Source organism: Pseudomonas sp. H3_E07 (genome assembly GCF_054668895.1).
This window is the reverse complement of sequence record NZ_CP162795.1, coordinates 4,025,154-4,137,450: the sequence shown is the minus strand read 5'-3', so window position 1 is coordinate 4,137,450 and position 112,297 is coordinate 4,025,154. Positions and strand designations below refer to the sequence as shown.

General features: G+C 60.7%; 110 protein-coding genes and 5 pseudogenes (2 of these 115 only partly in view). 61 read left to right on the top strand and 54 right to left on the bottom strand.

Annotated elements, in window-relative coordinates; all coding sequences use genetic code 11:
* The 3 genes from AB4O08_RS19015 to AB4O08_RS19005 all read left to right on the top strand — a co-directional run.
* Positions 1-996: the 3' portion of an MFS transporter gene (locus AB4O08_RS19015; protein WP_010208287.1), read on the top strand. Its footprint begins 174 nt before the window's first position; the window shows 996 of its 1,170 coding nt (coding positions 175-1,170); its start codon lies off the left edge, out of view; its stop codon occupies positions 994-996.
* Between the two features lie 54 nt (positions 997-1,050).
* A complete protein-coding gene (locus tag AB4O08_RS19010) occupies positions 1,051-1,998 on the top strand; it encodes a hypothetical protein (protein WP_010208286.1) in 948 nt (315 codons plus the stop codon).
* Positions 1,999-2,091: 93 nt separating this feature from the next.
* The gene (locus AB4O08_RS19005; protein ID WP_021491290.1) at positions 2,092-2,457 is read left to right on the top strand and encodes a helix-turn-helix domain-containing protein; all 366 of its coding nucleotides are present in this window, start codon (positions 2,092-2,094) and stop codon (positions 2,455-2,457) included.
* Between the two features lie 2 nt (positions 2,458-2,459).
* On the opposite strand, the pseudogene AB4O08_RS19000 reads toward AB4O08_RS19005, so the two are convergent.
* From AB4O08_RS19000 to AB4O08_RS18985, 4 genes and pseudogenes are all read right to left on the bottom strand, one after another.
* Positions 2,460-2,651 (bottom strand): annotated as a pseudogene (locus AB4O08_RS19000) (helix-turn-helix domain-containing protein); the annotation flags it as partial.
* An 84-nt stretch (positions 2,652-2,735) separates the two neighbouring features.
* Positions 2,736-4,238 carry an amidase family protein gene (locus AB4O08_RS18995; RefSeq protein ID WP_069672736.1) on the bottom strand — a complete coding sequence of 501 codons (1,503 nt, stop codon included), beginning with the start codon at positions 4,236-4,238 and terminating at the stop codon, positions 2,736-2,738.
* Between the two features lie 97 nt (positions 4,239-4,335).
* Positions 4,336-5,031, bottom strand: a complete 696-nt coding sequence (locus AB4O08_RS18990) for a hypothetical protein (RefSeq protein ID WP_240054986.1) — start codon at positions 5,029-5,031, stop codon at positions 4,336-4,338.
* Between the two features lie 174 nt (positions 5,032-5,205).
* Positions 5,206-6,255, bottom strand: coding sequence for an MBL fold metallo-hydrolase (locus tag AB4O08_RS18985; RefSeq protein WP_042571261.1), 1,050 nt, complete (start codon positions 6,253-6,255; stop codon positions 5,206-5,208).
* A gap of 123 nt (positions 6,256-6,378) precedes the next feature.
* On the opposite strand from AB4O08_RS18985, the gene AB4O08_RS18980 reads away from it, so the two are divergent.
* From AB4O08_RS18980 to AB4O08_RS18960, 5 genes and pseudogenes are all read left to right on the top strand, one after another.
* Positions 6,379-7,005, top strand: a complete 627-nt coding sequence (locus AB4O08_RS18980; protein WP_044287744.1) for a TetR/AcrR family transcriptional regulator — start codon at positions 6,379-6,381, stop codon at positions 7,003-7,005.
* 190 nt (positions 7,006-7,195) lie between these two features.
* A complete protein-coding gene (locus tag AB4O08_RS18975) occupies positions 7,196-8,245 on the top strand; it encodes a diguanylate cyclase (protein WP_460114275.1) in 1,050 nt (349 codons plus the stop codon).
* A gap of 270 nt (positions 8,246-8,515) precedes the next feature.
* Positions 8,516-9,235: pseudogene (locus AB4O08_RS18970) on the top strand (PAS domain-containing protein); the annotation flags it as partial.
* Positions 9,236-9,283: 48 nt separating this feature from the next.
* Positions 9,284-9,835, top strand: a complete 552-nt coding sequence (locus AB4O08_RS18965; protein ID WP_460114871.1) for a methyl-accepting chemotaxis protein — start codon at positions 9,284-9,286, stop codon at positions 9,833-9,835.
* A 75-nt stretch (positions 9,836-9,910) separates the two neighbouring features.
* Positions 9,911-10,429, top strand: a complete 519-nt coding sequence (locus tag AB4O08_RS18960; protein ID WP_010208274.1) for a DUF1003 domain-containing protein — start codon at positions 9,911-9,913, stop codon at positions 10,427-10,429.
* On the opposite strand, the gene AB4O08_RS18955 is transcribed toward AB4O08_RS18960, so the two are convergent.
* Positions 10,426-11,304, bottom strand: coding sequence for a LysR family transcriptional regulator (locus AB4O08_RS18955; RefSeq protein WP_460114274.1), 879 nt, complete (start codon positions 11,302-11,304; stop codon positions 10,426-10,428). The genes AB4O08_RS18960 and AB4O08_RS18955 overlap by 4 nt on opposite strands.
* Positions 11,305-11,384: 80 nt before the next feature.
* Here AB4O08_RS18955 and AB4O08_RS18950 point away from each other — a divergent pair, with 80 nt between their 5' ends.
* On the top strand, positions 11,385-12,086 hold the full coding sequence (locus AB4O08_RS18950) for a CTP synthase C-terminal region-related (seleno)protein (RefSeq protein ID WP_010208271.1): 702 nt from the start codon (positions 11,385-11,387) through the stop codon (positions 12,084-12,086).
* Entirely contained in the window at positions 12,083-12,406 is a 324-nt protein-coding gene (locus tag AB4O08_RS18945) for an antibiotic biosynthesis monooxygenase family protein (protein ID WP_010208269.1), read from the top strand. The genes AB4O08_RS18950 and AB4O08_RS18945 overlap by 4 nt, the downstream gene beginning before the upstream one ends.
* Here AB4O08_RS18945 and AB4O08_RS18940 read toward each other — a convergent pair.
* Positions 12,403-12,726 (bottom strand): DUF2025 family protein, encoded by a 324-nt coding sequence (locus AB4O08_RS18940; RefSeq protein ID WP_010208268.1) that lies wholly within the window; start codon positions 12,724-12,726, stop codon positions 12,403-12,405. The genes AB4O08_RS18945 and AB4O08_RS18940 overlap by 4 nt on opposite strands.
* Before the next feature lie 232 nt (positions 12,727-12,958).
* Here AB4O08_RS18940 and AB4O08_RS18935 point away from each other — a divergent pair, with 232 nt between their 5' ends.
* Together AB4O08_RS18935 and AB4O08_RS18930 are read left to right on the top strand one after the other, a co-directional pair.
* Positions 12,959-14,086, top strand: coding sequence for a glycerophosphodiester phosphodiesterase family protein (locus AB4O08_RS18935; RefSeq protein WP_010208267.1), 1,128 nt, complete (start codon positions 12,959-12,961; stop codon positions 14,084-14,086).
* The gene (locus AB4O08_RS18930; RefSeq protein ID WP_460114273.1) at positions 14,087-14,740 is read left to right on the top strand and encodes a helix-turn-helix domain-containing protein; all 654 of its coding nucleotides are present in this window, start codon (positions 14,087-14,089) and stop codon (positions 14,738-14,740) included.
* Here AB4O08_RS18930 and AB4O08_RS18925 read toward each other — a convergent pair.
* Positions 14,732-15,595: a sterol desaturase family protein gene (locus tag AB4O08_RS18925; protein WP_010208264.1), complete on the bottom strand. Its 864-nt coding sequence runs from the start codon at positions 15,593-15,595 to the stop codon at positions 14,732-14,734. The two genes, AB4O08_RS18930 and AB4O08_RS18925, sit on opposite strands and share 9 nt — an antisense overlap.
* 155 nt (positions 15,596-15,750) lie before the next feature.
* Here AB4O08_RS18925 and AB4O08_RS18920 point away from each other — a divergent pair, with 155 nt between their 5' ends.
* The 3 genes from AB4O08_RS18920 to AB4O08_RS18910 all read left to right on the top strand — a co-directional run bounded on the left by AB4O08_RS18920 (position 15,751) and on the right by AB4O08_RS18910 (position 19,189).
* Positions 15,751-16,059, top strand: a complete 309-nt coding sequence (locus tag AB4O08_RS18920) for a PepSY domain-containing protein (protein ID WP_010208262.1) — start codon at positions 15,751-15,753, stop codon at positions 16,057-16,059.
* Between the two features lie 388 nt (positions 16,060-16,447).
* On the top strand, positions 16,448-17,470 hold the full coding sequence (locus tag AB4O08_RS18915) for a transporter (RefSeq protein ID WP_021491282.1): 1,023 nt from the start codon (positions 16,448-16,450) through the stop codon (positions 17,468-17,470).
* 102 nt (positions 17,471-17,572) lie between these two features.
* Entirely contained in the window at positions 17,573-19,189 is a 1,617-nt protein-coding gene (locus tag AB4O08_RS18910; protein ID WP_010208258.1) for an inorganic phosphate transporter, read from the top strand.
* 124 nt (positions 19,190-19,313) lie between these two features.
* On the opposite strand, the gene AB4O08_RS18905 is transcribed toward AB4O08_RS18910, so the two are convergent.
* The 3 genes from AB4O08_RS18905 to AB4O08_RS18895 are packed head-to-tail and all read right to left on the bottom strand — an operon-like array spanning position 19,314 to position 21,978.
* Positions 19,314-20,288: a 5-oxoprolinase subunit C family protein gene (locus tag AB4O08_RS18905; protein ID WP_021491280.1), complete on the bottom strand. Its 975-nt coding sequence runs from the start codon at positions 20,286-20,288 to the stop codon at positions 19,314-19,316.
* Complete coding sequence (locus tag AB4O08_RS18900) at positions 20,285-21,163, bottom strand: 5-oxoprolinase subunit B family protein (protein WP_010208253.1); 879 nt, start codon at positions 21,161-21,163, stop codon at positions 20,285-20,287. Before AB4O08_RS18900 ends, AB4O08_RS18905 begins: the two co-directional genes overlap by 4 nt.
* 56 nt (positions 21,164-21,219) lie before the next feature.
* On the bottom strand, positions 21,220-21,978 hold the full coding sequence (locus AB4O08_RS18895) for a 5-oxoprolinase subunit PxpA (protein ID WP_021491279.1): 759 nt from the start codon (positions 21,976-21,978) through the stop codon (positions 21,220-21,222).
* Positions 21,979-22,081: 103 nt separating this feature from the next.
* Between AB4O08_RS18895 and AB4O08_RS18890 the strand changes: the two genes are divergently transcribed.
* Positions 22,082-22,999, top strand: a complete 918-nt coding sequence (locus AB4O08_RS18890) for a LysR family transcriptional regulator (protein WP_021491278.1) — start codon at positions 22,082-22,084, stop codon at positions 22,997-22,999.
* Here the strand turns inward: AB4O08_RS18890 and AB4O08_RS18885 are convergent.
* Entirely contained in the window at positions 22,996-23,892 is an 897-nt protein-coding gene (locus AB4O08_RS18885) for a LysR family transcriptional regulator (RefSeq protein WP_460114272.1), read from the bottom strand. The two genes, AB4O08_RS18890 and AB4O08_RS18885, sit on opposite strands and share 4 nt — an antisense overlap.
* 106 nt (positions 23,893-23,998) lie before the next feature.
* Between AB4O08_RS18885 and AB4O08_RS18880 the strand changes: the two genes are divergently transcribed.
* Positions 23,999-24,757: an SDR family NAD(P)-dependent oxidoreductase gene (locus AB4O08_RS18880; RefSeq protein WP_021491277.1), complete on the top strand. Its 759-nt coding sequence runs from the start codon at positions 23,999-24,001 to the stop codon at positions 24,755-24,757.
* Between the two features lie 81 nt (positions 24,758-24,838).
* Here AB4O08_RS18880 and AB4O08_RS18875 read toward each other — a convergent pair whose 3' ends face one another.
* Positions 24,839-25,303, bottom strand: a complete 465-nt coding sequence (locus tag AB4O08_RS18875) for a multidrug/biocide efflux PACE transporter (protein WP_305375304.1) — start codon at positions 25,301-25,303, stop codon at positions 24,839-24,841.
* An 88-nt stretch (positions 25,304-25,391) separates the two neighbouring features.
* On the opposite strand from AB4O08_RS18875, the gene AB4O08_RS18870 reads away from it, so the two are divergent.
* A complete protein-coding gene (locus AB4O08_RS18870) occupies positions 25,392-26,246 on the top strand; it encodes a LysR family transcriptional regulator (RefSeq protein ID WP_010208246.1) in 855 nt (284 codons plus the stop codon).
* A gap of 11 nt (positions 26,247-26,257) precedes the next feature.
* Here AB4O08_RS18870 and AB4O08_RS18865 read toward each other — a convergent pair.
* From AB4O08_RS18865 to AB4O08_RS18845, 5 genes and pseudogenes are all read right to left on the bottom strand, one after another.
* Positions 26,258-26,449: pseudogene (locus AB4O08_RS18865) on the bottom strand (LysR family transcriptional regulator); the annotation flags it as partial.
* A gap of 258 nt (positions 26,450-26,707) precedes the next feature.
* On the bottom strand, positions 26,708-27,931 hold the full coding sequence (locus AB4O08_RS18860; RefSeq protein WP_021491275.1) for an RNA polymerase sigma factor: 1,224 nt from the start codon (positions 27,929-27,931) through the stop codon (positions 26,708-26,710).
* On the bottom strand, positions 27,928-28,404 hold the full coding sequence (locus tag AB4O08_RS18855; RefSeq protein ID WP_044287754.1) for an SRPBCC family protein: 477 nt from the start codon (positions 28,402-28,404) through the stop codon (positions 27,928-27,930). Before AB4O08_RS18855 ends, AB4O08_RS18860 begins: the two co-directional genes overlap by 4 nt.
* A gap of 34 nt (positions 28,405-28,438) precedes the next feature.
* The gene (locus tag AB4O08_RS18850; protein WP_010208240.1) at positions 28,439-28,783 is read right to left on the bottom strand and encodes a YciI family protein; all 345 of its coding nucleotides are present in this window, start codon (positions 28,781-28,783) and stop codon (positions 28,439-28,441) included.
* A gap of 42 nt (positions 28,784-28,825) precedes the next feature.
* Positions 28,826-29,245 carry a YybH family protein gene (locus tag AB4O08_RS18845; protein WP_460114271.1) on the bottom strand — a complete coding sequence of 140 codons (420 nt, stop codon included), beginning with the start codon at positions 29,243-29,245 and terminating at the stop codon, positions 28,826-28,828.
* A 146-nt stretch (positions 29,246-29,391) separates the two neighbouring features.
* Here AB4O08_RS18845 and AB4O08_RS18840 point away from each other — a divergent pair, with 146 nt between their 5' ends.
* Positions 29,392-29,910: a GNAT family N-acetyltransferase gene (locus AB4O08_RS18840; protein ID WP_460114270.1), complete on the top strand. Its 519-nt coding sequence runs from the start codon at positions 29,392-29,394 to the stop codon at positions 29,908-29,910.
* Between the two features lie 301 nt (positions 29,911-30,211).
* On the opposite strand, the gene AB4O08_RS18835 is transcribed toward AB4O08_RS18840, so the two are convergent.
* Positions 30,212-30,694 carry a GyrI-like domain-containing protein gene (locus tag AB4O08_RS18835; protein ID WP_010208237.1) on the bottom strand — a complete coding sequence of 161 codons (483 nt, stop codon included), beginning with the start codon at positions 30,692-30,694 and terminating at the stop codon, positions 30,212-30,214.
* Between the two features lie 195 nt (positions 30,695-30,889).
* Between AB4O08_RS18835 and alaC the strand changes: the two genes are divergently transcribed.
* Positions 30,890-32,101 (top strand): alanine transaminase, encoded by a 1,212-nt coding sequence (alaC, locus tag AB4O08_RS18830; RefSeq protein ID WP_010208236.1) that lies wholly within the window; start codon positions 30,890-30,892, stop codon positions 32,099-32,101.
* A gap of 158 nt (positions 32,102-32,259) precedes the next feature.
* Here the strand turns inward: alaC and AB4O08_RS18825 are convergent, their stop codons facing one another.
* On the bottom strand, positions 32,260-33,612 hold the full coding sequence (locus tag AB4O08_RS18825) for a GntP family permease (RefSeq protein ID WP_010208235.1): 1,353 nt from the start codon (positions 33,610-33,612) through the stop codon (positions 32,260-32,262).
* An 84-nt stretch (positions 33,613-33,696) separates the two neighbouring features.
* Entirely contained in the window at positions 33,697-34,230 is a 534-nt protein-coding gene (locus AB4O08_RS18820) for a gluconokinase (protein ID WP_010208233.1), read from the bottom strand.
* Between the two features lie 213 nt (positions 34,231-34,443).
* Between AB4O08_RS18820 and gntR the strand changes: the two genes are divergently transcribed.
* The 6 genes from gntR to AB4O08_RS18790 all read left to right on the top strand — a co-directional run bounded on the left by gntR (position 34,444) and on the right by AB4O08_RS18790 (position 39,763).
* Positions 34,444-35,475, top strand: a complete 1,032-nt coding sequence (gene gntR, locus AB4O08_RS18815) for an HTH-type transcriptional regulator GntR (RefSeq protein ID WP_031290552.1) — start codon at positions 34,444-34,446, stop codon at positions 35,473-35,475.
* 315 nt (positions 35,476-35,790) lie between these two features.
* Complete coding sequence (locus AB4O08_RS18810; RefSeq protein WP_044287756.1) at positions 35,791-36,021, top strand: DUF6124 family protein; 231 nt, start codon at positions 35,791-35,793, stop codon at positions 36,019-36,021.
* A gap of 169 nt (positions 36,022-36,190) precedes the next feature.
* Positions 36,191-36,823 (top strand): glutathione S-transferase family protein, encoded by a 633-nt coding sequence (locus tag AB4O08_RS18805; RefSeq protein WP_010208229.1) that lies wholly within the window; start codon positions 36,191-36,193, stop codon positions 36,821-36,823.
* A 14-nt stretch (positions 36,824-36,837) separates the two neighbouring features.
* On the top strand, positions 36,838-37,575 hold the full coding sequence (locus tag AB4O08_RS18800) for an NAD-dependent epimerase/dehydratase family protein (protein WP_460114269.1): 738 nt from the start codon (positions 36,838-36,840) through the stop codon (positions 37,573-37,575).
* A 141-nt stretch (positions 37,576-37,716) separates the two neighbouring features.
* On the top strand, positions 37,717-39,129 hold the full coding sequence (locus AB4O08_RS18795; protein ID WP_460114268.1) for an MFS transporter: 1,413 nt from the start codon (positions 37,717-37,719) through the stop codon (positions 39,127-39,129).
* A gap of 133 nt (positions 39,130-39,262) precedes the next feature.
* Positions 39,263-39,763 carry a hypothetical protein gene (locus AB4O08_RS18790; protein ID WP_460114267.1) on the top strand — a complete coding sequence of 167 codons (501 nt, stop codon included), beginning with the start codon at positions 39,263-39,265 and terminating at the stop codon, positions 39,761-39,763.
* Positions 39,764-39,876: 113 nt separating this feature from the next.
* Here AB4O08_RS18790 and AB4O08_RS18785 read toward each other — a convergent pair.
* From AB4O08_RS18785 to AB4O08_RS18775, 3 genes and pseudogenes are all read right to left on the bottom strand, one after another.
* Positions 39,877-40,302 (bottom strand): annotated as a pseudogene (locus tag AB4O08_RS18785) (methyl-accepting chemotaxis protein); the annotation flags it as partial.
* 165 nt (positions 40,303-40,467) lie between these two features.
* Positions 40,468-41,091 (bottom strand): annotated as a pseudogene (locus AB4O08_RS18780) (PAS domain-containing protein); the annotation flags it as partial.
* A 271-nt stretch (positions 41,092-41,362) separates the two neighbouring features.
* Entirely contained in the window at positions 41,363-42,232 is an 870-nt protein-coding gene (locus tag AB4O08_RS18775) for a LysR family transcriptional regulator (RefSeq protein ID WP_460114266.1), read from the bottom strand.
* 96 nt (positions 42,233-42,328) lie between these two features.
* Between AB4O08_RS18775 and gstA the strand changes: the two genes are divergently transcribed.
* On the top strand, positions 42,329-42,937 hold the full coding sequence (gene gstA / locus AB4O08_RS18770) for a glutathione transferase GstA (RefSeq protein ID WP_021491267.1): 609 nt from the start codon (positions 42,329-42,331) through the stop codon (positions 42,935-42,937).
* Positions 42,938-43,176: 239 nt separating this feature from the next.
* Positions 43,177-43,617 (top strand): GNAT family N-acetyltransferase, encoded by a 441-nt coding sequence (locus AB4O08_RS18765; RefSeq protein ID WP_021491266.1) that lies wholly within the window; start codon positions 43,177-43,179, stop codon positions 43,615-43,617.
* Positions 43,618-43,744: 127 nt separating this feature from the next.
* On the opposite strand, the gene def is transcribed toward AB4O08_RS18765, so the two are convergent.
* The 3 genes from def to AB4O08_RS18750 all read right to left on the bottom strand — a co-directional run bounded on the left by def (position 43,745) and on the right by AB4O08_RS18750 (position 45,606).
* The gene (def, locus tag AB4O08_RS18760; RefSeq protein WP_021491265.1) at positions 43,745-44,284 is read right to left on the bottom strand and encodes a peptide deformylase; all 540 of its coding nucleotides are present in this window, start codon (positions 44,282-44,284) and stop codon (positions 43,745-43,747) included.
* 3 nt (positions 44,285-44,287) lie between these two features.
* Positions 44,288-45,238, bottom strand: a complete 951-nt coding sequence (locus AB4O08_RS18755; RefSeq protein ID WP_460114265.1) for a YihY/virulence factor BrkB family protein — start codon at positions 45,236-45,238, stop codon at positions 44,288-44,290.
* Between the two features lie 176 nt (positions 45,239-45,414).
* A complete protein-coding gene (locus tag AB4O08_RS18750; RefSeq protein WP_010208215.1) occupies positions 45,415-45,606 on the bottom strand; it encodes a CsbD family protein in 192 nt (63 codons plus the stop codon).
* Positions 45,607-45,805: 199 nt separating this feature from the next.
* Here AB4O08_RS18750 and AB4O08_RS18745 point away from each other — a divergent pair, with 199 nt between their 5' ends.
* Positions 45,806-46,183 carry a hypothetical protein gene (locus AB4O08_RS18745; protein ID WP_010208214.1) on the top strand — a complete coding sequence of 126 codons (378 nt, stop codon included), beginning with the start codon at positions 45,806-45,808 and terminating at the stop codon, positions 46,181-46,183.
* Positions 46,184-46,297: 114 nt separating this feature from the next.
* Here AB4O08_RS18745 and fadD1 read toward each other — a convergent pair whose 3' ends face one another.
* On the bottom strand, positions 46,298-47,989 hold the full coding sequence (gene fadD1, locus AB4O08_RS18740; protein ID WP_010208213.1) for a long-chain-fatty-acid--CoA ligase FadD1: 1,692 nt from the start codon (positions 47,987-47,989) through the stop codon (positions 46,298-46,300).
* Between the two features lie 395 nt (positions 47,990-48,384).
* Positions 48,385-50,073 (bottom strand): long-chain-fatty-acid--CoA ligase FadD2, encoded by a 1,689-nt coding sequence (gene fadD2, locus AB4O08_RS18735; RefSeq protein WP_010208210.1) that lies wholly within the window; start codon positions 50,071-50,073, stop codon positions 48,385-48,387.
* Positions 50,074-50,283: 210 nt separating this feature from the next.
* On the opposite strand from fadD2, the gene AB4O08_RS18730 reads away from it, so the two are divergent.
* Positions 50,284-51,228 carry an alpha/beta hydrolase gene (locus AB4O08_RS18730; RefSeq protein ID WP_010208209.1) on the top strand — a complete coding sequence of 315 codons (945 nt, stop codon included), beginning with the start codon at positions 50,284-50,286 and terminating at the stop codon, positions 51,226-51,228.
* Positions 51,229-51,285: 57 nt separating this feature from the next.
* The gene (locus tag AB4O08_RS18725) at positions 51,286-51,756 is read left to right on the top strand and encodes a MaoC family dehydratase (protein WP_010208208.1); all 471 of its coding nucleotides are present in this window, start codon (positions 51,286-51,288) and stop codon (positions 51,754-51,756) included.
* Between the two features lie 55 nt (positions 51,757-51,811).
* Here AB4O08_RS18725 and AB4O08_RS18720 read toward each other — a convergent pair whose 3' ends face one another.
* Positions 51,812-52,279 carry a ferritin-like domain-containing protein gene (locus tag AB4O08_RS18720; RefSeq protein WP_010208206.1) on the bottom strand — a complete coding sequence of 156 codons (468 nt, stop codon included), beginning with the start codon at positions 52,277-52,279 and terminating at the stop codon, positions 51,812-51,814.
* Positions 52,280-52,484: 205 nt separating this feature from the next.
* On the opposite strand from AB4O08_RS18720, the gene AB4O08_RS18715 reads away from it, so the two are divergent.
* Entirely contained in the window at positions 52,485-52,721 is a 237-nt protein-coding gene (locus AB4O08_RS18715) for a DUF3820 family protein (RefSeq protein ID WP_010208204.1), read from the top strand.
* A gap of 12 nt (positions 52,722-52,733) precedes the next feature.
* On the top strand, positions 52,734-53,909 hold the full coding sequence (locus AB4O08_RS18710) for an aminotransferase class V-fold PLP-dependent enzyme (protein WP_010208202.1): 1,176 nt from the start codon (positions 52,734-52,736) through the stop codon (positions 53,907-53,909).
* 93 nt (positions 53,910-54,002) lie between these two features.
* Here AB4O08_RS18710 and AB4O08_RS18705 read toward each other — a convergent pair whose 3' ends face one another.
* The 3 genes from AB4O08_RS18705 to zwf are packed head-to-tail and all read right to left on the bottom strand — an operon-like array spanning position 54,003 to position 56,852.
* Positions 54,003-54,668: a bifunctional 4-hydroxy-2-oxoglutarate aldolase/2-dehydro-3-deoxy-phosphogluconate aldolase gene (locus tag AB4O08_RS18705; RefSeq protein ID WP_010208200.1), complete on the bottom strand. Its 666-nt coding sequence runs from the start codon at positions 54,666-54,668 to the stop codon at positions 54,003-54,005.
* Between the two features lie 17 nt (positions 54,669-54,685).
* On the bottom strand, positions 54,686-55,399 hold the full coding sequence (gene pgl, locus AB4O08_RS18700) for a 6-phosphogluconolactonase (protein WP_031290549.1): 714 nt from the start codon (positions 55,397-55,399) through the stop codon (positions 54,686-54,688).
* Positions 55,386-56,852: a glucose-6-phosphate dehydrogenase gene (zwf, locus tag AB4O08_RS18695; RefSeq protein ID WP_010208198.1), complete on the bottom strand. Its 1,467-nt coding sequence runs from the start codon at positions 56,850-56,852 to the stop codon at positions 55,386-55,388. Before zwf ends, pgl begins: the two co-directional genes overlap by 14 nt.
* A 219-nt stretch (positions 56,853-57,071) precedes the next feature.
* Between zwf and AB4O08_RS18690 the strand changes: the two genes are divergently transcribed.
* Entirely contained in the window at positions 57,072-57,932 is an 861-nt protein-coding gene (locus AB4O08_RS18690; RefSeq protein WP_169898656.1) for a MurR/RpiR family transcriptional regulator, read from the top strand.
* A 142-nt stretch (positions 57,933-58,074) separates the two neighbouring features.
* On the opposite strand, the gene AB4O08_RS18685 is transcribed toward AB4O08_RS18690, so the two are convergent.
* The 10 genes from AB4O08_RS18685 to AB4O08_RS18640 form a co-directional block, all read right to left on the bottom strand.
* Complete coding sequence (locus AB4O08_RS18685; protein WP_457244203.1) at positions 58,075-58,920, bottom strand: D-hexose-6-phosphate mutarotase; 846 nt, start codon at positions 58,918-58,920, stop codon at positions 58,075-58,077.
* 102 nt (positions 58,921-59,022) lie between these two features.
* Complete coding sequence (locus AB4O08_RS18680) at positions 59,023-60,369, bottom strand: carbohydrate porin (RefSeq protein ID WP_460114264.1); 1,347 nt, start codon at positions 60,367-60,369, stop codon at positions 59,023-59,025.
* Between the two features lie 85 nt (positions 60,370-60,454).
* A complete protein-coding gene (locus AB4O08_RS18675; RefSeq protein WP_010208189.1) occupies positions 60,455-61,615 on the bottom strand; it encodes an ABC transporter ATP-binding protein in 1,161 nt (386 codons plus the stop codon).
* A gap of 2 nt (positions 61,616-61,617) precedes the next feature.
* Positions 61,618-62,463 (bottom strand): carbohydrate ABC transporter permease, encoded by an 846-nt coding sequence (locus AB4O08_RS18670; protein WP_010208187.1) that lies wholly within the window; start codon positions 62,461-62,463, stop codon positions 61,618-61,620.
* Positions 62,456-63,364, bottom strand: a complete 909-nt coding sequence (locus tag AB4O08_RS18665) for a carbohydrate ABC transporter permease (protein ID WP_010208185.1) — start codon at positions 63,362-63,364, stop codon at positions 62,456-62,458. Before AB4O08_RS18665 ends, AB4O08_RS18670 begins: the two co-directional genes overlap by 8 nt.
* Before the next feature lie 180 nt (positions 63,365-63,544).
* Positions 63,545-64,831 carry an ABC transporter substrate-binding protein gene (locus tag AB4O08_RS18660; protein ID WP_010208183.1) on the bottom strand — a complete coding sequence of 429 codons (1,287 nt, stop codon included), beginning with the start codon at positions 64,829-64,831 and terminating at the stop codon, positions 63,545-63,547.
* A 104-nt stretch (positions 64,832-64,935) separates the two neighbouring features.
* Complete coding sequence (locus tag AB4O08_RS18655; RefSeq protein WP_047543020.1) at positions 64,936-66,195, bottom strand: D-mannose isomerase; 1,260 nt, start codon at positions 66,193-66,195, stop codon at positions 64,936-64,938.
* 115 nt (positions 66,196-66,310) lie between these two features.
* On the bottom strand, positions 66,311-67,156 hold the full coding sequence (locus AB4O08_RS18650; RefSeq protein ID WP_010208181.1) for an ATPase: 846 nt from the start codon (positions 67,154-67,156) through the stop codon (positions 66,311-66,313).
* A 114-nt stretch (positions 67,157-67,270) separates the two neighbouring features.
* The gene (locus AB4O08_RS18645; RefSeq protein WP_010208180.1) at positions 67,271-68,269 is read right to left on the bottom strand and encodes an NAD-dependent epimerase/dehydratase family protein; all 999 of its coding nucleotides are present in this window, start codon (positions 68,267-68,269) and stop codon (positions 67,271-67,273) included.
* Positions 68,270-68,321: 52 nt separating this feature from the next.
* The gene (locus AB4O08_RS18640; RefSeq protein ID WP_010208179.1) at positions 68,322-69,215 is read right to left on the bottom strand and encodes a LysR family transcriptional regulator ArgP; all 894 of its coding nucleotides are present in this window, start codon (positions 69,213-69,215) and stop codon (positions 68,322-68,324) included.
* A 98-nt stretch (positions 69,216-69,313) separates the two neighbouring features.
* Between AB4O08_RS18640 and AB4O08_RS18635 the strand changes: the two genes are divergently transcribed.
* The 6 genes from AB4O08_RS18635 (at position 69,314) to AB4O08_RS18610 (ending at position 75,162) form a co-directional block, all read left to right on the top strand.
* A complete protein-coding gene (locus tag AB4O08_RS18635) occupies positions 69,314-69,715 on the top strand; it encodes an ACT domain-containing protein (protein ID WP_010208178.1) in 402 nt (133 codons plus the stop codon).
* Positions 69,716-69,720: 5 nt separating this feature from the next.
* Complete coding sequence (locus AB4O08_RS18630; protein ID WP_038453713.1) at positions 69,721-70,320, top strand: LysE/ArgO family amino acid transporter; 600 nt, start codon at positions 69,721-69,723, stop codon at positions 70,318-70,320.
* 178 nt (positions 70,321-70,498) lie between these two features.
* Positions 70,499-71,095: a superoxide dismutase gene (locus tag AB4O08_RS18625; protein ID WP_003175739.1), complete on the top strand. Its 597-nt coding sequence runs from the start codon at positions 70,499-70,501 to the stop codon at positions 71,093-71,095.
* A 172-nt stretch (positions 71,096-71,267) separates the two neighbouring features.
* A complete protein-coding gene (locus AB4O08_RS18620) occupies positions 71,268-71,432 on the top strand; it encodes a hypothetical protein (RefSeq protein ID WP_198729664.1) in 165 nt (54 codons plus the stop codon).
* 207 nt (positions 71,433-71,639) lie between these two features.
* Complete coding sequence (locus AB4O08_RS18615; protein ID WP_010208167.1) at positions 71,640-73,691, top strand: putative bifunctional diguanylate cyclase/phosphodiesterase; 2,052 nt, start codon at positions 71,640-71,642, stop codon at positions 73,689-73,691.
* A 127-nt stretch (positions 73,692-73,818) separates the two neighbouring features.
* Complete coding sequence (locus AB4O08_RS18610; protein ID WP_010208165.1) at positions 73,819-75,162, top strand: imelysin family protein; 1,344 nt, start codon at positions 73,819-73,821, stop codon at positions 75,160-75,162.
* Positions 75,163-75,241: 79 nt separating this feature from the next.
* On the opposite strand, the gene AB4O08_RS18605 is transcribed toward AB4O08_RS18610, so the two are convergent.
* On the bottom strand, positions 75,242-79,456 hold the full coding sequence (locus AB4O08_RS18605) for a dermonecrotic toxin domain-containing protein (protein WP_198729663.1): 4,215 nt from the start codon (positions 79,454-79,456) through the stop codon (positions 75,242-75,244).
* A gap of 155 nt (positions 79,457-79,611) precedes the next feature.
* Between AB4O08_RS18605 and AB4O08_RS18600 the strand changes: the two genes are divergently transcribed.
* Positions 79,612-81,066 carry a TrkH family potassium uptake protein gene (locus AB4O08_RS18600; RefSeq protein ID WP_010208163.1) on the top strand — a complete coding sequence of 485 codons (1,455 nt, stop codon included), beginning with the start codon at positions 79,612-79,614 and terminating at the stop codon, positions 81,064-81,066.
* On the opposite strand, the gene AB4O08_RS18595 is transcribed toward AB4O08_RS18600, so the two are convergent.
* The gene (locus tag AB4O08_RS18595; RefSeq protein WP_010208161.1) at positions 81,023-82,081 is read right to left on the bottom strand and encodes an AraC family transcriptional regulator; all 1,059 of its coding nucleotides are present in this window, start codon (positions 82,079-82,081) and stop codon (positions 81,023-81,025) included. The two genes, AB4O08_RS18600 and AB4O08_RS18595, sit on opposite strands and share 44 nt — an antisense overlap.
* Positions 82,082-82,241: 160 nt before the next feature.
* Here AB4O08_RS18595 and AB4O08_RS18590 point away from each other — a divergent pair, with 160 nt between their 5' ends.
* The 3 genes from AB4O08_RS18590 to AB4O08_RS18580 all read left to right on the top strand — a co-directional run bounded on the left by AB4O08_RS18590 (position 82,242) and on the right by AB4O08_RS18580 (position 84,390).
* Entirely contained in the window at positions 82,242-82,553 is a 312-nt protein-coding gene (locus AB4O08_RS18590) for an Mpo1-like protein (protein WP_010208158.1), read from the top strand.
* Between the two features lie 352 nt (positions 82,554-82,905).
* Entirely contained in the window at positions 82,906-83,088 is a 183-nt protein-coding gene (locus AB4O08_RS18585) for a hypothetical protein (RefSeq protein WP_010208156.1), read from the top strand.
* A 105-nt stretch (positions 83,089-83,193) separates the two neighbouring features.
* Positions 83,194-84,390, top strand: coding sequence for an MFS transporter (locus AB4O08_RS18580; protein WP_010208155.1), 1,197 nt, complete (start codon positions 83,194-83,196; stop codon positions 84,388-84,390).
* Here AB4O08_RS18580 and arfB read toward each other — a convergent pair.
* Entirely contained in the window at positions 84,387-84,800 is a 414-nt protein-coding gene (gene arfB / locus AB4O08_RS18575; protein ID WP_460114263.1) for an alternative ribosome rescue aminoacyl-tRNA hydrolase ArfB, read from the bottom strand. The two genes, AB4O08_RS18580 and arfB, sit on opposite strands and share 4 nt — an antisense overlap.
* A gap of 111 nt (positions 84,801-84,911) precedes the next feature.
* Positions 84,912-86,333, bottom strand: coding sequence for an amino acid permease (locus AB4O08_RS18570; RefSeq protein WP_010208152.1), 1,422 nt, complete (start codon positions 86,331-86,333; stop codon positions 84,912-84,914).
* Positions 86,334-86,971: 638 nt separating this feature from the next.
* Between AB4O08_RS18570 and AB4O08_RS18565 the strand changes: the two genes are divergently transcribed.
* Positions 86,972-87,109, top strand: a complete 138-nt coding sequence (locus AB4O08_RS18565; protein WP_003175756.1) for a hypothetical protein — start codon at positions 86,972-86,974, stop codon at positions 87,107-87,109.
* 73 nt (positions 87,110-87,182) lie between these two features.
* Positions 87,183-88,142 carry a M29 family metallopeptidase gene (locus AB4O08_RS18560; RefSeq protein WP_252959196.1) on the top strand — a complete coding sequence of 320 codons (960 nt, stop codon included), beginning with the start codon at positions 87,183-87,185 and terminating at the stop codon, positions 88,140-88,142.
* Between the two features lie 194 nt (positions 88,143-88,336).
* Here the strand turns inward: AB4O08_RS18560 and rluB are convergent, their stop codons facing one another.
* From rluB to AB4O08_RS18530, 6 genes are all read right to left on the bottom strand, one after another.
* Positions 88,337-89,548, bottom strand: a complete 1,212-nt coding sequence (gene rluB, locus AB4O08_RS18555) for a 23S rRNA pseudouridine(2605) synthase RluB (protein ID WP_010208149.1) — start codon at positions 89,546-89,548, stop codon at positions 88,337-88,339.
* 144 nt (positions 89,549-89,692) lie between these two features.
* Positions 89,693-89,884 carry a DUF1289 domain-containing protein gene (locus tag AB4O08_RS18550; protein WP_042571244.1) on the bottom strand — a complete coding sequence of 64 codons (192 nt, stop codon included), beginning with the start codon at positions 89,882-89,884 and terminating at the stop codon, positions 89,693-89,695.
* Positions 89,885-89,940: 56 nt separating this feature from the next.
* Entirely contained in the window at positions 89,941-90,867 is a 927-nt protein-coding gene (gene scpB, locus AB4O08_RS18545; RefSeq protein ID WP_460114262.1) for an SMC-Scp complex subunit ScpB, read from the bottom strand.
* Between the two features lie 12 nt (positions 90,868-90,879).
* Positions 90,880-91,578, bottom strand: coding sequence for a segregation and condensation protein A (locus AB4O08_RS18540; protein WP_164365898.1), 699 nt, complete (start codon positions 91,576-91,578; stop codon positions 90,880-90,882).
* A 120-nt stretch (positions 91,579-91,698) separates the two neighbouring features.
* On the bottom strand, positions 91,699-92,328 hold the full coding sequence (locus AB4O08_RS18535) for an L-threonylcarbamoyladenylate synthase (RefSeq protein WP_010208143.1): 630 nt from the start codon (positions 92,326-92,328) through the stop codon (positions 91,699-91,701).
* Positions 92,329-92,341: 13 nt separating this feature from the next.
* Positions 92,342-93,205 carry a PHP domain-containing protein gene (locus AB4O08_RS18530; protein ID WP_010208142.1) on the bottom strand — a complete coding sequence of 288 codons (864 nt, stop codon included), beginning with the start codon at positions 93,203-93,205 and terminating at the stop codon, positions 92,342-92,344.
* 87 nt (positions 93,206-93,292) lie between these two features.
* Between AB4O08_RS18530 and AB4O08_RS18525 the strand changes: the two genes are divergently transcribed.
* From AB4O08_RS18525 to AB4O08_RS18495, 7 genes are all read left to right on the top strand, one after another.
* Positions 93,293-93,889, top strand: coding sequence for a septation protein A (locus AB4O08_RS18525; RefSeq protein WP_010208141.1), 597 nt, complete (start codon positions 93,293-93,295; stop codon positions 93,887-93,889).
* A gap of 1 nt (position 93,890) precedes the next feature.
* The gene (locus tag AB4O08_RS18520) at positions 93,891-94,190 is read left to right on the top strand and encodes a YciI family protein (RefSeq protein ID WP_010208140.1); all 300 of its coding nucleotides are present in this window, start codon (positions 93,891-93,893) and stop codon (positions 94,188-94,190) included.
* A gap of 106 nt (positions 94,191-94,296) precedes the next feature.
* Complete coding sequence (locus AB4O08_RS18515; RefSeq protein WP_010208139.1) at positions 94,297-94,704, top strand: translation initiation factor 2; 408 nt, start codon at positions 94,297-94,299, stop codon at positions 94,702-94,704.
* A gap of 7 nt (positions 94,705-94,711) precedes the next feature.
* On the top strand, positions 94,712-95,389 hold the full coding sequence (locus tag AB4O08_RS18510; protein ID WP_003193803.1) for a response regulator transcription factor: 678 nt from the start codon (positions 94,712-94,714) through the stop codon (positions 95,387-95,389).
* 263 nt (positions 95,390-95,652) lie between these two features.
* Entirely contained in the window at positions 95,653-96,117 is a 465-nt protein-coding gene (locus AB4O08_RS18505) for an LTXXQ domain protein (protein WP_045791687.1), read from the top strand.
* A 68-nt stretch (positions 96,118-96,185) separates the two neighbouring features.
* On the top strand, positions 96,186-97,529 hold the full coding sequence (locus AB4O08_RS18500) for a sensor histidine kinase (RefSeq protein WP_137206231.1): 1,344 nt from the start codon (positions 96,186-96,188) through the stop codon (positions 97,527-97,529).
* 37 nt (positions 97,530-97,566) lie between these two features.
* The gene (locus AB4O08_RS18495) at positions 97,567-98,916 is read left to right on the top strand and encodes a CoA transferase (RefSeq protein WP_460114261.1); all 1,350 of its coding nucleotides are present in this window, start codon (positions 97,567-97,569) and stop codon (positions 98,914-98,916) included.
* Positions 98,917-99,031: 115 nt separating this feature from the next.
* On the opposite strand, the gene AB4O08_RS18490 is transcribed toward AB4O08_RS18495, so the two are convergent.
* Together AB4O08_RS18490 and arcD (AB4O08_RS18485) are read right to left on the bottom strand one after the other, a co-directional pair.
* Entirely contained in the window at positions 99,032-99,895 is an 864-nt protein-coding gene (locus AB4O08_RS18490; protein WP_010208135.1) for a DNA-3-methyladenine glycosylase family protein, read from the bottom strand.
* Positions 99,892-101,319, bottom strand: coding sequence for an arginine-ornithine antiporter (gene arcD / locus AB4O08_RS18485; RefSeq protein WP_010208134.1), 1,428 nt, complete (start codon positions 101,317-101,319; stop codon positions 99,892-99,894). The genes AB4O08_RS18490 and arcD (AB4O08_RS18485) overlap by 4 nt, the downstream gene beginning before the upstream one ends.
* Positions 101,320-101,768: 449 nt before the next feature.
* Here arcD (AB4O08_RS18485) and arcD (AB4O08_RS18480) point away from each other — a divergent pair, with 449 nt between their 5' ends.
* The 8 genes from arcD (AB4O08_RS18480) to gcvP form a co-directional block, all read left to right on the top strand.
* Entirely contained in the window at positions 101,769-103,196 is a 1,428-nt protein-coding gene (arcD, locus tag AB4O08_RS18480) for an arginine-ornithine antiporter (protein ID WP_010208133.1), read from the top strand.
* 25 nt (positions 103,197-103,221) lie between these two features.
* Positions 103,222-104,478, top strand: coding sequence for an arginine deiminase (gene arcA / locus AB4O08_RS18475; protein ID WP_010208132.1), 1,257 nt, complete (start codon positions 103,222-103,224; stop codon positions 104,476-104,478).
* Positions 104,479-104,547: 69 nt separating this feature from the next.
* Positions 104,548-105,558: an ornithine carbamoyltransferase gene (locus AB4O08_RS18470; protein ID WP_010208131.1), complete on the top strand. Its 1,011-nt coding sequence runs from the start codon at positions 104,548-104,550 to the stop codon at positions 105,556-105,558.
* Positions 105,559-105,714: 156 nt separating this feature from the next.
* On the top strand, positions 105,715-106,644 hold the full coding sequence (arcC, locus tag AB4O08_RS18465; RefSeq protein WP_010208130.1) for a carbamate kinase: 930 nt from the start codon (positions 105,715-105,717) through the stop codon (positions 106,642-106,644).
* Between the two features lie 18 nt (positions 106,645-106,662).
* Positions 106,663-107,025, top strand: a complete 363-nt coding sequence (locus tag AB4O08_RS18460) for a DUF5064 family protein (protein ID WP_010208129.1) — start codon at positions 106,663-106,665, stop codon at positions 107,023-107,025.
* 173 nt (positions 107,026-107,198) lie between these two features.
* On the top strand, positions 107,199-108,707 hold the full coding sequence (locus tag AB4O08_RS18455) for a sigma-54-dependent transcriptional regulator (RefSeq protein WP_042571241.1): 1,509 nt from the start codon (positions 107,199-107,201) through the stop codon (positions 108,705-108,707).
* A 405-nt stretch (positions 108,708-109,112) separates the two neighbouring features.
* Positions 109,113-109,496, top strand: coding sequence for a glycine cleavage system protein GcvH (gcvH, locus tag AB4O08_RS18450; RefSeq protein WP_010208126.1), 384 nt, complete (start codon positions 109,113-109,115; stop codon positions 109,494-109,496).
* A 10-nt stretch (positions 109,497-109,506) separates the two neighbouring features.
* Positions 109,507-112,297: the 5' portion of an aminomethyl-transferring glycine dehydrogenase gene (gene gcvP, locus AB4O08_RS18445; RefSeq protein WP_069672750.1), read on the top strand. Its footprint extends 50 nt past the window's final position; only the first 2,791 of its 2,841 coding nucleotides appear in the window; it begins with the start codon at positions 109,507-109,509; the stop codon falls past the right edge of the window.

The following is a 112,297-nucleotide window of genomic DNA, read 5'->3' as shown; positions in this document are numbered from 1 at the left end:
GGCCTGTACGGCGGCTACGTCATCGACCGCATGGAAAAGCGCAAGCTGCTGATCCTGGCGATGCTCTCCAGCTCCATCGGTTTTCTGTTGCTGACCTTTGCCACCAACCTTTACCTCACCACCTTGACACTCGTCATCACCGAGTCGGCATCGGCGCTGTTCCTGATCGGTTCCAAGGCGATCATCAGCGAGAACCTGCCGGTGGAGCAGCGCGCCAAGGTGTTTTCCCTGCGCTACACCCTGACCAATATCGGCTACGCCACAGGCCCCATGGTGGGCGTGGTCATTGCCGGGCAGATGCCCCTGCTGCCATTCATGCTGTCCAGCGCCATCGCGTTTATCAGCGTGTTCCTGATGATAGGCATCCCGCCAACCCAGCGTGAGGAAAGCAGCAAGCCCTTGAGTTTTCTCACCACGCTGAAAACCCTGCGCAACGATCGCAGCCTGGTGCTGTTCACCGGCGGCAGCCTGCTAAGCACCATCGTGCATGGCCGTTACACCTTGTACCTGTCGCAATTTCTGCTGGTGATTCACAACCCGGATGATGCACTGAAAATTCTTTCCGCCGTGCTGGCGTGCAACGCAATCACGGTGATGGTGCTGCAATACCAGATCGGCCGCTTCCTTAAGCGTGAGCAATTGCGTTACTGGATCCTGCTGGGCACTGCGCTGTTCATCGGCGGCCTGATCGGCTTCAGCCAGGCCGACAGCCTGCTGTCGTGGTGTGTGGCCATGTTCGTGTTCACGTTGGGCGAGATGATTATCTTCCCGTCCGAATTCCTGTTTATCGACACCCTTGCCCCCGAATCGCTGCGTGGCAGTTACTACGGCGCGCAGAACCTGGCGGCCTTTGGCGGGGCGCTGAGCCCGGTGATTTGTGGCTATCTGTTGATCAACTCACCGCCGACCACGATGTTTTATGCACTGGCCGGGTTGACGGCGGCGGGCGGTGCGCTGTGCTTCTTGAGCGGGCGGCGGGTTGCAGGTTCTTGCTGATATTTACCCAGGATCCCGCTATTAATAGCCAAACCTCTCACGGACCCGAGCCCCATGAAATTCGACACGGCCTACTGCCTGAGTCTCGATGACAAGCTGTCGATCTACGACGTACGAGACCTGAATTTCGACGAAACAACCGATTTCGACTCAGACAAGGACAGCTTTCTCTGCCCCAATGACGACTGTCGTACGGCGTTTGACCCCGGTAACGCGCTGAGCACCTTCAACGCCAAAAACGTCAATTACCTGCGCACGCCGCATTTCAAGAACAGGACCAGCACCCGGCATATCGACGGTTGTCGTTACGCCAGCACGCCCAAGACTGCGGTAGATGACAGTGACGACGAGCGTGAGGACCATTTCCCATCGGAGTTTGTACTCACCCGTCGTCAGTACGAACGCCAGACGCCGCTTGCGAGTACAGAGGGAAGCATCCCACACGATCCAGTGAAAGCGCCCTCAAACCGAAGCTCTGTATCCCACCGCGCCAATGACAGCACCCCAGACAAAACCAGCGTGTTCGCCCACCCGGTCGAATGTTTCGTGTCCAACATCGACGACAAGGACAAGCTCAAGTCCATGCCGTTGAAAATCGGTGACCACACCGCGACCTACTGGACGTTTTTCAAGAAAATCGAATACCTGCAAGACAACAAAGGCCTGATCTACTGGGGCAAGATCAGGGCGATCAAGGACTACACCAGCAGCTTTCGCATCGACTTCGAAAAGAAAGTGTGGCTCGACAAGAAGCCCTACTCGGTCAACGTCTACCTGAGTAAAAAACTCATTGAGAACTACCGCAAACGCAAGGTGTTCCTGGAGCAGATCAAGGCGGCCGTGGACAGTGAGCGCGCGTTGTACTGCTTCTTCTACGGGGTGACGCCGGAGCTGAAACAGGTGCCGAGCAAGAAGAATCCCGAGCAGACCTTCGGGGTATTCAGTGCCAATATCGAGAACCTGGACCATCTGATCATTCGGGAGGCGCCAGGGGTGGAATAGTGGGTCAGCAAAAATCCAGTTGATGAGCGGTCAAAACAACTGTACAAAAACACAGTATAGTTTGCCCTCCCCCGTCGAACCTGGAGAAACCCCATGTCCTCTCTGGCAATGAGCTCTTTCGTAGAACAGCAGATCGTCCTGCATCAATTCACCGCCAAACACAGTGTGCAAGCCCGCGCGATGCTGGGCTGGAGCCGGGAAGACCTGGCTCGCCAGGCCGGTGTGGCCGTTGAGGCGGTTCAACAGTTTGAAAGCCAGCATGACGTGGGGGATGAAACCCGCCTGGCCTTGGCGTTTCGGTTGGAAGCTGAAGGGCTGGTGTTTTTCCCGGGGTTTGCACCGGGGTGGGGGATGAGTGTGCGCCGGTTTGACTGTGCAGAACCAGAGCCTGTAGCGCAGGGCATCCTCTCCCGTTTGATAGGCACAACGTCGGCATCCCTTGAACCGAAAGGTGCGTAGAGTCATGCCTGCAGTTGTCGCGCCCAGCGCATCATGTGCGGCGGTTGGCCAAAGGCACGCAGGAATGCAAGGCGCATCCGTTCCGGGTCGCCGAAGCCGGTTTCGCGGGCGATGATGTCGATGAAGTGGTCGCCAAGATCGAGCAGCAGGCGCGCCCCCTCGATGCGCAACCGCTCGATTGCCTTTGCGGACGACACCTTGGGCAGGGACGCCTACGAAACAGCAAGGCTCCCTGGCACCCAACCTGTCGCATCGCTCCCCAGCGGCACGCTACGGCGTCAAAGTTGCGGCTTAACCGCTACCTGAGCTGCTTGCTCATACCCATGGGCCACTGCCAGCAAGGTGGGCTCGGCCCATTGGGTACCAAAAAAGTAGGCACTGGTGGGTAGACCATCCTCATCTACACCAGACGGTACGGCAATTCCCGGATAGCCGGCTGCCGCGACGCCGAAGTAACTGTTGGTGTCGAAATCCGACACCATCGCGTCCAGGTTTTCTGCCTTGATCGGGTCATCGATCGAGCTTCTGAAATCCTGGATGAGCGCATCCCACAGTGGCTTGCGTGCTGCTGGCGTCAGCGTTGAGGCGCTGATTTCCCTGAGCACCGGTTGATGATCCGTCTCACTGCCATCGCGTTCGTCGTTGAACCGGATCAGTTCGGTCAGCGACTTGACCGGCAATCCCGAGCGCTTGCCCAGGTAGGTATTCAGTGAGTCCTTCACATCCGAAAGCAATAGTTCGTCGTAGCGTGAGGCATCGGCCAGGCGCAGGTTGACCGGCACCAACACCGCGCCTTGCTCGCGAAGCACTTCCAATGTCCGATTGAATGACGTGCTGTTCTCCACTGGCAGGGTTTCACCCTCTTTGGAGAACGTGGCGGGATAGCCGATACGCTTGCCTTTCAACGCGCCTGGAACCAGTAACTGGGTGTAATCGATACCTTGGGGCGCTCCCACGCTTGCTGGATCCGCGGGATCACTGCCTGACATGGCATTGAGCATCAGTGCAGCATCAAACACTGAACGCGTCATCGGGCCCGGTGTGTCCTGGTACTGGCTCGCGGGAATAATTCCATTGCGGTCCAGCAGGCCGACAGTGGGCTTGAGCCCGACAATACCGTTACGCGCTGCCGGCACAATGATCGAACCGTTGGTTTCTGCCCCCACCGCCATGGGCGCCAACCCTGCTGCAACGGCGGCGGCAGAGCCGGAGCTGGACCCTCCAACGTCGGCGTCCCTTTGATGAGGGTTGCGGGTCTGCCCGCCCCGACTGCTCCAGCCATCGGGGCCCCCACGGAACCCAGCCATTTCAGTCATGTTGGTTTTGCCGAGGATCACCGCGCCCTGCTGGATCAGGTAGTCCACCAACGGGGCGTTCTTGCTGGCTGATGCACCGACCAGCCCAAACGCACCCGCACTGGTTTGCATGCCTTCGGTTTCGATCGTGTCCTTGAGCAAGATGGGAATGCCATGCAGCGGCCCGCGCACGTTGCCATTGGCCCGCTCACGGTCCAACTCACGTGCGGTTTCAAGCGCCTTGGGATTGAGTTCGATGATGGCGCTCAGTTGCGGATCCAGCCTGCGAATCCGCTCCTGCAGGTGAGTGACCAGATCGACCGAAGTGAGCCCGCCCGGCAGGGCCATTTGCCTGCTGAGCTCGTTGACACCGAGGTATTCAGTACCCGCGGGCACAGGTGTTGAAGCCGTGGGTGAGGCGTCTCCAGCGAACGACTCTACGACCTGCCAAACCATGGCGCCCATGCCATATGCGATTCCTAACATACGACCTCCTGAGAAGTAAGAAATGAAGAAGGACCAACGTTGATCCGTAGGCCAGTCTAAAAACTTCACCCCTCCTTGGCAGCGCGGCGAGGGTGATTCACCGTGTGGGATAGTTCAGCGCTGCGGGTGGCTCATCCTGCCGATCCATCAGACGGCACACGTTTTGATAGCCCTGTACCAGCGCCGGCAGCCAATCTTTCGCCCAACGTGCGCCGTAGAACCACAGCGTCGCGCCATCCTCGAGCGGCGCGCCAACCCCCGGGTAGCCACTCCAGCACGCGCTGTGGAAGGCGCTGCTACGGCTGTCGGATACCAGGGCATCCAGTCGGAATGCACGCACCAGCTCATCGATTTCGTTGCGGGTGTGAAGGGTCTGATTGGCCCGGTGTGCAGGCACTGGTACCAGCTCGGTACCGGCCTGGCGCAGGATGCCCAAGGCTTTCAGGAAGGAGGGAGGGTGTTCGATCCGCCCCTCTTCGTGGTCATCCACAAACCGCTCGGCAAACCCCACGCGCCTGCCGCCCAGCGCGTGAGTAGCCGTGAAGGCCGTGTTGTTTTCCACCAAGGGGACTTCAACCATCACCGGCCCAGAGGGATCGACGCCACTTAAGGCAATCAACGACAGCGCCGGGTCGCGCAAGGGTTTCAGGGGAAGACTCGGAGCGTCATAACCTGGAATGGGGACGATTCGTCCAGGGTTGTCACGAGCCTGGGGCTCGACACCGAAAGCGATACTTCGCGGGTTCCCTTGCTCGTTGAGCGAAGTCGCCAGGCCAGACGCTTCAGTGAGCACAGAAGCTGGTTGACTCGGTGGGCACGGTATACCCGCCTGCCAATATTTCCGACACTTACTCTCCATAAATACCGTCCCCCGAGAATTGATTTTCCGGGGATCATCGCACCCTTGGCTGGCGTCTGTCGCAGCTCTGAAACAGCTTGAAAACTCCTTTTTCCGGCGGCTGTTCCGTCAGCCGGCTAGCTGTTCCTGCGCACCTTGGGCTTCAACCTCCAGCCACCACGCACACCCTCGCTCAGGCTGGTTCAAGCTGAACGCCTGCCCCATCTGCGGTGTGGTGATACACACGTTGCGCTCCCAGGCCAGGGCCATGATGCGGTCGAACGGTTCGTGCCAGGCATGGAACGCCAGGTCGAAGGTGCCGTTATGAATCGGCAGCAACCAGCGGCCTTTGAGATCGATATGCGCTTGCAGGGTTTGCTCAGGTTGCATGTGCACGTGGGGCCAATCGACGTTGTAAGCGCCTGTTTCCATCAGCGTCAGGTCAAACGGACCGTACTGTTCGCCGATGCGTTTAAAGCCGTCGAAGTAACCGGTATCGCCGCTGAAAAAAATCCGTCGCGCACCATCGATCATCACCCAGGAACACCACAAGGTCTGGTTGGCATCCAACAGGCCCCGCCCGGAAAAATGCTGCGCAGGCGTGGCAACAAACCGAATGCCCTCCACCTCAGTGCCCTGCCACCAATCCAGCTGGCGCACTTTGCTGGCGTCCACGCCCCATTTCACCAGAATGTCCCCGACGCCCAGCGGCGCGAGAAAATAGCGGGTCTTATCGGCCAATTGGACGACAGCCTTGCGGTCAAGATGGTCGTAGTGGTTGTGGGAAAGAATCACTGCCTCTAGCGGCGGCAGCTCCTCAAGACTGATGGGCGGTTGGTGGAAACGCTTGGGGCCGGCCCAACTGAACGGCGACGCACGCTCGGCGAACACCGGGTCGGTCACCCAGAATTTGCCGCGCATTTTCAGCAAGACCGTGGAATGCCCGAGACGGAACACGCTGTGATCCGGCGCCGCCAACAGCTGCTCGTGCGTCAGCGGCTGCACCGGGATCTGCCCCACCGGCCGCGTGCTGCGCGGCTTGTTGAACAACATATTCCAGAAAATACGCAGGGTTTTGCCGAAGCCCCCCTGCTGTACGGGCGCCTCGTTGCTGAAGTGCCCCTGGTCTTGCTTGGGCGCTGCCGGCGAAGAATCGACACGGGACGAAATCGTGGCCATTTACAGGTGACTCCTACAGACCGATCTTTAATTACACTGCACAGTGTAGTTTTAAGATTGCAACAAAATACACAGCAAGTAAACTACTGAGTGTAACTTTCCTTGACGAACCGAGCGCCCTCCATGACTGCCCCTCAACGCCTCACCGACCGTAAACGCGAAGCCATCGTGGCCGCGGCCATCGCTGAGTTTCGCGAAAACGGTTTCGAGGTCACCAGCATGGACAAGATTGCCGCCACCGCCGGCGTTTCCAAACGCACGGTGTACAACCACTTCCCCAGCAAGGAGGAGTTGTTTGCCGAAATTCTCCATCAACTCTGGGCAAGCAGCGTTGCGCAGCTCGACGTCAGCTACGCCAGCGACCGCCCACTGCGCGAACAACTGCGCGGTTTGCTGGAAGCGAAGATGAAGATGATGGCGGACGCCAATTTCCTCGACCTTGCCAGGGTCGCCATCGCCGCCACCATCCATTCGCCGGAGCGTGCGCAGGACATGGTCACCCGTCTGAGCAAGCGCGAAGAGGGTTTTACCCAATGGGTCCGCGCCGCCCAGGAAGATGGCCGGCTCAATTGCAACGACCCGGCATTTGCCGCGCACCAGATTCAGAGCCTGCTCAAGGCGTTCGCCTTCTGGCCGCAAATTACGCTCGGCCAACCGGTTCTGGACGCCGCCACTCAGGCCAATGTTATCGAGTCCGCCATCGACCTGTTCCTGGCCGGCTACGAAGTCACCCCTTCCCGTCAGCCATAAAACCTGTGGTGTGAACGACATTCCTGATCTTTTTGGCATATTCACGCGCTGTCCTGAACAAATGGCTTGGAAGGACACTGATTATTCCCACGCGAATAACTGACAATATTCACAGCTATTATCCGATCAACGGTTCGACCCGCTGACGCGCCTTGCCGCACCTGCTAATAAAGAACAGCCCCAGGAATTTATGGAAAACAGACGAGGCAAAGGGCTTTCATTTGCCAGACGTATCTACAATCCAAGGATTATCGGCTTGGGCATCGGCAGCATCAGTGTCACAGGCGCGCTTTATCCGCTCGCAATGCCGGGCTGGGTCTGGGCATTTCTGCTGTTCAACGGTTTCGCCTGGGCGCATGTGGCCTACCAACTCTCAGCGCGCTCGCAATTTCCCTACCAGGCCGAGCAACGCAACCTGTTGTACGACTCATTGTTCGGCGGGTTCTGGGCCGCGGCCACGCAATTCACACCACTGACAACCGTCACCATCCTTTCCATGATGACCATGAACAACGTGGCGGCGGGCGGCAAGCGGCTATTCCTGCGTGGGCTGCTGGCGCAAGTGGCCGGTATCGGGGTCGCAGGTGCGCTTTTCGGCATTAAATTCAACCCCAACGTCAGCCTCACCCAGGTCTACACCTGCCTGCCGATGCTAACGCTCTACCCCATGGCCATCGGCATGGTTTGCTATCAGTTGGCGATTAAGTTGTCGGAACACAAACGCGCGCTCAGTGCCCTAAGCCGTACCGACAGCCTCACCGGCCTGCTCAATCACGGCTCTTGGAAAGACCTGCTGCACCTCAAATTCCACAAATGTCAGCAACAGCAAAGCCACGCCACCATCGCCCTGATCGATATCGACCACTTCAAGCAGATCAATGACACCCACGGCCATATCGTCGGTGACGCGGTCCTGCGGCAACTGAGCCTGGAGCTGCGGCGCAACCTGAGGGAAAACGACCTTGCAGGGCGGTATGGCGGCGATGAATTCTGTGTGATTCTTCCGCAAATGCCCATGGAACAGGCCGCCCAGGTCATGGAGCGCATGCGCGAGACCTTCAGCAATTACCGCAACCCACAGATCCCTGAATTGCGCGTGAGCCTGAGCATCGGCCTGGCCGATTTCCAACCCGTCTTTACCGACGCCGCCATGTGGCTGAATGCGGCGGACCGAGCGCTGTATGCCGCAAAAGACACCGGGCGTAACCGGGTCAACATGAGCGACGAGAGGGTCGCTTAGTCGCCGGAACCGGTCCTACCACACCTCATCTGAGTTTCCTTCCTGCGCGCTGGATCAAAGCAAAAGGCCACCACTTGTCGGCTACCCAAAAAAGGTCCTGCCATTGCGGCGAACTTCTTGTCAGGCTGATCACTCTGAACCCGTTGTCCCACCCCTCTGTCGGCACAAGGAAGCCGACAATGAGCAAGTCAACCGTACGGCGCATGCCTTACGGGGGCAGGCGCACACCCATGGAAACTCCCAGCAGCCTGCTTGTCCGAGCACCCGAACATGCTATTCAACGCCCACAAGAAAACCATAGATTCCCTGCAACACACCCTTGCCCAACACGCCAGTCTGTTGGACGCCATCGAGCGCTCCATGGCGGTGATCGAATTCGACCTGCACGGCAACGTGCTGCGGGCCAATGCCAACTTCCTCCAGGCCATGGGTTACCGCGCCGAGCAGATCGAGGGCCAGTCCCATCGAATGTTCTGCACTCCCGCGTTCGCCCGCAGCGCCGAGTACAACCAGTTGTGGTCGAACCTGCGCAATGGCCAGTACCAGTCCGGCACCTTTGAACGGGTGGCCGGCGATGGCCAGTCGGTGTGGCTGGAAGCCAGCTACAACCCGGTGCGCGATGACGCGGGCCATGTCATCAAAGTGGTGAAGTACGCCATGGATGTCACCCCACGCCTGCAGGCAGAAAGTGAAGCCAATGCCAAACTGGCCGCCATCAGCCGGGCCATGGCGGTGATCGAGTTCAACCTCGACGGCACCATCATCACGGCCAATGCAAACTTCCTGCAGCGCATGGGTTACACCCTCGCGCAGGTCCAGGGCCAGCACCACCGCCTGTTCTGCACGAAAGCGTTGGCCAACAGCCCGGCCTACGAGGATTTCTGGCGGCGCCTGAACCAGGGCGAAATGTTCAGCGGCCAGTTCGAACGGGTGGATAAGAACGGCCAGGCCGTGTGGCTCGAAGCCAACTACAACCCGGTGTACGACGCTGGCGGGCGCCTGTGCAAAGTGGTGAAGTTCGCCTCGGACGTGACCGCCATGGTGCAGCAACATACCGCCGACGCCGCCAGTGCCGCCCAGGCGTATCACATCTCCCTGAACACCCGGGACATCGCCGAAAAAGGTGCCGAAGTGATCCAGCAAACCGCCAGCGGCATGCGCGATATTGCAGCGGATATCGACGGTTCCTCACAACTGATCGCCAAGCTGGGCGAGCGCTCGCAGCAGATCACCGCCATCGTCAACACCATTCGCGGCATCGCTGACCAGACCAACCTGCTGGCCCTCAACGCCGCCATCGAGGCGGCGCGTGCAGGCGAGCAAGGTCGCGGGTTTGCGGTGGTGGCTGATGAAGTGCGGCAATTGGCTGCACGCACCAGCGGCTCCACGGCGGAAATCTCCAGCATGATCGCGATGATCCAGGACGAAACCCGCCAAGCCATCCACAGCATGGACGGCACCCGCGACCGCGCCGCGCAAGGGGTCGACCTGGCCAACCGCGCCGGCACGGTGATCCTGCAAATCCGCGAAGGCACCAGCGACGCGGTGCAGGCGGTGAATGCATTCGCCAATGAGCGCGGTGGCAACTGAGCCGATCTTCATACGGGGGGGTGAGCGCTCGGTCTATAGTGCTTGCTTGTTTTCAAGCAAACGTCCGAGCCCGCCATGACCCCAGAAAAGACCGAAACCGCTTCCGTCGACCACCTGCGCTTCCACCGTCGCCACGCCCACTTGGCGCCGACCTTCGGCAATGACACTTTTGCCCTCAAGGCTGAAGCTTTCGCCCGGTTCTTCGGCACGCCTACCTTCCTCGGCGCACAAACCGCAATCGTGGTGGTGTGGGTGGTGCTGAACACGACCGGCATCACGCACTTCGATGTGTACCCGTTCATCCTGCTCAACCTGGCCTTCAGCCTGCAAGCGGCCTATGCCGCGCCGCTGATCCTGCTGGCCCAGACGCGCCAGGCCGCTCGCGACAAGGCGCAGTCAGAGGCCGACGCCCAACACCGCGAAGCCCTGGCCAGCGCTAACACTGAGCGCCAGGCCCAGGCGGCTCAGACCAGCAAACAGTTACTGGAGCTGCTGGAGCAAAATACTCGCCTCACGGAGATGACCAAGCAACTGACAGAACGAATCGAAAGCCTGACGAGCGAAATGCATGAGCACTTTGTGCGAAAAACCTAAGGCAACCGCACGTGTCGGCCCAACTCATCAAACAGCGTGACCACTGAGCGCAGCGCCCGACAATCGGGACGCGTGAGCAACCACAGCGCTGTGTCATGCCCCGCCAATGCAGGGCCCAACGGCTGCAGGCCTTCACCCATTAAAAAGTCGGGCAACGCCGCCACCCCCAAACCCGCACGCACCAACTCGGTGACCGATAACATGCTGTTGCAGCGATAGCTGGGGCGCACGCCAGGCAAGTGCTCGCGGCGCCAGACGACCGTGGGGTGGTCGGGCAGGAAGTCATCCGGGGCGATCCAAGGCAGGTCAGCCAATTCATGACCCATGTGCTGTTGGGCGAACTCCGGACGGGCACACACCTGATAAGCCACATTGCCCAGGCGCCGCCCCACCAGATGCTCCGGCGGCGTGCGGGTCAGGCGCAGGGCGATATCGGCGTCGCGGCGGCTGAGGTTGGCAAAATCATTCGACGTGCTCAACTCCAAGGTCAGCGCCGGGTACTCTGGCATGAACTGCGCCAGGGCCGGCAACAGCAAACCTTGCAGCACCGAGTCGGTGCAGGTCAGGCGCACCGTGCCGCTGATCACCTCACCGCCTTGCTCCACACCGATGCGCGCGGCCTCCAGCGCTTGTTCGGCGCGTTCTGCCTGCTGCGCCAGGTTGCTCGCCAGACTGGTGGGCAGGTAGCCGGCGCGGCTTTTTTCAAACAACGTCTGGCCCAGCGCCGCCTCCAGGCGCCGCACCGCGCGGAACACCGTGGACACGTCCACGCGCAACAGCGCCGCCGCCCGTGCGAGCGTGCCGCCGCGCACCAGGGCGAGGATCAACGATAAGTCTGGGTAGTCGATTGAATAGTGCGTCACTGCATTGAGCATGTGTTGATACGCCAATATTGATTGCGTGAACGCCAATCTATAGTGCGTCCCAGGACACCACAAGCCCTAGGACGTACACGATGAAAAGCACGCCTTTGCACCTCGCCCTGATCGGCGACTACAACCCCGATGTCATCGCTCACCAAGCCATCCCCGTGGCGCTGCAACAGGCCGCCGAGACGCTGGGCCTGAGCATTCACGTACAGTGGCTCGACACCGATAACCTACCCCCGTCACTGCACGGCTTCGACGGTTTCTGGTGCGTCCCCGCCAGCCCTTACCGTGACACCGAGGGCGCAATGCGCGCGATCCAGTTTGCCCGCGAGCAACGCCGACCGTTCCTGGGCACTTGCGGCGGTTTTCAACATGCGGTGCTTGAATACGCGCGCAACGTTCTGGGTTGGAAGGATGCCGAGCATGGCGAGCTCGCCCCGCAGTCCACCCGCGCTGTGATCGCGCCACTGAGCTGCGCGCTGGTGGAAGCCACCGACACCGTGCGCCTGGCGCCCTACACCCGGATCGCCGAGGCCTACGGCACCCTTGATGTGCAGGAAGGTTATCGCTGTCGTTATGGCGTGAACCCCGCGTTTCTCGATGCCTTGCTCAACGGCGACCTGATCCCCAGCGGCCATGACTCGGCGGGCGATCTACGGGCGGTGGAATTGCTCGACCACCCGTTCTTCGTCGCCACCCTGTTCCAGCCCGAGCGCGTCGCACTGAAAGGCATCACCCCGCCCTTGGCGATTGCCCTGCTCAAGGCTTGCCAGGCGGAGTCCGCATGATCGCCCCCACACCCAACCCGCCCTACTACGCGGTGATTTTCAGCTCACAGCGCACCGAAGGCGATCAAGGCTACGGCCAGGCGGCCAGCCGCATGCTGGAACTGGCACGCGAACAACCGGGGTTTCTCGGCGTGGAGTCCGCACGGGAGGACGCTCTGGGCATCACCGTGTCGTACTGGGAGAGTGAAGCGGCCATCCTGGCCTGGAAGCAGCAGGCCGAGCACCGGGCGGTGCGCGAACAAGGGCGCGCCGCCTGGTACTCAGCCTTCCAGACGCGGGTATGCAAAGTCGAACGGGACTACCGTTTCAAGGCGGGCTAGCTCACAAGACTGCGCAACGCACTGATCTGCGGAATCTCCACCCGACGCATATACACCCGCAACGGCTCGGTGATGTTGATGCGGTCGTCGATGTTTTGGTCCAGCAGCAACTGGATACGTTCGCGGGACAGGGTCATGGTCTGCTCCGGGGCCGGCAGCCAGACGAATTCGGCGGTGGGAATGATGCCGTCATCGGCCACGTCCATGCCGAAGGCGTCTTCGCTGAATCGCACGATGTAATGGCCTGTCTTGCGGTTGAGGCCAACAAAACCGTGGAGTTGGTCGGCGGCCTGGCAGATAAGCTCGGAGGTGATGCGCATGGTAAACCTCACTGAAAAGTCCCACAGGAACTGGAAAGATGGTTTACACGCGTGGCGAAAAGCGCCGCCCTCTAACGGGGCAGCTTCGGCCAAGAATACGGCAATGCCCGAGAAAAAAACCGAGAAAATTGAGGGCTGCACACGTTAATGTCGGTTTGGTGATAGCGCCTTTCGCAATCAATTGTTAAAAAGGAGGCCTTCTCAAAGCTACCTCTACGAAAGGACTTCGCCTATGCCTGTCACGTCTACCAAGAGCGCCCTGCTGCTCGCCCTGATGCTCGGCCTTGGCCAGGCACATGCGCAAGCCCCTATCAGCCCGGCCGAATTGGCGACCAACGAAGGCATCCCCTACCCTGCCGTGATCGCCCACCGTGGCGCTTCCTTCGATGCACCGGAATCCACCGCTGCCGCCTACAAGATCGCCCGCGACCTGGGTGCCGACTACCTGGAAATGGACCTGCAGCGCAGCAAGGACGGCGTACTGTTCGCCCTGCACGACAATAATCTGCAGCGCACCACCGACGTGGCCACCAAGTTCCCTGATCGCAAGGACGCCCCGGCCAACGAGTTCACTTGGAAAGAACTGCAAACCCTCGACGCCGGCAGCTGGTTCAACGCCGCCTACCCGGACCGCGCGCGCCCAGGTTTCGTCGGCCTGAAAATCCAGAGCCTGGACGACATCATCAAGATCGCTGAAGGCAACCCTCAGCACAAACCCGGCCTGTACATCGAAACCAAAGAGCCCAAGCAATTCCCCGGCATCGAAGCCGACCTGAAGAACAAGCTGCTCGACAAAGGCTGGCTGAGCTCCGCCGGTTCCAAGCTGGGCAAGAGCAACGTTGGCGTCGGCCAGGGCAAGGGTCGCGTGGTGCTGCAAACCTTCGAAGTGGCCAGCCTGAAAGAGCTGCAGAAAGAAATGCCGAACACCCCGAAAATCCTGCTGCTGTGGGTGGGCGAAGGCAGTATCGAGCCGAAGAACAAGCAGACGTTCGCTGAATCCGGCGAAACCACCAAGGCCGCCTATTACGCCAAGCAAGAGCCGAAAGACGCTGCCGAGTTCGAAAAGTGGGTCGACGAAGCCAAGAGCCTCGGCGCCATCGGCACCGGCCCATCGGCTGAGCTGACCAATCACGGCGACCAGAGCTATTCGGACCTGGTCAAACCGGAAATGAACAAGCTGACCCACGACAAAGGCCTGCTGGTACACGTCTACACCGTGGATGAGCCGGTGGACTTCGAAAAAGTGATGAAGGCTGGCGTCGATGGCATCTTCACCAACCGCGCCGCCGAACTGCTGAAGTTCTACAAGCGCTGGCCGTCGTCCAGCGTGCAGGATCTGCTGAACGACTATAAGTACTGAGTGAAGGCCGAATGGTCAGGCCGCCTGTGGTTGGGCCGTGACTACGGCCTGATCCGCGGCGAGCTGGGGCGCACCGCGCCCCATGCGCACTACGCCCACCAATTGATGTTCTCCACAGGCTCACCGATCACGGTCAGCCTCGACGGCCAGGTCACCACGGCCCACCGCCTGTTTATCCCATCGCGACAGACTCACGCCATTCTTGAGACTCAAGGTGAGGTCTCGGTGCTGTACGCCGAACCTGCCGTGTTTGATATTGCCCCTTTGCTGCACCAGGACCTCTCCCTGGAGGCAATGCGTCGACTGCCTCGGCGCAGCCTGGATGATCCACGTCTGGAGCGCGCCCTCGCCGCACTGGATCAACACCTCGCCGGCAAAGTCTCGGCCCAGGCCCTGGCCCAGGCCGCGCACCTGTCATTGAGTCAACTGGAACGACTGTTCGCCCAACAACTCGGTTTGCCTGTGCGTCGCCTGGTGCTGTGGCGACGATTGCGCATCGCCCTGCACTTGGCGCTTGCCGGTGGCACGCTGACCGAAGCGGCTCACGGTGCGGGGTTTGCCGACTCAGCGCATTTTTCACGGACCATGAAGCAGTTGTTTGGCGTCACGGCGGCGGCGTCGTTGCGCCAGCTGAAGGTTGAGTTGTTAACCTAAACCATCCGGCAGTGACGGCTCTTTGCTCAAGCCAACCGTCTTGAAAGGATCACGCAACTGCGCCCCATAGCCCACCGGGAAATCCGGCCGACTGCCAATCCCAAGATCCCCGGGCCCGATGCGGTAGCCCGAGCGGTAATACGCCGTGCCCAACAGCCAATCCCACAGGTTGAAAAACAAGCCGAAATTCACATCCCCGGCACGGCCGTATTTCATGTGGTGAAACCGATGCACCGGCGCCCAGGCGAACACCCAGCGCAATGGCCCTAGGCGCATGTCCACATTGGAATGCTGCAACAGCAGTTGAAGAGCAATGGCCAGCGCCAGCAATTGCGCCACGTCCAGCGGGATACCTAACAGGATCAAGGGCAGCAAGCCTGCAGTGGCTTCGAGCATCTGATGCAACGGGTGCTTCATCAAACCGTTGAAACCGTAGAGCCGCTGCACACTGTGATGCACCGCATGCAGGCGCCACAGCAGTGCGATGCGATGGCTGGCGTAATGCATCAAAGTAATGCCGGCATCAGCCAGCACAATAGCCATCAGCAGCTGTTCCCACAGCGGCCAGCCACGCGGCCAAATGCCTTCAAACGCCAACAACGCCGTGAGCCCAGGCAGGATCAACAAGCCCACGGCATTCAGGCTTTCGTTGACCAAGGCGTGCACGGTGTCGCGCCGACGATCACCGAGACTGCGATTCCACTGTGGTTCATAGGGCAACCACTGCTCCGCCAGGAATGACACTGCAACCGCTGTCACGAACAGCAAAATCAGCGCGTGCGGTTGCCAGAGTCCGCAAGCGATAAAGCCAAACAGAAATGCAGGCGCGTAGATCCAACTCACTAACCGTTTCATGCAGAGTCTCCCTTCAAGTGAGCCTCCAGCATGAAATCCCCCGCGCCTGGCGGATTGAACAAACTGCGCAACTGTTTGAATTAATTAAGGGTGAGTTAAGTTGCGCTGGTTAACCTGATCCCACTTAAACAGCTCACTCGAAAAGGATACACACCATGAAAACCTTGACCGCCCTGTTCGCCGCTACCGCCCTGACCCTGACCGCCGGCCTGGCCCAGGCGGATGTTCGCCCAGACCAGATTGAAGGCCTGCTCAAGTCCGGCGCCGTAATGCCTTTCGACAAACTCAACGCTGCCGCCGTGGCCAAACACGCGGGTGCCACCATCACTGACACCGAGCTGGACCACAACAACAGCGGTGTACTGGTCTACGAAGTTGACCTGACCGACACCGCCGGCAAGCGCTTTGAAGTGAAGCTCGACGCCAAGACCGGCGCCGTGCTGGAAGACAAGATCGATAGCTGAGTGACCGCTTCACTGAAAACCGCGCGACCTTCGGGTCGCGCGTTTTTTTTATGTCCGCGCGTAGGAAAAACCTCAATTCATCGAATGAAATTCCACTTACGGCGCGCAAGGTCGCTTAATTACACTCGTCGGAGTGGGCACTAAGATCCGCTTTACCAGGACCACCACTCCCAGCGTCCCTACCCATTTGAAAGCTACATTTCGGTGCCGGAGTTCCGCACCGGCGACCAGTTCTCCGGCACGATCTGCGTCCTAGCCTGCCAACGGCCTGATCAAGCGCTCAACAGCGAAGTAATTCGCAAACCGTCACAAAACTGTCAAACCCCCTTGCAATGATTCGCGACGCGACCTGTGAAACGTCCTACAGGCCTTTTCTCTGCGAGTCCCCATGAACCACAGCATCGACCACAGCCATCAGGATTCCGACCTGTTTGGCTTGCTTTACGGTTTCCGTTTTCGCCCCGGTGAAAAGGGTGAGCAGATCGATTCGGCCACGGCGCTCCAGGCCCTGCGCCAACCGGGCGACCCGGAAGAATTCATGTGGCTGCACCTGAACCTCGCCCATGCGGCGTGCGAGCGCTGGATGCAGGCAAACCTGGACCTGCCGGAAGAATTCTTCGAAGCCCTGCATGAGGGCTCGCGTTCCACGCGCATCGAACACGTCGACTCGGCCTTGCTGGCGGTGGTCAACGACGTGGTGTTCAACTTCAGCAGCATGGTGTCGTCGGATATCTCCACGCTGTGGGTCTGCGCCCGCAGTCGCTTGCTGATCAGCGCGCGCCTGCAACCGCTGCACTCGGTGGACAAGCTGCGCTCGTCGGTTAAGGCTGGCGAAGGCTTTCGCTCACCGTTGGCCTTGCTGGTACACCTGTTGCGCGACCAGGGTGAAGTGCTGACCCAGATCGTGCGCAAGACCAGCATCAGCGTCGACCATATCGAAGACCAGTTACTGTCGTCACGTCTGTCCACCAACCGCGCCGAACTCGGTGCTGCACGCCGGGTGCTGGTGCGCCTGCAACGCCTGCTGGCGCTGGAGCCGGGCTCGCTGTTGCGCCTGCTCAACCGCCCGCCGCAATGGCTGCAAAAGGAAGACGTGAAGGAATTGCGCAAGTCCACCGAGGAATTTGCGCTGATCATCAATGACCTGATGGCCCTGGGCGAACGCATCAAGTTGTTGCAGGAAGAAATCGCCGCCAACCTCAACGAACAAAGCAACCGCACACTGTTTACCCTCACCGTGGTGACGGTGCTGGCATTGCCGATCAATATCATCGCCGGTTTTTTTGGCATGAACGTGGGCGGTGTGCCGCTTTCACAGGACCCGGAGGGGTTTTGGATATTGGTGGCACTGGTCGCGACCTTTACCCTGATCGCCGGGCGCTGGGCGTTCAGGAAGCGCAAGGATTACTGACCAGCGGCCAGCTCAATCACCCAAACACTGATGTATGGCAGCATCCCTGTAACATTTTGCAATGACTATGAACGACATCCTTCCCACACTGGATGCTCCGGCATGGCCACCCCTTCCCTGACTGCCTCCACCCACGCCTCACCTGCAGACCCTAAACCCAGGCTGGACAAGAAACCCGGCCTGGTGACGGTGATCGTGTTTTTCGCCGTGCTCGCCATGGGCCTGTTGTTCACCGCCTACAGCCTGATGCATGACATGCATGAAATGGGCGCGCAGCTCACGACGTGGACACCCTTTCTACTGCTGGGTGTGGCGCTGTTGATCGCCCTCGGGTTCGAGTTCGTCAACGGCTTCCACGACACTGCCAACGCCGTGGCGACGGTGATCTACACCAACTCGCTGCCGCCGCATTTTGCGGTGGTGTGGTCGGGCTTTTTCAACTTCCTCGGCGTACTGCTCTCCAGCGGTGCGGTGGCGTTCGGCATCATTGCGTTGCTGCCGGTAGAGTTGATTTTGCAGGTGGGTTCTTCGGCCGGTTTCGCGATGATCTTTGCCCTGTTGATCGCCGCGATCCTGTGGAATCTCGGCACCTGGTGGCTGGGTTTGCCGGCGTCGTCATCCCACACGCTGATCGGCTCGATCATCGGCGTCGGCGTGGCGAATGCCTTGATGCACGGGCGTGACGGCACCAGCGGCGTGGACTGGAGCCAGGCGATCAAGATCGGTTACGCCTTGCTGTTGTCGCCGCTGATCGGTTTCGCGTTTGCGGCGATGCTGTTGCTGGCCCTGCGCGCGTTCGTCAAGAACCGCGCGTTGTACAAGGCGCCCAAAGGCAACACGCCGCCGCCGTGGTGGATCCGAGGCATGCTGATCGCCACTTGCACCGGCGTGTCTTTTGCTCACGGCTCCAACGATGGGCAGAAAGGCATGGGCCTGATCATGCTGATCCTGGTCGGCACCCTGCCGATGGCCTACGCGCTGAACCGCACCATGCCGGCCGAGCAGTCGTTGCAGTTCGCGGCGGTGGCCGAAGTGACCCAAGTGGCGCTGCTGAAAAGCGCACCGCAAGCACTGACGGGCGATCCGCGCCCGATCCTCTCGACCTACATGCGCACCAAGGAAGCCACCCCGGAACTGATCCCGGCCCTCGCCGCCTTGGCCGGGCAGATCGGTGATGAAGTCAAAGGCTACGGTTCCCTGGCCAAAGTGCCTGCCGAGGCCGTCGGCAACGTGCGTAACGACATGTACCTGACTAGCGAAACCATTCGGTTGATGGACAAAGGCAAGGTCGGTAATTTCGACGCGGATACCCAGGGCAAGCTGCAACTGTTCAAGCAACAGATCGACAGTTCCACGCGCTTCATTCCGCTGTGGGTGAAGATCGCCGTGGCCATCGCCCTCGGCCTGGGCACCATGGTGGGTTGGAAGCGAATCGTGGTGACCGTCGGTGAGAAGATCGGTAAAACGCACCTGACTTATGCCCAAGGCGCCTCGGCCGAGATGGTGGCGATGCTGACCATCGGCGCGGCGGATATGTACGGTTTGCCTGTTTCGACCACGCATGTGTTGTCGTCCGGTGTCGCGGGGACCATGGTGGCGAATGGCGGTGGCTTGCAGATGCGGACTATCCGTAATTTGCTGATGGCTTGGGTGCTGACATTGCCGGCGGCAATTTTGCTGTCGGGCAGCCTCTACTGGCTGTTCACCCAACTCTTCTGACACAACTCAAGACAAAATGTGGGAGCGGGCTTGCTCGCGAATACGGTGGTTCAGTCAACATCTCCAGTGACTGACACTCCGTATTCGCGAGCAAGCCCGCTCCCACATTTGGATTTTTATTTCTTCAGTTGTTGAAGAGTCCAGTCATCGCTTTGACGCGTTTCTTGTACACCCGACGCGCCTCCAATGCTTGCTCCAGCGTCACCGCCACAAACCCCGCCCGCTGGTTCGGCTGCATCTGCCCGATCAGGTCCAGGTCGGCACTGATCACGGTGCCGATCATCGCGTAGCCACCGCCCGACACCGCGTCCCGGTGCAACACAATCGGCTCCAGCCCTGCCGGCACCTGGATCGAGCCAATCGGGTAGCAGCTGTCGACGATATTCGACGGGTCAGAGCCCGCGCCGAAAGGTTGCTCCCGTGGCTGGAAGCTCAACGCACTGCCGCCCTTGAAGCGATAGCCGATACGGTCGGCTTCGGAACCCACGGTCCACGGCTCGGCAAAGAAGCTGCTTTTGGCCGCCTCCGTCAGGCGCTCGTAATAAAGCCCGGGCACCACGCGCAGCGTCACGTCACCGCCCACTGATCGGCGCAGCGCCATCGGCAGACTGTTGCCCGCCCGGCCCGTGCCGCTGGCTTCACCGATGGGCAATTCATCACCTTCCTGCAAGCGCCGTCCGTGAAACCCGCCGAGTGCGCCGAGGGCATAGGTCGAGCGGCTGCCGAGCACCACCGGCACATCAATGCCACCGGCCACCGCGAGATAGGTCCTCGCGCCCGCCTTGGGAAATTCAAAGCGCAACACCTGACCCGCACGCACCTGAAACGCGGTGTCCTGGTGCACCACTTCACCGTCCAGGCGCGGTGACATCAGGGCGCCGCTGAGTGCTACCAGCGCGTCTTGCTGAAATTCCAGTTCGGGGCCGATCAATGTGCACTCCAAGCCCGCAGCGCCGACCGGATTGCCCACCAGATGGTTAGCCGCACTCAACGCGTACTGATCCAAGGCACCCGACGGCGGAATGCCGAGGTGGTAGTAACCTTCGCGGCCAAGGTCCTGCACAGAGGTGGCGAGGCCGGGTTTGAGAACCTTGATCATGCCAGCGCCTCCTGCAGGGATTTTGGATAGCCAATGGGGTCGGCGAGAAAGGCATCGAGGGAAAATTCCACCGGGCGGATGCGCAGGTCGAAACGTCCTGCGTCCACGTCGGCAACGGCCAGGTCGTAGGCCGCACGGTCCATGGGTTTGAACTGCACGATATCGCCAGGACGGAAGAACACCATGTGTTCCTTGAGGTAGGCCAGTTGCTGCGCCGGATCGTAGATCGGCGCCGGGGTCACGCCGAACATCTGGTAACCACCGGCACCGCGCACCGAGTAAATGCAACCAAAACAGCCGCCATGGCCAAGGGTGAGTTTCGGCGTGTCGGTACGCGGGCGCAGGTACTTGGGCACCTGCAACTGCCGCTCTCGTTCGACCATCTGGAACATGAACGGCAAGCCCGCAACGAATCCGACCATCGACACAAACCACGGCGCGCCACTGTGGGCGGCGATAAACGCCTCTACATCGGCGAGCCCGTTGATGCGCGCAGCGTATTCCAAATCCGTACCGCTCGGGTCTTGATGGCGGTCGCGAAAACGCATCAGCGTTTCGTGGGTCCACGGGTCGTTGTAGAGCACCGGGATTTCAATGATGCGCGTGTGCAAGGTGCGCTCGGCCACGGCCTGGGCTTCGGCGGTCTGCACCGCATCGAGCAGCACATGGGGGGCGATGCGGTCGGGGTCGAAGCGGATCTGGAACGATGCATTGGCCAGGCATACATCCAGAACGCCTTCCAACGCCAGGCGCTCCACGGCACGGGTCACCGCCATGCCTGTGAAAAAAGCCTCCAGGGACATGCTGTCGCTGACCTCGGCAAACAGGTGTTCATCGCCACCGAAGCTGTAGCGGATGGGGGATGTTTCAGCCATGTCTGTTCCTCTTGGAATCATTGTAGAAAGGCAGGCGAAAAAATGGGGGATGGTTCTTATTGTGGTGTTTTGACGGTAATGCCCGCTTGGTCCAGGGCTTCGCGGGTGGCTTCCACCAACTCCAGCGCACCGGGGGTGTCGCTGTGCAGGCAGATGGAATCGAATTCGATGAGCAGGTCTTCGCCTTCTACAGTTCGCACACGCCCCGTCTGACAAGCCCGTAGGACACGCGCCGCCACCGTCGCAGGATCCAGTGCCCGCACGTTGCGGGTAAACACGATGGAGCCGGTCAGATCGTACTCACGGTCGGCGTAAAACTCCCGCACCACCGGCTGCCCCAGCTCCTTGGCCACGCGCCAGATCACCGAGTTGGGCATGCAGTACAACAGCAGGGTCGGCTCGATGATTTGCAGGTTCTGTACCAGCAACCGTGCGGCTTCTTCATCACGGGCCAGGTGCATGTAGAGCGCGCCATGGGGCTTGATGTGTTGCAGAGTCATACCTTGGGCCCGGGCGATTTCACGCAGGGCGCCGAGCTGGTAGAGCATGTCGTCCACCAGCTCCTGGGCTGGCGCGTTAATGTGGCGACGACCGAAGCCGACCAGGTCCCGAAAGCCCGGATGCGCCCCAATGGCCACGCCCAGTTGCTTGGCGCGCTCGACCGTGCGACGCATGGTGCCGGGGTCACCGGCGTGGAAGCCGGTGGCGATATTGGCCGAGCTGATATAAGCCATCAGCTCCGCGTCGACGCCGTCGCCGATGGTCCAGGGACCGAAGCCCTCGCCCATGTCCGAGTTGAAATCCACTGCCTGCATCAGAGTCGCTCCGCCTAAGTGATGGAGGAAAAGTAGGCTGCCGCTTGACCCCTTGGGAAGATCTATTATCAGATGACCCATCTTCTGAAAAACAGATATCGCTATGTCCCTGACCTTGCGCCAAATTCGTTATTTCGTCGCCACCGCCGAAATCGGCCAGATTTCCCAGGCGGCCATTCACCTGAACATCTCGCAATCGGCGGTCACCACGGCGATCAAGGAACTGGAGGCCATGCTCGGCGTGCAGCTGTTCGTGCGCTCGGCCCAGGGCATGAACCTGACCGACGCCGGCCGGCACTTTCTCAACCGCGCCTACGTGATCCTGCGCAGCGTTGATGACGCGCTGAACAGCCCGCTGCCCGACTACCGCGCCCGTGGCGTGCTGCGCCTGGCCGCCAGCTACACGGTCCTCGGTTACTTCCTGCCGCACCACCTGCAGCGCATGGAGCACTGGCATCCGGACGTGACCATCGAGGTGTTTGAACAGGAGCGGCAGGCCATCGAACAGGGTCTGCTCGACGGCCTGTTCGACATGGCCGTGGTACTCACCGCCAACCTGACCCACCCGGATATCGTTTCAGAAATTCTGTTCAACTCGGAGCGTCGCCTGTGGCTGCCCAGCCATCATCCTTTGTGCGAACGTGGCGCCGTGAGCCTGGCGGATGTGGCCCAGGAGCCCTACATCCTGCTCACCGTCGACGAGGCCGAACACAGCGCCATGCGGTATTGGGAGCACGTCGGGCAGACGCCCAAGGTGCGCCTGCGCACCAGCTCAGTGGAGGCGGTGCGCAGCATGGTCGCCAATGGCAGCGGCGTGGCGATCCTGTCGGACCTGGTGCATCGGCCTTGGTCCCTGGAAGGCAAGCGCATCGAAACGCTCACGGTCACTGATCCGGTCACGCCGATGAGCGTGGGCCTTGCCTGGCACCGCGAGCGCGCATTCACCCCGGCGATGCAGGCGGTGCGCGATTACTTCCACGACGCGTTCCTGGCGCCGCAACAGTTGTCGGCGCGGCGTTAAAGATGGGATTGCAGGGTGGCGGCCAACCAGTCCATGAACACCCGCACCCGCAACGGCAAATGACGCTGGCCGGCGTACAGCAATGACACGTCCAACGGCGGCGCCGGGTAGTCCGGCAGCACCGACACCAGCTCTCCGCTGGCCAACAAGGCGCGTATCCCCAGCAGCGGCACTTGGGTAATGCCGAAGCCGCCCAGGCACGCCGCCTGATAAGCATCCGTGCTGTTGACGGTGACACGCCCCGCCATCGGCACGCGCTGCACTTTGCCGCCCGACTGATACTCGAAGCCGGATGAACGGGCGCCCAACGGCCGTACATAGTGCACCAATTGATGATCCGCCAAGTCGGACAGGGTCTGGGGCACGCCATAACGTTGCAGGTAGGCCGGGCTCGCGCAGTTGACCATCGGCATACTGCACACCCGGCGCGCCACCACGGTTTGATCGGGCTGGGCGCCCACCCGCAAGACGCAGTCGAAACCTTCGGCGATCAGGTCCACCTGGCGGTCGGAGCTGCTGATTTCCATCTGGACCAGCGGATGGCGTTCCATGAACAGCGGCAGGTGCGGCAGGATCATGCCGCGCGCCATCACGTTAGGCATGTCCACGCGAATCCGTCCGGTCAATTGCGCCTCATCCTGACGAAACAACCCCTCCAGTTCCTCCATGTGCGACAGCAAGTCCTTGCTGCGCTCATACAACACACGGCCGTCCTGGGTAACCTGCACCTTGCGCGTGGTGCGCTGCAGCAAACGCGTGCCGAGCAATTGCTCCAGGGCCTGCACGTGTTCTGACACCGTAGAACGCGGCAGCCCCAGGCTCTCACCGGCCTGGGTAAAACTCGACAGTTCGGTGACGCGCACGAAGGTGCGCAGCAGCTCAAGCTTGTTCATGGGATTGTTCGCCTTATCCGGCCAGTGATTCCGGGATAACGCTGTTTATCACGTTATGGGCGAATAAATACACTCAGTGTCACTGATCACCTGAGAGGACTGCACCATGACCCGTAAAATCGCACTTATCACCGGCGCCAGCCGTGGCCTGGGCAAAAGCGCCGCGTTGCACCTGGCGGCACAAGGCGTCGATATCATCGGCACCTACCACAGCGCAGCGGCTGAGGCCCAGTCAGTCGTCGAGCAGGTCCAGGCCTTGGGTGGCCGCGCCGCGATGCTGCAACTGGATGTGAGCCAGAGCGGCACCTTCGATGGTTTTGTCAGCGAAGTCGGCCGCTTGCTCAAGGATGTATTCGCACAAGAGCACTTCAACTTTCTGATCAACAACGCCGGCATCGGCGCCCACGCCAGCTTTGCCGAGACCACCGAAGCTCAGTTCGACCAATTGGTAGCGATCCACTTCAAGGCGCCGTTTTTCCTCACGCAAAAACTGCTGCCACTGATCAGCGATGGCGGGCGCATCATCAATATCTCCAGCGGACTGGCGCGGTTCAGCCTACCGGGGTATGCGGCCTATGCATCGATGAAAGGTGCCGTGGAGGTGCTGTCCCGCTACCAGGCCAAGGAGCTGGGCCCACGTGGGATCACCGTCAACACCCTGGCCCCCGGCGCGATTGCCACCGATTTCGGCGGCGGCGCAGTACGCGACAACTCGGACTTGAACGCGATGGTGGCCAACAACACGGCCCTGGGGCGCGCCGGTTTGCCGGACGATATCGGCGGGGCGATTTCCACCTTGCTGGCCGACGGCAGCAACTGGATCACCGGCCAGCGCATCGAGGCCTCGGGCGGCATGTTTCTCTGATTTCACACATCACCTGCAGGAACAAGCTTGCTCGCGAAAAACCTGAGAGCACCACGCTTATCCAGGCAACCCGCATTATCGTTAACGCTCTTCGCGAGCAAGCTCGCTCCTACAGAGACTGGCGTTTCTGTTGATGACTCTTTCCCGAATCACGTCATACCCCCAGTGATACACATAGGTGTACGGCAGGAAGAACAGCAGTACGCCGATGTCGAGCATAAACGCCTGCATCAGGCTGATGTTGAGCCACGCCGCGATCAAAGGTACCGCGACGATAATCAGTCCGCCTTCGAACATCAGCGCATGCAACACCCGCGTCCATCCGCCACCCGAGAGTTGCAGGCGCACCTTGAGACGGTCGAACAGGCTGTTGAAAATGATGTTCCAGGTCAGCGCCAACAGGCTCAGGCCCAAGGTCACCGCCCCCATCTCCAAGGCCGGCCGCCCGGTGATCCAGACCAGCAGCGGTGTACAGATCAACAACGCCAGGCCTTCAAAACCCAGGGCTTGGCAAACACGTTCAGTAATCGACTTGGTGGGGTGCATGACCCTTCTCCGTGAGTGACGATGGTTGCCATCATTACCCTTTGAATCGATACTTCATAACTAATAACCATCGATCAAGGCGATACTCATGGCCTCTCACGAAGTGCTGCAAGCATTTGTCCAAGCGGCCACCCAAGGTTCGTTTTCTGCCGCGGCGCGCAAGCTGGGCAAGAGTCAGTCCACCGTCAGTGCGGCGGTGGCGAGCCTGGAGATTGACCTGGATGTAGTGCTGTTCGACCGCAGCAGTCGCAAACCGACACTGACTCCGGCCGGGCATGTCCTGCTGCAACGCGCCGAGCAGGTGCTGGAGGCCAGCAGTCGCCTGGAGTTGGCGGCGAGCCAGTTGGCCCAAGGGTTGGAGCCGAAAGTGACGATCGCCATGTCAGACACTTATCAGTCAGAACGCTTCGAACTCGCCCTGAAGGCCTTCGAACAACGCTACCCGGACCTCGAACTGGAGTGGTTGATCGCCGAGTGCGAAGACTTGATCGCCCTGGTGCAAAGCGGTCGCGCACAGATTGCCTTGATCGAAGCCCAGGAGGTTTACCCGCCCGACCTGACCCGCTCGCCCGTCGCCGAACGCACGGAAATCGCGCTGTTCGTCGCGCCTACCCACCCATTGACCCGCGTAGAAAACATCGACCCGCACGCCTTGCAGCAATACCGTGAACTGCGCCTGGCAAGCATCATCAGCCCCAACGAAACGCGCCCCTCAGGCCGTGTGTGGTCTGCGCCGAGTTTTCTGATGCTGATGGAGATGGCTCAACTCGGCTTCGGCTGGGCGGAATTACCGCGCTGGTTGGTGGAGCGTTTTGGCAATGCCGAGCTGGTTGAACTCAACGTCCGCGGTTGGCCACGCTCGGTGGCGGTGGATGCCCTGTGGTCACGGCAACACCCACCGGGGCCAGCCGGAAGCTGGATGCTGAGCCAGATGCTCGAATAACGCCTACAGCGTTATGCGGCCGACAATTGTGGCGGGCGGTGGGTCTGGAAATAGTCGTGCAGCGCGCGTAACGCGGGCGACTCCAAGGCTTGCGCGGCGAAACACAATCCCACTCGGCGTGTAGGTGCGGGCAGGTGCCACTGCCGAATCACCACGCCAACCCGCTCAACCGCCAGCGACTGCGGCAACATCGCCACGCCCAGTTCGTCGTCCAACTGCTTGAGGGTCACCGACAAGGTCGGCTGGCTGATGAACAAACGCTGGTGTTGCGCTCTTCAAAGACCGTGAGAAATGCCTTGAGGTGACGCACATCCATAGCTTAATCCGATGACTGAGTAGCCGCAGCATGTGCGCATTCGTGAGATCGTGTTGGCCGCGACGCGTCAGCAGCCATAACCCAGACAGTGCAAACAGCCCGGTTCACTGTGGGCGCTGGCAAGCCAGCGCCCATATTTGGATCGTCAGCGGAGGGGCGATTGCAGCTCGGCCAGGCGTTGTTCGAGGAAGCGTTTCTCCGGAGCTTGCTGGGTCAGTGACAGGGCTTTTTCGTAAGCTGCGCGCGCCTCTTCAACTCGCCCCAATTGCCGACAAAACTCCCCCCGCGCCGAATGCACCCAGTGGTAATCCAGCAACTCACCGCGCGCCAGAATCCCCTCCACTTGCTGCAACCCTGCCAACGGCCCATCCCGCATAGCCAGCGCCACGGCGCGGTTCAATTCGATCACCGGTGATGGCGCCGCCCTGAGCAATACATCGTAGAGCCCGACGATCTGCGGCCAGTCCGTCTCATCTGCACGCGACGCTTCAGCATGCACTGCCGCGATGGCCGCTTGCAGGCCATACGGGCCAAAGCGCCGAGTGCCCAGCGCCTGCTCTACCAACGCGCAACCTTCGGCAATCAGGGCGGCATCCCACAGCGAGCGGTCCTGTTCATCCAGCAGCACCAACTCTCCGTTGGCCGAGGTGCGCGCCGGGCGTCGGGACTCATGCAACAGCATCAGTGCGAGCAGCCCCATGACTTCGGGCTCGGGCAGCAATTCCAGCAACAAACGCCCCAGGCGAATGGCTTCGCGCGTCAACGCTTCACGGGTCAGGTCAGCGCCCATGGACGCCGAATACCCCTCGTTGAACACCAGGTAAATCACCCGCAATACACTGTCCAGCCGCTCGGGCAATTCGTCCAGGGATGGCACTTGGTAAGGGATCTTGGCCTCGCGGATCTTGCCCTTGGCCCGCACGATGCGCTGGGCGATGGTGGCGGGTGTGGCCAGGAACGCGCGGGCGATTTCTTCGGTGGTGAGGTCACAGATCTCACGTAAGGTCAGCGCGGCCTGGGCATCCGCCGCCAACGCCGGGTGGCAGCAGGTGAAGATCAACCGCAGGCGGTCGTCTTCCACGTCTTGGTCACTCCAGTCAGCCGCTTCCAGCGCATCGGCCTGTTCCTGCAGCAACGGAGTGAAACGCGCCTCGCGGCGCAGCCGGTCGATGGCCTTGAAGCGACCAGTCGACACCAGCCAAGCCCGTGGATTGTCCGGCACACCGTCCAGCGGCCAGCGCTGCACCGCCACGAAAAACGCTTCGTGCAGGGCTTCCTCGGCCAGGTCGAAGTCACCCAGCAAGCGAATCAGCGTCGCGAGCACCCGGCGTGATTCGCTGCGGTAAATGGCCTCGACCGACAGGGTCAATCGGGCATGCCCTGGGTCACCAGGGTGACCAAACGATCCAGGCTCTGGCCCCAGCCGTCATGAAAGCCCATGGCTTCGTGGGCCTGCTTGTCTTCGGCACTCCAGTGCATGGCGCGAGCGGTGTAAAGCGTCTTGCCGTCGACCTCTTCGAAGGTGACTTCGGCGCTCATGAACGGCTTGCCCGAGGGGATCCAGCCGGGCATGAAGGCGTCAGTAAACACCAGTCGATTGGGCGCATCGATTTCCAGAAACACACCCTGCGTCGGGTACTCGGCACCGTCCGGCGCCCGCATCAAGGTGCGAAACAGGCCACCGACCCACAGGTTCATTTCGCACTCGGGGGTGGTCATGCCGTGGGGGCCCCACCATTGCTGGAGCAAGGCAGGTTCGGTCCAGGCGCGGAACACCCGGCTGCGCGGCGCATCGATCACGCGGCTGATGGACAATTCAAACTCGGCAGGTTGCGTAGACATGGGGTAAACCTCTTGAGTCTTATGGTTGTTCTGTTCAGAGATTCAATTCACGCACGGGGCGCACTTCCACACTGCCGACCCGGGCAGCCGGAATGCCGCCGGCCACCTGGATCGCTTCATTCAAGTCACGGGCCTCAATCAGGTAGAACCCGGCGAGTTGCTCCTTGGTCTCGGCAAAGGGTCCGTCGGTGATCGATAACTTGCCATTGCGCATCCGCACGGTGGTGGCGGTGCTCACCGACTCCAGCGCTTGGGCGGCGAGCATGCGGCCGCTGCCGTGAACGGCTTCGGCGTATGCGTGGCATTCCGGGTCCTTGGGACTGTCGGGCAGACTGTGCAGCAACGCTTCTTCGCTGTAGACCAGGCACAGGTATTTCATGGCGTTCTCCGTTTTCGGATTACTGACTATAGATCGCGACGGTCAAGGTTTCAGGTCGAACAGACCGGCGCCGGTTTCCATGTCGAACGGTGCGGACCAGTGCTCATGCACCACTTTCCATTGGCCGTCGATACGCTGGTAACCGGCGGTGACCCGCATCCAGCAGGTCTTGAGCACGCCATCCGGCCCAGTGCCACCGCAGCGGGCGAGCCAGTGGGCAAACGCGCTGTCCTCGGCGGCGACGATATGCAGCTCATGAAAGTCAAACATGCCCGGGCCGGGGCAGAACTCCATGCAGGCCTGCCAGTGCGCCTGGTAAGCGGCCTTGCCTTTGAACTGCAGGGCGTTAACGGCGTCGAACGCGACGATATCGTCGGCGTAGAAGCTGACTATTTTCTCGACATCCTTGGCGCTGACGGCGTGTTTCCATTGTTCGATCAGGGCGTTGATGGCAGTGCTCATGGCGGTACTCCTTGGGGGTGAAAATCACGAAAGACACCCTTAGTCGAATGGCCCTTCGGCAAATCGACACGCCGCTTAAAAATATTTTCGCCCCGGTAAACCCGCTAGAATCCAGGCCTCTTTGTAGCATTTCGGATACGCCCCCGATGGAAACCCGCCTCGCCCTTTATGAGACGTTGAGCCTTGTGCAGAAACAGCAACTCGACACCCTGCACGTGCATCCCGAGCAACTGGCGTATTCCGGTGATATCCACTGCGCGCTGAACAGCCTGCTGGTCAATCCCAAACCTGGCGCCATCAAAGGCTTCGCCCTGCTCGCCGACGACCTGCCCGTGGCCTTCCTCCTGCTCAAACGCCCACCCTGCCTGCCCCACTGGGCCGATGAACACAGCGCGACCTTGCATGCATTGCAAGTGGATCGGCATCAACAAGGGCGCGGATTCGGCAAGGCCTGTTTGCAAGCCCTTCCGGCGGCGGCACGGCAAGCGTGGCCGCAGATCAAGGGCCTGGAATTGTCGGTGGACGCGGACAATGTGGCGGCAATGGGGCTGTATCTGAGGGCTGGCTGGGTGGACAGTGGGGAGGCATATAAGGGACGGATTGGGTATGAGCGCAGGTTGAGGTGGGTCTTCGATCAGGCCGACTTCGACACGCTCAACATGTAGCGTATGCATAACTTGAACCCAAGGAGCAGGCCAATGAGTATTCCTTCCAGGCGTTCGGGCACGCACACCAAGACCGTAGGCGGCAAGGATCTGAGCTTCGGTAATCCCCCCCTCAAGAGGGCTTCGACGCCAGCGGCAATCCTGACTCGGGGGTCGGTAACAACGGCGAAGTGGTCCTGGCCCAGGGCAACGTTGCGTTTTATGCCATGGCCTGCGGCCCCCAAGGCACCCTTGGTGTCGTGGGGGCGTCTAGCGCTCGACACCGAGCTGACAGGGGCCCGACTACCAGCCCCTGTTCCAGTCAGACCTTCTGCCCCACCGGCAACCAGATCTCCACCGTCCCGGTGCCCTTGCGCGCATCAAAATCCGCGCTGTAGCGCTCAAAATCCGCGCCCATCACCTTGTAGCCCGAGTGCGGCAGCCATTCAAACATGATGCGCTCGTACGTCTGCTCAAGCGCCTGTACCGGCCCGTAGTGCGGGAACACGGCGTAGTTGAGCGGTGGGATTTCGATGAATTCGAAGTTGCTCGGCACATCGCCTTTGGTGGGGACTTCGACACCGGCCATGTAGTCGAATTCGCCCTGCCTGGGGTTATGGCAAACGCCATACGTCACGCCGCCCACACGCTGCTTGATGTCCTTGATACAGGTATCGAACAACTCCCACAATTTGGGGATATCCCCCACGGTGGCCTTCGAATAACGCCCTTGCACCCCGGCGATCACCAAGGCTTTACCGGCTTCCATGCGTGGCTCTAACGGTTGTTTTGTCTGCTGATCCATACGAACAGTCTCCTTCTTATGAGGGAACAAACCCGCATCGAGTATAGGGGCATATTCGCGCTGGACTCCATGCAGAAAATTTTCCTACGCATCTGGACAACTGGCCATCATCGACCGTATTGTCTGCCCCGCAGGCCACCGCAGTGGCCGACGTCGCTCGGACGGTTCCGGGCGCTTACGTACTTCGAGGCAACAATGGCAGACCAAGGTTCGCCGCGCCGCTTTGCGCGCATAGATCGACTCCCCCCTTACGTTTTCAACATTACGGCCGAACTGAAGATGGCTGCGCGTCGGCGCGGCGAAGACATCATCGACCTGAGCATGGGCAACCCTGACGGCCCCACGCCGCCGCACATTGTCGAAAAACTCGTGCAAGTCGCCCAGCGTGAAGACACCCACGGTTACTCCACGTCCAAAGGCATTCCGCGTCTGCGCCGGGCGATTTCGCGCTGGTACAAAGACCGCTATGAAGTGGACATTGACCCCGAATCGGAAGCCATCGTCACCATCGGCTCCAAGGAAGGCCTGGCGCACTTGATGCTGGCCACACTGGACCAGGGCGACACCGTACTGGTGCCCAACCCGAGCTACCCGATCCACATCTACGGTGCGGTGATTGCCGGCGCCCAGGTGCGTTCGGTGCCGCTGGTGCCTGGCGTGGATTTCTTCGCGGAGCTGGAACGGGCCATTCGCGGCTCGATTCCCAAGCCGAAGATGATGATCCTGGGCTTTCCGTCCAACCCGACCGCGCAATGCGTGGAACTGGACTTCTTCGAACGTGTGATCGCCCTGGCCAAGCAATACGACGTGCTGGTGATCCACGACCTGGCCTACGCCGACATCGTCTACGACGGTTGGAAAGCCCCGTCGATCATGCAAGTGCCGGGTGCCAAGGACATTGCGGTGGAGTTTTTCACCCTGTCCAAGAGCTACAACATGGCCGGCTGGCGCATCGGTTTCATGGTGGGTAACCCGGAACTGGTCAACGCCCTGGCGCGGATCAAGAGCTACCACGACTACGGCACCTTCACCCCGCTGCAAGTGGCGGCGATTGCCGCGCTGGAAGGCGACCAACAGTGCGTGAAAGACATCGCCGAGCAGTACCGCCAGCGCCGCAATGTTCTGGTCAAAGGCCTGCATGAGTTGGGCTGGATGGTGGAGAACCCGAAGGCGTCGATGTACGTCTGGGCGAAGATTCCAGAGCAATATGCCGCCCTGGGTTCGCTGGAGTTTGCCAAGAAGCTGCTGCTGGAAGCCAAGGTGTGTGTGTCGCCAGGCATCGGCTTTGGCGAGTATGGTGATGACCATGTGCGCTTTGCACTGATCGAAAACCAGGACCGGATTCGCCAGGCGGTACGCGGTATTCGCGGGATGTTCCGGGCAGATGGGCTGACCCCTAAAGCCTGACCCAATTTCCCCGAAGAAATGCGCTCAAACATGTGGGAAGGGGCTTGCCCCCGATGGCAGTGGTTCAGTCACCGGATGCAATGACTGACACTCTGCTATCGGGGGCAAGCCCCCTCCCACATTTGATTGGGTGACCCCATGGGATGCTGCGGTGTGGCTTACACCACCAACGACAGCAACATGATGAAGATCAACGCCACGACGGACAGAATGGTCTCCATCGCCGTCCAGGTCTTGAACGTCTCGGCCACGGTCATGTTGAAGTACTGCTTCACCAGCCAGAACCCCGCATCGTTGACGTGAGACAGGATCAACGAACCCGCCCCCGTCGCCAACACCAGCAGCTCACGGTTGACGCCCGGAATCATCCCTACCACTGGCACCACGATGCCCGCGCCGGTAATGGTCGCCACCGTGGCCGAACCGGTCGCCACACGAATCACTGCCGCCACCAGCCACGCCAACAGGATCGGATTGATCTGCGCGTTCACCGCCATATGGCCGATGACGTCGCCCACGCCGCTGGTCACCAGCATCTGCTTGAAGCCACCACCGGCGCCGATGATCAGGATGATCGCCGCGGTCGGCGCCAGACTGGCGTCGAGTAGCTTGAGGATCTGCTTGGAGTGGATGCCCTGGCGATGGCCAAAGGTGTACAGCGACAGCAACAGAGCCAGCAGCAAGGCGGTGATCGGGTGACCGATCATGTCCATCCAGTTGCGTACCACGTTACCTTCGGCAAACGCGATGTCGGCGAAGGTCTTCAGCAGCATCAGGAACACCGGCAGCAGCACGGTGACCAGGGTGATGCCGAAGCTTGGCAGCGACTTGTTATCAGTCTCGCGAGCCAATTGATCGACCAGTTCCTGGGACGGATTGCCCGGGATGTACTTGGCGATAAACGTACCGAAGATCGGACCGGCGATAATGGCGGTCGGCAAAGCGACGATCAGGCCGTACAGAATGGTCTTGCCGATATCCGCGCCAAACACGCCGATGGCCAGCAGCGGCCCCGGATGTGGTGGTACCAGGCCATGCACCGCCGACAGGCCGGCGAGCAGCGGGATGCCGATCTTGATCAGCGACACGCCGGTGCGGCGCGCGACGATAAACACCAGCGGGATCAGCAGCACAAAGCCGATCTCGAAGAACAGCGGGATGCCCACCAGGAACGCGGCGAACATCATGGCCCACTGGACCTTCTCTTTGCCGAAGGCGCGGATCAAGGTTTGGGCGATCTGATCGGCACCGCCGGATTCGGCCATCATCTTGCCGAGCATCGTGCCCAGCGCAAGGATGATGCCGACAAAGCCGAGCACCCCGCCGAAGCCGTCCTGGAACGCCTTGATGATCTTGTCCACGGGCATGCCCGAGGTCAGGCCGAGGAAGCCGGCCGCGATGATCAGCGCGATGAACGGGTGCACCTTGAACTTGGTGATCAGAACGATCAACCCGATGATGGTAACGACTGCATCTAGCAGTAAGTAGGACTCGTGGGACATGCCAAACATGGGGGGTCTCTCCTGTTTGTTGTTGTTATTAAAGCGGGTGTTGAATTTCCTGCCGGGGATAGCGCTATCTTTTCCGGCAAAAAATTAATGAGTAGGTTCAAAGCCGTGTTGCAGCCACCAGGCGTGTGTCTGCTCGGCCAATGCCTCGACGCTGTCTTCACTGGCGTTGAGGGCCAGGGTCAGCGGCTCGCCTTTAGGCGATTCAAGGGTGGCGAACTGGCTGTCGATCAGGCTGGCTGGCATGAAATGGCCGGGGCGATGAGACACACGGTCGGCGGCCACGGCGCGGGTCAGCTCCAGGAACACGAAACCCAGACCCGGCGCTGCTTCGCGCAGGTGGTCGCGGTATTTCTTTTTGAGGGCGGAACAGGTGAGCACGGGGTGCTCGCCCGCTTTGAGCGAACGGCGCAGTTCATCGCAAAGGATGTCGAGCCAGCCGGCGCGGTCGTCGTCGTTGAGGGGGTGGCCGGCGCTCATCTTTTCGATATTGGCGGCAGGGTGAAAGCTGTCGCCTTCAATGGCAGTGGCACCGTTCAGGCGGCACAGGGCCTCGCTGACGCTGGACTTGCCACAGCCGGAAACACCCATGATGACCAGGGCGGTAACAGGTTGACTCATGAAACACCTCAGGACGCAGATAGCGCTACCTTTGCACGCTGTAAGGCTAGTGCAAAAACAGGCTTTTCCCGCGCCGTCTTGTCTTTTTTTATGGAGTGACGCGTGCATCCTCTCCAATCGTTTGAACCGGATCAGGCAACCCAGCGTTCAAGAATTTGCAGCCCTTTGGAGACAGCGCTACCTTAGTGCCTCGATTTTTGTTTGGCAAGCCGCCTGATGACCTCCAAGAACGATAAAAAATTACGCACCACGGGTCGCCCGACTCTCAACGAAGTCGCCCGCCTGGCCGGCGTCAGCCCGATTACCGCCTCACGTGCCCTGCGCGGCATCAGCACCGTGGCCACCGAACTGGTGGAAAAAGTGCAGCAGGCCGCCGCTGAACTCAAGTACGTGGTCAACCCTGCCGCCCGTGCACTGGCCTCGGCCCAGAGCCATTCGGTGGTGGTGTTGGTGCCGTCGCTGTCCAACCTGCTGTTTATCGAAACCCTTGAAGCCATCCACCAAGTGCTGCGTCCCAAGGGCTTTGAAGTGCTGATCGGCAACTCCCACTATTCCCGCGACGAAGAAGAAAACCTGCTGCGCAACTACATGGCCTACCAGCCACGGGGTTTGCTGCTGACCGGGTTTGATCGCACAGAAAGCGCCCGACGGATGGTCGAGGCCAGCAATGTGCCCTGCGTCTACATGATGGATCTGGACCCCAACGCCGGCGTGAACTGCGTAGGGTTCTCGCAACTCGCGGCGGGCGAGACGGCGGCGGCGCATTTGCTGTCCCGCGGGCGCAAGCGCCTGGCCTACATCGGTGCACAACTGGACCAGCGCACATTGCTGCGAGGCGAAGGTTTCCGCCGCGCACTGCAGCAGGCTGGACTGTACGACCCGGCGCTGGAATTGCTGACGCCGCGCCCTTCTTCCGTGGGACTGGGTGGCGAGTTGTTTTTACAGTTGCTGGCGGCTCATCCGGACGTAGACGCGATCTTCTTCGGCAACGACGACCTGGCCCAGGGCGCGCTGCTGGAAGCCCTGCGCCATGGCATCAAAGTACCGGAGCGTGTGGCAGTGCTGGGGTTCAACGACTTGCCGGCATCCTCGTTCATGGTGCCGCGCCTGAGCAGCATCAGTACTCCGCGTGAGGCGATCGGTCGGCGGGCGGCAGAACATTTGTTGACGATCATGGCAGGTAACAAGATCGCCAAGCCGGTGGTGGACATGGGGTTTGAGTTGCAGGTGCGCGAGAGTACGTAGGACGCCTGTAGGAAGCGCCTGACATTGCGGTAAGCGCCTTGCCCGGTTGCCTACGCTTACGTCAGAATCCGCCGGCTTGTGCGTCAGGGTGAGGGTCTCTAAGGTTGGCCGGTCGCTGAATGTCTCGGTGATCGGGTTTAGTAGCCCCGCTTCCTCACACAAGCTGCATGAACCTATCGATGCTTGATGGTGGCTGTGCGCAGGGCGCCTTCGGGTGCGCCGGGTTTGTGTGGGATACCGGTCTACTAACCTGCGTACAGCTGCCACCCTCGTTTAGTAGCGATCAGGTATCAGCCCAGATCAGGTACGTCAATAATGCACAGCATCCCCACGCATACGCTCTTCACCGTCATCCCTGATACCCCCACCGAAACCCTGCTGATCAACAGCTACGAAACCGTGTGCTCCGTCAGCACCTTGCTGCTCGACCTGTCCGATGACCTCACCGGCAAGCACCGCGATGTAGCCCTGGCTATCCACCAACTGAGCGAGCTAAGTGTATTGCTGGTAGGCAAGGCCATGGACCAGCACACACCATGCTGTTAAGGCCTTACTCGAAAAAATGTGGGAGGGGGCTTGCCCCCGATAGCGGTGGGTCAGTCAACTTACAGGTAGCTGACCCACTGCAATCGGGAGCAAGCCCCCTCCCACATTTTTTAACCATGCCCGCTTGCGCCCTGCTAGATTGGCTGCTCTCCACTGCCAGGGAAGCACCATGGGACACTCACTGAAAATCTTGGGCCGTACGTCCTCCATCAACGTGCGTAAAGTGCTCTGGACCTGCCAGGAACTCGGCATCGACTACCAGCGCGAAGACTGGGGCATCGGCTTCAAGCCCACCCAGTCCGCCGAGTTCCTGGCCCTAAACCCCAACGCCCAAGTGCCGGTGCTGATCGACGACCATGGCGTGCTATGGGAGTCCAACACCATTTGCCGGTACCTCGTCAGCCTTTACCAACGCCACGACCTGCTCCCCGCCGAACCCGCGCCACGGGCCCGGGTGGAGCAATGGATGGACTGGCAAGCTACCGAACTCAACCCGTCCTGGGGCTACGCGTTCCACGCGCTGGTGCGCCAGAACCCGGATTATCAGGACCCGCAGCGCATCCAGGCCGGCGTGCAAGCCTGGAACGACAAGATGGGCTTGCTGGAGCAACAGCTGAGCAAGACCGGCGCCTACGTAACCGGCGATGAGTTCACCCTGGCAGACATCCTCGTCGGCCTCTCCGTACACCGCTGGCGCAACGCCCCTCTGGCGCATCCGCCCTACCCCGCGGTGGAGGCGTATTACTTGCGCCTCAGCCAGCGCCCTGGCTTCAAGACCTTCGCGCTCGACGGCCATAACTAAAACAAGGATTACGCGTGAAAGGACTCAACATATTGCTCACCGGCGCCTGCGGCAGAATCGGCAAGACGTTTTTCGACGCCTCGAAAGACCGTTACCGCTTTACCCTCACCGACCGCATGGCGCCGGATTTTGACCTGGGCGAGCACCGCTTCGTGCACGCTGACCTCAGCGATCAATCCAGCCTGGCAGCATTGCTCGACGGCATCGACGTGATCGTGCACCTATCGGGCATCCCCCACGCCAGCGCCTCGTTCGAAGAACTGTTGCCCAATAACATCCTCGCCACCACTTACCTGTTCGAAGCCGCCGTGGCCGCCGGGGTCAAGCGCCTGGTATTCGCCAGCAGCGCGCAAACCATCGAAGGCTACCCGGTGGACCGCCAGATCACGCCCGGCATGCCGGTGATGCCCGCCAACCTGTACGGCGTGAGCAAATGCTACGGCGAGGCACTCTGCGGTTACTACGCCGCCAAAACCCCGCTGTCGACCATTGCCCTGCGCATCGGTGCCTTTGAATTCCCCGAAACCCATGACCTGAACAACGCCCGTGACCTCAGCGCCTGGCTCAGCCCACGGGATGCGGTGCAGTTGCTGCAACGTGCGGTGGAAACCGAGGGGGTAAAACACCTGATCGCCCATGGGATTTCCAATAACCGTTTCAAGCGGCTGGATTTGAGCGAAACCACCCGAGTACTGGGCTATCAACCGGTAGACGATGCCTTTCAGACTTTCGAGATCCCCATCAGCTACTGAACCCGTCCGCCATAAAACCTTTGAAAAGAGAGTCTTTGCGCAATAAACCAGCGAATGAGCAACCAACCGGGCACAACTTCACACGCAGCGATTTCCGTTAGCCAGCTAAGATTCCAGGTCACTGCACCTGGAATCTCGCCCATGTCCACACTCACCTCCACCACCGACGGCATCGACCCCATCCGCGCCGCCCACATCAGCGCCCGCATCGACCGCCTCCCCGCCGTCGCCACGGTCTGGCGCTTGGTAGCGTTGCTGTCCATCGGCGGCTTTTTCGAGCTGTATGACCTGTTCCAGACCGCTTATATCAGCCCTGGCCTGATCAGCGACGGGATTTTCCATACCGGCAGCGAGGGCGTATTCGGCTTTTCGGACCAGGCCGCCTTTGCCTCGGCAACCTTCCTCGGCCTGTTCCTTGGCGCCAGCCTGCTCAGCCCCATCGCCGACCGTTACGGCCGGCGGGCGATCTTCACCTTTGCGCTGGTCTGGTACACCGTCGCCACGGTGTTGATGGGCATCCAGACGTCCGCCCTGGGCATCATCTGCATGCGCTTCCTGGTGGGCATTGGCCTGGGCATCGAGCTGGTGACCATCGACGCCTACCTCTCGGAACTGGTGCCCAAGCGCATGCGCAGCTCGGCGTTTGCCTTTGCGTTCTTCATCCAGTTCCTGTCGGTACCGGCGGTGGCGTTGATGTCATGGTGGCTGGTGCCACAAGCACCGTTCGGCGTATCGGGCTGGCGTTGGGTGGTGTTGTCGAGCGCAGTGTTTGCACTGTTTATCTGGCAATTGCGCAAGCGCTTGCCGGAATCACCGCGTTGGCTTGCGCAAAAGGGGCGTTTCGAAGAGGCCGGTGTGATCATGGACAGCCTCGAAGCGCGCTGTCAGAAGGATCATGGCAAACCCTTGGATGAGCCCGAGCCAGAAACCGTCAGCGTGCAGGGCAGCGGCCGCTTTGCCGATATCTGGCAACCGCCGTACCGCCGCCGCGCGTTGATGCTGATCGTGTTCCATGTGTTCCAGGCCATCGGCTTCTTCGGCTTTGGCAATTGGTTGCCGGCGTTGCTGTCGGGCCAAGGCGTCAGCGTGACCCACAGTTTGCTCTACGCCTTCATCATCACCCTCGCCTACCCCCTGGGGCCGTTGCTGTTCGTGAAGGTGGCCAACCGTTTTGAAAACAAATGGCAGATCGTCGGCTCGGCCCTGGGCGCAGTGATCTTCGGCAGCCTGTTTGCCTTGCAAACCACGGCGGTGGGTTTGGTGATCTGTGGGGTGATGATCATCTTCTGCAACGCCTGGCTGAGCTTCAGTTATCACTCGTACCAGAGCGAACTGTTCCCCACCAACATCCGCGCACGGGCGGTGGGGTTCTGCTATTCGTTCAGCCGCTTATCCACCGTGTTCAGCAGCCTGTTGATCGGCTTTATCCTCGAACACCTGGGCACACCGGGGGTGCTGGCGTTTATCGCCAGCAGCATGTTGATCGTGATGATCACCATCAGTTGGTTCGGGCCGCGTACGCGTAACCTGGCGCTGGAAAACATCGCCCATTAACGGCAATGGCTGGCCGCCTGCGGGACATAGTTTGCCGCAACGGCCACGCTATCCCCAATAAAACCGGGCACCTGGCACCCGGCACGCTATTTGCTCCAGCTGTGGCACAGAACATTTCCACAGGTGACCGATCATGCTGGTTAACAACAACAACACCCAAGCCGTGTCGACCGTTCAACAGATCAAGCGGCCCGACATGGACCCCGCCAACGCCGCTGCCAGCGCGCTGTACAGCGGTGCCCTGCAAGCGGCGCAGCAAAGCGTGACCGTGCCGGCCGCACAGAAGGAATTGGACAAGGCGACCGACCGTATCGACGAAGCCTTTGCCAAGACCCGCGTGCAGTTGCAGACGAGCGCGTCGACCAGCGATGTACCGGCGACCAGCACCACCTCCGGTGCGCGCTCGGAATTCACCGACTACATGAGCAAATCCCCGGCCGAGCGCATCCGTGACCAACTGCTCAAGGAGCAGGGTTTGACCGAGGCAGACTTGCAGAACATGTCGAAGGAAAAACAGGATGCCTTTTCCAAGCAAGTGGCAGAGCGCTTGAAGCAGCAGCAAGAGCAGCAGGTCGCGGCAAAAACCGCTGACCCACAGGCCCAGACAGTGAAAGAAACCCTGGCTTCGATCTAACAAGCACCACGATCAACGGTAGGCGCCGGCTTGCCGGCGATGCAGGCGCCCCGGTGAATCAGAGAGACCGAGGTGATGCTATCGCCGGCAAGCCGGCGCCTGCAGGGATTGGGTTATTGCAGCTGCAACGTCGAATTGAACTGCCCGATCGCATCCACCACATGCCGTGACCCTTCCTGAATCTCCAGGATCACCTGACCTGCTTCATTCGCCAATTCCACTCCCACGCCTGTGCGACTCAAGCTCGATTGCATGCTCGACACTGCACTCAGCGACAGATCATGGTTCTTGCGCACCACATCGACGATTTCCACCGTCGCCTGGCTGGTCCGCGCCGCCAGGCTGCGCACTTCGTCTGCCACCACTGCAAAGCCACGCCCATGCTCACCGGCCCGTGCCGCTTCGATCGCGGCGTTGAGCGCCAGCATATTGGTCTGTTCGGCAATGCTGCGAATGGTCTGCACGATGGCGCCGATGATGTCCGATTGCTTGCTCACGGCGTCGATACTCACCGCCGCTTGGTTCAGATCATGGGAAATTTCTTCGATGATCTGCACGGTTTGCTGCACCACCTCCGACCCCTTGCGTGCGCAGGCGTCGTTTTGCACCGAAGTGGCATGGGCCGAATCGGCGGCGTTACGCAGGGTGGTGACCTGGTCGGTGATGTCGCTGGCGAACTTCACCACCTTGTACAGGCGCCCATTGGTGTCAAAGATCGGGTTGTAGGAGGCCTCCAGAAACAGGGTCTTGCCGTATTTGTTTTTACGCTCGAAGCGATGCGAGTGGTATTCGCCGCGGTTGAGCGACGCCCAGAACGCCTTGTAGGCCGGCGATTCCACTTCGTTGCGGTGGCAAAACATGCTGTGGTGCTGGCCGACGATTTCATCCAGGGAATACTGCACCGTCTTCAGGAAGTTTTCGTTGGCGTTAAGGATCTGGCCCTGCGGGGTGAACTCGATCACCGCCATGGAACGGCCGATGGCGTCGATCAAGCTCTGGTTTTCATGTTCGTGATGGACCCGCGCAGTGATATCCGACGCGACCTTGATCACGCTCTGCACCTGGTTGTCCTTGTCCAGCACCGGCATGTAGCTGGCTTCCAGCCACACTTCCTGGCCGTGCTTGTTCAGGCGCATGAAGGTGCCACTAAGGGCCTCGCCCCGCGCCAGGTCGCGCCACAGCTTGGCGTAGGCGTCGGTGTGGGTGTAGGCCTCGTCGCAAAAGAGGCGGTGATGTTCACCGCGGATCTCCTCGGCGCTGTAGCCCATGGTGTTGCAGAAGTTGTCGTTGGCGTCGAGGATCACACCACTGGCGTCGAACTCGATCATGGCCATGGAACGGCTGATGGCCGCCAGTTTGGCGTTGGATTCGGTGAGGGCGCAGGAGAAACGTTCGATTTGTTGCAGGTCGGATTTGTGGTGGCGGTTGAACATGGTCAGATCACCCTGGGTTCCCGGCGCCTGGAGGCGCATTCCATTCATTTGTTAGACAGTGCTGGCACACCTTCATGGGGAAATAACCATCCGAATCGCTTTATATGCCAAGCGTCATCAACGGTTCTGGGTGAGCATAGACAGAGCTTGGCGCTATGCAAGGCCACTAATCAGCCACCATTGCTAACAACGCGTTGGCAGCGGCCGAAGGGGGACGGGTCGGCGAGCCGACCAAGGCAAACTCACGGTGCAGCGGCACCGTCAGTGGCATGACACGCAAGCCCTTGCGCTGGGCCGGCAGGGCCATTTCCGGCACCAGCGTCACGCCGACACCTTCGCGTACCAGGCTGAAGGCGCTGTTCCATTCGCGCACTTCCACGCGGATATCGCGCAGCGTCAATCCCGCTGCGGCACCCAGGCTGCGCGCATTCGCGGTACAGCCACCGGTGGCAAGGACGAACGGCTGCTCAAGTAATTCCTCAAGCGCCACAGTCGCATCGGCCGGGCGTTGCGCCAGCGCATGGTCTGTCGCAAGCACGGCCATCCAGAAGTCCCGGCCCAGCACCGTGGCATTGCGCTCGGGCTTGGGGTTAAGCACTACGCCCAGGTCGATCAGGTCCGCGTCGAGCAGGGTGAGCACTTCGTTGTCGGTGACGTCCAGAGTAGTGACCTCAATACCCGGATAGAGCTGAGCAAAACGCAACAACAGCGGCGTCAGAAACGTCGCCAGCACCATGGGGAAACTGGCGATGCGAATCGTCCCGCGCAGCATCGGGCGGGCTTCGTCCACGGTGCTACGAATCGTCTGCAAGGCCGCGAGCATCACCCGCGCCTGCGCGATCACACTCAACCCCAAGGCGGTGGGCAAAGTCTTGCGCGGTTCACGGGTAAACAGCTGTGCGCCCAGCGTCGCCTCCATGCCGGCCATGGCCTGGCTGGCGGCGGATTGGGTCATGCCCACGCGCTCGGCGGCGGCGGTGATGCTGCCGTGATCGGCCACGGCTACCAGCAGGCGCCAGTGCATCAGGTTCATCATGGCAGTAGCTGTCCTTATGGCGGGGGTCTGAACGTTTAATTTTACGCACGGTGCCATGCCCGCGAGACTGGCGCAAATTCAACGGAGCTGCCCCAGATGAAACTGTATTTCTTCCCCCATGCCTGTTCCCTCGCCCCGCATATCGTGCTGCGCGAATTGGCGATTCCCTTCGACCTGGTGCTGGTGGATAACCAGGCCAAGACCACCGCCGAGGGCGAAGACTTCCTGCAGATCAACCCCAAAGGCTATGTTGCGGCGCTGAAACTGGACAACGGCCAGGTGCTGACTGAAGCGAGCGCGATCCTGCAGTACCTGGCCGACCTGAAACCCACAGCGAATCTCGCGCCGGCCAATGGCAGCTGGGAGCGCGTGCGTTTGCAGGAATGGCTGAATTTTATCGCCACCGAAGTGCACGGTGGGTTGGCAGTGTTCTTCAACGGCGTGATTCAGGGCGAGGTGCGGGCCATGTTCCAGGCCACGCTGTTCAAGCGATTTGCCGTGCTGGTGCAGACGCTGGAGCGCCAGGATTATTTGCTGGGGGCGCAGTACTCAGTGGCGGATGCGTACCTGTTCGTGGTGCTACGCTGGGCGGCCCTCCACGCGATTGATCTGCGCGAATGGCCGGCGCTGGCGGCGTTTGAGCAGCGGGTGGGTCAGCGACCAGCCGTGATTGCCGCGCTGGCCGCCGAGTCCCCCAAAAGCTGAGTTCGTTCAAAAACGGGTCTCAGTGCCCGAACAGACCTGTCTCGGTTTTCTTGGCTTTCTTGTCGGCGCGTTTTTCGTCGGCGGTCTTTGCCGGTTTCTTTTTCGCGGCTTTCTTTGAATCCATACCTTTGGCCATGATGCATGCTCCACTGAAAGGGGATGTAGCACTGGGTATACCACCTATTGCCCGGCAGAAGGCGCTTATAATCCTCGGCCCTTGATAACGTCGCCTGAACACCATGCCCAACTTGCATATCGAACCGCTGGCAGAGCCCCTGTGGCCGCTGCTGAACAAGTTTTACCGCAGCCACAATTCGTCGATGAAGGCGCTCAAGGGCGGGCGTCTATGGGTGGCGCGTGAAAGCGAGATTGTCGCCGGGCTGTGCCTGACGCCGGTGGTCGGTGGGCAGTGGTTGACCGGGGTGTTTGTCGACCCCGCGTATCGTGGCCAGGGCTTGGCGAAGCGTGTGATTGATGCAGCCGTGGCCGAGGTGGAAGGCACCGTGTGGTTGCTATGTCATCCGGACCTGGAAGGCTTGTACCAACGCATGGGTTTCACCCAGAACACTGTGCTCCCGCAATCCCTCAGCGAACGCTGGGTACGCTACAAGCGCAACAAGCCGATGATCGCGATGGGCTTGGATCGTTTGGTGAGGTCGACTGCAAATAACCTGGCTTGAAACGCATTCCAACCGTGGAAGCGGGCTTGCTCGCGAAATGTGCTGGGTGAGTCAACATTATCGGCGACTGACACCCCGCATTCGCGAGCAAGCCCGCCCCACAGTTCGGCCTCATTGGGCCTGAACGCTACTCGTCGGCGGTGGGGTCCATGTCCGGAAACATCACTTCGATAAAGCCGAACTTCGTGAAGTCGGTAATCCGCGACGGATACAACCGCCCGATCAGGTGATCGCACTCGTGCTGCACCACCCGCGCATGAAAACCCTCGGCGATGCGCACAATCGGCTCGCCCTTGGGATCGAACCCCTCATAGCGAATCTGCTGGTAACGATCCACCGCACCCCGCAAACCGGGCACAGACAGGCAACCTTCATACCCCTCTTCCAGCACTGGGCTCAGTGGCGTGATCAGCGGGTTGATCAGGATCGTCTGTGGCACCGGCGGTGCGTCCGGGTAGCGTTCGCTGGACTCGAAACCGAAGATCACCAATTGCAGGTCGACACCGATCTGCGGTGCGGCCAGGCCGACGCCCCCCACGTGCTCCATGGTCTGGAACATGTCATCGATCAATTGCCACAGCTCGGGGCTGTCGAACATTTCCGGCGGAACCGGGGGCGCGATACGCAGCAGGCGTTCGTCGCCCATTTTCAGGATTTCACGGATCATCGGTCAGACTTCATCGGCAGTGGGCTTGGAGTGGTCCCGGCCGAGGCCTGAGACGTGCTGTTTTTCACCGGTGTGGACGGGCTCGTCGAACTCTTTTTCACCCGGATCCTTGCCCTCGGCGGACATGTGCTCGATCACCGCATTCATCTCCGCGCCCAGCAACAGCACGGCGGCGGAAATGTAGAAGTACAGGAGCAACACGATGATTGCGCCGATACTGCCATACATGGCGTTGTAGTCGGCAAAGGTTTTGACGTAGTAGCCAAACCCCAGTGACGCGACGATCCACACCACCACCGCCAGCACCGAGCCGGGCGTGATGAAGCGGAATTTCTGTTCGACGTCAGGCATCACGTAGTACATGAGGGCCACGGCGAACATCAGCAAAATCACGATCAACGGCCAGCGCAGGATGGTCCATAACGTGACCACGAACTCCTGCATGCCGATCTGTCCGGCCAGCCACTCCATCACCTGCGGGCCCAGCACCATCAACGCGGCGGCGGCCAACAGCATGCCGGCGATGCCGACGGTGTAGAAAATCGACAGCGGGAAGCGCTTCCAGATCGGGCGGCCTTCAACCACGTCATAGGCGGCGTTCATCGCGCTCATCATCAGGCGCACGCCGGCCGAGGCCGTCCACAGTGCGATCACGATACCCACCGAGAGCAGGCCACCCTTGGATTGCTGCAACTGGTCGATCACCGGGTTGACCTGCTCCAGCGCCTGGGGCGGCAACACCAGTTCCGACTGCAGGCGCAGCCAGGTAAAGAAGTCCGGCAAATGCAGGAAACCGATCAGGGCAATCAGGAACAGCAGGAAGGGAAACAGCGAGAACAGCATCTGGTAGGCCAGTGCCGAGGCGTAAGTGGGCATTTCGTCGTCGACGAATTCCTTGACGGTACGCAACAGCACTTTGTGCAGCTTGAGACCATAGAGAACCGGGAAAATCATAGCGTCTCCTTTCGCCGCAAAAAAGTTGAGTTCGTGGGCGACTCAGGGGCCGTTTTCTACATCAAGGTAGACTATTTGGCGACCTTGAAACAATTTCGAAATCTTAACTGCATCAGGTGACACAAAAACGGCCATCCGTGGATGGCCGCGTGGCTGCGCATTCGCAGTCAGCCGGGTCAGGCTTTGTCGATGGTTTTCTTCACCGCATCTTTGGCCTTACCGACAGCTTGCTGAGCTTCGCCTTTCTTTTCCTGAACCTTGCCTTCGGTCTGCAGCTTGGTGTTATCCGTGGCTTTACCCACACCTTGCTTGATGTTGCCGACGGCTTCATTCGCCAAACCTTTTGCCTTATCCGCTGTGCTGCCCATGGTATTTCTCCTGAGAACAATCAAGGGTTTTGGTCATTACCTAAAGATTGACCCAAGGCCGTTTGGGAGAGTTTCAATTATTTTTGCCCACGCATTTCATCGCCGGCCGCAGGTTTGGCTTTATGTTTTGCCGCCAACCCATGAGAATGCCCGGCACATTCAGGCTGAAACGCTGAATAACAGATCCCGTAGGAAGGTTATGAAACTCAATAAAGCACAGGCCATCGCCCGCAGAAACACCGAATTGGGCGGTGCCGTACTCGGCGTCAACAACTGCCACTTCACCGACCTGGACCGCAAACGCAACATCTGGTGGTTTGACCTCCCGGTGGGCCGTATTGCCGTGGGCCAGTACGAGTGGATCCACCTGTTGATGCACAATGCCGAGACCGACCAGTTGCTGCACCTGAAGGTGCCGACGGCGTTTTTGCGTGAGCACATCGAAGGGTTGGTGGTGCGTAATGCGGGCAAGCGCAAGCCGGAGATCACCCTGGAGCTGAGCGCAGACAAGGATTCGTTCTTGAAAGATGTGCGTCCGGCTGGCGCTGGCGTGGGCTTCGCCCAGTTCGCCCTGTAGAAAACGAATAAAAAATGTGGGAGGGGACTTGCTCCCGATGGCGGTGTGTCAGCTACAGATTGCTGACTGATAAACCGCTATCGGGGGCAAGCCCCCTCCCACATTGGTATAGCGTTACTTTTTAAGACCGAGCTTCTTCAACTCTTCGTCGCGCAACTCACGCCGCAGGATCTTGCCCACGTTGGTGGTCGGCAACGCATCGCGGAACTCCACGGCCTTGGGCACCTTGTAGGCGGTGACGTTGGCGCGCATGTGCTCCATCACCTGCTCTTTGGTCAGGGTTGCACCCGGCTTGACCACGATGAACAGCTTGATGTGCTCCCCGGACTTTTCGTCCGGCACACCGATAGCCGCGCACTGCAGCACACCCGGCAGGCCTGCCAGCACATCTTCCAACTCGTTGGGGTACACGTTGAAGCCCGAGACCAGGATCATGTCCTTCTTGCGGTCGACGATGCGCATGTAGCCGTCAGGCTGGATGATCGCGATGTCACCGGTCTTGAGCCAGCCTTCGCTGTCGAGCATCTCGTCGGTGGCGTCCTGGCGCTGCCAGTAGCCCTTCATCACTTGCGGGCCTTTGACGCACAGCTCGCCGGTTTCACCCAGGGCGAGTTCAGTACCGTCGTCGGCAATCACTTTGCACACAGTGGACGGCACCGGAATGCCGATGGTGCCGATCTGGATGTGCTGGATCGGGTTCACGGTGGCCACCGGGCTGGTTTCGGTCATGCCATAGCCTTCGCAGATGCCACACCCGGTCACGGCCTTCCAGCGCTCGGCCGCTGCCAGTTGCAGGGCCATGCCACCGGACAGGGTGACTTTCAGCGCGGAGAAGTCCAGCTTGCGGAACGCCTCGTTGTTGCACAGCGCCACGAACAGGGTGTTCAGGCCGACAAAGCCGCTGAACTTCCACTTCGACAGTTCCTTGACCATCGCCGGCAGGTCGCGCGGGTTGCTGATCAGGATGTTGTGGTTGCCGATCAGCATCATCGCCATGCAATGAAAGGTGAACGCATAGATGTGGTACAGCGGCAGCGGGGTGATCAGGATCTCGCAGCCTTCATTGAGGTTGGAACCCATCAGCGCCTTGCATTGCAGCATGTTGGCGACCAGATTGCGGTGGGTGAGCATCGCACCCTTGGCCACGCCGGTGGTGCCGCCGGTGTATTGCAGCACGGCCACATCACTGCTGGTCGGGCTGGCGTCGCTGACCGGTTGGCCGTGCCCCTTGGCGAGCACGTCATTGAACTTGATCGCGTTGGGCAAGTGATAGGCCGGGACCATTTTCTTCACGTACTTGATGACGCTGTTGATCAGCAGACGCTTGAGCGGCGGCAACAGGTCGGCGACTTCGGTGACGATCACGTGCTTGACGGCGGTCTTGGGCACGACCTTTTCCGCCAGGTGCGCCATGTTGGCCAGGCATACCAGGGCCTTGGCGCCGGAGTCGTTGAATTGGTGCTCCATTTCCCGCGCGGTGTACAGCGGGTTGGTATTGACCACGATCAGGCCGGCGCGGATGGCGCCGAACACGGCGACCGGGTATTGGAGGACGTTGGGCAGTTGCACGGCGATTCGATCGCCGGGCTTCAAGTCGGTGTGCTGTTGCAGGTACGCGGCGAAGGCGCCGGACAATTCGTACAACTCACCGTAGGTGATTGTCTTGCCCAGGTTGCTGAAAGCCGGTTTGTTGGCGAAGCGCTGGCAGGACTGCTTCAGTACCGCCTGAATATTCGGATACTCGTCTGGATTGATTTCTGCAGCAATCCCGGCGGGGTACTTATCCTTCCAAAAGTCTTCGTTCATGGAAGCCCACTCCTCAGCGACGTCAGCGACGCGAATTCATCATCGCATTTGATGCGATTATTATTGGTGTATGTTTTTTGGTGAATCTGGCGCTTTCAAGCAGGCCGAGACGTCACAAAGCGCGCCGAGAGTAGCAGCTTTGCCTGGGGCCGCCTAGAGCCAAAAGGGTGCCCTACGGTCATAAACACGACTGTCCTACAATAATTGGTCACACTTTTAGCGAAGCTAAAATCTCCGAGTAAAAGGCTCTGGAATAGGGTTTTCAGCCCAATTAAAAACAAAGTGGGAGGGGGTTTGGCCCCGATGGCGGCATTTCAGTCACTGAATATATCGACTGATCTACCGCTATCGAGGGCAAGCCCCCTCCCACCGTTTGATTGCATTTCAATTCATGGTCAGGCGATGTCGCGCAGCTCCCTGCGCAAAATCTTGCCTACCGGTGTCATCGGCAACGAGTCACGCAACACAATATGCTTGGGCACCTTGTACCCCGTGAAGTTGGTCTTGCAGTAGGCCTTCAACTCCTCAAGGCTCACCCCCTCGGCACGCGCGACCACAAACAGCTTCACCGCCTCCCCCGTGCGCTCGTCCGGCACGCCGATCACCGCGCAGTTGGCCACGGCAGGATGCGCCATCACCACATCTTCGATCTCGTTGGGGTACACGTTGAAGCCCGACACGATGATCAGGTCTTTCTTGCGGTCAACGATGCTTACAAAACCCTCCTCATCGATGACGGCGATATCACCGGTCTTGAGCCAGCCTTCCGCGTCCAGCGCTTCGGCAGTGGCCTCGGGTTGCTGCCAGTAGCCTTTCATCACCTGCGGGCCCTTGATACACAACTCGCCGCGTTCGCCCAATGGCAACTCGACGCCATGATCATCGATCACCTTCATGGCCGTGGCCGGCACGGGGATGCCCACAGTGCCCAGGCGGGATTTGTTGCCGTAGGGGTTGGTGCTGGCCACCGGTGACGTTTCCGTCAGGCCATAACCCTCGCCGATGGCACAACCGGTGATCTGCTGCCAGCGCTCGGCGGTCGCCTTGATCAACGCGGTGCCGCCGGAGTTGGTGAGCTTGAGGTGGGAGAAATCCAGGGATTTGAAGTCCGGATGGTCCATCAACGCCACGAACAGCGTGTTAAGCCCCAGCAGCCCGGTGAAGCGCCACTTTTTCAGCTCCTTGATAAAGCCGCCGATGTCCCTCGGGTTGGTGATCAGCACGTTGTGGTTGCCCGAGACCATCATGCACATGCAATTCGCCGTGAAGGCATAGATATGGTAAAGCGGCAGCGGCGCGATCATCACCTCCTGCCCTTCCTTGATCAGCGGGTGACCGTCATCTCCGGTCTGGGACATGCAGGCGCGCACCTGTTGCATGTTCGCCACCAGGTTGCCGTGGGTGAGCATCGCGCCCTTGGCCAGGCCGGTGGTGCCGCCGGTGTATTGCAGCACGGCGATATCGTCCAGGGTCACCGGATGGCGCGTCACGCCCAGGCCCGCGCCCATGTGCAGGGCGCGCTTGAACGCCACTGCACGCGGCAGGCTGTAGGCCGGAACCATCTTCTTGACCTTGTCGACCAGGGTGTTGACCAGCCAGCCCTTGGCGGTGGGCATGAAGTCGCCCATCCTGGCTTCGATCAAGTAGTCGATCTCGGTATCGCTGCACACCTCCTGCACGCGCGAGCCGAACAGGTTGAGGTAGACCAGCGCACGCACGCCGGCGTCCTTGAACTGGTGACGCATCTCGCGCGGGGTGTACAGCGGGTTGGTGTTGACCACAATCAGCCCGGCGCGCAAAGCGCCGAATACGGCAATCGGGTAATGCAGTACGTTGGGCATCTGCACCGCAATGCGATCGCCCGGCTTGAGGTCGGTGTGCTGCTGCAGGTAACCGGCGAACGCTGCACTCTGGCGCTCAAGCTCGGCGTAAGTCAGGGTGATGCCCATGTTGCTGAATGCCGGACGGTCGGCAAAAGCCTTGCAGGAACGCTCGAAGACCTCGATCACCGACTTGTAGGCCGACAGGTCGATGTCATTGGGAACGCCCGCTGCGCGTTTGTCATTCCAGAAATCAGGTTGCATTATTCTTGTCCTCTTACCTGAGTGTGTCCGGCCGCTTTCCTACAGCTATAAAAAGCGGAGCTTTGGGGACGTTAGCAGTTATGGCTAAACAGGCAAATACGCCAAACCGTGTCATTGATTGTATGAATCTTGCCTCTGATGTGCAGGCAGATACGCCGCCCGTCAATAGATGAGCTATACACTGCAACGACCCTGAGCAAAGGAAGCGCCATGAACCACAGCACCTTCTGGCTGACCGCGAATGACCGCAGCCGTCTGTACGTCAATCATTGGATGCCCGAGGGCCCAGCCAAGGCCGTGGTGATGCTGTCCCACGGCATGGCCGAACACAGTGGGCGCTACGCACGCCTGGCCGAGGCCCTGTGCGGTGCCGGCTACGGCCTATATGCGCTGGACCAGCGCGGCCATGGTCGTACCGCCGATGAAGGCACCTTGGGCCTGTACGCCGAGACGGACGGCTGGAACAAGGTGGTGGGCGACCTGGCCAGCCTCAACCAGCATATCGGCCAGCAACAGCCGGGGTTGCCGATCATTCTGCTGGGCCACAGCATGGGCAGCTATATCGCCCAGGCCTACCTGCTGCACCACAGCGCCAGTCTGAATGGGGCGATTCTCAGCGGTTCGAATTTCCAGCCGGTGGCGCTGTACCGCGCCGCTAGGGTAATTGCGCGGCTCGAGCGCTTGCGCCAGGGGCTGCGCGGGCGCAGTGCGCTGATCGAATTCCTGTCGTTTGGATCATTCAACAAAGCCTTCAAACCCAATCGCACCGCGTTCGACTGGCTCAGCCGTGATCCGAGTGAGGTGGACAAGTACATCAACGACCCACTGTGCGGGTTCCGCTGCACCAATCAACTATGGATCGACCTGCTCGGCGGCTTGCAGCAAATCAGCAAAGCGTCCAATCTCGCGCAGATCGATCCGGGCCTGCCGATCCTGGTGATGGGCGGCGAATGTGATCCGGTGAGTGAGGGTAAGCGTCTCAACAGTCTGGCCAACGCCTTGCGCGAAGCCGGTTGCCAGCACCTGCAACTGACTATTTACCCACAAGCGCGTCATGAAGTGTTCAACGAAACCAATCGCGACACTGTCACGGCAGATGTACTGGCGTGGATCGACCAGGCGCTGACACTGCGCAGGCCGACTCGCTGCGAATAATTTATCGTTTAGAATCAATATTTTAAATTACCGATTAGCCACAGGATGCACCTTTAGATGACCCAGGTAACCAACACCCCGTACGAAGCCCTCGAAGTCGGCCAGACCGCCAGCTACAGCAAATTGGTGGAAGAGCGCGATATCCAGCTGTTCGCCGCGATGTCCGGTGACCACAACCCGGTGCACCTGGATGCCGAGTACGCCAAGGCGACCATGTTCAAGGAGCGTATCGCCCATGGCATGTTCAGCGGCGCCCTGATCAGCGCGGCCGTTGCCTGCGAGTTGCCTGGACCGGGCACCATCTACATCGGCCAGCAGATGAGCTTCCAGAAGCCGGTGAAAATTGGCGACACCCTGACCGTGCGCCTGGAAATTCTCGAAAAGCTGCCGAAATTCCGTGTGCGTATCGCCACCCGCGTGTTCAACCAGCGTGATGAGTTGGTGGTGGACGGCGAGGCGGAGATCCTTGCACCGCGTAAGCAGCAGGTCGTGACCTTGACCGAGTTGCCACCGATCAGCATCGGCTGATCGTCGCGCATAAAAAAGCCCCGCATCTGCGGGGCTTTTTCTATTCAGCGACGCCTCAAGACTGAGCGCGAGCCTGGTTACGCAGGGCTTTCACCTGGTCGTGGTTGCGTTGTACGCCGTGGTACTGACGCTCAACCAAGTCACGAATGCCCAGCAGGTTGTGCTTGTTGATCTTCTCGATCGCTTCTTTGTAAGCCTTCAGGGCGTGATCTTCACCGCGCTCGGCTTCGTTCAGCACAGCCTCTTCATCCTTGCCGGTGAGCATCGACTTGACGTCGACCCAACCGCGGTGCAGTGCGCCGGCAACGCTGCCGGAATCTTCCGGATCGCCACCCAGGGCACGTACGGCGGTTTTCAGTTCAGCGGCGGCAGTGGCGCAGTCGGCGGAACGCTTGGCAAACAAGGCTTTGAGTTCTGGGTGCTTGATGTCTTCAGCGCACTCCTTGAAACCCTTTTGGCCGTCGATGCTGGTCTCGATCAGGTCGTTCAGTACGGAGATCGATTCTTTATTGATGTCAGTCATTTTTCAATTCCTTGTACGGGTTAGAAGGTTGTCTTAATGGTTGCAGCGCCCGTGCCAGGTTTTCAAAAATATGATTATCCTTATATTTCAATTAGTTACGATAAATTGAACCATCTGTATCTACGCTATTTGCATGATCTGTCATTTGGCCTTCATGCAGAATGCCTGTATTTTCCAAGGTCTCGATACACACACCTGAGCCTCCATGAATCCCGAAAAACTCGAATTGCTGATCACCCGCGAAATGCCCTTCGGCAAATACAAGGGGCGGATCATCGCCGACCTGCCTGGCCCCTACCTGAACTGGTTTGCCCGCGAAGGTTTCCCCCATGGCGAACTGGGCGGGTTGCTGGCGTTGATGCAGGAAATCGACAGCAACGGGTTGTCTGAATTACTTGAACCGCTACGCGCCAAACACGGCAAACCCGCCCCTCGTCATTAAAGAGCCCAGCCTATGCCACGGAATGCAGACAACGAGCGTCACTGGCACACCATCGCCCAGCGCTATGCGCTGGAACCCGGCCCGATCAACCTGGAGAACGGTTACTTCGGCCGCATGAGCCAAGCGGTTCAGACGCAATACCTGGAACACGTTGCGTTTATCAACCGCAGCAACTCGCTGCATGTACGCCAGCAATTCGAGCGAGTCGAAAACGACGCGATCCGCCGCCAACTGGCCGGGCTGATCGACGCCGACCCGGCAGCGGTGGCCTTCACCCGCAACGCCACCGAAGCCCTGCAATCCCTGATCCGCAACTACAACCGCCTGCAACCGGGCGATCAGGTACTGATCAGTGACCTGGAATACGACACGGTGAAAGGCGCCATGCGCTGGCTGGCGGGCTATCGCGGCGTGGAAGTCATCGAACTGTCCCACACGCACCCGGCGAGTTTCGACAGCCTGGTGCAGACGTATCGCGATGCGTTCATGCAGTACCCGCGCTTGAAGCTGATGGCGCTGACCCACGTGACCCACCGCACCGGCCTGATCATGCCCGTGGCAGCGATTGCCCAGGCTGCGCGCAAGCAGGGTATCGATGTAATCCTCGACGGCGCCCATGCCCTGGGCCAGATCGAATTCAACCTCGCCGAGTTGGGTATCCAGTTTGCTGGCTTCAACCTGCACAAGTGGATCGGTGCCCCACTGACCCTGGGCTTTTTGTACATCGCCCCGGAACGCCTGGCAGACATTGATCCGGACATGGGCGAATGTCACTACCCCGCCACCGACGTTCGCGCACGTACGCCGTACAGCACGCCGAACTTTCCGGCCCTGATGACCTTGCCGCTGGTGCTGGAAGAACACCAGCAATTGGGTGGCGCGGCGGCCAAGGGCGCACGGGTGAACTACTTGCGGGACGTGTGGGTAAGCCAAGTGCGGAGATTGCCGGGGATCGAGGTGCTGACGCCAGATGATCCACGGCTGTATGGCGGGATTACAGCATTCAAGTTCATTGGCCGGGATCAGCAGGTGATGACGGATCGTTTGCTCAAGGACTACAACCTGTTCACCACCACCCGTGAGGGAGCGTCATTTGGCACCTGTATTCGGGTGACACCGGGGTTGGTGACTTCGGCAACCGAGATGGCCGTGCTGGTCAAAGCCATCACCGAGTTGAGCGCCGCATAGGCACTTTTCTACAGGCAAAAAAAAGCGGTACACCGACCAAGTGCACCGCAAAAATGCCGTTAAGCACAGCAACAACGATTCAGTAAAAGCAGATCAATCCAGCAGCGCCAGCGCCTCGGCGGTGACTTCCTGGATGCGGGCCCAGTCGCCGTTCTTGACCCATTCAGGGTCCAGCATCCAGCTACCGCCCACGCACATCACGTTTTTCAACGCCATGTAGTGTTTGATGTTGGCCGGGCCGACGCCGCCGGTCGGGCAGAATTTCACTTCGCCGAACGGGCCGCCCAGAGCCTTGATCGCAGCTACACCGCCGCTGACTTCGGCCGGGAACAGTTTGAAGCGGCGATAGCCCAGGCCATAACCTTCCATGATGCCCGAGGCATTGCTGATGCCCGGCAGCAGCGGGATCGGGCTGTGTACCGAGGCTTCCAGCAGGTCACGGGTGATGCCTGGAGTGACGATGAATTGCGAACCCGCCACTTCGGCGGCTTCGAGCATGTGACGATCGAGCACGGTGCCAGCACCGGTGCACAGTTCAGGGCGTTGTTCACGCAGTACCTGAATGGCCTTGAGGCCGAACTCGGAACGCAGGGTCACTTCCAATGCGGTCAAACCACCGGCTGCCAGGGCATCGGCCAGCGGCAGGATGTCCTGCTCGCGGGCGATGGTGATCACCGGCAGGATCCGCGCCTTGGCGCAGAGGCTGTCGATCAGGGCAACTTTATCCGCCATGGACACGGTCGGTTGAGGGCTTTTCATAGCGGCTGATCCTTGGCTCATGGGCACCAGTAAATCTCTAATGTAGGTTGCAGAAACGCGCGAATCGGCATGGCAGAGACGTCGTCACTGGCCAGCGCGGCGCTCAAGGTGGTCAATTTCGAACTGCCGGAGATCGACAGCACGGTGTAATTAGCCGTCGCCAGCAACGCGCGACTCATGGTCAGGCGCTGATGCGGCACGGTCGGCGCCAGCATCGGCCAGCAACGGCGGGTACCGTCGGCCTTCAGCGCTTCGGCGAGGTTCGGGCTGTTTGGAAACAGCGACGCGGTGTGACCGTCGTCACCCATGCCCAGCACCAGCACATCGATGGCTGGCAACTCGCCCAGCAGGCGATCGGCCTGCTCGGCAGCTTCTTCAAGATTGGCCGCGGCGCTATAGAGGCTCAAGAACTTGGCCTTGGCCGCCGGGCCTTGCAGCAAATGCTGCTTGAGCAAGCCAGCATTGCTGTCGGCGTGCTCCACCGGCACCCAGCGTTCGTCGGCCAGGGTGATGGTGACCTTGGACCAGTCCAACCCCTGCTTGGCCAGATGCTGGAAGAACGCCACGGGGCTGCGGCCACCGGACACCACCAGGGTCGCCTCGCCGCGGGCACTGACGGCCGTGCGCAGTTGCTCGGCCACATCATTGGCCAAACCTTCCGCCAACAGTGCCGGTGTGCGGTACTCGTGGGGCGTTACGCCCTGCGGCAGTTTCAATTCAGATATCGCCATACCAAGACCTCCCATCCCGCGTGATCAGTGCAATCGAGCTCATCGGCCCCCAGGACCCCGCCGCGTACGGCTTGGGCGCATCACCGGACTTCTTCCACCCGGCGATCAACTGGTCACACCACTTCCACGCGGCTTCGATTTCATCTTTGCGAACAAACAGGTTCTGATTGCCGCGCATCACTTCCAGCAACAACCGCTCGTAGGCATCCGGAATACGGGCGCTGCGGTAGGTGTCGGAAAAATTCAGTTGCAGCGGGCCGCTGCGCAGTTGCATGCCCTTGTCCAGGCCCTGCTCCTTGGTCATCACGCGCAAGGAAATACCTTCGTCCGGTTGCAGGCGGATGATCAGCTTGTTGCTGATCTGCAGGCGCTGCTCCGGGGCGAAGATGTAGTGGGACGGTTCCTTGAAGTGGATGACGATCTGCGACAGCTTTTGCGGCATGCGCTTGCCGGTACGCAGGTAAAACGGCACTCCGGCCCAACGCCAGTTGCGAATATCGGCACGCAGGGCGACGAACGTCTCGGTGTCGCTCTGGGTGTTGGAATTCTCTTCTTCCAGGTAACCCGGCACCGGCTTGCCGGCGCTGTAGCCAGCGATGTACTGGCCGCGGACGACTTGGGTGGTCAGGCCATCCGGGCTGATCGGCGCCAAGGCCTTGAGCACCTTGACCTTCTCGTCGCGGATGCTGTCGGCGGACAAGTCGGCCGGCGGGTCCATGGCAATCAGGCAAAGCAGCTGCAGCAGGTGGTTCTGGATCATGTCCCGCAGCTGGCCTGCCTTGTCGAAATAGCCCCAACGGCCTTCGATACCGACCTGCTCGGCCACGGTGATTTCCACGTGGGAGATGTAGTTCTGGTTCCACTGGGTTTCGAACAGGCTGTTGGCGAAACGCAGGGCGATCAGGTTTTGTACCGTCTCTTTGCCCAGGTAGTGGTCGATGCGGTAGGTGCGGTTTTCCGGGAAAAACTGCGCCACGGCGTCGTTGACCTTGCGCGAGGACTCCAGGTCCGAACCGATGGGCTTTTCCAGGACCACGCGGGTGTTTTCCGCGAGGCCGACCTTGGACAGGTTCTCGCAGATCGCGCCATACACCGCCGCCGGGGTGGCGAAGTAAGCGATCAAGCGTTGTTCGGTGCCAGCGATGTCCGCCAGGGCCACGTAGTCATCGGCTTTCATGAAGTCGACGTGAACATAGGTCAGGCGCGCCAGGAACCGCTGGGCGACGGTTTCATCCAGCTCCTTGCCGACGTATTTACGCAGTTCTTGTTCAATGTGCGCCAGGTGCTGTTGCTCGGAACCGGCTTCACGGGCCAAGGCCAGGATGCGCGTGTCGTCGTGCAGGAGCGTGGCGCCATCGAGTTGATAGAGGGCAGGAAATAACTTGCGCAGCGCCAGATCACCCAAGGCGCCAAACAGGGCAAAGGTGCAGGGTTCTACGGTTATCGAAGGCATGATGTTTGTTCTTTTATCAAGTTAAGCTACAAATACCTTTTTTCAAGGCATCACTCAAGGAAAAATGTAGTAATAACCACAACATTTTCCCGAAATACGCATTCCGAGTGGTGGTGTTCAGCTACCCTCAGTAGGATAGGCCACCGCAAAAGGCCACTCGTCGATTGGTTGCCACCCTTTATTTGCATCGTCGCCCGAAGGAAAGACTGAATGGACCGCGTGCGAAATCTTCTGGAACAGATCCGGAACCGCCTCGAAGAATTGAACAAGGCTGAGAAAAAAGTTGCCGAGGTCATCCTGCTCAACCCGCAGCAGGCGACCCGCTTCTCCATCGCAGCCCTCGCCCAAGCCGCTTCGGTCAGTGAACCGACGGTCAACCGTTTCTGCCGTTCGTTCGGCGTCAGCGGTTACCCTGAACTTAAATTGCAGTTGGCGCAAAGCCTGGCCAGTGGCGCCGCGTACGTCAGCCGCGCCGTGGAGGCAGATGATAACCCCGAGGCCTACACCCAGAAGATCTTTGGCAGCGCCATCGCCTCGCTGGACGCCGCCTGCCAGGCCCTGGACCCTGCCCTGATCAGCAAGGCCGTGGATCTGTTGATCCAGGCGCGACAGATCCACTTCTTCGGCCTGGGTGCTTCGGCACCGGTGGCCATGGATGCGCTGCACAAGTTTTTCCGCTTCAACCTGGCAGTGACCGCCCACGCCGACGTGCTGATGCAACGCATGATCGCCTCGGTGGCCCACACGGGCGAGCTTTTCGTGATTATTTCCTACACCGGGCGCACCCGCGAACTGGTGGAAGTGGCGCGTATCGCCCGGGAAAACGGTGCATCGGTGCTGGGCGTAACCGCCGAGAACTCGCCGCTGGCCAAGGCCAGTACCGTCAGCCTGAATATCCCGCTGCCCGAAGACACCGACATCTATATGCCGATGACCTCACGGATCATTCAGTTGACGGTGCTGGATGTGCTGGCGACTGGCATGACCTTGCGCCGTGGCGTGGATTTCCAGCCGCATCTGCGCAAGATCAAAGAGAGTTTGAATGACAGCCGGTATCCGGTGGGGGATGAGTTCAACTGAGTCAGCATTTATGTTGGCTTTATTGGCCTCATCGGGGGCAAGCCCCCTCCCACATTTGATCTTCAGTGCTAATAGATTGTAGGCACCACACAGCACCCATGTGGGAGGGGGCTTGCCCCCGATGAGGCCCGCAGTCACACCGCTAAACCCCTGCCCTGGCCTGCAAACTCAGATGCGCCCTCTCCCCCGGCGCCAAACTCGCCCCGGCCATCGCCGACTCCACGCACACAAACCCCGACGCTTCGTTGAAGCTCACCCCCAACAGCGGCCGGCTGCCGGGATGCCATACGACGGTGTCGGCGCTGTCGCCGGTGTCGATGCACAGTTCGCGCTGCCAGGCGTGGTCCTTGAGCTGCAATTCGCCCTCGTGCTGGAACACCCGCTGGCACCCGCCCTCCACCCGCAGTTCGCCTTCCTGCTGGCAAACCTGGCGATTGAGCTGGTCGTAACCTTGCGCACCGTCGAGCCCAGACAGCGCTATCTCATCGACGTGACCAATACGCCAGTAAGCATGCAAAGCGTGGCTCAATTGGCACGGCAGCTCGTCTTGATGCTCGGTGCTCAGGCGCAGTTCCAGGGATTCGCCCAAATGCGCGTGCAGGTCGACCTGCCAGTCGCACAGCTGTAATTGCCAGTGCAGATGTACGCCATCGTCGTCGGTACTGCTGTCGAGCAGCTTCCAGTCGATCAGCCGCGCCCACCCATGGGAAGGCCAGGCATTTTCGCTCGGATGGCGGCCATACCATGGCCAGCACACCGGCACGCCACCTCGGATGGCGCCGACTTGCGGCCATTTGGCTGCGCACCACAGCCAGGGTTTCTGGCCACGGGGCTGGAAGTGCAACAGCTGCGCGCCCTGACGACTGAACACCGCCTGGCACAGCGGATGGTCGATCACCAACACATCACGCATCTGGAAGCGCTCCCAGGCGAACACCGGGCGCTCGCGCAGGGATTTGAAAAAGCGTTGCAGCGGTTGCTCGTGCATGTGCCACGGTCCTGAATATCATCACAATGCGCCCCAAAAAAAGCGGGTAGCCATGGCTACCCGCAAAATGCGCACAGAGAGAAGGAGCTTATCGCAACAGCGTTAGAACGTAGACTGAATTTTCAGGCCCGCCACCAACGCGTTGTCGACTTTATCCACGCCGCCAGGCTGGACGACGTATTGCAGGTTAGGACGCAAGGTCAGCCAGTTGGTCACCTTGATGCCGTAGTTGAGTTCGACGTTGTACTCGGTCTCGCGAATCGGCGTGTACAGCGGGTTGTCGTAGTCGTTCACACCATTGGCGGCGTTGAGCAGCTCGGCGTTTTTCTTCACGTCATCATTCACGTGCAGACGAGCCACACCAATACCGATGTCGTCTTTTGGACGCGCGTCGAATGGGCCTTTGTACACCAGCATCAACGACTGGTAGTTGTCGACCAGGTTGGTTTCCTTGTCGTGGAAGGTGGCGTTGGCCGCGATGTTCAGGCCGCGCGAAGCATCGCCGTTATGCGTGGTGAGTTGCTGTTGGGCAACGAACCAGTAACCTTTCTTGCTGCTGCGGGTACGGAAGTCTGCACGGGTGATGACCGCATCGTTGCCGTTGACGTCTTCACGCACGTCCGGTGCATCGGCCGCGCTCTTGTAGTAACCCACACGGTACTCGCCCGGCAGGTTGTTGACCTTCGGCGACCAGACCAATTCCACCGGAATCACAGTGCCCTTGGTGCCGCTGCCGCTGAGTTTGAAGCCGTTACCGTGCTCCAGTTGCGAAGGGTTCTGGTTGTACGCACCAATTTGCGCATACAGCTCAGGCGTGATGTTGTACTTCACGCGGATCGCGGCCTGGCTGACGGGCCAGTTGTACCAGGTGTTGACGTAGTTACCCACTTGCGAGCCGCAGAACGACAGGTTCTGGAAGTCGCACGGGAAGGTGTTGAAGTCTTCGCCTTCACCGAAGTAACCGAGCTTCACGTCCAACTTGTTGTCGAACATCTGGTGCTGGATCCAGAACTGGGTCAAACGCACCATGTGGCCACGGCCGTACACTTCCATGGACGAACTCAGCGTGCCGGCACGCGGGTCGCCAATGCGGTCGTTGGAGATGTTCTGGCCATTACGGTTGGTCAACTGGATCTTGGCCTGGGTGTTATCCCAGCCCCACAGCTTTTGCAGGTCCAGTGCCACACCGAGACCGAACTGGTCAGAGTAGCGACCGGTCTTGTCGTCGTTGTAACCACCTTTGGCGTTGTAGCCCATCTCCCCAACGTAGTCGGCCTTGATGTCGATACCTTGCTCGATCAGCTTGGTACGCTCGCCACCCCAATCGCCCGTCATCCACTTGGAACTGGAGCTGAATGCATCGTCTGCCATCGCATTGGCGGACAATACCAGGGCTGCTGCAGCTGACAGTTGGCAGATCAGCCGAGTGTTGTTGTGTTGCTTTTTCATCCCTACATCCTCGTCTTTATTGTTATTAAACTGTTTTTATCTAACGTGGTTTACATTTTTTATCTAAAACAACAACTTATCTGCTTCAACGGCCTTTGAATTGGGCCACATTGTCGGCATGCCCCTGTGCGGGCAATGAAGAAGCAGTGCCCAACCGCTCGCCCGTGTTGGCGTCGAACAGCAGTACCTTGGAAGGATCGAATTGCAGGGTCAGGGTCTCGCCCACCTGCGGTGCCACGTCGGGTGCCAGGCGGCAGCAGACTTTGGTGTCATTGAGTTGCACGAACACCAGGGTGTCCGGACCGGTCGGCTCGGTGACCTGCACTTCGGCACGAATGCTCGACGCACTGTCGCCCTCGCCTGCCGCCAACATGATCTGCTCCGGGCGCAAGCCCAGGATCACGTCGCGGTCTTCCAGGCCGGCTTCCGTGGTGTTCAGCGCCAGTTCGCAACGGGCCTGGCCGCTGTCGAGCAGGGCCACCAGGCGACCGTCCTTGCGTTGCAGGCGCAGCGGCACGAAGTTCATTGGCGGCGAACCGATAAAGCTCGCCACGAACTGGTTGGCCGGGTTGTTGTAGATCTCTTTCGGCGTGCCGAACTGCTGGATGATGCCGTCCTTCATCACCGCGACCTTGTCGCCCAGGGTCATCGCTTCGATCTGGTCGTGGGTCACATAGACCGTGGTGGTCTTGAGGCGCTGGTGCATCAGTTTCATTTCGGTACGCATCTCGACGCGCAGCTTGGCGTCAAGGTTCGACAGCGGTTCGTCGAACAGGTAGATCTTCGGCCGACGCGCCAAGGCACGGCCCATGGCTACGCGCTGTTGCTGGCCGCCGGACAGCTGGCCCGGCTTGCGGTTGAGCAGGTGTTCGATCTGCAGCAGCTTGGCCACGCGCGCCACTTCGGCGTCGATATCGGCCTGGGGCATCTTGCGGATCTTGAGGCCGAACTCGATGTTCTCGCGCACGCTCATGGTCGGGTACAGCGCGTAGGACTGGAACACCATGGCGATGTCGCGATCCTTGGGGCTCATGCCGCTCACGTCCTGGTCGCCGATCATGATCGCGCCGCCGGTGATGGTCTCAAGGCCGGCGATGCAGTTCATCAGCGTGGACTTGCCGCACCCCGAAGGGCCGACCAGGATCAGGAATTCGCCTTCCTTGATCGACAGTTCGATGTTCTTCAAGGTGTCGGGCAGGCCGGCGCCATAGGTCTTGTTTACATTGCGAAGTTCAAGCGTAGCCATGATTACCCCTTGACCGCGCCGGCTGTGAGGCCGCGCACGAAATACTTGCCTGCGATCACATAGACCAGCAGGGTCGGCAGCCCGGCGATCATCGCCGCCGCCATATCCACGTTATATTCCTTGGCCCCGGTGCTGGTGTTGACCAGGTTATTCAGCGCCACGGTGATGGGCTGGGAGTCACCACTGGAGAACACCACGCCGAACAGGAAGTCGTTCCAGATCTGGGTGAACTGCCAGATCAGGCAGACCATGATGATCGGTGTCGACATCGGCAGAATGATCTGACGGAAGATGGTGAAGAAGCCCGCACCGTCCAGGCGCGCGGCCTTGATCAGTGCATCCGGAATGCTCACGTAGTAGTTACGGAAGAACAGCGTAGTGAACGCCAGGCCGTAGACCACGTGCACAAACACCAGGCCGGTGGTGGTGCTGGCCAGGCCCATCTTGCCCAGGGTGAACGAGGCCGGCAGCAGCACGGTCTGGAACGGCAGGAAGCAGCCGAACAACAGCAGGCCGAAGAACAGCTGGGAGCCTTTGAAGCGCCAGAACGACAGCACATACCCGTTCAACGCACCGATGGCGGTGGAGATCAGTACGGCCGGAACGGTGATTTTGATCGAGTTCCAGAAGTAGCCATCCACGGTAGCCCAGGCCTTGACCCAGCCAATACCGGTGACCACGGTCGGCCAGCTCAGCAGGTTGCCGCTGCTGATGTCTTCCGGGGTCTTGAAGCTGGTGAGCAGCATCACCACCAGCGGCACCAGGTACAGCAGCACGGCGAGGATCAGCACCGCGTAGATCGCGATGCGGCTCAGGCTGATAGCAGGTTTGGAGGCGAGACTAGTCATTTCGTTTGGTCCTCAGCTCGGAGTAGAGGTAAGGCACGATGATCGCGAGGATCGCACCGAGCATCAGGATTGCACTGGCCGAGCCCATGCCCATCTGGCCACGGCTGAAGGTGAACGAGTACATGAACATCGCCGGCAAGTCGGACGAGTAGCCCGGGCCGCCAGCGGTCATCGCCGCCACCAGGTCGAAGCTCTTGATCGCAATGTGCGCCAGGATCATCACCGCACTGAAGAACACCGGGCGCAGGCTTGGCAGCACCACGCTCCAATAGATGCGCGGCATGCTCGCGCCGTCGATCTGCGCGGCGCGCACGATGGATTGGTCCACACCGCGAAGGCCGGCGAGGAACATCGCCATGATGAAACCCGAGGCTTGCCAGACGGCAGCGATCACCAGGCAATAGACCACGCGGTCCGGGTCGATCAGCCAGTCGAGACGGAAGCCTTCCCAGCCCCAGTCACGCAGGAGTTTGTCCAGGCCCATGCCTGGGTTGAGCAGCCATTTCCAGGCCGTACCCGTGACGATCATCGAGAGCGCCATCGGGTACAGGTAAATGGTGCGGATGAAGCCTTCGCGGCGGATTTTCTGGTCGAGGAAGATCGCCAGGGTCACGCCGATGACCAGGGTGATGCCGATAAACATCCCGCCAAAGACTGCCAGGTTCTTGCTCGCCACCCACCAGCGGTCGTTGTCGAACAAGCGCGCGTATTGCGCAAGCCCCGCCCATTTGTAGGTTGGCAGGAACGTGGAATTGGTGAACGACAGCACAAACGTCCACAGGATGTAGCCATAGAAGCCCACCAGCACGATGAACATGCTGGGCGCCAGCACCAGTTTGGGTAGCCAGCGCTGCAGTGCATCGAACGGCGAGGCTTTGCTGAACACAGCAACAGAACTCATGGGAAAATCCAATACAGGGAAAAAGGACCAGCCAATAAACCTTGTGACGCTGGCTTTATGTGGGAGCAGGCTTGCTCGCGAAGCAGGCGACGCGGTGTAGCTGTTACACCGCGGTGATGCCTTCGCGAGCAAGCCCGCTCCCACACACGCCCAGCACCTACAAAAAACCGCTACCAGGCCTTACTTGGCAGACTTGATCGCAGCGCCCAACTTCTTGGCGGTGTCGGCCGGGTCGGCTTTCGGGTCGTTGATGTAGTTGGTCACGACATCAAAGAACGCACCTTGCACCGCCAGGGTAGTGGCCATGTTGTGCGCCATGCTTGGCTGCAGGCCACCGGTCTTGGCGTCTGCCAGGAAGTCCTTGGCAGCGGTCTGGGCGCAGGAGTCGAAGCCGTAGGAATCCATTTTGTTCAGCATGTCGTTGCGAACAGGGATCGACCCCTTGTTGATGCTGAACACTTTCTGGAAGTTTTCACCCAGTACGACTTTGGCAATGTCCTGCTGGCCAGCAGCCGTGCCTTTGTCTTTCTGCTTGAACACCGCCAGGGAGTCGATGTTGTAGGTGAACGCTTTGTCGGTGCCCGGGAACGCTACGCACTCGTAGTCCTTGCCGGCGACTTTCTTGGCGGCGGTCCACTCGGACTTGGCCCAGTCACCCATGATCTGCATGCCGGCCTTGCCGTTGATGACTTTGCCCGCTTCGAGGTTCCAATCCTGACCTTTACCGTCGACGTCCATATAGGTTGCGACTTTCTTCAGTTCGGTCAGCGCCTTGACCATTTCCGGACCGGTCAGCGCGCCGTTATCCAGGTCGACCAGAGCTTTCTTGTAGCCATCGGCCCCCATCACCGACAGAACGACCGCTTCGAATACGGTGCTGTCCTGCCAAGGCTGTCCACCGTGGGCGAGCGGAATGAAACCCGCGGCCTTGAGCTTGTCGCCGGCTGCGTAGAATTCTTGGAGGGTGGTCGGGTTTTTGGTGATACCGGCTTTCTTGAAGACTTCCGGGTTGATCCACAGCCAGTTCACGCGGTGGATGTTGACCGGCACAGCGACGTAGTCACCTTCGTACTTCACGGTATCGGAGACTTTCTTGTCGAGCAGAGAGTCCCACTTCTCTTCTTTGGCGACGTCTTTGAGCACGTCGGTGTCGAGCAGGCCGGTGGACGCCCATTCCTGGATGTCGGGGCCTTTGATCTGGGCAACACCTGGCGGGTTACCGGCGACCGCGCGGCTTTTCAGCACGGTCATGGCAGTGGCGCCCCCGCCACCTGCGACGGCGCCGTCTTTCCAGACGAAACCATCTTTCTCGACTTGGGCCTTCAGGACATCCACGGCCGCCTTCTCACCGCCCGAGGTCCACCAATGCACAACTTCAACCGTCCCTTTGGAGTCGGCGGCAAATGCACTGAGGGGAAACAACGAGGCAATGGAAATAGCGACGGCGAGGCGATTAATCGCGTTCATCTGAGTACCTTTTCTTGTTGTTATGCATGCAAGTCTTAGGCTTGCGCTGCACGGAGTTTAAACAGGGTTTTTTAAGGCGCAGGTAACAAAGGGATGCACAAATGTCACCAGTTGGTGACATAGCGCCCCGCTCCGATGGCACTGGCCATGCTTGGCGCCAGCGGCAGCGCAGGCAGCAACACCGCTTGCCAGGCATGGTACAGGTCTGGCTTGCCACCCCAGATGTTGCTGCTGGGTTGGTTGTGCGGGCTGAGCTCGTGGTGCCAGCTGCCGTGGAGACGGTCGATAAAGTGGGTCTCGCAAAATTCCCAGAAACGCCGGTACCAGGTTTCGTAGTGCAACTCGCCCGTGCGCTTGAGCAAGGCCTGGGCCGCCGCGCTGGCCTCGGCATGGGTCCAGTGCAGGCGTTCGCGCACCACCGGGCGGTGGTTCCAGTCGAGGGTGTAAACAATGCCGGGGGCGCCATCCACGGACCAGGCGTATTCGCAGGCGCTGGCGAACAACCCCTTGGCGTCGGCCACCAGCCATTCGGGTGTGACGAGCCCGGCTTGCAGGCGCGCGGCTTCAAGGTGCAACACCAGCCGCGCCCACTCGAAACCGTGGCCGGGGGTAATGCCGTAGGGGCGGAAGCCGTCGGCGGGGTTGTCTTCGTTGTAGCCGAGCAAGGGGTGCCAGTGTGTGTCGAAATGTTCGATCACCATGAACTGGTTGCCGGCAGCGTGGGTATGAATCACACGCTCGACAATGCGCAACGCGCGGTCCAGCCAGCGCGTATCGCCCGTGACATCGGCCAGGGCGAGAAAGGCTTCGGTGGCGTGCATGTTGCTGTTGGCGCCGCGATAGGCTTCGACCCCGCTCCAGTCCTGGGCAAAGGATTCGAGCATCACGCCCTCCTCTTCGCTCCAGAAAAACTGGTCGATGATATGGATGGCGTCGTTCAACAGGGTGGATGCACCGGGCGCGCCTGCTACTACCGCCGAGCTGGCGGCCAGGGCGACGAAGGCATGCAGGTAGGCAGCCTTGCCATGGTTGCCATCGAGGGCGTGGGGCGCGGCGAACCAGCCCCCGTGTTCACTGTCACGCAGCGCGCCGCTGAGGGCTGCAACACCGTGCGCCACCAACTCGGCATACCCTGGCAAACCCAAGGCGTGGGCCATGGCGAAGCTGTGGGTCATGCGGGCGGTGTTCATGGTTTCGGCGTGAGCATCGGCCGGCAATTGGCCTTTGTCGTCCAGGTTGCCAAAGCCATCGGGCAGTCGAGACGCTTTGGCGAACGCCAGCAGGCGCTGGCCCTCGGCTGCAAGCCAAACGTAATGGGCAGGCGCGTTCAGCCAACTGCTGGCAGGCAGTGGTTGCGTGATCATGGGTGGCCCTTATTGTTTTTTGTGGGATGACCGGAGTCTAAACAAGGGCGCGGCGGCGGCATGTAACGAAGGGGAAGGGAAATGTCACCAAGTGGTGACATTTCCATCGACAGCCTTATTGCCCTAACGGGGTGACCTTCGCCGGCGCGTTGAGTTGCTGGTTCAGGTTCTGCACCTGGCTTTGCAGGGTGGTGATATTGCGCGTGGTCTGGATACGGAACACGTCGAACTCTTTATTGGTGGGCGCATCGCTGTTGGACGGCGGGTTGTCCTGGGCGCTCTTGAGGACCACAAGGTCCTGCTCGATGCGCGCGATAGCAGCGCTCGGGTTGCCCTGCTTTTTCAAAGCGGCCACGTCAGCAGTGAGTTCCTTGATTTCATTATCGCGCCTGGAAGCGTCACCTTGTGCCGCCTTGAGCGTCGCCACGGCGTCGGTCAAGGCCTGGACCTGGCCTTGCAGTTTGCTGTTGGCGTTGGACAGCTCAGTGGTGCTCGCCGTCATTTGCGCCAGGCGCTTATCCAGCTCGGTGGCTTGCCCGGCCACGCCGACCTGCTGCTTGCCCTGCTCCAGCAACTGGCTTTCCAACTGCTTGATCTGCAGTTTCAGCGCTTCGCTGCCATTGTTGACGCTCGCTTCACTGGCCACGACCTTGCCGGAAATATCCTGTAGGCGCCCCGCCGCTTCTTCGCTGATGCGCGCAAAGCTTTCCTGGGTGGCCACCAACTGCTGCCCCATCAAGGAGATCTGCTGGAAGCTCCACCAGGCCAGGCCCGCAAAGGCGATCAGCAGTGCGCCGATCAAGGCCCACAGTGGCCCGGTGCTGGCGCTCTTGACCTTGACGACCTTGGTGTTGCGCGACCGCACCGAGGTGGCCGGGGTCGGTTCGAAATCATCGTCATCCCCGAGATCGGCCCGCAGGCTGGGAACGTTGTCGAAGTCGTCTTTAGCATCGTTACGCATGTATCAACCCTGAATCGGTGAAGTGGCGAGCGACGGGAGTATAAACCGCGCTCCCGGCGCACTGATCGACCCGGAACGCCAGATTCGGTTCCCGAAGTGTTGCCGCTTGTGTGCTTACTTGAACCCCGGATCCTGGGCTTTCCACCAACTGCAGAACTCGTCGAGGGCGGTCCACAGGCTGACTTTGGGCTCGTAGTCCAGATAATGCCTGGCACGGCTGATATCGAGGGTGAAATCTTTGTTCATCACTTGCATACCCAGCCGCGACAGCGACGGTTCCGGACGCCCTGGCCACATCGCGCAAAACGCTTCGTTGAGCGCCGCCACGCTGTAGGACAAGCCATAGGACCGGTAACGCGTCACCTGAGGCAGTTCCATTTGACGCATCACATAGTTGACCACATCCCACACCGGTACCGGCGCACCGTTACTGATGTTGTAGGCCCTGCCCAATGCCGAGCCCGGCGCGAGCAAACTGCTGAGCAGCGCTTCGTTGAGGTTGTGCACGCTGGTGAAGTCCACCTTGTTCAGGCCGTCACCGACAATGGCCAGGCGGTTCTTGCGCTGCATTTTCAGCAGGCGCGGGAAGATGCTCATGTCACCCGCGCCCGTGACGAAGCGCGGGCGCAGTGCAATCACTTCGAGGCCGAACTCCTGGGCACCGAACACCTTCTGCTCGGCCAGGTACTTGGTGGCGGCATAGGGGTGCTTGAAGCGCTTGGGCACTTGTTCTTCGGTCAGGCCCAGATGATCGCGGCCGTCAAAGTAGATGGATGGTGACGACAGATGCACCAAACGCCCGACATGCTGTTTGAGACAGGCTTCGACGACGTTCTCGGTCACCAGCACGTTGCCTTGGTGAAAGTCCTGATACTTGCCCCACAAGCCCACGGCGCCAGCGCAATGCACCACGGCTTCGACGTCACGGCACAGGTCACGCACCAGGTCGGCGTCATTCAGATCACCCTGGATAAACTCGGCGCCGCGCCTGACCAAGTGCTCCACACCTTCGGCACGTCGCCCGTTGACCCGCACGTCCAGGCCCTGCTCCAGGGCGAAACGCGCAAAGCGCCCGCCAATGAAGCCGCTTGCGCCGGTGACCAGAATCTTCATGTATTACCCCATGTTCTTTCGTTTTTCATCGCTGTTGCCTTGACGCGCGCCATCACTCCAACGGCACCAACCATTGACCACATGCCTGGGCCAGATGATCGGTCAACAGACTCAACAGTTGCCCACCACTGCGCCAATGATGCCAGTACAACGGCACATCGATGGGCTTATCTGGCAACAATTCGACCAATATGCCCTTTTCCAGTTGGTCGCGAACCTGTAATTCCGGCACCAGCCCCCAGCCCAGGCCGGCTTCCGTCAGGCGGATAAAGCCTTCCGACGATGGGCATAAATGATGCTCGAAACCGCCGTCCACGCCGAGGGATGCCAGGTAGCGGTGCTGCAGAAAATCATCCGGCCCAAATACCAAGGCAGGAGTGCGCGCCAGTTGGTCCGCGCGTACGCCCTGGGGAAAGTGCCGGGCGACAAAGGCCGGACTGGCCAGCGCGCGATAACGCATGGCGCCCAACAACAGGCTGCGCGCGCCCGCCACTGGCCGCTCGCTGGCACAGATACAGGCCGCCACCTCCCCGGCCCGCATGCGTTTGAGGCCAACGGTCTGGTCTTCCACCACCAGATCCAGCAGCAGATGCTGTTCGGCGCAAAATCCACTGACGGCCTCGGCCCACCACGTGGCGAGGCTGTCAGCATTCAACGCGATGCGCAGCCTTTCGGGCATGCCTTCCTCGTCCAGCGCCGGCACCTGGCTTTGCAGGTCCCGCTCCAGCAGGCGCACCTGCTGCACATGGTTGAGCAGGCGACGGCCGATATCGGTGGGCATCGGCGGTGTGGCCCGCACCAGTACCGGCTGGCCAACACGCGCCTCCAACAACTTGATGCGCTGTGAGATTGCCGATTGCGACAATCCCAGCACCTGGGCGGCGCGCTCGAAGCCCGCCTGTTCCACCACTGCCGCCAGGGCAGAGAGCAATTTATAGTCGAACATCAGTTTCTCTAATGAGCGATCAGCAATATTTGTTTTTCTTATACAGGCTGTGTCAGGAGAATAGCCAGCATCGTTTCTCTCTTTATAAGGAACCTCACATGGCTGGCGAAACCGCCCTGGCAACCCTGCTGCGCAGCATGAGCCCCCAGCTCAACGACGGCGACTATGTGTTCTGCAGCGTGCCTGACCACCGTATTCCTCCAGGGTGTGAGGTGATCGGCAGCTTTCACGAGCAGGAAGGCCTGACCCTGATCCTCGAACGCCAGCAAGCGGAACAGGCCGGCCTGGTGTTTGACTACGTCGCCGCGTGGATCACCTTGAACGTGCATTCGGCCCTGGAAGCCGTGGGCCTCACCGCCGCCTTCGCCAGTGCGTTGGGCAAGGCCGGCATCAGTTGCAACGTGATTGCCGGCTATTACCACGACCACCTGTTCGTCGGGCGTGCCGACGCAGAACAGGCCATGCAGGTATTGCGGCAACTGGCAGTAGACGCGGAGTAAATCCTATGTGGCAAAGTTATTTGAATGGTTTGCTGGTGGCGCTGGGCCTGATCATGGCCATCGGCACCCAGAATGCCTTTGTACTGGCGCAGAGCCTGCGTCGTGAACATCACTTGCCAGTGGCTGCGCTGTGCGTGGTGTGTGACGCCCTGCTGGTGGCCGCGGGGGTGTTCGGCCTGGCCACGGTGCTGGCGCAAAGCCCGGTACTGCTGGCGGTAGCGCGCTGGGGCGGCGCAGCGTTTCTGATCTGGTACGGTGCCTGCGCGCTGCGTCGGGCGTGTTCGAAACAGAGCCTGGACCAGGGCGACACGCTCAAGGTGCGCTCACTGCGCGCAGTGTTGCTGAGTGCGCTGGCCGTGACCTTGCTCAACCCCCACGTGTACCTGGACACCGTGCTGCTGATCGGCTCACTCGGTGCCCAACAGACCGAGCCCGGTGCCTACGTGGCCGGTGCCGCCAGCGCGTCATTCCTGTGGTTCACCACCCTGGCACTCGGGGCAGCATGGCTGGCACCTTGGCTCGCACGCCCCGCCACGTGGCGTCTGCTGGACCTGTTGGTGGCTGTGATGATGTTCAGCGTGGCCTATCAGTTGATCAGCGCCTGAGGAATATTCCAAAACGCTCTGGAACCTCTATCCCACACAGTTGTTGCGTGGTTTTGCCGCACCCCCGGTGCTATGATCCGGACCCTGCGCCGCAAAGAGTACAAACTCCCCGGCGCTTGTTTGGCCGCCCGTGATCGGCCTTGCGCTCACCGCAACTGACCTGATTAGGAGAATCATCATGGCTTTCGAATTGCCGCCGCTGCCCTACGCACACGATGCCCTGCAGCCGCACATCTCCAAGGAAACCTTGGAGTATCACCACGACAAGCACCACAACACCTACGTCGTGAACCTGAACAACCTGGTTCCAGGCACCGAGTTCGAAGGCAAGACCCTGGAAGAGATCGTCAAGTCCTCTTCGGGCGGCATCTTCAACAATGCCGCTCAGGTCTGGAACCACACTTTCTACTGGAACTGCCTGGCGCCAAACGCCGGTGGCCAACCGACCGGCGCGCTGGCTGAAGCCATCAACGCTGCGTTCGGTTCGTTCGACAAGTTCAAGGAAGAGTTCACCAAGACGTCCGTCGGCACCTTCGGTTCCGGTTGGGGCTGGCTGGTGAAAAAGGCTGACGGTTCCCTGGCCCTGGCCAGCACCATCGGCGCCGGCAACCCGCTGACCAACGGCGACACCCCGCTGCTGACCTGCGACGTCTGGGAACATGCCTACTACATCGACTACCGCAACGTGCGTCCAAAGTATGTGGAAGCGTTCTGGAACCTGGTCAACTGGAAGTTCGTGGCTGAGCAGTTCGAAGGCAAGACCTTCACTGCCTAAGCAACGCTTGCAGTAGAAAAAGCCCGGCATTGCCGGGCTTTTTCGTGGGCGTTCGGCACGGAATGGTGGAACCCGCAGAAGGGAATTTGCCACCCACTCGGTGAGAGGAATAACCCTTTCATACTCTGCTGGAGAATCAATGATGGAAGAAATCGGAAAAGCAGGCGGACAGATGGCGATGCAACTCATCAGCGGGCTGATGAAAGGCCTCGCCGGTGGCGCGGGTGGCGGTGGCGGTGGCGAAGGCGAAGGCGGCGGTGCCAGTGCGCCAAGCAAGCCAGGTGAAGACATGATGCCGTCGGCGCCGCCTAAGATCGAAATTTCCGACTATCAGTGACCCCGCTCACGACCTGGGAGGGCATTGGCCTGACCGCAGGTAAGTCGAGTCCCCGGACGGCGGAGCACATCCGCCGTTTATTCTGGTTTTTTCTGCGTATCCAGCATCAAGTCGTCTGCGGCCCCAATGTTCCTTTGACTGCCCTCACGGGATTGCCAATACTCATGGCATATTGAAGGCCACCCGCATGAGACAAGGAATGCCCCTTTGAAGCTGGAACTCAAGAACAGCTTGTCGGTGAAGTTGCTACGGGTTGTGCTGCTGTCAGCATTGATCGTGGGCGTCACACTGAGCGTGGCGCAGATCATTTTTGATGCCTACAAGACGCGCCAGGCCGTGGCCGGCGATGCCCAGCGCATCCTCGACATGTTCCGCGACCCCTCGACCCAGGCCGTCTACAGCCTGGACCGCGAGATGGGCATGCAAGTCATTGAAGGCCTGTTCCAGGATGACGCGGTGCGCATGGCGTCCATCGGCCACCCCAACGAAACCATGCTCGCGGAAAAAAGCCGCGCCTTGCAGCAATCGCCCAGCCGTTGGTTAACCGACCTGATTCTTGGCCAGGAACGCACCTTTACCACGCCCCTGGTCGGCAAAGGCCCCTACAGCGAGTATTACGGCGACCTGAGCATCACCCTCGACACCGGCACTTATGGTCAGGGTTTCATCGTCAATTCAGTGATCATCTTCATTGCCGGGGTGCTACGTGCCCTGGCCATGGGCCTGGTGCTGTACCTGGTCTATCACTGGCTGCTGACCAAACCGCTTTCGCGCATTATCGAGCACCTGACGTCGATCAACCCCGACCGGCCCAGCGAACATAAGATCCCGCAGCTCAAGGGCCATGAGCGCAACGAACTGGGGCTGTGGATCAATACCGCCAACCAGTTGCTCGAATCCATCGAGCGCAATACCCACCTGCGCCACGAGGCCGAAAGCAGCCTGCTGCGCATGGCCCAGTACGATTTCCTCACGGGCCTGCCGAACCGCCAGAAACTGCAGGAGCAACTGGACAAGATCCTCATCGACGCCGGCCGCCGCCAGCGCCGTGTGGCGGTGTTGTGTGTGGGCTTGGATGATTTCAAGAGCGTCAACGAGCAGTTCACTTATCAGGCCGGCGACAAATTGCTGCTGGCCTTGGCTGACCGTTTACGCGCCCACAGCGGCCGCCTCGGCGCCCTGGCCCGACTGGGCGGCGATCAGTTCGCCCTGGTGCAGGCCGATATCGATCAACCGTACGAAGCCGCCGAGCTGGCGCAAAGCATCCTGGATGACCTGGAAGCGGAATTTGCCCTCGACCATGAGGGCATCCGCCTGCGCGCAACCATCGGCATCACGCTGTTCCCGGAAGACGGCGACAGCACCGAAAAGCTGCTGCAGAAAGCCGAACAGACCATGACCCTGGCCAAGACCCGGTCGCGCAACCGCTATCAGTTCTATATCGCCAGCGTCGACAGCGAAATGCGCCGTCGCCGCGAGCTGGAAAAAGACCTGCGCGACGCCCTCAGCCGCGACCAGTTCCACCTGGTGTACCAGCCGCAGATCAGCTACCGCGACCACCATGTCGTGGGCGTCGAAGCACTGATCCGTTGGCAGCACCCGGAACATGGCCTGGTACCGCCGGACCTGTTTATTCCGCTGGCCGAACAGAATGGCACCATCATCCCGATTGGCGAGTGGGTACTGGACCAGGCCTGCCGGCAACTGCGCGAATGGCACGACATGGGTTTCTCCGAATTGCGCATGGCGGTCAACCTCTCCACCGTGCAGTTGCACCACACCGAGTTGCCGCGGGTGGTCAACAACCTGATGCAGATCTACCGCCTGCCGCCGCGCAGCCTGGAACTGGAAGTCACCGAGACCGGGCTGATGGAAGATATCAGCACCGCCGCCCAGCACCTGCTGAGCCTGCGCCGTTCCGGGGCATTGATTGCTATTGATGACTTCGGCACCGGCTACTCATCCCTCAGTTACCTGAAAAGCCTGCCGCTGGACAAGATCAAGATCGACAAGAGCTTCGTGCAGGACCTGCTGGACGATGACGACGACGCCACCATCGTGCGGGCGATCATTCAACTGGGTAAAAGCCTGGGCATGCAGGTGATCGCCGAAGGCGTGGAAACCGCTGAGCAGGAGGCCTACATCATCTCCGAGGGCTGCCATGAAGGTCAGGGTTATCACTACAGCAAACCCTTGCAGGCACGAGAGTTGGCGGCATTTTTGAAGCAGTCGGAGCGCAATAACGCAGCGATTCTTTGACACGGCAAAACGATACTGAATATTTCCCGCGTATAACCCTTTACACAAAATGCAAATCTTTCGCATTATGTCGCAGTTTTTGCGCGCCCGCGCGCGCCCCATCAACAACCGAAGCAGGATGTTCGCCATGATTCGTATGCCCCTGGCCACCGCCAGTCTGCTGGCCATTGCCATTTCTCTCGCCGGTTGCGGCGAAGGTAAAGACAAGGCCGCAGCGCCCCAGGCGCCGACCCCGGCTGCCAGCACTACCGCTCCAGCGGCTGCCACCCCTGCCGGCCAGGTCGATGAAGCCGCTGCCAAGGCCGTGGTCGCGCATTACGCAGACATGGTGTTCGCGGTCTACAGCGACGCCGAGTCCACCGCGAAAACCCTGCAGACCGCGATCGACGCGTTCCTCGCCAAGCCGAACGACGAGACGCTGAAAGCCGCGCGCACAGCCTGGATCGCCGCCCGCGTTCCTTACCTGCAGAGCGAAGTGTTCCGCTTTGGCAACACCATCATCGACGACTGGGAAGGCCAGGTGAACGCATGGCCGCTGGACGAAGGCTTGATCGACTACGTCGACAAGTCCTACGAACACGCCCTGGGTAACCCAGGTGCCACCGCCAATATCATCGCCAACAACCAAATCCAGGTCGGCGAAGACAAGGTCGACGTGAAGGACATCACCCCGGAAAAACTCGCCAGCCTCAACGAGCTGGGCGGTTCCGAGGCCAACGTCGCCACCGGCTACCACGCCATCGAATTCCTGCTCTGGGGCCAGGACCTGAACGGCACCGGCCCAGGCGCCGGCAACCGTCCTGCTTCGGACTACCTGACCGGCGACGGCGCCACTGGCGGGCACAACGAGCGTCGCCGCACCTACCTGCGCGCGGTCACCCAACTGTTGGTCAGCGACCTCGAAGAAATGGTCGGCAACTGGAAACCCAACGTCGAAGACAACTACCGCGCCACCCTGGAGGCAGAACCTGCCACCGACGGCCTGCGCAAAATGCTGTTCGGCATGGGCAGCCTGTCCCTCGGCGAACTGGCGGGTGAGCGCATGAAGGTGTCCCTGGAAGCCAACTCGCCGGAAGACGAGCAGGACTGCTTCAGCGACAACACCCACAACTCGCACTTCTACGACGCCAAGGGCATCCGCAACGTCTACCTGGGCGAGTACACCCGCGTCGACGGCACCAAAATGACCGGTGCCAGCCTGTCGTCGCTGGTGGCCAAGGCCGATCCGGCTGCCGACTCCGCGCTCAAAGCGGACCTCGCCGCCACGGAAGCCAAGATCCAGGTCATGGTTGACCACGCCAACAAGGGTGAGCACTACGACCAACTGATCGCCGCAGGCAACGACGCGGGTAACCAGATCGTGCGCGATGCCATCGCCGCACTGGTCAAGCAGACCGGCTCGATCGAAGCAGCGGCAGGCAAGCTGGGCATCAGCGACCTGAACCCGGACAGCGCTGATCACGAGTTCTGATCACCGCCGCGATCCTAAGCGTCACCCAGAATGCCCCGACCTGCTCGGGGCATTTTTTTTACATCGATAATCGGAGGCGTCACACCCGAATGATAAAAATCTGCGGCGACGCGGCGGGCGTCGTCAATTGAATACCGCCCATCAACGGCACCAGGTTATGACTGACCTCAGCCTGCGTGACCAGTCTGCGCGTCGGCTCATCCATCAAGCTTTTGTAGGGCCCAGCCTGGGCGTCTGCGGCGATTCGATCCCCTACCACACGGCGCAATCTCAGCCAGTACAGCCTGACATCGCCAGGGCGCCTGAACAGCAACTCTCCGGGAAAGTCATAACCGCTCAGGACGCCGTAGCGACAGCGGGTTACCACCTCACTCATCAAGGTTCTCAAGCGCCCGCCGGCACCAGGCGGGAGCGCATTGAACAGCGGCACCACGACGGGCTCCGGACGAAAGTCCAGACGGCGATAATGCCCCGGCGCATTCGGTAGCTGCCAACTGCCGTCGCTGAGTGCGCGGGTGGGTGGAAGTAACGAAAACGGATCGGCCAGTCCTGCGTATGTCATGGTCCGCCAAAACTGCCAGTCGCGCAGGGTGCGTATCAGCGAATGCTGGCCCTGTTGGGTCAGGCCTCTCGGGTTGGCCCGATTGAACAGGGCCTGGGCGAGCTCCACCTGACTGCGGGTGGTCAGCAGCGCGAAGGCCTCGCGCACATACATCGTGAGCGGTTTTTTCAAGGCAACGTCACTGGCAATCACCCACAGCCCGTCCCCGGTGGCGAACTTCGCCTGTCGGGGCTGATTGTAGATGCCCGAACGCAGCAGGTTTTCCAGGTCCGTGAAGTACGTGGCCGGTTGTGCAGGGTCGCGAATGAATACGTCATTGGGAGTCGCTGTATCCCGGGGCAAAATCACGAAATAGCGCCGGTCCATCTTGATGTACTCTTGCCCCAGCCACTGCGGATCGCCTGCAATCCGCCGATAGATGCCGCGTGTCGCATCCACCACCTCAAGCTCGGCCTCGTCGAGGATTCTGCCCCATTCAATGAATCGTTCGTTTGCAGGCCGCACGACGGGCGCCTCGGGGGCCGGGGTGCGGGGCGGCGTCAGTGGCGGTTCGACGGGCGCCGGCCGCTGGGTGATCACCGCGGGCACGTCCGGCAGATCGATGCCGTCCAGACGCCACTGGAACCGCAGGAGCGGCACGTTCAGATAGGGCTCAAAAGCCGCTGTGGAGAGCCTCAACCGCAGGTTTTCGACCAGCGCCAGCCGGTATTCGATTTCGCGCCCCGCCGGGAAATTGAACGCCTCAAACACCCGCCTGGCCTGCACGTCATCCAGGCGCGGGTAGAGGTCCCTGAGGGCGCGCTCCGGCGAGTTGCCACCCTTGAGTCCGCCGACCGGATGAGCACCTATTTCCCACTGCCCCGCCGCACTTTGCCGGATCGGCGCGTAGTGGTATTGCGTCAACTTGCGTGCGTCTCTGAGCCGCCAGGCGGCTTTGTCGCCGTCATCGAGGATCGAATACCAACGCCCGCCGTCATTGAGGAAGTAGTGCTCGGCGCCCGCCGCGTTCGAGGCCGAGTGATACACGCCCTTGCCTTCCCATCCGGCCAACGGCAGCACGCCGTCGGGCTTTTTCCCCAGCGCCATCTCCGCCGGCAACGCCCTTGGCCTGGCGCCCGCCACGGGCGCACCGGCCCCGACCGCGCCGTCTACCAGCGCCCCGACCAGCTCGCCCAGCGACCGCACGAAATACTGCGCAGCGCCGGCACGGTCGCCAAGGTCCAGCGCCTCGACGGCGTTGAACACCGAAAACAGGCTGCGCGCCAGGCCGATCGGCAACATGATCCTGACCGGCAGCACCATGGACAGGACGTCGAAGGCCAGAGTCGCCACGCTCAGGCCGGTTTCGACGTTGACGTGCTGGGTACTCCTCGATTGCGCGGCGGCGTCGTTGATCACGAAGTTCGCTTCAACCTCGTAGGCCTCCTCGAAAAGGTCGTCGGCAATCCGGCCCGTGCTCACCATCGACACGTCGCCGCGCCCCCTGAGCACGGCGCGGACCTGGGGTTCGAAGGCTCGCTCCACGCGCCCCAGCAGGTAGGCGCGCCAACTGCTGTTCATGACGAAGTCAGTCATCAGGCGGTCTTTGGCGAACTCGTGGAACACGCGACCGTCGGGCGCCTGAGGGGTGTACACCACGATTGAGCTGACCCCGGCGGAGGCCGGGCCGAACAGCAGAACCCCGCGCACGCGCTGACCGCGCAGTTTCAAGTGCTGCACGAGAATCCGATGGCCTTCGACACGCGTGCGCCGATCACTGTCGACCGGGGCGTCAAGCACCGCCTGCACCCAATTGAAGCCTCGGTTCAGACGGTCCGGGAGAAAGTCGCCGTTGATCTTGGCCTCGATGGCGTCGAGTCGCAGTTGCAGACGCATGACCTGAGCGTAGGTCTGCTTCAGTGCGAGCGCGCCGGGCGAGGTGATGAGGCGGTCTTTCAGAAAGGTGTCGTAGCTTTGTCCGACATTGACCGCGCGCACCAGGTCCTTGACCTGTTGCAGGGTCAGCCCGTCATAGGCCGGGGCCGGCGTCAGATCTTCCGGCAGCAAGGCTTCATCAGGCTGTTTGCGGGTGTTTTCACTCAGCCTGGAAAAGTGCGTGAAGTTAAAATCCAGCCCGCCGACATTCTCCAGCGCCAGTTCGCTCAACGTGCGGCTTCGATGCCGGAACAACGGTGTGCCGGGCTCGCGCGGCGCCGGAGCAGGCGCGCCCGGAACCACGACAGTCGCAGGAACGAACGGCTCTTTGGTATGCACGCGGACCGTGTCGGGGTCGATGTCCAGTGCATAGTCAGCCTTGAGGCGGATGCGCAGTTGTTCGTTGGCGTATGCCAGCAGCGCCGGCTTATCGCTGAATTGCGCCAGCGACGGCAGCCCCTCGGCGTCCGGCAGGCTCGACAGCAGGTCGCGGTAGTCCGTCATCGCGACCCGCCATGCGTCTTTATCGGCAAGGGAGGCGTCATGCAGAAAGGTCCTGATCTGCGCCTGCCCGCGCTTGATGTCGCGCCCCCATAAGACCCCGCCGGCACTGAAGAGCCGGCCGGGGTCCGTCACCCGGTCCAACACCTGCGGCAACTCGGCCATTTCGATGGGGTCGACCGGTGACGTGTAGTGGGAAAGGGTTGAGGTGAAGTTGTCGAGCATCAACCGGCATTGCGCCTCGACGCTCGCCTCGAACGGCGAACCGAGCTGTTCATGATAGACCACCTGCCCCGTGGCCTTGAGCTGACGATGCAGGGCCAAGCCTTGTGCCTGGTCGGCCACGGCCAGGCCATCGAGCACCGCGGCGAATTCGACGGGGTGGTTCAAACGCCGGTGCAACTCCTGATCCAGGCTGGCCAGGGAGTCAAACGCTTCAAGGCCGGAGTCCGGCAGAAACAGCAATACCGTACCGACGTTCATGCTCGGGTCCACGGGCCGCACCCGGGCCGGCGTGACCTCCTCCTGTGGCCTCACCACGGCTTGCTCCGGGTCTCTGGCAGTCAGCACAAAGGCGCCGCGCAAGGTCAGATCCGCCGCGCCGGTCGCGCCCTTGAGGGCTACCTCGTAGACACATGGCCGGTCGCCGCGCAAAGCTTGTCGTGCCTGGGCGTGCGGGTGACGCAGCACCAGGGCGAACAGGTCCTGGTCGGCGGGGCTGAGCAGGCGATCGGCAGCGAGTAGCGCCACTTCGGCTTTCAGCAGTTCGATACGGGTGTGCACCAACCATTGTTTCTGCGTGCGAGCATCCGTCAGGCTGCGCGCGCGCGTCCAGAAGGTTTTCACAAAAGCGCTGTAATAAGCGCCCAGCCCAGCGGCCAGGCGGTCGAGGAATTTATCCAGCCCGGCCGGGGTGATACCGCTCAAGGGCAGCAGCGCGTCGCCAGTCGCCGGCAGCCGATGCAGGGTCGCCATGCGCTGCGCATAACTCGCTGGCTGATCAGCGACGATACGTTGCACCACCGCCTCGAACAGCGAGGGCAGTAACTCGGTCTCGGTGGACGGTTGCGCTGCAGAGGTCGCCGGCGGGATGGTCGTCGCGGGCAGTCGGATGAAGGCGTGACGCACATCAAGGCTGGGCGTCAACGTCGGGAATGCTTGCTCGAACTCATGCTGCACAAATGAATGGAACGTCGGTGGCGACTCAAACTGCTCGGCGATCTGGCGATCAAGCGCCATTAACTGGTCGCGCAACGCGACCTGTTGCGGTGCGTCCTTGAAACTTGACGGTGCAGAAAACAATGAATCAGACGGCATGGTGGCCTCTCGAATAGGAAACATACCGGCCCATCGTGCCTAAGCGCCCCCTGAACCAGGCGCTACATAGCTAAGCGCCGCAGATCGGCGACCAAGGTTTACATGCCCTGCACCCCAGGTAGAATGGCGCCTCTGCCCTATTTCGAGCGAATTTCATGGCGTTGCCGACCCTGCGTATCATCGGTTTCATCATCGGCATCTTCCTGATCACCCTCGCGATCGCCATGGTCGTGCCCATGGCGACCCTTGTGATCTTCGAACGCACCAGCGACCTGCCCTCGTTTCTGTGGGCCAGCATGATCACCTTTATCGCCGGCCTGGCCCTGGTGATTCCGGGTCGTCCCGAGCATGTGCACCTGCGCCCGCGGGACATGTACCTGCTGACCGTCAGCAGTTGGGTGGTGGTGTGTATCTTTGCCGCGCTGCCATTTCTGCTGACCCAGCACATCAGCTACACCGACTCGTTTTTCGAAAGCATGTCCGGCATTACCGCCACCGGCTCTACGGTATTGAGCGGCCTGGATGCCATGTCGCCGGGCATCCTGATCTGGCGTTCACTGCTGCACTGGCTGGGTGGCATCGGCTTCATCGGGATGGCGGTAGCGATCCTGCCGCTGCTGCGCATTGGTGGCATGCGCCTGTTCCAGACCGAATCTTCGGACCGCTCGGAAAAAGTCATGCCCCGTTCGCACATGGTGGCGCGGCTGATCGTGGCCGCGTATGTGGGCATCACCATCCTCGGCAGCCTGGCGTTCTGGTGGGCCGGCATGGGCGTGTTCGATGCGATCAATCATGCGATGTCGGCGATCTCCACCGGCGGTTTTTCCACCTCCGACGAATCCCTGGCGCACTGGAAACAACCCGCCGTGCACTGGGTGGCGGTGGTGGTGATGATCCTTGGCAGCCTGCCGTTCACCCTGTACGTGGCCACGCTGCGTGGCAACCGTCGGGCGCTGATCAAGGATCAGCAGGTGCAGGGCTTGCTCGGTTTGCTGGTGGTGACCTGGCTGGTGCTCGGCACGTGGTACTGGTGGACCACCAACCTGCATTGGCTGGATGCCTTGCGGCATGTGGCGTTGAACGTCACGTCGGTGGTGACCACCACCGGTTTCGCCCTGGGGGACTACAGCCTGTGGGGCAACTTCTCGCTGATGCTGTTCTTCTACCTGGGTTTTATCGGCGGCTGTTCCGGCTCGACCGCCGGCGGGATCAAGATTTTCCGTTTCCAGGTCGCCTATATCCTGCTCAAGGCCAACTTGAACCAGTTGATCCACCCTCGTGCGGTGATCAAGCAAAAGTACAACGGCCACCGCCTCGACGAAGAGATCGTGCGCTCGATCCTGACGTTTTCGTTTTTCTTCGCCATCACCATCTGCGCTATCGCCCTGGCCTTGTCGCTGCTTGGCCTGGACTGGATGACCGCCTTGACCGGCGCCGCGAGTACCGTCTCAGGCGTGGGCCCAGGCCTGGGCGAAACCATCGGCCCAGCGGGCAATTTCGCCAGCCTGCCGGATGCGGCCAAATGGATCCTGTCGCTGGGCATGCTGCTCGGCCGGCTGGAGATTATTACGGTCTTTGTTCTGTGCATTCCGGCGTTTTGGCGCCACTGACGCTCGACGCGTCCAGCAACCGCGCCCGGTATTCACCGGGCGTGGCATCAAACCAACGGCGAAACGCACGAAAGAAATTGCTCGGGTCGGCGAAACCCAGCAGGTAGGCGATTTCCAACAGGGTCATGCTGGGCTGTGCCAGGTATTGCTCGGCCAACTCGCGACGGGTGTCGTCGAGCAGCGTCTGAAAGCTGGTGCCCTCCTCCTGCAAGCGCCGCTGCAAGGTACGCTGGGACAAGTGCAGCGCCTGGGCCACCACTTCACGCTTGGGCTCGCCCTGGGGCAGCAGGCGGCACAACACCTGCCGCGCCTTGTGCGTCACGCGGCTTTCCGAGAAACGCGCCAGGTATTCACCGGCAAAGCGGTCATGCAGCAGTGCCATGGCTTCGTTGGCCGTAGGCAGCGGCGCATCCATGTCGGCCCGCTCAAAAATCAGCGCGTCATAGGGCGCGTTGAACTCCAGCGGCGCATGGAAGGCTTGTTTATACGGGGCCAAGTCCGCCGGCTGCTCACCTTGCAGCACCACTTTGCGTGGCTGCAGCGTGCGGCCCGTCAACCAGCCGCACAGCGCCAAGGCGCTGGCCAGCGACGCTTCGGCACTTTGCCGGGTGGGCGGCAGATGATCACCGTGTACCGTCAGAATCAGCGCATAACCTTCGGGGACCAGTCGGAAACTCAGGTCGGCACTTTCGGCAATGATCCGCTGGTAACGCACCAGGCGCATGAAGCCTTCAGCCAGGGTGTTGCTGGACATCAGCGCGTACCCGGCCACATGAAACGATGCCGGACGCACCACTTTGCCCATGTTCAGGCCGATCGCCGGGTTGCCCGACAGCTCTACCGCCCGCTGCCACAGGCGGGTCATGGAATCCTGCGGGAACCGCGCATCGGGGTCGCTCAGGGCGGCGTAGTCGAGACCGAGCTGCTTGAACAAGGCACGGCAATCCAGGCCGTCCATTTCCAATGCCTTCACTATCCCCATCGCCCAGCTTGCAGAAGTTGTTCGTTCGCTCATGGCGTCGTCTTAATAAAGCAGGCTCAAACGGCAGCCAGGAAGCCAAGGATACTAAAGTGGCATCTATTGTCACTGGCTGTTACCACTGATCACTCTAGACTCAAATAAGCTCCCCGCCGAACATCTGTTGGGCGGCACAATAATCAAAGGGCCGGTCATCGTGGAAAACATCAAGCGATTCAACAGCTTCGCTGAGTTCTACCCCTACTACCTGAGTGAACATGCCAACAGCACCTGCCGGCGCCTGCACTTTATCGGCACCACGCTGGTGATCGGCATCCTGGCGTATGCCATCGGCAAAGGTTCGCTGGGCCTGCTGATTGCCTTGCCGATTGCCGGTTACAGCTTTGCCTGGATCGGCCACTTCTTCTTCGAAAAGAACCGCCCGGCGACTTTCCAGCACCCGTTCTACAGCCTGTTGGGTGATTTTGTGATGTACCGCGACATGATCCTGGGCAAGGTACCGTTCTGACCAAACGACCGTTTAAACGATGAAAGTTCATCCCTCCGAGGACATAAAAATCTTTTTGTCATTTGCAGTGCTGTATCCTGCCAAGGCTTTTTGAGAGCGCGGAATCACCTGCGATTGAAAAAACAGACCTTGCGAGGAGCGACGACGATGCACGAGATACCTAATCTCCCCTTCCCAAGCCTGCACCCTACAGAGCAGCCAACACCGCAGCAGGCCAGTGACAAACAGCCTGAGGCCAAAGAAGCAAAACCAGTCGACAGCAAAAGCCAGGACTGACGCCGTACCAGACCGTGTGGAAAGCGCAGCGTTTTGAGCGCTTTCCACACTGCCTGAATGAATCGAGACGCCCGCCATGACCGATACCCTTCCCGACACCCCGGATACCGCCGTACTCGACGCTGCCTTGCAGATGGTCGAAATCTGGAACCGCCTCAGCGCCGACAAACAAGCGCGGCTGCTCAAACGCTTCGGCACCCAGGAAAACGCCCTCGCTGCCCTGGTCACCACCCAGTTGCTCGCCTCGACCAAAGCCTGACGTCTTTCTGAGCGGAGGTTTTTGCGTTTTACCGCCCTGCGCGAGCCAAACCACCGGTATCATTAGCAGCCTATCTTTACCTGCCGCGACAGTGGACCTCTCCCCATGCCCGATACCCAGCGCCCCATGGCGGTCACGCTGCAAGTTGTTTCCATCGTATTGTTCACCTTCATTGGCTACCTGAACATCGGCATTCCCCTGGCCGTATTGCCAGGCTATGTCCACAGTGAACTGGGTTACGGCGCAGTGATCGCCGGCCTGGTGATCAGCGTGCAATACCTGGCCACCCTCCTGAGCCGCCCCTATGCGGGCAAGATCATCGATAACCTGGGCAGCAAGCGCGCTGTGCTGATCGGCCTGGCGGGCTGCGGACTGAGCGGTGTGTTCATGCTGCTCGCGGCGTGGTTCTCAAGCCTGCCGGCCTTGAGCCTGGGTAGCCTGTTGATCGGCCGCCTGGTCCTTGGCAGCGCGGAAAGCCTGGTGGGTTCGGGCTCCATCGGCTGGGGCATTGGCCGAGTCGGGGCGCAGAACACCGCCAAGGTGATTTCCTGGAACGGCATCGCCAGCTACGGCGCGCTGGCCGTCGGCGCGCCACTGGGCGTGGTGCTGGTCAGGCACTTCGGGCTGTGGAGCATGGGCGTCAGCATCATCCTGCTGGCAATCGTCGGCCTGCTGCTGGCCTGGAACAAGGTCGCCGCGCCGATTGTTGCCGGCGTGCGCCTGCCCTTCATGAATGTACTGGGCCGCGTATTGCCCCATGGCTGTGCATTGGCGCTGGGCTCCATCGGCTTCGGCACCATCGCGACCTTCATCACCTTGTATTACACCACCCAGCATTGGGATAACGCGGTGTGGGCCCTGAGCCTGTTCGGCGCCAGTTTTATCGGTGCGCGGTTGTTGTTCGGGAACCTGATCAACCGGATCGGCGGCTTTCGCGTGGCGATTGCCTGCCTGTCGGTGGAGATTCTTGGCTTGCTGCTGTTATGGCTGGCACCCGACGCCAACCTGGCCCTGGCCGGCGCAGCGTTGAGCGGCTTTGGCTTTTCCCTGGTGTTCCCGGCGCTGGGGGTGGAGGCTGTCAACCTGGTTCCGGCGTCCAGCCGCGGCTCGGCGGTGGGCGCCTACTCGCTGTTTATCGACCTGTCGCTGGGCATCACCGGCCCGCTCGCCGGAGCGGTGGCGGCAGGGTTCGGCTTTGCGTCGATCTTCCTGTTCGCCGCCCTGGCCGCCCTCGGTGGCTTGCTGCTGAGTGTGTACCTGTACCGCCAGGCGCCCAAGGCCCGCGAGGGGCGTGGTGACTAAAAGTCGACCTTGCCACGCCCAGCCTTGATGCTGCCACGCTTGGTCTTGGATTCAAGACGGCGCTTTTTCGAACCCAGGGTGGGCTTGGTCGGGCGGCGTTTCTTCTCCACCTTGGTGGCGCTGAGGATCAACTCCACCAGACGCGCCAACGCATCCGCGCGGTTCTGCTCCTGGGTCCGGTATTGCTGGGCCTTGATCACCAGCACACCTTCACTGGTGATCCGGCTGTCGCGTAGCGCCAGCAGCCGATCCTTATAGAACGCCGGCAGCGACGATGCGGGGATATCAAATCGCAGGTGCACCGCACTCGACACCTTGTTGACGTTCTGCCCACCGGCGCCCTGGGCGCGAATAGCGGTCAGCTCGATCTCGGCATCGGGCAAGTGGACGTTGTTGGAAATCACCAGCATAGGCGGCAGGATTCTCTGTGGGGGCAGCCAAGGATACGCGAATGCGCTCTCGCCTATTCCTGAAACAACAAACCCGGCGCATGGCCGGGTTTGGTTGATCTCACGCAAGCCTCACTTCACTGGTGAAGCAGCCGGCGCCAACGCTTGCTGCGCACTACGCTTGTTCTTGATCCCATAACACACCGCCATAAACATCACCCACACCGGAATCGCGAACACCGACACCTGGATGCCCGGAATCATGAGCATGATCACCAGGATAAACACCACGAACGCCAAGCACACATAGTTGCCGTACGGGTACCACAGCGCCTTGAACAACGGCACCTGGCCGGTGCGGTTCATGTGTTGGCGGAACTTGAAGTGGGAGAAGCTGATCATCGCCCAGTTGATTACCAGCGTCGCCACGACCAGCGACATCAGCAGCTCCAGCGCGTGTTGCGGGATCAGGTAGTTCATCAGCACCGCCACCAAGGTGATCGCCGCCGAAGCGAGGATGGAGCGCACCGGTACGCCGCGCTTGTCGATCTTCGCCAAGGCCTTGGGCGCATCGCCCTGCTCGGCCATGCCCAGCAGCATGCGGCTGTTGCAGTACGTCCCGCTGTTGTACACCGACAACGCGGCCGTCAGGACCACGAAGTTGAGGATGTGCGCGGCAGTGTCGCTGCCCAGCATCGAGAACACCTGCACGAACGGACTGCCGCTGTAGGCATCGCCGGAGGCGTTGAGGGTCGCCAACAGGCTGTCCCACGGCGTCAGCGACAACAGCACCACCAAAGCGCCGATGTAGAAGATCAGGATGCGGTAGATCACCTGGTTGATCGCTTTCGGGATCACGGTGCGCGGTTTGTCCGCTTCAGCCGCGGTAAAGCCGAGCATTTCCAGGCCACCGAAAGAGAACATGATGATTGCCATGGCCATCACCAACCCGCCGACGCCATGGGGGAAGAATCCGCCGTGCTCCCACAGGTTGGTCACCGAGGCCTGTGGCCCACCGGTGCCGCTGACCAGCAGATAGCTGCCCAAGGCGATCATGCCGACGATGGCCACCACCTTGATGATGGCGAACCAGAACTCGGCTTCACCGAAGACTTTGACGTTGGCCAGGTTGATCAGGTTGATCAGCACAAAGAAGGCTGCGGCCGAGACCCAGGTCGGGATCTCCGGCCACCAGTAGTGCACGTATTTGCCGACGGCCGTCAGCTCCGACATGCCCACCAGGATGTACAGGATCCAGCAGTTCCAGCCCGACAGGAAGCCGGCGAAGCCGCCCCAGTACTTGTGGGCAAAGTGGCTGAAGGAACCGGCGACCGGCTCTTCGACGATCATTTCGCCGAGCTGGCGCATGATCATGAAGGCAATGAAGCCACAGATGGCATAGCCCAGGATCATCGACGGGCCGGCGGATTTAAGCACCCCGGCCGAACCGAGGAACAGGCCGGTGCCGATGGCGCCACCCAGGGCGATCAACTGGATATGCCGGTTTTTCAGGCCGCGTTTCAGCTCGCCTGAAGAGGAAGGGGAAACACTCATGAAAAGGCTCTCACGCAAGGTTTGATGATGTTGAATGCAGGTTGCTGCCTTGAATTACCGACTCAAGCAGCGCCGCTCAAACCCCAGCGCAGGCACCAGGAGTACAGCGTCTTTCTAACGGTCATGCGTCACCTGTTTGTTTTTATCTGTGACGAAATCGAACCCGTCCGGCTCGTGGCCAGGCGGAGTGATCAGGGTGGGTAAACCCTGAGGTCTTGGCCTTTTGCGTGGTTACGCAAGGGGGTCACAGTAAAACGCGGCGGATTGTACACCGCTCGACAGCTTGAGGGCGCCCTCGAAAGGCGAGTGCGACGATCTGTCAGGTAATCCTTACAGGGCAGGATCGGCCCAGAATGTCGCCATTTACACGTAAACTAATCGTTACAGCACGGAAAAATAACGTTACAGCCATGATTTGAAGAAAAATTGTCGCTCGCAAACTTCCCTCAATTTAGCCGCGACAGCTCACTGAATTTCCTAAAGAAAAAATCGGAACGAAAAAACAGAACAAAAAATCCAAATGAAACCGTGTCAATAAAAATTTTGCATTTTGAAACACTCTCTCCTAGGTTCTTTCCACTTGCCAGCGAAGCCCGTTGGCAAGCCGTCCTCAAACAACGTCCTCTAGGAGATACACCATGCAAGCACTGGAAAACGACCTGGAAACCGAACTGCAACTCGACGATTGGTTTGAAGCGCCGACCCATGAGGCCGCCGTTGAAATGATGCAAGCCGACGCCGTTGTGCCGTTCGGCACCGCGATGTGGCCATTCTAAACACCGGCAGGCATCCGGCAGGTGCTGTGCACGGCACCTGCCCCCTTACCCAAGGCACAAAAGGAAGCACGTCATGGACAAGGCCCGCGCCGTCGAACACTTTCTCTACTACCTCGCGCATCACCCGGCCCTCAATGGCCTGAGCCGCCCCACCGTGTTGCTGGGCCATACCGAACGCTACGACGCCATCGCGCAGGCGATCACCCACAGCAGCGCCGCCCGTTTCAACTTCCAGGTGCAGCGTCTGGACCTGGCCGCCAGCGACACCCTGGCCGAGGCCATCGAAGCCTGCGACCTGTACTTGTTTCTCTACGACTCCTCTACCTTGCCCAACCCACGCGCCGAAGGCCCGGACTTTATCCGCGCCCTGCAAGGCGTGATGGCCGAGCACTGGAAAAAGTCCCTGCTGTTCAAGGATTACGGCGACTACTTCTACGACACCTTCAGCGTCGAGCCCCAGCGCATTGCCGACCTCAACGCCACGCTGATCCGGCGCATGTCCCAAGCCACGGTGCTGAGCTTTACCGACAAGCACGGCTCACGCCTGGAAGCGCCGATGAGCAGCATCAAGAAGTGGACGAATATCAACGGCGTCGGCAACCACGACCTGGCCCCCGGCGAGATCGCCACCCACAGCGAAGCCATCAACGGCCAAGTGCGGTTTGTCGGTACCTTTCTCAGCACCATCCCGTTCGCGCGTAAATATGGGGTGCTGGAGTCACCGCTGGAACTGTGGATCGAGAACTCGACCATTTGCAGCGTGGCCAGTGACGTGCCGGGGTTGGCGGAGGATTTCAACAAGTACCTGAATGCCAACCCGTCCAACCGGCGTGTCGAAGAGTTGGGGATTGGCACCAACGAAGGGGTCAAGGACTTGTATGCGCGCAATGCCGGTTTTGAGGAGCGCCATTGCGGGTTGCACCTGGGCCTGGGTGGCGGGCAGAAAGGCAGCCATCACCTGGATTTGATCTTTTCCAGTGGGGTGTTGGCGCTGGATGACAAGCCGGTGTTTGATGGCAGGTTTGCGTTCTAAACACTGACCTCATGAACGCTGAGGCTCCAAATGTGGCAGCTGGCTTGCCTGCGATGCAGGACCTCGGTCTATCAGACAGACCGCAGTGATGCGATCGCAGGCAAGCCAGCGCCCACATTGGATTGGGTTACCAAATGTCAGACCCAAAAAAACGCCAACCCTAGGGTTGGCGTTTTTGTGCAGCGCTTACGGTATCACTGCGGCTTCTTGCGACCAAAACCAGGACGCTGACCCGAACCGGCCGGGGCGCCACGGCGCTTGCCCGACGGCTCATCCGCGACCAGTTTCGGGCCAGGGCGTTTGTTCGCCGCCGGCTTGGCTGGACGCTTGGTGCTGGCATTGTCAGCCGGGCGATCGGCTTCACCACGGTTGCTACGACCACCCGCCGGGGCAGGACGCGGCGCACGTGGCGCACGCTCGCCTTCCTGACGTGACGGCGCGGTTGGGCGACGCTCACCTTCGATCTGCGGCTCACGGGAGATACGACCACCGGTCGCCGGAGCATTCAGCGCCGGGCGCAGAGTGCGGGCAACACGCTCGGTGCGCGCCACAGGGCGCGACGATTTGCGCTGCATACGCTCAAGCTTGTCTTTGCTCTTGGCGTTCATCTGCGGCATCGCGACCGGCGTCAGGCCGACTTCGGCGCTGAGGATGTCGACTTCGTACTGGCTCATTTCGCGCCAGCGGCCCATCGGCAGGTCGGAGTTCAGGAACACCGGGCCGAAACGCACGCGCTTCAGGCGGCTGACCACCAGGCCCTGGGATTCCCACAGGCGACGAACCTCACGGTTACGACCTTCCATCACCACGCAGTGGTACCAGTGGTTGAAACCTTCGCCGCCTGGTGCCTGCTTGATGTCGGTGAACTTGGCCGGGCCGTCTTCCAGCACCACGCCCGCCTTGAGGCGCTCGATCATCTCGTCATCGACTTCGCCACGCACACGCACGGCGTATTCGCGGTCCATTTCGTAGGACGGGTGCATCAGGCGGTTGGCCAGTTCACCGTCGGTGGTGAACATCAGCAAACCGGTGGTGTTGATGTCGAGACGGCCGATGTTGATCCAACGGCCTTCTTTGGGCTTGGGCATCTTGTCGAACACGGTCGGACGGCCTTCCGGGTCGTCACGGGTGCAGATCTCGCCATCGGGCTTGTTGTACATGATCACGCGGCGCACCGATTCGGCAGCCTCTTCACGCTTGATGACCTTGCCATCAATGGTGATTGCATCGTGCAGGTCGACGCGCTGGCCGAGCGTGGCCTCGACGCCGTTGACCTTGATGCGCTTCTGGGTGATCCAGGCTTCGACGTCGCGGCGCGAGCCCACGCCGATACGCGCCAGCACCTTTTGCAGTTTTTCGCCTGCTGGGCCGATTTCCTGGCTGTCGTTCTGGTCTTTGTCGTTCATCTTAAGCACCTCCCGGTGGGTCGATTCAGGCGTGGCCTGAAGAGTCTTGAAAGCGGGGCTTTGGCCGAATACATCGGCAAAGGGTCGCGAATCATACGCGCATGGCGCGCGTTGCGCATCAGAGAGTAGTCGATAAGACCCAAGTCATTTGCTTTTCCGCCGACCGGTGGCGCCCAGGGCCAGCAATCGCAGCTCGGCTTCGGCCAAGACGGTGCGCTTATCAACCTTGTCGAGTTTCTTCCAGGCACGGATTTCGCGCTTGCTGCGGCCACAGCCGAGGCAGATGTCGTCGCTGAATTTGCAGACGCTGATGCAAGGGTCTTTGGTTGAACTCATATGATTTCTCCCTGGCAACAATAATCAAATGTGGGAGCGGTGGCTGGTGGATCGCGTCAGTCTTCGAACTGGCGGCGCTCGGCCTCAATGGCTTCGGCCAGGGCCCGGGCTTCGTCTTCTTCGTCGCTCAGCGGCGGCTGTTCGAGGGCGGCGACGGCGGCCAGGAGTTTTTCCCGGGCTTCGGCCACGCCGAGGATGTCTTCCTCGGGCTCGGGCTCGGGCTCGGGCTCTACGTCCACGTTCACTTGGGTTTCAGGCTCCGCCGCGCCATCACGCAACAAGTCGTCGAAGTCGGTCTTGATGCCCTGTTCCATGTCGTCCAGTTCCAGCAACAGCGTATGGAAACTGGTCTCGTCCTTGGGTTCTTCCGGCTCGGCGGTAGCATCGGCCATTTCCTGCAGGCTGGCCGGGACCGGGGCGTCGTCGAAGTCGAGCACCGGCTCGGCCTCCATTTCGCGCAGTTCGGCGAGCGGCGGCAGGTCGTCGAGATTCTTCAGGTTGAAGTGGTCGAGGAACACCTTGGTGGTGGCGAACATTGCCGGTTTACCGGGCACGTCGCGGTAGCCGACGATACGGATCCACTCGCGCTCCAGCAGGGTCTTGACGATATGGCTGTTGACCGCCACGCCACGCACATCTTCGATCTCGCCCCGGGTGATCGGCTGACGATAGGCGATCAGCGCCATGGTCTCCAGCATCGCCCGCGAATAGCGCTGCGGGCGTTCTTCCCACAAGCGGCCGACCCACGGGGAAAACTTCTCACGGATCTGCAGGCGATAACCCGATGCCACTTCGCGCAACTCAAAGGCGCGACCGTCGCAGGATTTGCGCAGAATCTCCAGCGCCTTCTTGAATACCGGCGGCTCGGGGCGCTCGGCTTCTTCAAAGAGTTCGAACAGGCGCTCCAGGGATTGCGGTTTGCCCGAGGCCAGGAGAAACGCCTCCAGCAGCGGCGCCAGTTCGCGGGGTTCAGTCAGATTCATCGATTCAGCTCTTTATTCGGCTCGCGCCCGCACGTGGATAGCCGCAAAAGGCTCATTCTGGACCAGCTCGACCAAGGACTCCTTGACCAATTCGAGGATCGCCATAAAAGTCACCACCACCCCCAGGCGCCCTTCTTCGGCGGTGAACAGCTCGACGAACGGCACGAACCCGCCACCCTTGAGGCGCTCCAGCACGTCGCTCATGCGCTCGCGGGTGGACAGCGCCTCACGGCTGACCTGGTGGCTTTCAAACATATCGCCACGGCGCAGCACCTCGGCCATGGACATCAACAATTCTTCCAAGCTCACGTCGGGCAACAGTTTGCGCGCGCGGGCTTCGGGGGCGTCGAGCTTGGGCACTACCACGTCGCGCCCCACGCGGCTCAGGCCATCAATACCTTCGGCAGCGGCCTTGAAACGCTCGTATTCCTGCAGCCGGCGGATCAGTTCGGCGCGCGGATCGTCTTCCTCGGCTTCCACCGTTTCCGAGCGCGGCAGCAACATGCGCGACTTGATCTCGGCGAGCATGGCGGCCATCACCAGGTACTCGGCGGCCAGTTCCAGGCGTACCGACTGCATCAGCTCGACATAGCCCATGTACTGCCGAGTGATTTCCGCCACCGGGATGTCGAGGATATTGATGTTCTGTTTGCGGATCAGGTACAGCAGCAAGTCCAGCGGGCCTTCGAAGGCTTCAAGGAAGACTTCCAGGGCGTCCGGCGGAATGTACAAGTCCAGCGGCATCTCCATGACCGCCTGGCCATACACCATGGCAAACGGCAGTTCCTGCTGGGCGCCCGCCTGGGGGTCAACGGTTTCCACGGCTGACATTCAGGCCTCGACCATGAACGGCGCCGGGTCGCCGCAACCCACGCGGATCACTTCGGGTTCGCCGTCGGCCAGGTTGATCACGGTGGAGGCCTTGTTGCCGCCGTAGCCGCCGTCGATGATCAGGTCGACCTGCTTTTCCAGCAATTGACGCATTTCGTATGGGTCGTACAGCGGCTCGGTTTCACCGGGCAGGATCAGCGACACGCTCATCAGCGGCTCACCCAACTCGGCCAGCAGCGCCAGGGCGATAGGGTGTTCCGGCACCCGCAGGCCGATGGTGCGCTTCTTTGGGTGCAGCAACAGGCGCGGCACTTCGCGGGTGGCATTGAGAATAAAGGTGTAGGGCCCTGGTGTGTGGGCCTTGAGCAGGCGGAAGGTGCCGGTGTCGACCTTGGCGAACAGCCCAAGCTGGGACAGGTCGCTGCAGATCAGCGCAAAGTTGTGCTTGTCGTCCAGCTGGCGCAGGCGCCGTACACGCTCGACCGCGCCCTTGTCGCCGATCTGGCAACCAATGGCGTAGGACGAGTCAGTCGGATAGATCACCACGCCGCCGGCACGAATGATCTCGACGGCCTGTTTGATCAGGCGCGCCTGGGGGTTTTCCGGATGAATCTGGAAGAATTGACTCACGTGTTCTACCTGTTCAGACGGTGGCAATAATGGGGTCATGCTTGAATCGCCCCGACAAAAGCGGCAGGTCTTCAGGTACCTGGCGATACTCGCCAATTTCGGACCACCCACCTGGGCCATGAAAGTCACTGCCGGCGCTGACCAGCAGACCAAATTCGCGAGCAAGAATCGCCAGGCTGCCGACCTGCTCGGCAGGTTGATGCCCGTTGACCACTTCAATCGCGTGGCCGCCCGCTCCAATATAGTCGCTGATCAGCTTGCGGCGCTTGCTGCGGGTGAAATCGTAATGCCAGGGATGCGCCAGGCTGACCCAGGCGCCGGAGGCCCGCAAGGTCCCGACGGTGTCTTCCAGGGTCGGCCAGTGTTGCTTCACATCCCCCAACTTGCCCGCGCCCAGCCATTTACGGAAGGCTTCGGCGCGGTCTTTGACAAAACCTTCCCGCACCATCCAGTCAGCAAAGTGCGGCCGGGCCGGTGCATTACCACTGTCACCCAGGTCCTGCTGGATGGCGCGGGCGCCTTCCAGGGCGCCGGGCATGCCTTTAAGGCTGAGCTTGCGGCTTATTTCTTCGGACCGCAGCCAGCGGCCATCGTGCAAATCGGCGATGGCCTGCACCAGCGGCGGGGCTTGCTGATCAAAACCATAGCCGAGCACATGAATGGTGGCGCCGCCCCAGGTGCAGGACAATTCCACGCCATTGACCAGTTGCATGCCCAATGAATGGGCGGCTTCGCGGGCTTCGTCGAGGCCTTCGAGGGTGTCGTGGTCGGTCAAGGACAGGACTCGCACGCCTTTTTCAAACGCCCGCGCAACCAGTACCGCGGGCGCCAAGGCGCCGTCGGAGGCCGTGCTGTGGCAGTGCAAATCAACATTCACGGGGATGTGTAACCTCAAGTCAGCTGGCGCTTTCGCTACCAAGGATGTTTGTTATTATGCCGCCACATCCAGCTTCTGGCTCTTACTGTGAAACAATTCATCGACTTCATCCCGCTGTTGCTGTTTTTCATCGTTACCAAACTCGACCCCAGGGTCATCGAAATCGCCGGTCATGAGCTGTCGTTCGGGGGCATCTACAGCGCCACCGCCGTCCTGATCATCAGCTCCATCGTTGTCTACGGCGCCATCTTCATCTCCCAGCGCAAGCTGGAAAAAAGCCAATGGCTCACCCTGGTCGCGTGCCTGGTCTTCGGCGGCCTGACCCTGGCGTTTCACAGCGAAACCTTCCTCAAATGGAAAGCGCCGGTGGTGAACTGGCTGTTCGCGCTGGTGTTTATCGGCAGCCACTTTATCGGTGATCGCCTGCTGATCAAACGGATCATGGGCCATGCGCTGACCCTGCCGGACCCGGTGTGGACACGCTTGAACGTAGCCTGGATCGTGTTCTTCCTGTTCTGTGGCGCCGCCAACCTGTTCGTGGCCTTTACCTTCCAGGACTACTGGGTCGATTTCAAAGTGTTCGGCAGCCTGGCCATGACCGTGTTGTTCCTGGTGGGCCAGGGCATCTACCTGTCGCGCCACTTGCATGACGTCGCCCCTACCACGCCTAAAACCGAGGACTGACATGCTCTACGCCATCATTGCCACCGACGTGGCCAACTCGCTGGAAAAACGCCTGAGCGTACGCCCGGCCCATGTCGAGCGCCTCAAGCAGCTGCAGGCCGAAGGCCGAATCGTGCTGGCCGGCCCGCACCCTGCGGTAGACAGCAACGACCCAGGCGAGGCCGGTTTCACCGGAAGCCTGATCGTCGCCGAGTTCGCCTCCCTGGCCGATGCCCAGGCCTGGGCCAAGGCTGATCCTTATGTGGCAGCCGGGGTTTACGCTGACGTTGTGATCAAGCCATTCAAGCAAGTCCTGCCTTGATAACGGCCGCGCCGAGCCTAATCGGTTCGGCGTACTCCTAATTGCTCATTATTCTCGGTAACCTGCCGACAACATTCTGAATATTCGTGTGGAATCAGGAGTTCCGATGCGCTTACGTCAGTTGTGTCTGTTGGCAGTGGTAATGATCGGGGCTACGGCCCACGCTGAAGAAACCTCGAACACCGGCAGCTCCACGCCCCTGTCCTTGAGCGCCGGCGCCCAGATCACCGAGTTGCAGCAACGTTTGAAAGAAAGCGAACGCCAGCGCGAAGAACTGAGCAAGCAGTTGCAAAGTGCCGACGCTAGCCGTGAAAGCACTCAATTGAGTCGCCTTCGCCAAGAGAACCAACGCCTGGCCCAGCAACTCAAAGAGACACAGGGCGGCGCCTTGACCCGCTGGCTGACTGAGCAACAACAGTGGTTCGTCACCGGCGGGGCCGTCGCACTGATCGCCCTGCTGTGCGGGATCTTCGCCAGCGGTGGGCACCGTCGCCGTCGACAATGGCTAAATTGAGTGAGTCATGAGCGAGCTGTTACTGATAGATGATGACCAGGAGCTCTGTGAGCTGCTGACCAGTTGGTTGAGCCAGGAAGGCTTCCAGGTGCGCGCCTGCCATGATGGCTTGAGCGCCCGCAAAGCCTTGGCCGACAGCGCTCCGGCAGCGGTGGTGCTCGACGTGATGCTGCCTGACGGCAGCGGGCTTGAGCTGCTCAAGCAATTGCGCAACGACCACCCGGAGCTGCCGGTGCTGATGCTCTCGGCCCGAGGCGAACCGCTGGACCGCATCCTCGGCCTGGAACTGGGCGCGGATGATTACCTGGCCAAGCCCTGCGACCCGCGCGAGCTGACCGCCCGCCTGCGTGCCGTATTGCGCCGCAGCCATCCGGCCGCCGTGTCGACCCAGCTCGAATTGGGCGACCTGTGCTTCAGCCCGGTGCGCGGCGTGGTCAGCATCGACGAGCAGGAATTCGCCCTCACCGTCTCCGAAAGCCGCCTGCTGGAAGCCTTGCTGCGCCAGCCCGGCGAACCGCTGGACAAGCAGGAACTGGCGCAGATCGCCCTGGGCCGCAAGCTGACCCTGTACGATCGCAGCCTGGACATGCACGTCAGCAACCTGCGCAAAAAGATCGGCCCGCACCCGGATGGCCGGCCACGGATCGTGGCGTTGCGCAGCCGCGGCTACTACTACAGCCTCTAAGCGCTACGCCGATCCGAACCCTGTGGGAGCTGCCGAGCTTTAGCGAGGCAGCGACAGGATCGACTCGGTGTGCCTGTGGTACCGAGTCGTCTGCACCGCAGGCAACCCAGCTCCCACAGGGGATACGCTCGGCGCTGATAGTTTTGTCAGTTACCGACAAATCCCTCTTTACCGAAGCTTTACCCACACCTGACCGCCGCTGACCTTGATCTCCGTAATCTACTCACATCCGGACTCACCGGAATAGAGACAGGAGAATCACCATGCGCAAGACCCTTATCGCTTTGATGTTCGCCGCTGCCCTGCCCACCGTTGCCATGGCGGCAATGCCTGAAGGCCCAGGCCCGATGGGCGAACCTTCCGGCCACATGATGGGTGGCCCGGGCCACGGCGGTGAACACGGTCCGCGTGGCAAAGGCGGCCCGTTCAGCCAACTGGACCTGAGCAAGGAACAGCGCCAGCAGATCGGCAAGTTGATGGGTGACCAATGGCACGCCCGCAAAGACCTGACCAAGAAGTACCTGGACAAACTGCCAGCCGCTGACCAGAAAGCCATGCAGGACGAGATCGCCGCCGGCAAGCAGAAAACCCAGGCGGACATCCGTGCGGTCCTCAAGCCTGACCAGCAGAAGAAGTTCGACGAAATCGTCAAGCAGCAGGAACAGCGTCGCGCCGAATGGAAGGAATTCCAGGCCTGGAAAGCGCAACAGCCGCAAAAAGCGCAATAATGCTCCCGCGTTAACACTCCCAGCCCAGTGGCCCCCGCCGCTGGGCTTTTCCTGTTTGAGGGTTTCCTGTGCGTTCATTGTTCTGGCGCATCCTGGCCAGTTTCTGGCTGGCCATCGCCTTGGTTGCCGGGTTGTCGATCCTGCTTGGGCATATGCTCAATCAAGATGCCTGGATTCTCAGCCGTCACCCCGGCCTCAATAACCTGGCCGAAGAGTGGACCCAGCTCTACGAAGCCCAGGGCGAGGACGCGGCCCAGGACCTGCTGCAACAGCGCAAACGCCAGTATCACATCGACGTGCAAGTGCTGAATGAAAGCGGCGAGCCGGTGGTACGCGGCACCTTCCCGCGCCGCGCCGCTGCCTTCGAAGCGCGCCAGAATGACAGCCAGGACGGCCACCTGCCCTGGCGTCGCCTGACCGCCGAGTACACCAGCGAAAAGACCGGCGACACTTACTTGCTGATCTATCGCATCCCCCACCCGGAACTCGACGCCTGGCACCGCAGCAGCCTTTTGTGGCCGTTGAGCGCGCTGGCGATTGCCTTGGTGGTGCTGACCCTGTTCAGCCTGCTGGTGACACTGTCCATCACTCGCCCCCTCAGCCGTTTGCGCGGCGCGGTGCATGACCTCGGCCAGGCCACCTACCAGCAGAACAGCCTGGCGCGCCTGGCCAATCGCCGCGATGAATTCGGCGTGCTGGCCACCGACTTCAACCGCATGGGCGCCCGCCTGCAAAGCCTGATTGGCAGCCAGCGCCAATTGCTGCGTGATGTCTCCCACGAATTGCGCTCGCCCCTCGCGCGCCTGCGTATTGCCCTGGCGCTGGCCGAACGCGCCAGCCCCGAAGAGCGGGAAAGACTCTGGCCGCGCCTGACCCGCGAATGCGACCGGTTGGAAGCCTTGATCAGTGAAATCCTGGTACTGGCCCGTGTTGATGCCGATAACGCCAGCGCCGAAGAGGTCGAGCTCACTGCCTTGCTCAAAACCTTGCAAAAGGACGCCCAACTCGGCGCACCGGACCAGGTAGTGCAACTGAACGCCGAAACCGACCTGCACCTGAAGGGCTGGCCGACCATGATCGAACGCGCGGTGGATAACCTGCTGCGCAATGCCCAGCGCTTCAATCCCCAGGGCCAGCCGATTGAACTGCAGGCGCAGCGTCAGGGTGATCGGATCCTGATCAGCGTACGCGACCACGGCCCCGGCGTTGAGGCCGAACACTTGAGCCAGCTGGGCGAGCCCTTCTATCGCGCCCCCGGCCAGACCGCACAAGGCCACGGCCTGGGCCTGGCGATTGCACGTCGCGCCGCCGAACGTCATGGCGGCAGCCTGATTCTGGCCAACCACCCAGGCGGCGGCTTTGTCGCCAGCATCGACCTGCCACTGGAACCCGGGGTTGTCACACCGGCCTGATCTTCTATAGTGACCCTTCTCTTGAGGAGGGCCTTTGATGACTGACCTGCTGACTCCCATCCAAGCCGCACTTGATCTGCCACAAACGCCGCTGACCTTTACCGAAGCTGGCGCCCTGCCCTCGATCTTCGCCGTGACCGACCTGGCCAGCGCCAGCATCGGCGCCGCCGGCCAAGCCGTCTCCCAGTTGATCCAGCAACAGACCGGGCGCCTGCCCAGCGTCAGTGTGGACCGGCGCCTCGCGTCTTTCTGGTTCTCCTCCTCGATTCGCCCGACAGGTTGGGAGGTCCCACCGCTGTGGGACCCGGTGGCCGGCGACTACGCCAGCGCCGATGGCTGGATTCGCCTGCACACCAACGCGCCCCATCACCGCGCGGCCGCCGAGCGGGTACTGGGCAAAGCCGCCGACCGCATCGAGATGGCGGCCTATGTGGCCAAATGGAAAGCAGCTGAGCTGGAGCAGGCGATTGTCGACGAGGGTGGTTGCGCGGCGCAGATGCGTTCGTGGCAGGCCTGGCAGTCGCATCCCCAAGGGCTGGCAGTGAATGCCGAGGCGCTGGTGCAGCGCCGGACCGATGAAGCCACCTGCGTTAAACCCTGGCTCGGCTCAGTGGCGCGGCCGTTGGCGGGCATCAAGGTACTGGACCTGACCCGCGTGCTGGCCGGCCCCGTGGCCAGTCGCTTTCTTGCGGGCCTGGGCGCGGACGTGCTGCGCATCGACTCGCCCACCTGGAGCGAACCCGGCGTAGTGCCGGAAATGACCCTGGGCAAACGCTGCGCCCGCCTGGACTTGAAGAGCCCCGAAGGCCGGCAGGTGTTCGAAAACCTGCTCAAGGACGCCGACATCCTGTTCCACGGCTACCGCGCCGACGCCCTGGAGCAATTGGGCTACACCGCCAGCGCCCTGCCGACCCTCGCCCCCGGCCTGATCGACGTGAGCCTCAACGCCTACGGCTGGAGCGGCCCATGGCGTAATCGCCGGGGTTTCGACAGTTTGGTGCAGATGAGCAGCGGCATTGCCGACGCAGGCATGGCCTGGAAACAGGTGGACAAACCGGTGCCGCTGCCGTTGCAGGCCCTGGATCACGCCACCGGTTACTTGATGGCGGCCAGTGCGATTCAGGCCTTGAGCGAACGCTTGAAGTCGGGGCGCGGCGGTTCGGCACGGTTGTCGCTGGCGCGCACGGCGAAGTTGTTGGTGGAGACGGGACAGGTGCCGGAGCAGCCGGCGTTGCGTGCCGAGGAATTGAGCGATCAGGGTTTGGTGGTGGAGCAAACAGCCTGGGGCCAGGCGCACCGATTGCTTGCGCCAGTAACCATCAGCGGCACACCGTTGCAGTGGGATTTACCGGCTGGGGAATTGGGGTCGCACCGGGCACAGTGGTGAGCTGAAATCCGCTATTGCCGGCAAGCCAGCTCCCACATTCGACCGCATTCCAAAGGATGCACTCGGTCAAAATGTGGGAGCGGGCTTGCTCGCGAAGAGGCCAGTACAGACACTATCAATCTGACCGTTGCAACGACGTCCACAAATGCTGCGCCGCATACGCCCTCAACGGTCGCCACGCCTCGGCCCGCATCAGCAACTGCCGCGCCGACACCGGCCCGCCCTCCAGCGCCGCCAGCGCATTGATCAACCCGATATCCCCCGACGCGAACGCATCCGCCTCGCGCATCTGGCGCATGGCGATGTACTGCGCGGTCCAGTCGCCAATCCCCGCCAACGCCACCAGCCTTGCGACGCCCTCCTTGAGACTGGCCTTGGGTTCGAACACCTCAGGATCATCCAGCAACGCCTGGGCCACGCCCGACAACGTACGCCCGCGCGCCTTGGGCATCCCCAGGGTGGCGAGGTCGGCCGCCGCCAAGACGTCCGGCGTGGGGAACACGTGGGTGATACCGGCATACGGCGTTGCCAGCGGCTGACCGTATTGCGCAACTAGTTTGCCTGCCAGACGAATCGCGGCCACCACGGTGATTTGCTGGCCCAGCACTGCTCGGATCGCCAGCTCCAAGCCATCCCAGGTGCCTGGTACGCGCAAGCCCGGCCGCGCCGCAACCAGTTGCGCCATCAACGGGTCAGTCGCCAGTTGCGGGTTGATCCGTTGCGGCTGGGCGTCCAGGTCAAACATCTTGCGCAAGCGCCGTTGGATCTCGGGCAAGGCCGCCTTGTCCGCAAAGCCCACCGCAACGTCCAGCCAATCACCCGCCCCCGGCGCAACGCTGATCCAGCCATGCTGCCCGCCGACGCTGATGCTGCGCCGATACACGCCAGCCTCCACGGTCTCCATCCCAGTGATCGCCCGCGCCGACAAAAAACCCAACATCGCTGCCCAGTCATACGGCGGCTGATACGCCAGTCTCACAACGACAACACTCCGCTATACAACCCATACGCCGCCAGCCCAGCGCCGGCGATCACGCAGCTGAAAATGCCTTTTTCCACGTGGGTAAACAGGGGCTGGTCCTGCTCACGCTTGGCCAGGGCAAACAGGATCACGCCAGGTGCATACAACAGCGCAGACAGCAGCAGGTACTTCAAGCCACCGGCGTAGAGCAGCCACACCGCGTAGCCGAGGGCAATCAGGCCCACCAGCAAGTCCTTGATGCGCTGGCCATGGGCACCCTGGTAGGTTTCGCCGCGCCCGCTCAACAGCACCGCATAGGCCGCCGACCACAGGTACGGGACCAGGATCATCGATGAGGCGAGGTAAATCAGGGTGGTGTAGGTGCTGTGGGAAAACAGGGTGATCACCAGGAAGACCTGGATCATGACATTGGTCAGCCATAACGCGTTGACCGGCACCTGGTTGGCGTTTTCCTTTTTCAAAAAGGCCGGCATGGTCTTGTCATGGGCCGTGGCGTAGAGGATTTCCGCGCACAGCAATGCCCAGGACAGCAAGGCGCCGAGCAGCGATACCGCCAGGCCGATGCTGATCGCCATCGCGCCCCAGGGGCCGACGATGTGTTCCAGCACACCTGCCAGCGACGGGTTCTGCAGTTGTGCGAGCTGCGGCTGGCTCATGATGCCCAGCGACAGCACATTCACCAGCACCAGCAACGCCAGCACGCCCAGAAAGCCGATCACCGTGGCGCGACCCACGTCCGAGCGCTTCTCGGCCCGCGCCGAATAGACACTGGCGCCCTCGATACCGATAAACACAAACACGGTGACCAGCATCATGTTGCGCACCTGGTCCACCACATTGCCCATATTCGGGTTGCCCACGCCCCAGATATCACGGGTGAAGATCTCGGCCTTGAAGGCCACGCCGGCAATCACGATAAACATCAGCAGCGGCACGATCTTGGCCACGGTGGTGATCTGATTGATAAACGCGGCCTCCTTGATCCCACGCAGCACCAGGAAATGCACGGCCCACAGCAGCAAGGACGCGCAGCCGATGGCCACCGGCGTGTTGCCTTGACCGAATATCGGAAAAAAATAACCGAGGGTGCTGAACAGCAACACGAAGTAACCCACGTTGCCCATCCAGGCGCTGATCCAGTAACCCCAGGCCGAGGAGAAACCCATGTAATCGCCGAAGCCCGCCTTGGCATAGGCATACACGCCCGAGTCCAATTCGGGCTTGCGGTTGGCCAGGGTCTGGAACACAAAGGCCAGGGTCAACATGCCCACGGCGGTGATCGCCCAACCGATCAGCACCGCGCCTACCTCGGCTCGCGCGGCCATATTCTGCGGCAACGAGAAAATCCCCCCACCGATCATCGACCCCACTACCAGGGCGATCAGGGCACTGAGCCGAAGTTTCTGGGCGGGTTGGGACATGAACACTCCTGAATGAATAAAAAGTTTTAGCCGACAACTGTGCACTCAACTAATTAACCCAGCGAGTGTAGCGTTTATTAGAGACTGCGATAAAAACACCGCGCTAATACCCCAAGGGCATGACAGTTTATCGGGTTTAGGCTTATTTAGAATTTAAATACGACGAATACTCTGTCGCTTCTTAGTTCCTTATCGTCGCCTTTATGAAAAGTTTGCACATTCGGGAAAACGGGCTAGCTTAAAACGTCCACACGTAGCACTAAATGATTAACCAATACCGTAGAGATCGCTCTGGAAAGCACCTTTGCGCGGAAAACTATTGCCCACGGCTTTGCACCCTAAGTCATTAATTCACAATGGAATGTGCCAATGAAGTGATCTGAGTCAGCTGTTTCATTAGCGCACGGATTTATTCTGTGGTCTCTCTTCTCCTGCATTGGAGTTATGCGATGTCTGAATCTCCCGGAAAACTTCGATTAGGCGCATTGGTTGCACTGGTCGTCGGCTCAATGATTGGCGGCGGGATTTTCTCTCTGCCGCAAAATATGGCCGCCAGCGCTGACGTCGGCGCCGTACTGATCGGTTGGGTCATTACGGCCGTGGGCATGTTGACCCTCGCGTTCGTGTTCCAGACCCTCGCCAACCGCAAGCCCGACCTCGACGGTGGGGTGTACGCCTACGCCAAGGCCGGTTTCGGCGACTACATGGGTTTCTCGTCCGCCTGGGGTTACTGGATCAGTGCCTGGCTGGGCAACGTGGGTTACTTCGTGTTGCTGTTCAGCACCCTCGGTTACTTCTTCCCGATCTTTGGCGAAGGCAACACGCCGGCCGCTGTGATAGGCGCTTCAGTGCTGCTGTGGGCTGTGCATTTCCTGGTACTGCGCGGCATCAAGGAAGCGGCGTTCATCAACCTGGTAACCACCGTCGCCAAAGTGGTGCCATTGGTGCTGTTCGTTTTGATCGCGCTGTTCGCGTTCAAGCTGGACATCTTCACCGCTGACATCTGGGGCCTGAAAAACCCGGACCTGGGCAGCGTGATGAACCAAGTGCGCAACATGATGCTGGTCACCGTGTGGGTGTTTATCGGTATCGAAGGCGCGAGCATCTTCTCGGCCCGTGCCGAGAAACGCTCCGATGTGGGCAAGGCCACCGTGATCGGCTTTATCACCGTGCTGTTGTTCCTGATGCTGGTGAACGTGCTGTCCCTGGGGATCATGACCCAACCGGAGCTGGCCAAACTGCAAAACCCATCGATGGCCGCCGTGCTGGAGCATGTGGTGGGCCACTGGGGCGCGGTGCTGATCAGCGTCGGCTTGGTCATTTCGTTGCTCGGGGCGCTGCTGTCATGGGTGTTGCTGTGCGCGGAGATCATGTTCGCCGCTGCCAAGGACCACACCATGCCGGAATTCCTGCGCAAGGAGAACGCCAACCACGTGCCGGCCAACGCCCTGTGGCTGACCAACGCGATGGTGCAGATATTCCTGGTAATCACGCTGTTTTCCGCCAGCACCTACCTGTCGCTGATCTACCTCGCCACCTCAATGATCCTGGTGCCCTACCTGTGGTCGGCGGCGTATGCGCTGTTGCTGGCGGTGCGCGGGGAGACTTACGAAAACGCCCTCAAAGAGCGCCAGAAAGACCTGTTCATCGGCGCCATCGCCCTGATCTACGCGGTCTGGTTGCTCTACGCCGGCGGCACCAAATACCTGCTGCTCTCTGCCCTGCTCTACGCCCCCGGCGCGATCCTGTTCGCCAAGGCCAAGCGTGAACTGGGCAAACCGATATTCACCAACGTCGAGAAGTTGATTTTCGCCGCAGTGATCATTGGCGCCCTGGTGGCTGCCTATGGCCTCTACGACGGCTTCCTGACGCTTTAATTGTGTGTTCACTGGAGGATCTGAAATGACCACGGAAAAAGTGAAGTACGGCGTACATTCCGAAGCCGGCAAACTGCGCAAAGTCATGGTGTGCTCCCCAGGTTTGGCCCATCAGCGGCTGACCCCCAACAACTGCGATGAACTGCTGTTCGATGACGTGTTGTGGGTCGCCCAGGCCAAGCGCGACCATTTCGACTTCGTCACCAAGATGCGCGAGCGGGATATTGATGTGCTGGAAATGCACAACCTGCTGACCGACATCGTCGCCATCCCCGAAGCGCTGGACTGGATCCTGGAGCGCAAGATCACCGCCAACACAGTCGGCCTAGGCCTGGTCGATGAGGTCAGCTCCTGGCTGCGCAGCCTGGAGCCGCGCAAAATCAGTGAGTTCCTGATCGGTGGTGTGTCGGCCGATGACCTGCCGAGCAGCTTCGGTGGCAAGACCATCGAAATGTTCCGCGATTTCCTCGGGCATTCCAGCTTCATCCTGCCGCCGCTGCCCAACACTCAGTTCACCCGTGACACCACTTGCTGGATCTACGGCGGCGTGACGCTGAACCCGATGTACTGGCCGGCGCGACGCCAGGAAACCCTGCTGGCCTCGGCCATCTACAAATTCCATCCCGAGTTCACCAACGCGGACTTCCAGATCTGGTACGGCGACCCGGATCAGGAACACGGCGCCTCCACCCTGGAAGGCGGTGACGTGATGCCGATCGGCAACGGCGTGGTACTGATCGGCATGGGCGAGCGTTCGTCCCACCAGGCGATCGGCCAACTGGCGCGCAACCTGTTCAAGAACAAGGCAGTGGAAAAAGTGATCGTTGCCGGCCTGCCAAAATCCCGCGCGGCGATGCACCTGGATACCGTGTTCAGCTTCTGCGACCGCGACCTGGTCACCGTCTTCCCCGAAGTGGTCAACCAGATCGTGCCGTTCACTCTGCGTCCGGATGAAAGCAAGCCGCACGGCATCGACATCCAGCGGGAGAAAACCAACTTCCTCGAAACCGTCGCCGCGGCCCTCAACCTCAAGGCGCTGCGTGTGGTCGAGACCGGCGGCAACAGTTTCGCCGCCGAACGCGAGCAGTGGGACGACGGCAACAACGTGGTCGCGGTGGAGCCTGGCGTAGTGATCGGTTACGACCGCAACACCTACACCAACACCTTGCTGCGCAAGGCCGGCGTGGAAGTCATCACCATCAGTGCCGGCGAACTCGGCCGCGGCCGTGGCGGTGGCCACTGCATGACCTGCCCGATCATCCGCGACCCTATCGACTATTAATTTCCAGGCCTTGGCCGTCGCCCATAAGGCGCCGGCCAAGGGGATAACCTAAACAGAAGGAGATCCATCATGGCTTTCAACATGCGCAACCGCAGCCTGCTGTCGCTGATGCACCACACCACCCGCGAACTGAACTACCTGCTGGACCTGTCCCGCGACCTCAAGCGCGCCAAATACACTGGCACCGAGCGTCCGCACCTGAAGGGCAAGAACATCGCGCTGATCTTCGAAAAAACCTCGACCCGCACCCGTTGCGCCTTCGAAGTCGCGGCCCATGACCAGGGCGCGCACGTCACCTACATCGATCCGGTGTCGTCACAGATCGGCCATAAAGAAAGCATGAAAGACACCGCCCGCGTACTGGGCCGGATGTTCGACGCCATCGAATACCGTGGCTTCGAACAGGAAATCGTCGAAGAACTGGCCAAGTTCGCCGGCGTGCCAGTGTTCAACGGCCTTACCGCCGAATTCCACCCGACGCAAATGATCGCCGACACCCTGACCATGCGCGAACACAGCGACAAACCGCTGCATGACATCAGCTACGCCTACCTCGGCGACGCCCGCTACAACATGGGTAACTCGCTGCTGATGATTGGCGCCAAGCTGGGCATGGACGTGCGCATCGGCGCGCCGAAAGCGCTGTGGCCGCACGAAGATTTCATCAAGCAGTGCCAGGCGTTTGCCGAAGAAAGCGGCGCACGCATCACCATCACCGAAGACCCTAAGGAAGCGGTGAAAGGCGTGGACTTCATCCACACCGATATCTGGGTGTCCATGGGCGAGCCGGTGGAAGCGTGGGACGAGCGCATTGAGCAACTGCTGCCGTACCAGGTCAACGCCAAGATGATGAAAGCTTCGGGCAACCCGCGCGTGAAATTCATGCACTGCCTGCCCGCGTTCCACAACAGCGAAACCAAGGTGGGCAAGGACATCGCTGCGCGTTATCCGAACCTGGCCAATGGCGTGGAAGTGACCGAGGACGTGTTCGAATCGCCGGCCAACATCGCGTTTGAGCAGGCGGAGAACCGCATGCATACCATCAAGGCGATTCTGGTGTCGGCGCTGGCGGATATCTAAATCTTAAGTTGGCAATGAGGACAACTGTGGGAGCCGGGCTTGCCCGCGAGGCAGGCACCGCGGTCTATCAAGCAGACCGCGGTGATGCTATCGCAGGCAAGCCAGCTCCCACATTGACCGCGTTCCTTCATCAGAACTTTCAGAAGGACACTCTGTATGCGCATCGTCGTAGCCTTGGGCGGTAACGCCCTGCTCCGCCGTGGTGAACCCATGACGGCGGACAACCAACGCGCCAATATTCGCATCGCCACCGAACAGATCGCCAAGATTCACGCCGGCAACGAGTTGGTGATCGCCCACGGCAATGGCCCGCAGGTCGGCCTGTTGTCGTTGCAGGCAGCGGCCTACACCCAGGTCTCACCCTACCCGCTGGACGTGCTCGGCGCCGAAACCGAGGGCATGATCGGTTACATCATCGAACAGGAACTGGGCAACCTGCTGGACTTTGAAGTGCCCTTCGCCACCCTGCTCACCCAGGTCGAAGTGGACGCCAAGGACCCCGCCTTCCAGAACCCGACCAAACCCATCGGTCCGGTGTATTCCAAGGCCGAAGCGGAGAAACTCGCCGCTGAAAAGGGCTGGGCCATTGCGCCGGATGGCGACAAGTACCGCCGCGTGGTCGCCAGCCCACGGCCAAAACGCATCTTTGAAATCCGCCCGATCACCTGGCTGCTGGACAAAGGCAGTATCGTGATTTGTGCCGGCGGCGGCGGCATTCCGACAATGTACGGCGAGGACGGCAAGCTGCGCGGCATTGAAGCCGTGATCGACAAAGACCTGTGCTCGTCGCTGCTGGCATCGCAATTGAAAGCCGATTTGCTGGTGATCGCCACCGACGTCAACGCCGCTTTTATCGACTTCGGCAAACCCACCCAGAAGGCCATCGGCCAGGCCCACCCCGACGAAATGGAAAAACTCGGCTTCGCGGCCGGTTCCATGGGGCCCAAGGTCCAAGCCGCCTGCGAGTTCGCCCGTCAGACTGGCAAAACCGCCGTCATCGGTTCACTCTCGGACATCGAAGCCATCGTCCAGGGCAGCGCCGGTACACGCATCAGCACGGCAAAACCTGGCATCACCTATCTGTGAAGTAGAGGAGAGACGCCTATGGCCACCTTTGAACCGGGTCACCTGCACGTTGAACGTCACGCGTTGAACAAGGATGACTACAGCTACAACCTGTGTATCGACTACGAAGTCAGCCAGGATCCCAAGGAAGGCAAGGGGATGCTGTTCAAGCTGCATGGTTCGGTGCAGGGCAAGGACCTGAAGGAGGAGTTTTTCCTGCCCAAGGACCAGGCGTTCGACTTTGCCCGGCATGCCATGAACATCGCGCAGAAGTATGGAATGCCCAAGGTGGCGGTGTTGAATGGCTCGATGCACAAGCAGTACGACATGATGTTTGAGGATGTACGGAATCAGTTGGATGTAAAGTCAGGCGATCCGGTCAAGCCGGAGCACCTGGCATAATCACAGCGCAAATCCCCTGTGGGAGCGGGCTTGCTCGCGAATGTGGTGCGTCAGTCACTGAATATAGGGACTGACACAGCGCATTCGCGAGCAAGCCCGCTCCCACATTTTGATCTCCATCATCTCCAAGGCATACTGGCCACCCTCCGCACTCCAGAATCAAGATCCGCCCCATGCGTATCCACGTCAGCTTCATCGACCGCGTCGGCATTACCCAGGAAGTCCTGGCCCTGCTCGGTGGGCGCAATCTCAATCTGGATGCGGTGGAAATGGTGCCGCCCAACGTCTACATCGATGCGCCGACCCTGAGCGCCGACGTGCTCGAAGAACTGCGCGACGCACTGTTCAGCGTGCAGGGCGTGCAAGCGGTGAAGGTGGTGGACATCCTTCCCGGCCAACGTCGCCACCTGCAACTCGACGCCCTATTGGCGGCCATGACCGACCCGGTACTGGCGCTGGACAGCGCGGGCAAGATCCTGCTGGCCAATCCGGCGCTGATCGCCCTGTACGGCCGCGAACCGGCTGGGGAAAGCATCAGCGAGCTGTTCAATGACCCGGCGCTGCTCGACACCTTGCTGGAGCAAGGCTTCCGCTTGCCGCTGCGTGAAATCAGCGTCAACGGCCAGACCCTGCTGCTGGACGCCACACCGATCACCGACGCCGGCGGCCTGCTGACCCTCTACCAACCCAACCGCATCGGCGAACAACTGTCGGCACTGCACCATGACCATGCCGAAGGCTTTGATGCGCTGCTCGGCGAATCCCCGGTCATCCGCACGCTCAAGGCCCGCGCCCAGCGGGTGGCGGCGCTGGATGCACCGCTGTTGATCCAGGGCGAAACCGGCACCGGCAAGGAACTGGTGGCGCGCGCCTGCCATGCGATCAGTGCGCGCCACAGCGCGCCATTCCTCGCGTTGAACTGTGCGGCGCTGCCGGAAAACCTCGCGGAAAGCGAGTTGTTTGGTTATGCACCGGGCGCCTTTACCGGCGCGCAACGCGGTGGCAAACCGGGGCTGATGGAGCTGGCCAACCAGGGCACGGTGTTTCTGGATGAAATCGGTGAGATGTCGCCGTACTTGCAGGCCAAGCTGCTGCGTTTTCTCAATGATGGCAGCTTCCGTCGCGTGGGCGGCGACCGCGAAGTGAAGGTCAATGTGCGCATCCTCAGCGCCACCCACCGCGACCTGGAAAAAATGGTCAGCGAAGGCACTTTTCGCGAAGATCTTTTCTATCGCCTCAACGTACTCAACGTCGAAGTGCCGCCGTTGCGCGAACGTGGCCAGGACATCCTGTTGCTGGCCCGCTACTTCATGCAGCAGGCCTGCGCGCAGATCCAGCGCCCAGTCTGCCGCTTGGCGCCCGGGACTTACCCAGCACTGCTGGGCAACCGCTGGCCGGGCAACGTGCGCCAATTGCAGAACGTGATCTTCCGCGCCGCTGCCATCTGCGAAAGCAGCCTGGTGGACATTGGCGACCTGGACATCGCCGGCACTTCGGTGGCACGCCAGAGCGACGGCGAAATCGACAGCCTGGAACAGGCGGTGGAAGACTTTGAGCGCAACCTGCTGGAAACGCTCTACACCAGCTACCCTTCGACCCGACAACTGGCCAGTCGCCTGCAGACCTCCCACACTGCGATCGCTCATCGCCTGCGCAAGTACGGCATTCCCAACAAACCCTGAACCCGAACGCGGATCAAAATGTGGGAGCGGGATTGCTCGCGAATGCGCAGTGTCAACTCGCCCCCCATCACTGACCCACCGCATTCGCGAGCAAGCACGCTCCCACCTTGATCGTATTCCAGATTTTGGTCTGAGAACGACATCCGCTGTACTGAAAGCGCTACAGTGGAACGATATCGCTACAACCCTGTTTTTTGCGCGCCATGCAAGGCTTTGATCCACATAGGCTTTTTTTCGCAGGCCCAGCTGTAGCGAAATCGCTACAGCTTATGGGCATAGGGTTATAGCCAATTTTATTAACCTATTGATTTATAACGAATTAATAAGGTTGGCCGCGATATTGCTAAACAACTCCCCATTATTCCAATCCCGTCCACCAGACGAATCTGGCCTTGAGGAGTTTCCATGAGCGAGTTGCGTTTCACTGAAGATCACGAATGGCTGCGCGCCGAAGCTGACGGCAGCGTCACCGTGGGTATCACCGCTTTCGCGCAAAACGCGCTGGGTGACGTGGTTTTCGTGCAACTGCCGGAGTTGCAGGCCTATGACAAGGGCGCTGAAGCGTCCACCGTTGAGTCCGTAAAAGCAGCCAGCGGCGTGTACATGCCGCTGGACGGTGAAGTCCTCGAAGTGAACGACAAATTGGATGGCAGCCCGGAGCTGGTCAACGAAGACCCGATGGGCGAAGGTTGGTTCTTCCGCTTTAAACCGGCCGATGCCGGTGCGGTCGCTAAACTGTTGGATCAGGATGCGTATGACCGCCTGATCAAAGCCAACGCTGAAGCTTGAGGAGCGCGCAATGACCGTTCAATTGACCACCGCCAACGAATTCATCGCCCGCCATATCGGCCCACGCCAGGAAGACGAGCAGCAGATGCTCGCCAGCCTGGGCTTTGATTCCCTGGAAGCCCTGAGCGCCAGCGTGATCCCGGAAAGCATCAAGGGCACCAGCGTGCTCGGCCTGGAAGACGGCCTGAGCGAAGCCGAGGCCCTGGCCAAGATCAAGGCCATCGCCGGCAAGAACCAACTGTTCAAGACCTACATCGGCCAGGGCTACTACAACTGCCACACGCCGTCGCCGATCCTGCGCAACTTGCTGGAAAACCCGGCCTGGTACACCGCCTACACCCCCTACCAGCCAGAGATTTCCCAGGGCCGCCTGGAAGCGCTGCTGAACTTCCAGACCCTGATCAGCGATCTCACCGGCCTGCCGATCGCCAACGCCTCGCTGCTTGACGAAGCCACCGCCGCCGCCGAAGCCATGACCTTCTGCAAGCGCCTGAGCAAGAACAAGGGCAGCAACGCCTTCTTCGCCTCGATCCACAGCCACCCGCAAACCCTCGACGTGCTGCGCACCCGTGCCGAGCCACTGGGTATTGATGTGGTGGTGGGCGATGAGCGCGAACTGACCGACGTCAGCCCGTTCTTCGGCGCCCTGCTGCAGTACCCTGCCAGCAACGGCGACGTGTTCGACTACCGCGAGCTGACCGAGCGTTTCCACGCTGCCCATGCATTGGTAGCCGTGGCCGCCGACCTGCTGGCCCTGACGCTGCTGACCCCACCGGGTGAGTTCGGCGCCGACGTGGCCATCGGCAGTGCGCAACGCTTCGGCGTGCCGCTGGGCTTTGGTGGCCCGCACGCGGCGTACTTCTCCACCAAGGATGCGTTCAAGCGCGACATGCCGGGCCGTCTGGTCGGTGTGTCCGTCGACCGTTTCGGCAAACCGGCCCTGCGCCTGGCCATGCAGACCCGCGAGCAACATATCCGCCGCGAAAAGGCCACGTCGAACATCTGCACCGCCCAGGTGCTGCTGGCCAACATCGCCAGCATGTACGCCGTGTACCACGGCCCCAAAGGCCTGACCCAGATTGCCCGGCGAGTGCACCAGCTGACCGCGATCCTGGCCAAGGGCCTGACCGCCCTGGGCCAGAACGTCGAGCAAGCCCACTTCTTCGACACCCTCACGCTCAACACTGGCGCCAACACTGCCGCCGTGCACGATAAGGCCCGCGCTCAGCGCATCAATCTGCGAGGGGTGGACGCTGAGCGTGTGGGTGTATCGGTGGACGAAACCACCACCCAGGCCGACATTGAAACCCTGTGGGCGATCTTCGCCGACGGTAAGGCCCTGCCGGACTTCGCCGCCCAGGTTGAAAGCACCCTGCCGGCCGCGCTGCTGCGCCAGTCGCCGGTCCTCAGCCACCCGGTATTCAACCGGTATCACTCGGAAACCGAGCTGATGCGCTACCTGCGCAAGCTGGCCGACAAGGACCTCGCGCTGGACCGCACCATGATCCCGCTGGGCTCGTGCACCATGAAGCTCAACGCCGCCAGCGAAATGATCCCGGTGACCTGGGCGGAGTTCGGCGCCTTGCACCCGTTCGCCCCGGCCGAGCAGAGCGCCGGCTACCTGGAGCTGACGTCCGACCTCGAAGCCATGCTCTGCGCCGCCACCGGTTACGACGCGATTTCCCTGCAGCCGAACGCCGGTTCCCAGGGCGAGTACGCCGGCCTGCTGGCCATCCGTGCCTATCACCAGAGCCGTGGCGATGAGCGCCGCGACATCTGCCTGATCCCATCGTCGGCCCACGGTACCAACCCGGCCACCGCCAACATGGCGGGCATGCGTGTGGTCGTCACCGCTTGCGACGCCCGTGGCAACGTGGATATCGAAGACCTGCGGGCCAAGGCCATCGAGCACCGCGACCACCTCGCCGCGCTGATGATCACCTACCCTTCCACCCACGGCGTGTTCGAAGAAGGTATCCGCGAAATCTGCGGCATCATTCACGACAACGGCGGCCAGGTGTACATCGACGGCGCCAACATGAACGCCATGGTCGGCCTGTGCGCCCCCGGCAAGTTCGGCGGCGACGTGTCCCACCTGAACCTGCACAAGACCTTCTGCATCCCGCACGGCGGTGGCGGCCCAGGCGTTGGCCCGATTGGCGTCAAGTCGCACCTTACGCCGTTCCTGCCAGGCCACGCGGCCATGGAGCGCAAGGAAGGCGCGGTGTGCGCGGCGCCATTCGGCAGCGCAAGCATCCTGCCGATCACCTGGATGTACATCAGCATGATGGGTGGCGCAGGCCTCAAGCGCGCATCGCAGTTGGCGATCCTGAATGCCAACTACATTTCCCGTCGCCTTGAAGAGCACTACCCCGTCCTCTACACCGGCAGCAACGGCCTGGTCGCGCATGAGTGCATCCTCGACCTGCGCCCCTTGAAAGACAGCAGCGGCATCAGCGTGGACGACGTGGCCAAGCGCCTGATCGACTTCGGTTTCCATGCGCCGACCATGTCGTTCCCGGTGGCAGGCACCTTGATGATCGAGCCGACCGAAAGCGAATCCAAGGAAGAACTGGACCGCTTCTGCAATGCGATGATCGCCATCCGCGAAGAAATCCGCGCGGTGGAAAACGGCACACTGGACAAGGACGACAACCCACTGAAGAACGCGCCGCACACCGCTGCCGAACTGGTGAGCGAGTGGACGCACCCCTACACCCGCGAACAAGCGGTGTACCCGGTGCCTTCATTGATCGAAGGCAAGTACTGGCCGCCGGTGGGGCGTGTCGACAACGTGTTTG

What these genes read in the sequence shown, in the direction of transcription:
- AB4O08_RS19010 (WP_010208286.1), top strand. Translation starts at nt 1,051, where the DNA reads ATGAAATTCGACACGGCCTACTGCCTGAGTCTCGATGACAAGCTGTCG.
- AB4O08_RS19005 (WP_021491290.1), top strand. Translation starts at nt 2,092, where the DNA reads ATGTCCTCTCTGGCAATGAGCTCTTTCGTAGAACAGCAGATCGTCCTG.
- AB4O08_RS18995 (WP_069672736.1), bottom strand. Translation starts at nt 4,238, where the DNA reads ATGTTAGGAATCGCATATGGCATGGGCGCCATGGTTTGGCAGGTCGTA.
- AB4O08_RS18985 (WP_042571261.1), bottom strand. Translation starts at nt 6,255, where the DNA reads ATGGCCACGATTTCGTCCCGTGTCGATTCTTCGCCGGCAGCGCCCAAG.
- AB4O08_RS18980 (WP_044287744.1), top strand. Translation starts at nt 6,379, where the DNA reads ATGACTGCCCCTCAACGCCTCACCGACCGTAAACGCGAAGCCATCGTG.
- AB4O08_RS18975 (WP_460114275.1), top strand. Translation starts at nt 7,196, where the DNA reads ATGGAAAACAGACGAGGCAAAGGGCTTTCATTTGCCAGACGTATCTAC.
- AB4O08_RS18965 (WP_460114871.1), top strand. Translation starts at nt 9,284, where the DNA reads ATGGTGCAGCAACATACCGCCGACGCCGCCAGTGCCGCCCAGGCGTAT.
- AB4O08_RS18960 (WP_010208274.1), top strand. Translation starts at nt 9,911, where the DNA reads ATGACCCCAGAAAAGACCGAAACCGCTTCCGTCGACCACCTGCGCTTC.
- AB4O08_RS18955 (WP_460114274.1), bottom strand. Translation starts at nt 11,304, where the DNA reads ATGCTCAATGCAGTGACGCACTATTCAATCGACTACCCAGACTTATCG.
- AB4O08_RS18950 (WP_010208271.1), top strand. Translation starts at nt 11,385, where the DNA reads ATGAAAAGCACGCCTTTGCACCTCGCCCTGATCGGCGACTACAACCCC.
- AB4O08_RS18945 (WP_010208269.1), top strand. Translation starts at nt 12,083, where the DNA reads ATGATCGCCCCCACACCCAACCCGCCCTACTACGCGGTGATTTTCAGC.
- AB4O08_RS18940 (WP_010208268.1), bottom strand. Translation starts at nt 12,726, where the DNA reads ATGCGCATCACCTCCGAGCTTATCTGCCAGGCCGCCGACCAACTCCAC.
- AB4O08_RS18935 (WP_010208267.1), top strand. Translation starts at nt 12,959, where the DNA reads ATGCCTGTCACGTCTACCAAGAGCGCCCTGCTGCTCGCCCTGATGCTC.
- AB4O08_RS18925 (WP_010208264.1), bottom strand. Translation starts at nt 15,595, where the DNA reads ATGAAACGGTTAGTGAGTTGGATCTACGCGCCTGCATTTCTGTTTGGC.
- AB4O08_RS18920 (WP_010208262.1), top strand. Translation starts at nt 15,751, where the DNA reads ATGAAAACCTTGACCGCCCTGTTCGCCGCTACCGCCCTGACCCTGACC.
- AB4O08_RS18915 (WP_021491282.1), top strand. Translation starts at nt 16,448, where the DNA reads ATGAACCACAGCATCGACCACAGCCATCAGGATTCCGACCTGTTTGGC.
- AB4O08_RS18910 (WP_010208258.1), top strand. Translation starts at nt 17,573, where the DNA reads ATGGCCACCCCTTCCCTGACTGCCTCCACCCACGCCTCACCTGCAGAC.
- AB4O08_RS18905 (WP_021491280.1), bottom strand. Translation starts at nt 20,288, where the DNA reads ATGATCAAGGTTCTCAAACCCGGCCTCGCCACCTCTGTGCAGGACCTT.
- AB4O08_RS18900 (WP_010208253.1), bottom strand. Translation starts at nt 21,163, where the DNA reads ATGGCTGAAACATCCCCCATCCGCTACAGCTTCGGTGGCGATGAACAC.
- AB4O08_RS18895 (WP_021491279.1), bottom strand. Translation starts at nt 21,978, where the DNA reads ATGCAGGCAGTGGATTTCAACTCGGACATGGGCGAGGGCTTCGGTCCC.
- AB4O08_RS18890 (WP_021491278.1), top strand. Translation starts at nt 22,082, where the DNA reads ATGTCCCTGACCTTGCGCCAAATTCGTTATTTCGTCGCCACCGCCGAA.
- AB4O08_RS18885 (WP_460114272.1), bottom strand. Translation starts at nt 23,892, where the DNA reads ATGAACAAGCTTGAGCTGCTGCGCACCTTCGTGCGCGTCACCGAACTG.
- AB4O08_RS18880 (WP_021491277.1), top strand. Translation starts at nt 23,999, where the DNA reads ATGACCCGTAAAATCGCACTTATCACCGGCGCCAGCCGTGGCCTGGGC.
- AB4O08_RS18875 (WP_305375304.1), bottom strand. Translation starts at nt 25,303, where the DNA reads ATGCACCCCACCAAGTCGATTACTGAACGTGTTTGCCAAGCCCTGGGT.
- AB4O08_RS18870 (WP_010208246.1), top strand. Translation starts at nt 25,392, where the DNA reads ATGGCCTCTCACGAAGTGCTGCAAGCATTTGTCCAAGCGGCCACCCAA.
- AB4O08_RS18855 (WP_044287754.1), bottom strand. Translation starts at nt 28,404, where the DNA reads ATGTCTACGCAACCTGCCGAGTTTGAATTGTCCATCAGCCGCGTGATC.
- AB4O08_RS18850 (WP_010208240.1), bottom strand. Translation starts at nt 28,783, where the DNA reads ATGAAATACCTGTGCCTGGTCTACAGCGAAGAAGCGTTGCTGCACAGT.
- AB4O08_RS18845 (WP_460114271.1), bottom strand. Translation starts at nt 29,245, where the DNA reads ATGAGCACTGCCATCAACGCCCTGATCGAACAATGGAAACACGCCGTC.
- AB4O08_RS18840 (WP_460114270.1), top strand. Translation starts at nt 29,392, where the DNA reads ATGGAAACCCGCCTCGCCCTTTATGAGACGTTGAGCCTTGTGCAGAAA.
- AB4O08_RS18835 (WP_010208237.1), bottom strand. Translation starts at nt 30,694, where the DNA reads ATGGATCAGCAGACAAAACAACCGTTAGAGCCACGCATGGAAGCCGGT.
- alaC (WP_010208236.1), top strand. Translation starts at nt 30,890, where the DNA reads ATGGCAGACCAAGGTTCGCCGCGCCGCTTTGCGCGCATAGATCGACTC.
- AB4O08_RS18825 (WP_010208235.1), bottom strand. Translation starts at nt 33,612, where the DNA reads ATGTTTGGCATGTCCCACGAGTCCTACTTACTGCTAGATGCAGTCGTT.
- AB4O08_RS18820 (WP_010208233.1), bottom strand. Translation starts at nt 34,230, where the DNA reads ATGAGTCAACCTGTTACCGCCCTGGTCATCATGGGTGTTTCCGGCTGT.
- AB4O08_RS18810 (WP_044287756.1), top strand. Translation starts at nt 35,791, where the DNA reads ATGCACAGCATCCCCACGCATACGCTCTTCACCGTCATCCCTGATACC.
- AB4O08_RS18805 (WP_010208229.1), top strand. Translation starts at nt 36,191, where the DNA reads ATGGGACACTCACTGAAAATCTTGGGCCGTACGTCCTCCATCAACGTG.
- AB4O08_RS18795 (WP_460114268.1), top strand. Translation starts at nt 37,717, where the DNA reads ATGTCCACACTCACCTCCACCACCGACGGCATCGACCCCATCCGCGCC.
- AB4O08_RS18790 (WP_460114267.1), top strand. Translation starts at nt 39,263, where the DNA reads ATGCTGGTTAACAACAACAACACCCAAGCCGTGTCGACCGTTCAACAG.
- AB4O08_RS18775 (WP_460114266.1), bottom strand. Translation starts at nt 42,232, where the DNA reads ATGATGAACCTGATGCACTGGCGCCTGCTGGTAGCCGTGGCCGATCAC.
- gstA (WP_021491267.1), top strand. Translation starts at nt 42,329, where the DNA reads ATGAAACTGTATTTCTTCCCCCATGCCTGTTCCCTCGCCCCGCATATC.
- AB4O08_RS18765 (WP_021491266.1), top strand. Translation starts at nt 43,177, where the DNA reads ATGCCCAACTTGCATATCGAACCGCTGGCAGAGCCCCTGTGGCCGCTG.
- def (WP_021491265.1), bottom strand. Translation starts at nt 44,284, where the DNA reads ATGATCCGTGAAATCCTGAAAATGGGCGACGAACGCCTGCTGCGTATC.
- AB4O08_RS18755 (WP_460114265.1), bottom strand. Translation starts at nt 45,238, where the DNA reads ATGATTTTCCCGGTTCTCTATGGTCTCAAGCTGCACAAAGTGCTGTTG.
- AB4O08_RS18750 (WP_010208215.1), bottom strand. Translation starts at nt 45,606, where the DNA reads ATGGGCAGCACAGCGGATAAGGCAAAAGGTTTGGCGAATGAAGCCGTC.
- AB4O08_RS18745 (WP_010208214.1), top strand. Translation starts at nt 45,806, where the DNA reads ATGAAACTCAATAAAGCACAGGCCATCGCCCGCAGAAACACCGAATTG.
- fadD1 (WP_010208213.1), bottom strand. Translation starts at nt 47,989, where the DNA reads ATGAACGAAGACTTTTGGAAGGATAAGTACCCCGCCGGGATTGCTGCA.
- fadD2 (WP_010208210.1), bottom strand. Translation starts at nt 50,073, where the DNA reads ATGCAACCTGATTTCTGGAATGACAAACGCGCAGCGGGCGTTCCCAAT.
- AB4O08_RS18730 (WP_010208209.1), top strand. Translation starts at nt 50,284, where the DNA reads ATGAACCACAGCACCTTCTGGCTGACCGCGAATGACCGCAGCCGTCTG.
- AB4O08_RS18725 (WP_010208208.1), top strand. Translation starts at nt 51,286, where the DNA reads ATGACCCAGGTAACCAACACCCCGTACGAAGCCCTCGAAGTCGGCCAG.
- AB4O08_RS18720 (WP_010208206.1), bottom strand. Translation starts at nt 52,279, where the DNA reads ATGACTGACATCAATAAAGAATCGATCTCCGTACTGAACGACCTGATC.
- AB4O08_RS18715 (WP_010208204.1), top strand. Translation starts at nt 52,485, where the DNA reads ATGAATCCCGAAAAACTCGAATTGCTGATCACCCGCGAAATGCCCTTC.
- AB4O08_RS18710 (WP_010208202.1), top strand. Translation starts at nt 52,734, where the DNA reads ATGCCACGGAATGCAGACAACGAGCGTCACTGGCACACCATCGCCCAG.
- AB4O08_RS18705 (WP_010208200.1), bottom strand. Translation starts at nt 54,668, where the DNA reads ATGAAAAGCCCTCAACCGACCGTGTCCATGGCGGATAAAGTTGCCCTG.
- pgl (WP_031290549.1), bottom strand. Translation starts at nt 55,399, where the DNA reads ATGGCGATATCTGAATTGAAACTGCCGCAGGGCGTAACGCCCCACGAG.
- zwf (WP_010208198.1), bottom strand. Translation starts at nt 56,852, where the DNA reads ATGCCTTCGATAACCGTAGAACCCTGCACCTTTGCCCTGTTTGGCGCC.
- AB4O08_RS18685 (WP_457244203.1), bottom strand. Translation starts at nt 58,920, where the DNA reads ATGCACGAGCAACCGCTGCAACGCTTTTTCAAATCCCTGCGCGAGCGC.
- AB4O08_RS18680 (WP_460114264.1), bottom strand. Translation starts at nt 60,369, where the DNA reads ATGAAAAAGCAACACAACAACACTCGGCTGATCTGCCAACTGTCAGCT.
- AB4O08_RS18675 (WP_010208189.1), bottom strand. Translation starts at nt 61,615, where the DNA reads ATGGCTACGCTTGAACTTCGCAATGTAAACAAGACCTATGGCGCCGGC.
- AB4O08_RS18670 (WP_010208187.1), bottom strand. Translation starts at nt 62,463, where the DNA reads ATGACTAGTCTCGCCTCCAAACCTGCTATCAGCCTGAGCCGCATCGCG.
- AB4O08_RS18665 (WP_010208185.1), bottom strand. Translation starts at nt 63,364, where the DNA reads ATGAGTTCTGTTGCTGTGTTCAGCAAAGCCTCGCCGTTCGATGCACTG.
- AB4O08_RS18660 (WP_010208183.1), bottom strand. Translation starts at nt 64,831, where the DNA reads ATGAACGCGATTAATCGCCTCGCCGTCGCTATTTCCATTGCCTCGTTG.
- AB4O08_RS18655 (WP_047543020.1), bottom strand. Translation starts at nt 66,195, where the DNA reads ATGATCACGCAACCACTGCCTGCCAGCAGTTGGCTGAACGCGCCTGCC.
- AB4O08_RS18650 (WP_010208181.1), bottom strand. Translation starts at nt 67,156, where the DNA reads ATGCGTAACGATGCTAAAGACGACTTCGACAACGTTCCCAGCCTGCGG.
- AB4O08_RS18645 (WP_010208180.1), bottom strand. Translation starts at nt 68,269, where the DNA reads ATGAAGATTCTGGTCACCGGCGCAAGCGGCTTCATTGGCGGGCGCTTT.
- AB4O08_RS18640 (WP_010208179.1), bottom strand. Translation starts at nt 69,215, where the DNA reads ATGTTCGACTATAAATTGCTCTCTGCCCTGGCGGCAGTGGTGGAACAG.
- AB4O08_RS18635 (WP_010208178.1), top strand. Translation starts at nt 69,314, where the DNA reads ATGGCTGGCGAAACCGCCCTGGCAACCCTGCTGCGCAGCATGAGCCCC.
- AB4O08_RS18630 (WP_038453713.1), top strand. Translation starts at nt 69,721, where the DNA reads ATGTGGCAAAGTTATTTGAATGGTTTGCTGGTGGCGCTGGGCCTGATC.
- AB4O08_RS18625 (WP_003175739.1), top strand. Translation starts at nt 70,499, where the DNA reads ATGGCTTTCGAATTGCCGCCGCTGCCCTACGCACACGATGCCCTGCAG.
- AB4O08_RS18620 (WP_198729664.1), top strand. Translation starts at nt 71,268, where the DNA reads ATGGCGATGCAACTCATCAGCGGGCTGATGAAAGGCCTCGCCGGTGGC.
- AB4O08_RS18610 (WP_010208165.1), top strand. Translation starts at nt 73,819, where the DNA reads ATGATTCGTATGCCCCTGGCCACCGCCAGTCTGCTGGCCATTGCCATT.
- AB4O08_RS18605 (WP_198729663.1), bottom strand. Translation starts at nt 79,456, where the DNA reads ATGCCGTCTGATTCATTGTTTTCTGCACCGTCAAGTTTCAAGGACGCA.
- AB4O08_RS18600 (WP_010208163.1), top strand. Translation starts at nt 79,612, where the DNA reads ATGGCGTTGCCGACCCTGCGTATCATCGGTTTCATCATCGGCATCTTC.
- AB4O08_RS18595 (WP_010208161.1), bottom strand. Translation starts at nt 82,081, where the DNA reads ATGAGCGAACGAACAACTTCTGCAAGCTGGGCGATGGGGATAGTGAAG.
- AB4O08_RS18585 (WP_010208156.1), top strand. Translation starts at nt 82,906, where the DNA reads ATGACCGATACCCTTCCCGACACCCCGGATACCGCCGTACTCGACGCT.
- AB4O08_RS18580 (WP_010208155.1), top strand. Translation starts at nt 83,194, where the DNA reads ATGCCCGATACCCAGCGCCCCATGGCGGTCACGCTGCAAGTTGTTTCC.
- arfB (WP_460114263.1), bottom strand. Translation starts at nt 84,800, where the DNA reads ATGCTGGTGATTTCCAACAACGTCCACTTGCCCGATGCCGAGATCGAG.
- AB4O08_RS18570 (WP_010208152.1), bottom strand. Translation starts at nt 86,333, where the DNA reads ATGAGTGTTTCCCCTTCCTCTTCAGGCGAGCTGAAACGCGGCCTGAAA.
- AB4O08_RS18565 (WP_003175756.1), top strand. Translation starts at nt 86,972, where the DNA reads ATGCAAGCACTGGAAAACGACCTGGAAACCGAACTGCAACTCGACGAT.
- AB4O08_RS18560 (WP_252959196.1), top strand. Translation starts at nt 87,183, where the DNA reads ATGGACAAGGCCCGCGCCGTCGAACACTTTCTCTACTACCTCGCGCAT.
- rluB (WP_010208149.1), bottom strand. Translation starts at nt 89,548, where the DNA reads ATGAACGACAAAGACCAGAACGACAGCCAGGAAATCGGCCCAGCAGGC.
- AB4O08_RS18550 (WP_042571244.1), bottom strand. Translation starts at nt 89,884, where the DNA reads ATGAGTTCAACCAAAGACCCTTGCATCAGCGTCTGCAAATTCAGCGAC.
- scpB (WP_460114262.1), bottom strand. Translation starts at nt 90,867, where the DNA reads ATGAATCTGACTGAACCCCGCGAACTGGCGCCGCTGCTGGAGGCGTTT.
- AB4O08_RS18520 (WP_010208140.1), top strand. Translation starts at nt 93,891, where the DNA reads ATGCTCTACGCCATCATTGCCACCGACGTGGCCAACTCGCTGGAAAAA.
- AB4O08_RS18515 (WP_010208139.1), top strand. Translation starts at nt 94,297, where the DNA reads ATGCGCTTACGTCAGTTGTGTCTGTTGGCAGTGGTAATGATCGGGGCT.
- AB4O08_RS18510 (WP_003193803.1), top strand. Translation starts at nt 94,712, where the DNA reads ATGAGCGAGCTGTTACTGATAGATGATGACCAGGAGCTCTGTGAGCTG.
- AB4O08_RS18505 (WP_045791687.1), top strand. Translation starts at nt 95,653, where the DNA reads ATGCGCAAGACCCTTATCGCTTTGATGTTCGCCGCTGCCCTGCCCACC.
- AB4O08_RS18495 (WP_460114261.1), top strand. Translation starts at nt 97,567, where the DNA reads ATGACTGACCTGCTGACTCCCATCCAAGCCGCACTTGATCTGCCACAA.
- arcD (WP_010208134.1), bottom strand. Translation starts at nt 101,319, where the DNA reads ATGTCCCAACCCGCCCAGAAACTTCGGCTCAGTGCCCTGATCGCCCTG.
- arcD (WP_010208133.1), top strand. Translation starts at nt 101,769, where the DNA reads ATGTCTGAATCTCCCGGAAAACTTCGATTAGGCGCATTGGTTGCACTG.
- arcA (WP_010208132.1), top strand. Translation starts at nt 103,222, where the DNA reads ATGACCACGGAAAAAGTGAAGTACGGCGTACATTCCGAAGCCGGCAAA.
- AB4O08_RS18470 (WP_010208131.1), top strand. Translation starts at nt 104,548, where the DNA reads ATGGCTTTCAACATGCGCAACCGCAGCCTGCTGTCGCTGATGCACCAC.
- arcC (WP_010208130.1), top strand. Translation starts at nt 105,715, where the DNA reads ATGCGCATCGTCGTAGCCTTGGGCGGTAACGCCCTGCTCCGCCGTGGT.
- AB4O08_RS18460 (WP_010208129.1), top strand. Translation starts at nt 106,663, where the DNA reads ATGGCCACCTTTGAACCGGGTCACCTGCACGTTGAACGTCACGCGTTG.
- AB4O08_RS18455 (WP_042571241.1), top strand. Translation starts at nt 107,199, where the DNA reads ATGCGTATCCACGTCAGCTTCATCGACCGCGTCGGCATTACCCAGGAA.
- gcvH (WP_010208126.1), top strand. Translation starts at nt 109,113, where the DNA reads ATGAGCGAGTTGCGTTTCACTGAAGATCACGAATGGCTGCGCGCCGAA.